The sequence below is a fragment of the Acidobacteriota bacterium genome (assembly GCA_020853395.1).
In the GTDB taxonomy this organism is placed as follows: Bacteria; Acidobacteriota; Vicinamibacteria; order Vicinamibacterales; family SCN-69-37; genus JADYYY01.
Genome location: JADYYY010000008.1, coordinates 57,672 through 147,530, shown reverse-complemented (window position 1 = coordinate 147,530; position 89,859 = coordinate 57,672). Strand labels below are relative to the sequence as shown.

The 89,859-nt window shown below is 69.8% G+C and carries 76 protein-coding genes, 1 tRNA gene and 1 riboswitch (1 of these 78 cut by a window edge); of the genes, 34 read left to right on the top strand and 43 right to left on the bottom strand.

Annotation, left to right across the window (positions count from 1 at the left end):
- From IT184_07995 to IT184_07905, 19 genes are all read right to left on the bottom strand, one after another.
- Positions 1–259, bottom strand: a 259-nt coding sequence (locus IT184_07995) for a hypothetical protein (GenBank protein MCC7008743.1), incomplete at its 3' end; no start/stop codon positions are given.
- A 48-nt stretch (positions 260–307) separates the two neighbouring features.
- A complete protein-coding gene (locus tag IT184_07990) occupies positions 308–1,813 on the bottom strand; it encodes a hypothetical protein (protein MCC7008742.1) in 1,506 nt (501 codons plus the stop codon).
- Complete coding sequence (locus IT184_07985; protein MCC7008741.1) at positions 1,810–3,372, bottom strand: hypothetical protein; 1,563 nt, start codon at positions 3,370–3,372, stop codon at positions 1,810–1,812. The genes IT184_07990 and IT184_07985 overlap by 4 nt, the downstream gene beginning before the upstream one ends.
- A 13-nt stretch (positions 3,373–3,385) precedes the next feature.
- A complete protein-coding gene (locus IT184_07980; protein ID MCC7008740.1) occupies positions 3,386–4,507 on the bottom strand; it encodes a hypothetical protein in 1,122 nt (373 codons plus the stop codon).
- Positions 4,508–4,541: 34 nt separating this feature from the next.
- The gene (locus tag IT184_07975; protein MCC7008739.1) at positions 4,542–5,501 is read right to left on the bottom strand and encodes a hypothetical protein; all 960 of its coding nucleotides are present in this window, start codon (positions 5,499–5,501) and stop codon (positions 4,542–4,544) included.
- A gap of 25 nt (positions 5,502–5,526) precedes the next feature.
- Positions 5,527–6,171 carry a hypothetical protein gene (locus IT184_07970; GenBank protein MCC7008738.1) on the bottom strand — a complete coding sequence of 215 codons (645 nt, stop codon included), beginning with the start codon at positions 6,169–6,171 and terminating at the stop codon, positions 5,527–5,529.
- A gap of 100 nt (positions 6,172–6,271) precedes the next feature.
- Positions 6,272–7,222: a radical SAM protein gene (locus tag IT184_07965; protein MCC7008737.1), complete on the bottom strand. Its 951-nt coding sequence runs from the start codon at positions 7,220–7,222 to the stop codon at positions 6,272–6,274.
- 7 nt (positions 7,223–7,229) lie between these two features.
- Positions 7,230–8,213: a GDP-mannose 4,6-dehydratase gene (locus tag IT184_07960; protein MCC7008736.1), complete on the bottom strand. Its 984-nt coding sequence runs from the start codon at positions 8,211–8,213 to the stop codon at positions 7,230–7,232.
- Positions 8,210–10,042 carry a hypothetical protein gene (locus IT184_07955; protein ID MCC7008735.1) on the bottom strand — a complete coding sequence of 611 codons (1,833 nt, stop codon included), beginning with the start codon at positions 10,040–10,042 and terminating at the stop codon, positions 8,210–8,212. The genes IT184_07960 and IT184_07955 overlap by 4 nt, the downstream gene beginning before the upstream one ends.
- A gap of 28 nt (positions 10,043–10,070) precedes the next feature.
- Complete coding sequence (locus IT184_07950; protein MCC7008734.1) at positions 10,071–11,252, bottom strand: glycosyltransferase family 9 protein; 1,182 nt, start codon at positions 11,250–11,252, stop codon at positions 10,071–10,073.
- Positions 11,249–12,646, bottom strand: coding sequence for a hypothetical protein (locus IT184_07945; protein ID MCC7008733.1), 1,398 nt, complete (start codon positions 12,644–12,646; stop codon positions 11,249–11,251). Before IT184_07945 ends, IT184_07950 begins: the two co-directional genes overlap by 4 nt.
- Positions 12,647–12,716: 70 nt before the next feature.
- The gene (locus IT184_07940) at positions 12,717–13,832 is read right to left on the bottom strand and encodes a DegT/DnrJ/EryC1/StrS family aminotransferase (GenBank protein ID MCC7008732.1); all 1,116 of its coding nucleotides are present in this window, start codon (positions 13,830–13,832) and stop codon (positions 12,717–12,719) included.
- Positions 13,829–14,851 (bottom strand): NAD-dependent epimerase/dehydratase family protein, encoded by a 1,023-nt coding sequence (locus IT184_07935; protein ID MCC7008731.1) that lies wholly within the window; start codon positions 14,849–14,851, stop codon positions 13,829–13,831. The genes IT184_07940 and IT184_07935 overlap by 4 nt, the downstream gene beginning before the upstream one ends.
- A 109-nt stretch (positions 14,852–14,960) precedes the next feature.
- Positions 14,961–16,244, bottom strand: coding sequence for a glycosyltransferase (locus IT184_07930; GenBank protein ID MCC7008730.1), 1,284 nt, complete (start codon positions 16,242–16,244; stop codon positions 14,961–14,963).
- Positions 16,199–16,918, bottom strand: coding sequence for a polyprenol monophosphomannose synthase (locus IT184_07925; protein MCC7008729.1), 720 nt, complete (start codon positions 16,916–16,918; stop codon positions 16,199–16,201). The genes IT184_07930 and IT184_07925 overlap by 46 nt, the downstream gene beginning before the upstream one ends.
- Complete coding sequence (locus IT184_07920; protein MCC7008728.1) at positions 16,915–18,168, bottom strand: hypothetical protein; 1,254 nt, start codon at positions 18,166–18,168, stop codon at positions 16,915–16,917. The genes IT184_07925 and IT184_07920 overlap by 4 nt, the downstream gene beginning before the upstream one ends.
- Positions 18,155–18,976: a glycosyltransferase family 2 protein gene (locus tag IT184_07915; GenBank protein ID MCC7008727.1), complete on the bottom strand. Its 822-nt coding sequence runs from the start codon at positions 18,974–18,976 to the stop codon at positions 18,155–18,157. Before IT184_07915 ends, IT184_07920 begins: the two co-directional genes overlap by 14 nt.
- Positions 18,977–19,007: 31 nt before the next feature.
- Positions 19,008–19,994, bottom strand: coding sequence for a glycosyltransferase family 2 protein (locus IT184_07910; GenBank protein MCC7008726.1), 987 nt, complete (start codon positions 19,992–19,994; stop codon positions 19,008–19,010).
- A 12-nt stretch (positions 19,995–20,006) separates the two neighbouring features.
- Entirely contained in the window at positions 20,007–21,041 is a 1,035-nt protein-coding gene (locus IT184_07905; GenBank protein MCC7008725.1) for a glycosyltransferase family 4 protein, read from the bottom strand.
- Between the two features lie 204 nt (positions 21,042–21,245).
- Here IT184_07905 and IT184_07900 point away from each other — a divergent pair, with 204 nt between their 5' ends.
- The 15 genes from IT184_07900 to IT184_07830 all read left to right on the top strand — a co-directional run bounded on the left by IT184_07900 (position 21,246) and on the right by IT184_07830 (position 39,673).
- Entirely contained in the window at positions 21,246–21,686 is a 441-nt protein-coding gene (locus tag IT184_07900) for a division/cell wall cluster transcriptional repressor MraZ (protein MCC7008724.1), read from the top strand.
- A complete protein-coding gene (gene rsmH, locus IT184_07895) occupies positions 21,652–22,563 on the top strand; it encodes a 16S rRNA (cytosine(1402)-N(4))-methyltransferase RsmH (GenBank protein MCC7008723.1) in 912 nt (303 codons plus the stop codon). Before IT184_07900 ends, rsmH begins: the two co-directional genes overlap by 35 nt.
- On the top strand, positions 22,560–22,958 hold the full coding sequence (locus IT184_07890) for a cell division protein FtsL (GenBank protein ID MCC7008722.1): 399 nt from the start codon (positions 22,560–22,562) through the stop codon (positions 22,956–22,958). Before rsmH ends, IT184_07890 begins: the two co-directional genes overlap by 4 nt.
- A complete protein-coding gene (locus tag IT184_07885; protein ID MCC7008721.1) occupies positions 22,958–25,063 on the top strand; it encodes a transpeptidase family protein in 2,106 nt (701 codons plus the stop codon). Before IT184_07890 ends, IT184_07885 begins: the two co-directional genes overlap by 1 nt.
- Entirely contained in the window at positions 25,060–26,586 is a 1,527-nt protein-coding gene (locus IT184_07880) for a UDP-N-acetylmuramoyl-L-alanyl-D-glutamate--2,6-diaminopimelate ligase (GenBank protein ID MCC7008720.1), read from the top strand. Before IT184_07885 ends, IT184_07880 begins: the two co-directional genes overlap by 4 nt.
- On the top strand, positions 26,583–27,986 hold the full coding sequence (locus IT184_07875) for a UDP-N-acetylmuramoyl-tripeptide--D-alanyl-D-alanine ligase (protein ID MCC7008719.1): 1,404 nt from the start codon (positions 26,583–26,585) through the stop codon (positions 27,984–27,986). Before IT184_07880 ends, IT184_07875 begins: the two co-directional genes overlap by 4 nt.
- Positions 27,987–29,078 carry a phospho-N-acetylmuramoyl-pentapeptide-transferase gene (locus tag IT184_07870; protein MCC7008718.1) on the top strand — a complete coding sequence of 364 codons (1,092 nt, stop codon included), beginning with the start codon at positions 27,987–27,989 and terminating at the stop codon, positions 29,076–29,078. It abuts the gene before it with no gap.
- 4 nt (positions 29,079–29,082) lie between these two features.
- Positions 29,083–30,471 (top strand): UDP-N-acetylmuramoyl-L-alanine--D-glutamate ligase, encoded by a 1,389-nt coding sequence (gene murD, locus IT184_07865; protein MCC7008717.1) that lies wholly within the window; start codon positions 29,083–29,085, stop codon positions 30,469–30,471.
- 185 nt (positions 30,472–30,656) lie between these two features.
- The gene (gene ftsW, locus IT184_07860) at positions 30,657–31,814 is read left to right on the top strand and encodes a putative lipid II flippase FtsW (GenBank protein ID MCC7008716.1); all 1,158 of its coding nucleotides are present in this window, start codon (positions 30,657–30,659) and stop codon (positions 31,812–31,814) included.
- Positions 31,815–32,915, top strand: coding sequence for an undecaprenyldiphospho-muramoylpentapeptide beta-N-acetylglucosaminyltransferase (gene murG, locus IT184_07855; GenBank protein MCC7008715.1), 1,101 nt, complete (start codon positions 31,815–31,817; stop codon positions 32,913–32,915). It begins immediately after the preceding gene.
- 55 nt (positions 32,916–32,970) lie between these two features.
- The gene (locus tag IT184_07850; GenBank protein ID MCC7008714.1) at positions 32,971–34,314 is read left to right on the top strand and encodes a UDP-N-acetylmuramate--L-alanine ligase; all 1,344 of its coding nucleotides are present in this window, start codon (positions 32,971–32,973) and stop codon (positions 34,312–34,314) included.
- Positions 34,311–35,252, top strand: coding sequence for an FtsQ-type POTRA domain-containing protein (locus IT184_07845; protein ID MCC7008713.1), 942 nt, complete (start codon positions 34,311–34,313; stop codon positions 35,250–35,252). The genes IT184_07850 and IT184_07845 overlap by 4 nt, the downstream gene beginning before the upstream one ends.
- Entirely contained in the window at positions 35,242–36,474 is a 1,233-nt protein-coding gene (gene ftsA, locus IT184_07840; protein MCC7008712.1) for a cell division protein FtsA, read from the top strand. The genes IT184_07845 and ftsA overlap by 11 nt, the downstream gene beginning before the upstream one ends.
- Before the next feature lie 19 nt (positions 36,475–36,493).
- Positions 36,494–37,747: a cell division protein FtsZ gene (ftsZ, locus tag IT184_07835; GenBank protein ID MCC7008711.1), complete on the top strand. Its 1,254-nt coding sequence runs from the start codon at positions 36,494–36,496 to the stop codon at positions 37,745–37,747.
- A gap of 225 nt (positions 37,748–37,972) precedes the next feature.
- Positions 37,973–39,673 carry a radical SAM protein gene (locus IT184_07830; GenBank protein ID MCC7008710.1) on the top strand — a complete coding sequence of 567 codons (1,701 nt, stop codon included), beginning with the start codon at positions 37,973–37,975 and terminating at the stop codon, positions 39,671–39,673.
- A 15-nt stretch (positions 39,674–39,688) separates the two neighbouring features.
- Here the strand turns inward: IT184_07830 and IT184_07825 are convergent, their stop codons facing one another.
- Complete coding sequence (locus IT184_07825) at positions 39,689–39,988, bottom strand: hypothetical protein (GenBank protein MCC7008709.1); 300 nt, start codon at positions 39,986–39,988, stop codon at positions 39,689–39,691.
- Between the two features lie 192 nt (positions 39,989–40,180).
- Between IT184_07825 and pgeF the strand changes: the two genes are divergently transcribed.
- From pgeF to IT184_07810, 3 genes are read left to right on the top strand one after another with little or no spacing between them, the layout of a single operon-like run.
- Entirely contained in the window at positions 40,181–40,945 is a 765-nt protein-coding gene (pgeF, locus tag IT184_07820) for a peptidoglycan editing factor PgeF (protein ID MCC7008708.1), read from the top strand.
- Positions 40,946–40,999: 54 nt separating this feature from the next.
- Positions 41,000–42,757, top strand: coding sequence for a cation:proton antiporter (locus tag IT184_07815; protein ID MCC7008707.1), 1,758 nt, complete (start codon positions 41,000–41,002; stop codon positions 42,755–42,757).
- Positions 42,758–42,760: 3 nt separating this feature from the next.
- Entirely contained in the window at positions 42,761–44,056 is a 1,296-nt protein-coding gene (locus tag IT184_07810; GenBank protein MCC7008706.1) for an MHS family MFS transporter, read from the top strand.
- Here the strand turns inward: IT184_07810 and IT184_07805 are convergent.
- The 8 genes from IT184_07805 to larB all read right to left on the bottom strand — a co-directional run bounded on the left by IT184_07805 (position 44,046) and on the right by larB (position 52,998).
- The gene (locus IT184_07805) at positions 44,046–44,483 is read right to left on the bottom strand and encodes a hypothetical protein (protein ID MCC7008705.1); all 438 of its coding nucleotides are present in this window, start codon (positions 44,481–44,483) and stop codon (positions 44,046–44,048) included. The two genes, IT184_07810 and IT184_07805, sit on opposite strands and share 11 nt — an antisense overlap.
- An 8-nt stretch (positions 44,484–44,491) precedes the next feature.
- A complete protein-coding gene (locus IT184_07800) occupies positions 44,492–44,929 on the bottom strand; it encodes a reverse transcriptase-like protein (GenBank protein MCC7008704.1) in 438 nt (145 codons plus the stop codon).
- Complete coding sequence (locus tag IT184_07795) at positions 44,929–45,660, bottom strand: hypothetical protein (GenBank protein ID MCC7008703.1); 732 nt, start codon at positions 45,658–45,660, stop codon at positions 44,929–44,931. The genes IT184_07800 and IT184_07795 overlap by 1 nt, the downstream gene beginning before the upstream one ends.
- 624 nt (positions 45,661–46,284) lie before the next feature.
- Positions 46,285–46,360, bottom strand: a tRNA-Ile gene (locus tag IT184_07790).
- Between the two features lie 5 nt (positions 46,361–46,365).
- Positions 46,366–48,054: an RNA polymerase sigma factor RpoD gene (gene rpoD / locus IT184_07785; protein MCC7008702.1), complete on the bottom strand. Its 1,689-nt coding sequence runs from the start codon at positions 48,052–48,054 to the stop codon at positions 46,366–46,368.
- 6 nt (positions 48,055–48,060) lie between these two features.
- Complete coding sequence (gene dnaG / locus IT184_07780; protein ID MCC7008701.1) at positions 48,061–49,821, bottom strand: DNA primase; 1,761 nt, start codon at positions 49,819–49,821, stop codon at positions 48,061–48,063.
- Entirely contained in the window at positions 49,822–52,290 is a 2,469-nt protein-coding gene (locus IT184_07775) for a Smr/MutS family protein (protein ID MCC7008700.1), read from the bottom strand.
- A gap of 33 nt (positions 52,291–52,323) precedes the next feature.
- Positions 52,324–52,998, bottom strand: coding sequence for a nickel pincer cofactor biosynthesis protein LarB (larB, locus tag IT184_07770; protein MCC7008699.1), 675 nt, complete (start codon positions 52,996–52,998; stop codon positions 52,324–52,326).
- A gap of 185 nt (positions 52,999–53,183) precedes the next feature.
- Between larB and IT184_07765 the strand changes: the two genes are divergently transcribed.
- The 4 genes from IT184_07765 to lepB all read left to right on the top strand — a co-directional run bounded on the left by IT184_07765 (position 53,184) and on the right by lepB (position 58,462).
- Positions 53,184–54,686, top strand: coding sequence for a glycosyltransferase family 2 protein (locus IT184_07765; GenBank protein ID MCC7008698.1), 1,503 nt, complete (start codon positions 53,184–53,186; stop codon positions 54,684–54,686).
- 8 nt (positions 54,687–54,694) lie between these two features.
- Positions 54,695–55,843, top strand: a complete 1,149-nt coding sequence (locus tag IT184_07760; protein MCC7008697.1) for a citrate synthase — start codon at positions 54,695–54,697, stop codon at positions 55,841–55,843.
- A gap of 196 nt (positions 55,844–56,039) precedes the next feature.
- Positions 56,040–57,845, top strand: a complete 1,806-nt coding sequence (lepA, locus tag IT184_07755) for an elongation factor 4 (GenBank protein ID MCC7008696.1) — start codon at positions 56,040–56,042, stop codon at positions 57,843–57,845.
- Positions 57,842–58,462, top strand: a complete 621-nt coding sequence (lepB, locus tag IT184_07750; protein ID MCC7008695.1) for a signal peptidase I — start codon at positions 57,842–57,844, stop codon at positions 58,460–58,462. The genes lepA and lepB overlap by 4 nt, the downstream gene beginning before the upstream one ends.
- Before the next feature lie 55 nt (positions 58,463–58,517).
- Here lepB and IT184_07745 read toward each other — a convergent pair whose 3' ends face one another.
- The 6 genes from IT184_07745 to rpiB all read right to left on the bottom strand — a co-directional run bounded on the left by IT184_07745 (position 58,518) and on the right by rpiB (position 64,369).
- The gene (locus tag IT184_07745; protein ID MCC7008694.1) at positions 58,518–58,826 is read right to left on the bottom strand and encodes a DUF167 domain-containing protein; all 309 of its coding nucleotides are present in this window, start codon (positions 58,824–58,826) and stop codon (positions 58,518–58,520) included.
- Positions 58,827–58,834: 8 nt separating this feature from the next.
- A complete protein-coding gene (locus IT184_07740; protein ID MCC7008693.1) occupies positions 58,835–59,557 on the bottom strand; it encodes a YggS family pyridoxal phosphate-dependent enzyme in 723 nt (240 codons plus the stop codon).
- 2 nt (positions 59,558–59,559) lie between these two features.
- Entirely contained in the window at positions 59,560–60,579 is a 1,020-nt protein-coding gene (locus IT184_07735; GenBank protein ID MCC7008692.1) for a tetratricopeptide repeat protein, read from the bottom strand.
- Between the two features lie 88 nt (positions 60,580–60,667).
- Positions 60,668–62,668: an ATP-dependent DNA helicase gene (locus tag IT184_07730; GenBank protein ID MCC7008691.1), complete on the bottom strand. Its 2,001-nt coding sequence runs from the start codon at positions 62,666–62,668 to the stop codon at positions 60,668–60,670.
- Positions 62,629–63,879, bottom strand: a complete 1,251-nt coding sequence (locus IT184_07725) for a serine hydroxymethyltransferase (protein MCC7008690.1) — start codon at positions 63,877–63,879, stop codon at positions 62,629–62,631. Before IT184_07725 ends, IT184_07730 begins: the two co-directional genes overlap by 40 nt.
- A 40-nt stretch (positions 63,880–63,919) precedes the next feature.
- Positions 63,920–64,369: a ribose 5-phosphate isomerase B gene (gene rpiB / locus IT184_07720; protein ID MCC7008689.1), complete on the bottom strand. Its 450-nt coding sequence runs from the start codon at positions 64,367–64,369 to the stop codon at positions 63,920–63,922.
- Positions 64,370–64,393: 24 nt separating this feature from the next.
- Between rpiB and IT184_07715 the strand changes: the two genes are divergently transcribed.
- Both IT184_07715 and thiC read left to right on the top strand, forming a co-directional pair.
- Complete coding sequence (locus IT184_07715; protein MCC7008688.1) at positions 64,394–65,581, top strand: class I SAM-dependent rRNA methyltransferase; 1,188 nt, start codon at positions 64,394–64,396, stop codon at positions 65,579–65,581.
- Positions 65,582–65,606: 25 nt separating this feature from the next.
- Positions 65,607–65,718: riboswitch (TPP riboswitch) on the top strand.
- 22 nt (positions 65,719–65,740) lie between these two features.
- A complete protein-coding gene (gene thiC, locus IT184_07710; protein ID MCC7008687.1) occupies positions 65,741–67,408 on the top strand; it encodes a phosphomethylpyrimidine synthase ThiC in 1,668 nt (555 codons plus the stop codon).
- A gap of 11 nt (positions 67,409–67,419) precedes the next feature.
- Here the strand turns inward: thiC and IT184_07705 are convergent, their stop codons facing one another.
- Entirely contained in the window at positions 67,420–68,007 is a 588-nt protein-coding gene (locus IT184_07705) for a hypothetical protein (GenBank protein MCC7008686.1), read from the bottom strand.
- 141 nt (positions 68,008–68,148) lie between these two features.
- Between IT184_07705 and IT184_07700 the strand changes: the two genes are divergently transcribed.
- Entirely contained in the window at positions 68,149–68,997 is an 849-nt protein-coding gene (locus IT184_07700) for a zinc metalloprotease HtpX (protein MCC7008685.1), read from the top strand.
- Between the two features lies 1 nt (position 68,998).
- Here IT184_07700 and IT184_07695 read toward each other — a convergent pair whose 3' ends face one another.
- From IT184_07695 to IT184_07665, 7 genes are all read right to left on the bottom strand, one after another.
- Positions 68,999–69,928: a radical SAM protein gene (locus IT184_07695; protein MCC7008684.1), complete on the bottom strand. Its 930-nt coding sequence runs from the start codon at positions 69,926–69,928 to the stop codon at positions 68,999–69,001.
- 183 nt (positions 69,929–70,111) lie between these two features.
- Positions 70,112–71,059 carry a GDP-mannose 4,6-dehydratase gene (locus tag IT184_07690; protein MCC7008683.1) on the bottom strand — a complete coding sequence of 316 codons (948 nt, stop codon included), beginning with the start codon at positions 71,057–71,059 and terminating at the stop codon, positions 70,112–70,114.
- A 2-nt stretch (positions 71,060–71,061) separates the two neighbouring features.
- A complete protein-coding gene (gene rfbB, locus IT184_07685) occupies positions 71,062–72,078 on the bottom strand; it encodes a dTDP-glucose 4,6-dehydratase (GenBank protein ID MCC7008682.1) in 1,017 nt (338 codons plus the stop codon).
- A gap of 10 nt (positions 72,079–72,088) precedes the next feature.
- A complete protein-coding gene (locus IT184_07680) occupies positions 72,089–74,449 on the bottom strand; it encodes an LPS-assembly protein LptD (protein ID MCC7008681.1) in 2,361 nt (786 codons plus the stop codon).
- Positions 74,446–75,726, bottom strand: a complete 1,281-nt coding sequence (locus IT184_07675; GenBank protein ID MCC7008680.1) for a bifunctional folylpolyglutamate synthase/dihydrofolate synthase — start codon at positions 75,724–75,726, stop codon at positions 74,446–74,448. The genes IT184_07680 and IT184_07675 overlap by 4 nt, the downstream gene beginning before the upstream one ends.
- The gene (locus tag IT184_07670) at positions 75,707–76,609 is read right to left on the bottom strand and encodes an acetyl-CoA carboxylase carboxyltransferase subunit beta (protein ID MCC7008679.1); all 903 of its coding nucleotides are present in this window, start codon (positions 76,607–76,609) and stop codon (positions 75,707–75,709) included. Before IT184_07670 ends, IT184_07675 begins: the two co-directional genes overlap by 20 nt.
- A 40-nt stretch (positions 76,610–76,649) precedes the next feature.
- Positions 76,650–77,288, bottom strand: a complete 639-nt coding sequence (locus tag IT184_07665; protein MCC7008678.1) for a deoxynucleoside kinase — start codon at positions 77,286–77,288, stop codon at positions 76,650–76,652.
- Positions 77,289–77,344: 56 nt separating this feature from the next.
- On the opposite strand from IT184_07665, the gene IT184_07660 reads away from it, so the two are divergent.
- Positions 77,345–79,468, top strand: coding sequence for a HEAT repeat domain-containing protein (locus IT184_07660; protein ID MCC7008677.1), 2,124 nt, complete (start codon positions 77,345–77,347; stop codon positions 79,466–79,468).
- Between the two features lie 563 nt (positions 79,469–80,031).
- Here the strand turns inward: IT184_07660 and IT184_07655 are convergent.
- On the bottom strand, positions 80,032–81,192 hold the full coding sequence (locus IT184_07655) for a D-alanine--D-alanine ligase (protein ID MCC7008676.1): 1,161 nt from the start codon (positions 81,190–81,192) through the stop codon (positions 80,032–80,034).
- Between the two features lie 58 nt (positions 81,193–81,250).
- Between IT184_07655 and tgt the strand changes: the two genes are divergently transcribed.
- The 8 genes from tgt to IT184_07615 all read left to right on the top strand — a co-directional run.
- Entirely contained in the window at positions 81,251–82,411 is a 1,161-nt protein-coding gene (gene tgt, locus IT184_07650) for a tRNA guanosine(34) transglycosylase Tgt (protein MCC7008675.1), read from the top strand.
- The gene (yajC, locus tag IT184_07645) at positions 82,412–82,762 is read left to right on the top strand and encodes a preprotein translocase subunit YajC (GenBank protein ID MCC7008674.1); all 351 of its coding nucleotides are present in this window, start codon (positions 82,412–82,414) and stop codon (positions 82,760–82,762) included.
- A gap of 2 nt (positions 82,763–82,764) precedes the next feature.
- Positions 82,765–84,321, top strand: a complete 1,557-nt coding sequence (secD, locus tag IT184_07640; GenBank protein ID MCC7008673.1) for a protein translocase subunit SecD — start codon at positions 82,765–82,767, stop codon at positions 84,319–84,321.
- Between the two features lie 17 nt (positions 84,322–84,338).
- Complete coding sequence (secF, locus tag IT184_07635; protein MCC7008672.1) at positions 84,339–85,316, top strand: protein translocase subunit SecF; 978 nt, start codon at positions 84,339–84,341, stop codon at positions 85,314–85,316.
- 30 nt (positions 85,317–85,346) lie between these two features.
- Positions 85,347–86,147 carry an undecaprenyl-diphosphate phosphatase gene (locus IT184_07630; protein ID MCC7008671.1) on the top strand — a complete coding sequence of 267 codons (801 nt, stop codon included), beginning with the start codon at positions 85,347–85,349 and terminating at the stop codon, positions 86,145–86,147.
- An 11-nt stretch (positions 86,148–86,158) separates the two neighbouring features.
- A complete protein-coding gene (locus IT184_07625) occupies positions 86,159–86,758 on the top strand; it encodes a DUF502 domain-containing protein (GenBank protein MCC7008670.1) in 600 nt (199 codons plus the stop codon).
- 133 nt (positions 86,759–86,891) lie between these two features.
- Positions 86,892–89,330: a sodium-translocating pyrophosphatase gene (locus tag IT184_07620; protein MCC7008669.1), complete on the top strand. Its 2,439-nt coding sequence runs from the start codon at positions 86,892–86,894 to the stop codon at positions 89,328–89,330.
- Between the two features lie 252 nt (positions 89,331–89,582).
- A protein-coding gene (locus IT184_07615; protein MCC7008668.1) for a TonB family protein crosses the window boundary here: on the top strand, positions 89,583–89,859 show its start. Its footprint extends 425 nt past the window's final position; only the first 277 of its 702 coding nucleotides appear in the window; its start codon is at positions 89,583–89,585; its stop codon lies off the right edge, out of view.

Below are 89,859 nucleotides of genomic sequence, written 5' to 3'. Positions count from 1 at the left end.
CCGGCGCGCCGTTGACGTCGACGAACTGGCCGTTGACCGGGCCGGCCGACTGCGTGCCCCAGACGACGAGGTAGACGTTGTTGACCGAGTCGAACGCGGCGTCGAGCTTCACCAGCAGCCGGTTCTCGTTGCGCACCGTCGTCGGGCCGGCAATCTTCGTGAGATCGGCGGAGGCCGCTGCGGGCAGCAGCGCCGCCCAGGCCATCAGGATCGGGACGACACTCCGCTGCAGTCTTCGTGCGATTCGTCTTACAGTCACCGGCCACCCATTGCGTCGAAGGGCAGCCGGGTCACACTCCGATCACGTTCACGGAGCGGATGGAACTCGCGGCTGCTGGAAGTTCAACCAGAGAATTGCGCGGAGGCGCCCCGGCGCGAGAAGCGGCTCGCGGGTGACGCGCCCCAGGCGCTCATAGTATCGGCCAACGAGGCCGTCCTGTATATGGTTTGTCCCACTCGAGACGCTTTCTGGGTAGCCCGACGGCACTTGTCGCAGGAAATGGCCGGGGGCCCAGTCCGAGTCTGCCGGTAGCCGGGCCAACAAGGGGTCGGTCAGGCCGTACGGGTCTATCAGATGGACCCTCGGGCCGGCGAAGTACCCCGCGAAGCCGACCCACTTGAAGACCTGGACGTTCTCACCGCGCTCCCGTGCGTCCAGGACGCGCCTTGGCCACGGATGCCGGTCAGCCTCCTCGCGGAGCCCATGCAGCAGGAGGCCGGTCGTGGGGTAGTAGAACTGCCGTTCGTCGGTGACACGCCAGGACGTGCGGCCGTCACCGCCCCGGCCTGGCGGTCCCCAGATTGCCGGCGCCGGCGCAGCGAACAGGAGGCTCAGCGTCGCGAGGCCGGCGACCCCGCCCGCTTTCAGCGAGATGCCTGGCCCTGTTCTCGCCAGGAACACGGCCGACAACCACACCGCCGGTGCGAGCAGCCGGCCGCTCATGAAGTCGCCCCCGACCCAGACGACGTACGAGGTCCAGAGGCCGATGGCGGCGACGACCTCCCAGCGGCGACGCACGATCCCCCAGGCGATCGCGCCGAGCACGAACGCCGCGCCTACCGGATCCATGAACGCGAAGTCCGCGAGATAGCGGCCGCCCTGCTGGATCAACTCCGCCCTGGGCACGCCGTGGCCGAGCTTGGCGTAGGCCGTGTTCGGGAACGGCACGCCGTAGTACACGACGGAGAACGCCGCCCACAGAGCCGCCGGCAGGGCCGCCGCCGTGAGCGTTCGGCGAGCCGCGCGTCCGCCCTTCGCAAGGGACCGGGCGAGCAGCGGCAGCGCGAGCAGGCCGGCGTCGAGCCTGGTGACCAGCACGAGACCCGCGAACCAGCCGGCCGTCGCGGCCGGCCTGGACTCCTCCCGCATCGCCAGCGCCATCGCCGCGGCGAGCAGCACGAAGAGCAGCGACTCCTCGAGCCCCGACGTGGAGTACTCGACGAACGACTTCGACCCGGCCAGCGCGATCAGGACGGCGAGCGTCGCGCCTGCGCGCGCGCGGCCAATCCGGGCCAGCATGGCGACGGCGGCGATCGACGCCGCGATCGACGTGCCGAGCAGCGTGAGGCGCGCGCTGCCGGTGATGGCGTAACCGGGCACGAGCGCCCACATCCACAGCGGGTGCGTGTAGGTCTGGACCCGTTCGTCGACGTTCCACCGCAGCCCCAGCCCGTGGACGAAGTTGTCCACCGTCCTGATCGTGATGTACGCGTCGTCGCACAGCCAGGCGGCTCGAACGATCACGACGAGCAACGCCGCGGATGCTGCGGCCAGCAGCACGGCGCTTCCGCGGCGCGAGCAGATGGAGATCATTCGAGCAGCAGCGCGGCGATCGACCGCCATCGCGCCGCCGTCCACACGCTGCCGCGCGTCACGATCGCGACGCGGTCGTAGAGCGCGTGGATGCCAGGGTCGGCGATGACGTTCGTGTGCTGGCGGATCGTGTCGACGTAGCCGGCCGGCACGTCGCGCGTGAAGTGGCCGATGCGCCACGGCGTCCGGGCCGGCAGCCGCGCGAGCAACGGGTCGCAGAGCGCGTTGCGATCGATGACGTGCACGCCGGGGCCGGCATGATAGCCGAACAGGCCGACGTTGCCGGCGACCGCCACGTTGGCTCCGGCGTTGCGCAGCCGCGCCGCCTTCCCGGCTTGCACCCAGGGATGATGGTCCAGGCCGGCGCCACGCAACTGCGCGCCGAGCCCCAGCGTCTGGAAGTAGAAGCGGCGCTCGTCCACGACGCCGTCCACGTCCATGACGTCGGGGTCTCCCTGGCCGAATCGCGGGCCGCTCGAGAGCGGCGCCGTCCGCGCGCCCGCGAGCCCGGTGGCGACGATGAGCGCCGCCAGGGCCGCGGGGACGAGCCACGCGGGCCTTCGCCGCCGGTTGGTTCCCACGGGCGGAAGGCCGATCGCGGCGAGCAGCGACCAGCACAGCAGCGGCGTGAGGAATCGGCCGCTCATGAAGTCGCCGCCGACGCGGACCAGATACCCGGCATACAGGAGGCTCCCGGCAGCGAACGCGGCTCCGCCGCGGCGGCGAGCCATCACGACCAGCGCGGCGCCCACGATCGCCGCCACCGTGACGGGATCGATCACGAACGTCGCCCACCAGTACCGCCCGCCCTGCCGGACGAGATCGATCGCCGGGATTCCGGTTGCGACCTTGGCGAGCGCCGTGTTGGGCACGGGCGTCCCGTAGTAGACGACGGCGAAGGCCTCCCATGCGAGCAACGGCGACAGGCCCAGCGCCAGCGGACGCCACGTCGTGCGAAGGCTGGTTGACGCGATCCAGATGAGCAGCGGGCCGATCAGGAGCAAGAGGTCGAGCCGGCACAGCACGACGACCGACGACGCCAGCGCGACGAGCCAGGGCCGGTGCCTTCCGCCGTTGCGCCAGGCCAGGAACGTCGCGAGCAACGCCGCGTGCGAGAGAGGGTTCTCGAGCCCGCTCGTGGAGAAGTCGGTCATCGCCTTCGAGCTGATCAGCACGGCCGCCGCAACGGCTGCGCGCCCGGTGGCCGTCGCCACGTATCGCAGCAGCACGAACACGGTGGCGAGCGAGAGCGCGGCTTGCACGGCCAGGGTCGTGAAGTACGGCTCGCGCGTGATCGCGTAGAACGGCAGCAGGACGAGCAGCCAGGCCGGGTGCGTGTAGGTCTGGACCCGCTCCGCGATGTTCCAGCGGAGCCCGAACCCGTTCACGGCGTTGTCGATCGTCCGGAGCGTGATGAAGGCGTCGTCGCTCACCCACGCCGTGCGCCAGAGAATCCAGGCGAAGAGCGCGGTCGACGCCACGGCGACCAGGACGAGCGGCGCGGCGGCAGGAACGCCCGGCGGCTCGCGGCCGGCAGTCGAGCGCGAATCGGCTGTCACGGCCGCGTTCGCATCAATCGCCGAGCGTCTGCAGCACGGCGTTGACGGCCGCGAGCCGGACGCCGGGATTCGCATCCCCGACGCGCGCGTACACGGCACGTTCGAGTCCCATGCCGAGCTGGCCCGCGGCGCGCAGCGCCGAGATCCTCACGTCGCTCGACGGATCGTCCATGAGCGTGCGCACCGTGTGCTTCGCCAGGTCCGGCTGAGCGCGCGCGAGCATGACGGCGAGCCGGCCACGGGTTTCCGGCGTCGAGGTCTCGAGCAGGCGCGCGGGATCGGGACCGTACGGGCTGCCCGCGAGGGCGAGTGCGACGCCCGCGTCCACCGCGCGCCGGCCGCTCACTTCCGATCTGAGCTGCTGCACGTCGGCGGCTGCCGCGGGATCGCCATGCCGCGCGAGCGCGATCTTCAGCGCGATCTGGATCTCGTACGGTTGCGGCGTCCGCAGGAGCTGGCGGAGCAGGCTCGTCGTCTCGCTGTCCGGGAAGTCGCCGAGCGCGGCGGCGGCCGCGGCGCGAGACGACATGTACTCGTCCCGCTCGAAGACCGGCCGCAGGAGATCGAGCCGCTCGGCGGTCGTGAGACGCGTGAAGCGCGTGACGATCTCGACGCGAAGCGCGCCCGGGAGCTGCTCGGCGTAGGTGGGGAAGAACTGCGGCCACGGCCGCAGCCCCGCGTGCGCGAGCCGGTAGACCGCGACGGCTTGCGCCGCGACGTCCGGCGTGCCCCAGATCGCATCGAGCAGCGGCTGACATCGGTCGGCCGCACGATCGGCGCGCATGGCGATGCCGCAGGCCTCGGTCCGCACGTCCTCGGCGAGCGTGGGTTGAGTGAGCGGCACGCTCGCCGCGACCGCGAGCATCCGCAGCAGCGGCGGTTCGTCCTGCTTCGTCTGCTCCAGCAGCTCGTCGTAAGCGGCGATGCCGCGCGAGACGTCGCCCGTGGCCGCCGCCAGCAGCACGCCGGCGCGCGACCGATCGGCCGAGCGCGGCAGCTCGCTCCAGCGTGTCCAGGCTTCGGCGGCTTTGCCAGCCTCCGCCAGGGTCAGGAGCGCGGACGCCGTGTCACCGGCAGGCCCCTGTGGGGCCGACAGCAGCGCGGACAGAAGGAGTGGAGCGAGAAGAGCGATCATGAGGTCGACCTCGGTCGGAGCGATCCGTTCGTCATCACGGATGGGCGGCCGCTGCCCGCGGCGCGAACAGCGCGAACACCATCGCCGGCGCCAAGAGCGGGAGGAGCGGCGTGAAGATGCGCGTTTCGATGATGCTCGAGAACAGCAGCGCCACCACCGTGAACGCCGGCGCCACGACGGCGGTGCTCATGCGGAGCACACGCGGCAGCGTCGGCCACGTGCTCGCGGCCGCCGCGATCAGCGGCAGCGCCAGCACGACGACGAACCACGCGTACGCGCGATAGTACGGATCCCAGTTGGCGGGCAGCAACGCGAGGAACTCGAGGTTCCGGCGCCACTGCCAGGGATCGTAGGTCTCGACGCCGAGCGTCAGGCGCAGGCCGGCATGGATCGAAAGCCACAGCAGTCCGAGACCGACCGTCAGCCGCAGTCGGCGCCGATCGAAGGGACCGGCCATCCAGAAGAGTACTACCAGGAACGCGGACGTTTCGCGATTGAGCGCGTTCGCGACGAGGACGGCGGCGAAGAGCGCCGTCGCACCACGAGCGATGCACGCCGTGCCCCACGTGAAGAGGAACAGCTCCATCAGGTGGTCGGGATGCGCCCAACTGTTCGTGAACGTCAGCGGAAGCAGGGCCGTCGTCAGCAGCACGCCGGCGACGGACGGGCCGCGGTCGAACCAGGTCGACAGATACCAGTGCGTCGCCCCGAGCGCGGCGAAGATCGTGAGCCATCGGAAGAGCACCCACGTGCTGCGGCGATCGAACCCGGTCAACGCCGCGAGCCCCTCGTACGCGTACGGCGCGAGCACGCGATAGCGGCCTGGCGCCGGCTCGGTGCCGGCGACGACGCCCGGCGTGTACTCCGCGAACCCGCGCTCCGGGTTGGCGCGGACGTGGTAGTCGACGTGGCCGATGGCGGTGGCGACGGTCGCGTAGAGGAGCAGGATCAGCACGGACTGCCGATCGGCCGCGGCGATCAACCGGCGGATCACGCGCCGGATCCTATCAGCACGTCGATCAGGGGCGCGCCGGCTGCGGCGCCGACGGCGCCTGCGGCATCGGCGTCGGCAGGCCGGGCGCCGGCGTTGCCGGCGCGCCGCCTCGCGATGGGCCGATCGGCACGATCACGGCCGGCACCGACACGCCCGCCGGGCGCGACGCCGCCGCGGGCGGTTCGGTGGCCGGCGGTTCCATCTCGGACGGCCGCGGCGGCAGCCCGGGCTGCACCGGCGGGATCTCGTCGTCGGGCGAGCCCGGCGTCGGGATGATGGGCGCCGGCCGCACGACCGGCGTGAACGGCGGCGGCGCGCCGACGGCCGACGTCTGGCTGGAGGCCACGATGTAGATCGTCTCGAACTGCGAGACGCCGGCATGGCCGGCGCGGCGCGGCGTCAACGCGTAGCCGGTCGCCTGGCGCAGCAACGCTTCGAGGACCCGGGCCTGGGGCACGTGGACGAACTCGAGCGGCACGGGGACGATCGCCGGCGAGAGGCGGTCGCCGTTGACGACATGGCAGCCGCAGAGCCGCCGCCACTCCGCGATGATGTCGCGGACGCTGACGCCGTTGGCCGCGAGCGTCACGGTGCCGTCAGCGGCGAACTCGAGCGCCAGCTTCCGCTCTTGCGCGTTCGCCCCGGTGGCCGCGAGCACGGCCGTCGCCACGAGCAGACCGCGAATGACGGTTCCGACGCGCCCGTTCCTCCGACGCGCTGTCCGGCCGAACGTCCGACGAATCACCCTGCTGATCATGGAGCGCCCCCACTCAGACGAGCCGCGTGATCCAGAGCGGCGAGTCCTTCTTCGGCAGATCGCACGAGCGGCAGATCTCGGGGCCGCCGCTTTCGAGATGCTGCCGCCTGACCTCGCGATACACGGGCGAATTCCAGACGTCCGCGATCGACTGCGTGCGCAGGTCCCCGAGCACGTGCCGGCCGTCGAAGTCGGCGCAGCAGAGCGAGACGCGCCCGTCCCAGAGGACGGTGAACGTCTGCCAGAGGCGGTAGCAGGGGAACCGCACGTCCGAGCGCGTGTGCAGCGTGCCGGCCCAGTTGTGCAGGTCGGTGATGTGGATCTTGTCGGCGATCCGGCTCCACTCCTGGATGAACGCCGATTCGTCGGCCGAGTTCCCCTGCCGGACGAACGAGAGGATCAGCCGGGGCCGCGTCTTGCCGAGCTCGGTCCGCAGCCGCGCCAGCGTCTGGATGTTGCCGATCACCGCGTCGTACTTGAGGTGGACCCGTGTGCGCTCGAACGTCTCCTTGCCCGCCGCGTCCACGCTGATGTTGATCGCGTCGAGGCCCGCGTCGATCATCGCGCGCGCGATGTCCTCGGTGATGAGCGATCCGTTGCTGATCATCCCGACTTCCGGGATCCCGCGGTCCTTCGCGTACCGCACCTTCGCGACGAGCTGTTTGTCGAGGAACGGCTCGCCGTAGTTGTGGACGCGCACGTGCGTGATGCCCAGAGCGGCGCACTCGTCGACGACCTTCTCGAAGAGGTCCATCTTCATGACGCCCTGCCGCCGCTCCATCTCGTCGCGCGGGCAGAAGACGCACTTGGCGTTGCAGAGGTTCGTGCTCTCGATCTGGACGATGTCCGGCAGCCGGGGCGCGCGGTCGCGGCCGGTCGCGAGCAGCAGCCGGCGGACGGGCTTGGCGTTCGCGCTCAGGAGCCGCTCCGCCCCGCGCCGCACGGACTTCGACAAGGCGGACACCTGCTGATTATCCCCGATGGGCCGGCTCGAGCGTCGCGTGCGCGTGCTCGATCACGCGCGCGAGAATGGTCTCGAGGTCGGTGGCCGGCCGGTACCCGACGAGCGCCTGGATCCGGCCGAGATCGGGCACGCGGCGGGGCATGTCCTCGAAGCCCGCGTCGTAGGCCTCGTCGTACGGCACGAACACGATCTCGGACGCGCTCCGCGTCATCGCCTTCACGCGCCGGGCCAGGTCGAGGATCGAGACCTCCTCCGTGTTGCCCACGTTGAACACCTGGCCCACCGCGCGCGGCGCCATCGCCAGACGGACGATGCCGTCCACGACGTCGCCGACGTAGGCGAAGGATCGCGTCTGCCGGCCGTCGCCGTAAACGGTGATCGGCGCGCCGCCGAGCGCCTGCCGCACGAACGTCGGGATGACCATCCCGTAGCGGCCCGTCTGCCGCGGGCCGACCGTGTTGAACAGCCGAACCACGATCACCGGCAGCTTCCGCTCCCGGTAGTACGCGAGCGCGAGGAACTCGTCGATCGCCTTGCTGCAGGCATAGGCCCAGCGGTGCTTCGGCGTCGGCCCCATGACGAGATCGGCGTCCTCGTGAAACGGCACCGCCGTGCTCTTGCCGTACACCTCGGACGTGGAGAAGACGACGACGAGCTTGCCTTTCTTGCTCGCGTGCTTCAGCACGACCTCGGTGCCGTGCACGTTCGTCTCGATCGTGCGGACGGGCGCGTCGACGATCAGCTTCACGCCGACGGCCGCCGCGAGGTGGAAGACGACGTCCGCTGCGTCGATGAGCTCGGCGGTCAGCGGCTCGTTCATGATCGAGTCGATGACGTAGGTGAACCCCGCGCGCCCCTTCAGATGGGCGATGTTGGCCATCGAGCCGGTGGACAGGTCGTCGATCACGGCGACGTGGTGGCCCTGCGCGAGCAGGACGTCGGCCAGATAGGAGCCGATGAAGCCGGCGCCGCCGGTGAGCAGTGCGTTCATACGATCTGCGGAACCTCTCGCGTGTCGTTCGGGTGGCGTCGGCTGTTCAGGAGCGCCAGGATCGCGTCCGCGGCCCGCGCCGCGGCGCGCCCGCCGGGGCGCATCGCGTAGCGATCGACGAAGGCGGCGGCCCGCTGACGCAGGCCCTCACGGACGCGTCGATCATACAGCACCCGTTCGAGGACCGGCCCGATCTCGGCGTCCGCCGCGCCCGCCATCACGCCGGCCTCGACGAACGGCGTGAGGTTGCTCGGCGCGCCGATCACCAGCGCCGGAAGGCCGAGCACCATGGCGTCGATCGCGACCGTCGAGTTCATGGTGACGAGCACGTCGGCCGCCGCCAGCATCGCCGCCAGGTCGGCGTCCGGCCCCGCGATTGCGGCGTTCGCGATTCCGTCGACGAACGGACGGTAGACGTCGGGCGTCTCGGCCGGATGCGGCTTGATCACCAGTCGAACGGCCGGCAGCGATGCCACGGCCGACACGAGCGCCGGAAGCGATGGCTGCACCTCCGAAAACTTCGCGGCCAGCACCGCCAACCCCGTGTCCGCCGTGGCGCCGAACGTCGTTCGGATCGCTCGGCGCGCCTCCTCGGTGACCGACGCGATGCGCGGCGCCATCGCATCGAGCCGCGCGCTGCCGGTGACGACCACGGCATCGCTCGGGAAGCCGCCCGCTTCGTGCAGATGCTCGGCCGCGTACCGATCGAACACCAGCGTGCGATCGGGCGCCGGCACACCTCGATCGGATCCGGCCGGCGCCCACTCGTCCGGCTCGTGCAGGTAGTTGAGCCAGTGGTGATAGATGAAGCCGTGCTGGATGCCCACCGACGGCACGCCGCGCCGGCGGGCTTCGAGGACGAGGGCGCGGCCCCAGCCGCCCGCTTCGGCGTACGTGAGCACGAGCCCAGGCTCGAGCGTCTCCACCGCCGCGCCGGCCTCGTCCATCGCGCGCGCGGCCCATGGCCATTGCAGCAGCGCGGTGTGCTGCAGCTCGGTCTCGAGCACCGGCCAGAGATCGCACCCGCGGAACTCGGCCGCCGCACGAATGCCGTCCCCACGGGTCAGCGCGGCCGCCATCTCGTGCCGTCGCTGCCAGAGCGCGATCGATCCGGCGATGGCGCGGCCGGGTGCGAGCGTCTCGATCGGCAGCAGGCGATCGTCGGCGCCGCGGCCGAGCAGCGGATCCCACCAGCGCCGCGCGCGGAAGTTTCGACGCGGGCCGACGCCGACATGGGCCACGTGGCCCGGCCCGAGCCGGCTCGTCAGCTCCGCCAGCACGGGGCCGATGTACGCCTCCTGTGCCGGGCCGGCCGCGCCGGCCGGCGGGCGCCAGAACGCCGTGTGGACGAAGGCGGCGATCTCCGGCCGCGGCCCTCGCCGGCGCACCGCCGATCGCAAGCGCGAGAGGCGCGCCGCCCAGGCCGTGAGCACGCTGAACGAACGTGCGCTGCGTTCCCGCGCGCGCCGTCCCGTGACCTTCACGGGCACGCCTCGAGCACGCGCGACGGCGCGCGCCGCATCGCGAACGACTCGGCTGGACGTCTCGACCGTGATCGACGCCGGCGCGAAGTCGGCGATCGCGGCGTCGAGCGCGATCACGGCGCCGGCCGCGCGCTCGAGGTGCCGCATCTTGTGCAGGTACAGCTCCGTGAACCACCAGAGCGAGTCGCCGCGGTACGTGAAGCGCTCGCGCATCGTCGCGGCGTCGAACGGCACGTGCCGCAGGCGCTTGATCCAGCGTCGAGCCTCGTCGCGCGCGACCACGCGGCGCGCCGGCGTCAGCAGCGCGTCGAGCGACGTCGTCACCGAGGCGCCGGTCGGGCCCACGCAGGAGATCGTCGTCGACATCCGCGAGCTACGGGGCGGCGTTGACCGCGCGCGGGGAGCGCTCGTCGAGGATCGCCAGCGCGGCGTCGACCACGCTGTCGATCGAGATCGCGTCCATGCAGTCCGGCACGTGGCCGCGGCAGCGCTCGGGCGGCCGCCGCACGCGGCCGCACGGACTGCACGGCAGATCCACGCGCACGATGCGATGCCCCGAGCCGATCGGCCCATACCGGGCCGGGTTCGACGGCCCGAAGAGCGCGACGACGGGCGTGCCAACGGCGGCCGCGAGGTGCATCGGCCCGGTGTCGCCGGTGACGAGCACGTCGAGCGCGCGGACGAGCGCCATCAACTCCAGCAGGTCGAGACATCCGCACAGATCGATCGCCGGCACGTCGCCGAGCTGGCGGATGACCGCGTCGACGAGCGGCCGGTCGGCGGCCGTGCCGGTGAGCACGATGGTCGCGCCGCGCTGCCGCGAGATCGCGCGCGCCGTTGCGGCGAATCGATCGAGGTGCCACTGCTTCGATTCGCGGCCGCCGCTGGCGTGCACGCCGACGAGCGGCCCGCGCGCCGCCGCCAGCCGCTCACGCACGTTGCGCGCCGCCTCCTCCGGCACGCCGAGCCGAAGCGACGCCGATCGGAGCGGCGCCGCGATGTTCGCCGCCCTGGCCGCTCGTGCGATGAGCCGCCCGGCGTTCGTGGCGACGTGAGCCGCGGCGTCGTACGGCGCCGCATCGGTCAGGAGCGCTCCGCCGCCGCCGCTGTCGTATCCGACGCGCACGGGCGCGCCCGTCATCCAGGCCAGGATGTTGCTGCGGATATCGGGCTCGAAGTTCACGACGAGGTCGTAGTCACCCCAGGCCCGCGCTTTCCGGACCAGGGCCGGCCAGCCGTCGCCGCGGCCGTCTCGCGCCAGCCAGGGCACGTCGGCGACGACGACGCGCGCGATGCCTGGAATGCGCGCGGCGATCGCGGCGTTCCAACTGCCCACCGCAAGGTCGATCTCGGCCGGCGCCCACGCCGCCTGCGCGTGCGCGATCGCGTCACCGGCCATCAGCAGATCGCCGATCCGCTCGAGCCGCATGAGCAGCACGCGGCGAATGGCGCGGCCGGCGCGGCGCGGCATCCAGGACAACGGCGCCAGGCACACGTCGGCGGCGCGAACGATCCAACGCTCGCGCGGGTCGTAGATCTGAAGGGGCGAGGTCATGCGCCGCGCAGCCAGTACGCGATCAAGCGGAACGGCACGACGAACCGCGCGAGCCACATGTCGAACCCGCCCCCGGGGTACGGGGCGATCGCGGAGAGCCCTTTCATGAACAGCTCGTACTGTAGCAGCAGGAGCGCGTTGAGCGCCGTCAGGACGACGAGCACGGCGTATCTGGCCAGCGGCGTCCGGCCTGCCTCGGGACGCCGGATCCACGTGGCCGTGCCCAGCACGAACAGCGGGAACAGCGAGAGGAAGCGCCGCGCGCCGTACGCCTCGCCGGCCCACCAGTCCGCGACGGCCGCGTTGACGTACCACGACGCCGCGAGCACCGCGCCGATGGGCAGGCCGACGCCGGGCGTACGCCGGACGAACGTGGCGAGACCGGCGAGCGCGACGACGAGCACCGGCGCCCAGGTGAACAGGCCGTGACTCGTCGAGAACAGCACGTCGATCGGATGCGGCGACGTCCATCGCATGAACGACGGCCCCTGCGGCACCGCCAGCGCCCGGCCGTACAGCACGCGCCAGATCAGCATCTGCGGGGCGAAGACGATCAGCCAGGCTCCCGCCGTGGCGGCCAACGCGACGATCCGCTGCCGCCACGACGTCCGCCATCGCACGACGTCGAGGATCGGCACGAGAAGAAAGACGACGTCCTGCCATCGCATCAACGTCGAGACGCCGGCGAGCGCTCCGAGCGCCGCGAACAGCCGTACGCCGGGCGCGTGCCGGCGCGCGAGCCACGTTCCGAAGAAGACGGCCGACGTCAGCATCGACGCGGCGTGCGAGTACGCGGGTGAGACGAGCGAGTAGTAGGTCGCGTGAGATCCGAACCAGATCGCCGCCAATCCCACGGCCGCGCTCGCCTCGCCGGCGAACCGCCGCGCCATCCGCCACGAGAGCCACGCCGCCGCGGTCGCCGCGGCGACGCCGCTGATGCCGGGTGCGAGCTGCAGCGCGAACTCGTAGCCATCCGGCGCCGACGACGTGAGCCCGGCGGCATGGGCCGCGAGCGCCGCCAGCGCGAACAGCACGTAGAGCGGCATCCAGAGCAGCGCCGGGCCGACCGGCATGTAGTTGCGGACGTGCCCGGTCGTCGTCCGCTGCGAGTAGATCCAGTCGGTCTCCGGCGTCTCGGCATCGAGGCCGTAGATGCGGACGTATTCGTCGTGGAAGTCGAGATCGCGATCGAACACGAGCGAACGAAGCTGCACGAACATGTGCGTCGCGTCGCCGAACACCGCCCGGCCGTCGTGCCGATGGGAAGCCGTGAGCGCGCCGATGTACGTCACGAGCATCAGCGCTCCGGCAGCGAGGATCAGTCGTGAGGCGCGGCGGCTGATCCAGGCCTCCAGCCGCTCGACGCGAAGACGCCAGCGTCCGCGTCCAGCCATCACCGCACGAGAGGGATGGCGACGACGGCCAGGCCGGGTGCGGACCTGGCGCCGATGGCCGCGGGAGTCGTCACGGTAGGGGTGCGCGCCGCGCCTGCGGCCGCCACTCGGTGACCGCGCGCGCCACGGCGTCGGCATCGTCGTCGGACAGTTGCGGGTGCAGCGGCAGCGAGCAGACCTCGGTGGCGACGCGCGCCGCCACGGGACACGCGCTCGGCCGGCAGGGCTCGAACGCCGGCTGATCCGGAAGCGCGTGCGGGTAATGGACGAGCGTGCCGATGCCGCGTTCGGCGAGGTGCGCCATCAGCCCGTCGCGATCCGCGGTGAGGACGGGAAACAGGTGATAGACGTGGCCGGCATCGCACTCCGGCGGCACGCGCACGGCCGAGCCGGCCAGCGCGCGCCGATACCGGGCCGCGAGCGCGCGGCGGCGGGCCGTGCGGCGTGGGAGATCGGGCAGCCGCGCGCGGAGCACGGCGGCCTGCAGTTCGTCGAGACGGCTGTTGACGCCGAATTCCACGTGACGGTAGCGCTCCGCCTGGCCGCCATTGCGCAGGCGCCGCAGCCGCTCGGCCACGGTCGCGTCGTCGGTGACGATCGCGCCGCCGTCGCCAATCGCCGCCAGGTTCTTCGTCGGGTAGAAGCTGAACGCGCCGCCGGCGCCGAAGCTGCCGACGGGCCGGCCGCCGGACGTGGCGAGGTGCGCCTGACAGGCGTCTTCGACGATCGCGAGGTGATGTCGGGCGGCGATCGCCGTCAGGCGCGTCATGTCGGCCGGCTGTCCGTACAGGTGCACGGGCATGATCGCGGCGGTCCGGGGCGTGATGGCCGCGTCGACCGCCGACGGATCGAGCGTGAGCCGCTCGGCGTCGATATCGGCGAACACCGGCGTCGCGCCGGCCATCATCACGGCGAGCGCGCTGAACGCCGCCGACAGCGGCGCCGTGATCACCTCCTGCCCCGGTCCGATGCCGAGTGCCCGCAGCAGCAACGCCAGCGCGTCGGTGCCGTTGCCGACGCCCACGGCATGCCGCGCGCCCGAGACGGCCGCGAACTCCTGCTCGAAGGCCTCGAGCTCCGGCCCGAGCACGAACCACCCGCGCGCCAGCACGCGATCGATCGCCTCGCGCACGTCGCGGGCGTCGGGGCCCGGACCGAGCGACAGGAATGGCACCCGAAGGCTCATGCGGCGGACTGGTCGTCCGAGGAGACGTACTGATCGAAATGCGCGCGGTAGAAAGCGAGCGTGCGATCGAAGCCCGTCGACAGATCCACCGCGGGCGACCAGCCCGTCGCCGTCGAGAACTTCGACGAGTCCGAATAGAACGAGCCGATGTCGATGCGCCGCTTGTCTTCCGGCCAGGGGACGAAGCGCACGCGCCCGGTGCCCGCGCGATCGATCAGCAGACGCACGAGATCGCGGTGCGCAATCGGCTGCAGCCCGCCGACGTTGAACACGTCGCCGTTGCAGTCGTCGCAGTGCCCGGCCCGCAGGAACGCGTCGCAGACGTCGTCGACGTACACGAAGTCGCGCACCTGGGAGCCGTCGCCGTACACCTGAATCTCCCGGTCCTCGATCGCCAGGCGGATGAACCACCCGATGAAGCCCTGGCGATTGTGCCGGATGAGCTGCCGCGGGCCGTAGACGTTGGTCAGCCGCAGCGAGCAGGCGCGGACGCCGAAGACGTCGTTGTAGACGATGTGGTAGTTCTCGCCCGCGGCCTTGTTGATCCCGTTCACGTCGGTCGGTCGAACGAGATGCGTCTCGTCCACCGGCAGGCGGGCCGGCTTGCCGTAGATCTGCCGCGTGCCGGCGAACACGACCTTCGTCTCCGGATTGTGCTGCCGGCACGCCTCGAGCAGCGTGAGCTGGCTGCGGCAGTTGATGTCCAGGTCCGTGTGCGGATCCCGCATGCTGTCGATGTGGCTGACCTGGCCGGCGAGATTGAAGATCACGTCGCGGCCGCGCACGAGATAGTTCATCGTCGTGCCCTGTCGGATGTCGGCGATGTTGACCCGCAGCCGATCGTCGACGCCGGTGAGATTGAAGAGGTTCCCGCCGTAGTCTGGCAGGAGCGAATCGACGACGAGCACGTCGGCACCGAGCGCGACGAGACTGCGCGCCAGATTCGACCCGATGAATCCCAGGCCCCCCGTGATCAGCACGCGCCGTCCGCGATAGAACTCGCGGTAGTCCTCACTCATGACTGCGTTGCGACGGACGCATGAGGGGGACACACTAGCACTCCGTCAGAGGCACCGACAAGGGCAGGCGCGATCGCTCGAACCGTGCGGATCGGCCGCGTGCGACGCGTCAGACCGTCCGCTGGGAACGGAACGCCGCGGCCCGCTCGTAGGCGGCCTCGAGCCGCTCGGCGACGTGCGGCCAGCCGAACCGGCTCGCCACGTCTTCCCGTGCGGCGGCGCCGATCGCCCGCGCGATCTCGGGCTGGTCGAGCAGGTGGCGGAGCGCGTCGCGGAGCGCCGCCGGATCGCGCTCGGGCACGAGCAGGCCGGTGCGGCCCGGCCGGATGAGCTGGCCGAGGCCGCCCGCCGTCGTCGCGACGACCGGCGTCGCCGACGCGAGCGCTTCCAGCGCGAAGTTCGGCAGGCCGTCGACGTTGCCCGCGTCGTCGCGCACCGACGGGACGGCAATCGCGTCGGCGGCCGCCGAGAGCCGCGCGATCTCGTCCTGGCGGCGGTTGCCGACGAGGACGATCGCGCGGCCGGCGGGCGCCGCGCGCCGGCGAAGCTCGTCGCGCAGATCGCCGTCGCCCGCGATGATCAGCCGTACGTCGGCGCCCTCGGCCGCGAGACCGGCAACGGCGTCGATGAGGTACTCGAATCCCTTCTTCCTGACGAGCCGTCCTGCGGAGAACACGAGGCGCGCCGTGCCGGCGCCGAGCTCGCCGCGTACGGCGGCGCGCACGGCCGGGTCCGGCGCGAACCGTGTCGTGTCCACGCCGTACGGCAGCGTCTCGATGCGATCGGGCGCCGCCCCCAGCGCGATCGCGCGGTCGCGCAGGTCGTCGCTGCACGCCGTGACCCACCCCGCGCGGCGGAACGCGAACGCCGCCGCGCGCTTCGGACCCCAGTGGCGCTCCGCCACGTACACGTCGGAGCCGTGCAGGCTGACCACGACCGGCCGGTTTCCGGCGGCGAGCGCCGCCGTCACGCCGCCGGGCACGACCCAGTGGCCGTGCAGCACGGTGGCGCCGTGCCGCGCGGCGATGCGCCGCGCCGTCAGCCATCCGGCCGCAAGCGCCGCGGGGGCGGCGAGCCACGCCGCGGCGCGAAGATGGGTGTCGGCGCGCAAGCCGCTGGCGTAGCCGAACACGTTCAGGCGCCGGGTTGGCGCATAGCGATAGAAGTGGAACGTCACGCCGTCGTCCGGCGCCGAGCGCGTGATCGCCGGATGCCACGGCGCGACGAGATGGACGGCGTGGCCTCGCGCGGCCACGCCTTTCGCGATCGGCTCGATGAAGCTGCCGACGCCGTCGCCGGGGAAACGCGGGTACGACGTCGTGAGCATCACGACGGTCTGCCGCATCGTCAGCGTGGCCGGCGGACGCGCCCGCCGCGCAGGATGAGCCGCCACGGCGTCATCAGCGACTCGAACAGGACGCCGCGCGAGACCTTCGAGTAGCCCTCTTGGCGCTCGACGAAGACGATGGGCACTTCACCGATGCGCAGGCCGGCGCGGCCGGCGGCGTACAGCATCTCGGTCAGGAACGCGTAGCCGCTCGTGCGCGCGGCAGCGAGCGGCATGTGGGCCAGCGCCTCGCGCCGCCACATCCGATACCCGCTCGTACAGTCGGTCGGCGACAAGCCGGTCACCGCGCGGATGTAGCGATTGGCGAACGCGCTCAGCGCGATCCGATGGAGCGGCCAGTTCACCACGCTGACGCCGTGGAGGTACCGCGAGCCAATGACGAGATCGTGGTCCGCCAGCCCGGCCAGCAGGTCGGGCAGGTACTTCGGATCGTGCGACAGATCGGCGTCCATCTGGACGATGGCGTCGGCGCCCGTCTGCAACGCTCTCGTGAGCCCGTCGATGTAGGCGCGACCGAGCCCGCGCGGTCCGGTGCGATGCATCACCTCGATCCGGCCATCGGATCGCGCGGCGAGCTCGTCGGCGAGCTGCCCGGTACCGTCCGGCGATCCATCGTCGACGACCATCAGCCGCGTGAACGGATGCGCGAGGATGCCGGCCGCCACACGCTCGAGGTTGAGCCGCTCGTTGTACGTCGGGAGCACGACGAGCGCCGTCATGCCCTGCGCTCGGTCGGACGAGCCGTCCACGCGCAGGCCGCGCAGACGATCAGGGTGGGATCGAGGACCGGCACGCGGAAGCGCTCCTGCGGAAAGAAGACGAGGCACACGGCCACGGCCGACAGCGCCATCAGCCACAGGCCGGTCACGCGCCGGCGTTCACTGCCGGCGGCGACGAACCCGACGATGGCGAGCGGGAGCACCGTGAGATAGGAGACGAGCGACGCGACGAAGTACCGGGTCGAGTGCAGCGTGTAGGAGGGGCCAGTCGGCACGATGAGATAGAACACCTTGCGGGCTTCGAGCCCCAGCCAGTCGATCGGGTGCTGACGGATCCACGCGAGCGCCTCCCGATAATACACGGGCTCCATCTGTTCCTCGGTCAGCGCGGGATGGCGGGCTCGCAGCGCCTGCTGCGCCGCCTTGAGCGGCGGGTTCGCTGCGAGGTCGCCGTCCCCGACGGCCAGCGGGTGGTTGCCGGTCCAGAAGGTCACGCCGCCTTCGGAGGCGACGAGGACAGCGCGCCCGTGGTGGCCGTAGTTGCGCGCCGTCCACGGCACGAGCAGGAGCGCGACGCCCAGGGCGAACGTCGCCGCCGCCGCAACGCGGCCGCGCCAGAGCAGCCAGACGACGGCGAGGGCGGCGAATGGCACGAGCGCGCCGCGCACGAGGATGCCGGCGCCCGTCAAGAGCCCGGCCAGCAGTCCGCCGGCGCGCGTCGATCCGCGGCGATCGAACACGAGCACGATGCCCAGCGCCAGCGGCCAGAAGAGCGCTTCGCTGAACGCATACGCCGAGATCCAGACGAGCGGCGGGTAAACGGCGGCGAGCCATGCGGCGCGGCGCGCCGCGCGCGCACCGCCGAGCCGGCCGGCGACGAGCGCCGCGAAGAGCACGCCGAGCGCGCCGACGCCCGCCTGCGCGATCTTCACCGCCGCGGGCACGTGGTCGCTTGCCGCGCCGCCGCCCCCGACGAGGGCCAGGAACAGCGGATAGCCCGGCGCGCGGCCGAAGGGCTCGACCGGACCGTTGCGCACGATCGGGTCGTACACGAAGCCGTCGCCGCTCGCCAGGCTCCTCGCGAGCGACAAGTACTCGCGCTCGTCGCGCGTCAGAGGCTGACCGACCCAGTAGAGCAGACCGAACGCGAGGCGAAGGCCGAGGCCCGCGACGACGGCCGCGGCGATCCAGCGCCGCGTGCGATCGCGATCGCCCGGCGCGCGCCTGGGCGGAGCGTCACCGCCGTCCATCGGGCCGGAGCGCGGAGATCTGCTCGGAGACGAGGCCCACGAGGACCACGATCACCGACAGCACGATGAGCAGCACGGACGAGTTCGTCACGTGCCGTTGGGTCGCGATCGTCCAGACGGCGTAGCCGAACCCGAGCAGGAAGGCGGCGGCGGCCACCGGCAGGAACACGCGCAGCGGGCTGAAGATCGTCATCACCCGCAGCATGATCAGGAGGAACTTCGGGCCGTCCTTCGACAGGCGGATCTTGGACGCGCCCTGGCGCTGGCGCGCGTGCACGGGCTCGAACGCGACGTTGTAGCCGGCCTTGATGAAGCTGAGCGTCGTCGTCGTCGGCGTCGAGAACCCGTTCGGCAACAGCCCGATGAACTCCTGCAGACAGGATCGGCGGGCCGCACGGAATCCCGACGTGAGATCCGGAATGTCGCGCTCGGTCAGGAAGCCCGCGAGCCAGTTGAGCGCCGCGTTGCCCCAGCGGCGCACCGATCCCGCCTGCGTGGCGCTCGATCGGGCGCCGACGACCAGATCGAACTCGCCGAGGCGCGACACCAGCCGCAGCGCATCGCCGGGATCGTGCTGGCCGTCGGCGTCGACGATGAGCAGGAATTCGCCGGTCGCCGCACGGATGCCGGTCTTCACCGCGGCGCCGTTGCCCTTGTTGTAGGGATGGCGGATCACGCGCGCGCCCGCGGCGGCTGCCTGCGCCCCCGTTTCGTCGGTCGACCCGTCGTCGATGACCAGAATCTCGCGCCACCGCGCCGAGGCGGCGAGGCCGCGGACCACGTCGCCAACCGACGCGGCTTCGTTCATGGCGGGAATCACGATCGACACGTCGGCCGGATCAGCCACGCCGCTCCTCCAGTTCGGCGGCCGCGCGATCCGCCGAGGTCTGGCGCAGCTCCATCACCCGCACGCGGTAGAGGACGTCCTCGAGCAGCTTGCGCGTGCCGGAGAGCGTGTCGGCGAGCAGGCCGATCAGCACGACCTGGAAGCCGACGATCATGAGCACGGCCGAGAAGATGAGCGACTGCACCTTGCCGGGCTCGTAGGCGAACAGGAAGTAGTAGAGGAACCGGAAGGAGATGAGCAGGCCCGCGACGAAGATCACCGTGCCGATGTAGGTGAAGACCTTGAGCGGCTCGTACATCGTGTAGATGCGGACGATCGTCGCGCCCGATGCCTTGAGATAGCCCCAGATGCTGTCGAAGAGCCGCGACGATCGAGTGCGCGGGTTCGTCGCGATCTCGACGTGGCCGATGGCCATCCGCCGCTTGCCGGCCTGGATGATCGACTCCAGCGTGTAGGAGAACTCGGACACGACGTTCATCCGCAGCGCGGCCTCGCGCGTGTACGCGCGGAATCCGCTCGTCGTGTCCGGCACTTTCGTCGTCGAAACCTGCCGGACCACCCAACTGCCGGCCCGCTGGAGGATCTTCTTCGGCCAGGACATGTGCAACTGATCGCGGATGTTGCGATCGCCGATGACGATGTCGGCGTCGCCCGCGAGCAGCGGCGCGACGAGCTTGGGGATCTCGCGGCCGGGGTACTGATTGTCGCCGTCGGTGTTGACGATGATGTCGGCGCCGGCTTTCAGGCTCGCATCGATGCCGGCCATGAAGGCGGCGGCGAGCCCTTTCTGTCGCCGGAAGCGCACGACGTGCGTGACGCCCAGCCGGCGCGCGACGCCCGACGTGTCGTCGGTCGATCCGTCGTCGATCACGAGCGTCTCGATGACGTCGATGCCCGGCACGGCAGCCGGCAGATCGGCGATGGTGGCCGGCAACGTGGCGGCTTCGTTCAGGCAGGGGATCTGGATGATCAGCTTCATGCGCCAGCAGGCCTACGAGCCGACGAGCCGCTCGATCACCCCGGCCCACGTGATCTCGCGGGCGCGGTCGTATCCGGCGTCGCCGAACGCCGCCGCCTGCCGGCGATCCGCGTCGAGGCCGGCGACGGCCGCCGCGAGGGCGTCGGGATCGGGCGCCGTCACGCGCCCGTTGACGCCGTCGATGACGAACTCCGTCGGCCCGCCCGCGTCGGTGGTCGTGATCACCGGCTTGCCCGAGAGGAACGCTTCCAGGGTCACGTAGCCGAAGTCCTCGTCGTACGGAGCAAAGATTACTCCGAGCGCGCCCCCATACAGCTCGATGAGATCCTTGTCGCTCACCTCGCCGAGGAACCGCACGCGATCGCCGACCCCCAATTGCTCGACCAGCCGCTCGAGCTCGGGCCGGTTCGTCCCCGTGCCCGCGATCCGAAGCGAGACGCCCGGCACGGCTGCGACGGCGCGCACCGCGAGATCGACGCGTTTGACGGCCTCGAGCCGGCCGACCGAGAGCAGGTAGGAGCCGCCGGGACGGCGCCGCAGCCGATCGGCCAGCCTGGGCGGATGGTACAGCGGTTCGACGTCCACGCCGTTGAACCGAGCGGTGCGCCGTGCGGTGTTCGCCGAGTTGGCGAACCGCCGCCGGCACTCCTTCAACATGGCGGTATCGAGCGCCATCACGTGTTCGCGCAGCGCGACGTCGTCCTCGGCGTGCGCGAAGTCGCTGAACGGCGTGCCCGCGAGCTCGTACGCGGCCCGATGCTGATGGATCAGCCAGACGACCTTGTGCGGATGCCTCGCGAAGTACGTCGGGAACTTCGTGGCGATGACGAGATCGACCGGCCGGCCGTTGCTCTCGCTGAGGTCCAGCAACCGCCACGCCGCCGCGTGGTTGAGCAGTTCGCCCTTCGGGTACCACTTGAACGGCACGCTGACGAGCTCGGCGTCGTGCCCGTGCCGCCGCAGTTGCGCGACGAGCTCGCGGACGTGGGATTCAGCGCCGCCGCGAACGAACGGGACCAGCGCTTCGCAGACGAGGATCGTGCGCAAGACCCGCCGGATGCTATCACGTGCCCGGTCGCAACAAGGCCTTCGAGCGGGCGAATCCCCTAAACGGATCTTCACCAGATGTTCGCCTGAACGAGAGGGCGAAAGTCGAACGTAACGCCCGTCTTTTCATTAGTTTGCCGTTGACACCCGGAATACGACCTTCTACCATCCCCGTGGAGTTTTGTGGATCAAAGTGGAGCCAATGTGCTGCGCGGAAGCTATCCCGCGAAGATCGACGACAGGGGTCGCCTGAAGCTCCCGAACGCCTTCAAGGCGCTCGTGGAGGAGCAGCACGGTACGGGTCTGTACGTCACGAGCGTGACCGGCGAGTCGGTCCGTGTGTATCCGATGCCGGTCTGGTTGGCCGTCGAGCAGCGGCTGGCGCGGATGCCGAGCACGCATCCGGCGCGCGCGAAGTTCCTCGACCGGGTGAACTACTACGGCCAGCTCGGCGAGCTCGACGCACAGGGCCGGCTCGGCATTCCCGCGCGGCTGCGCGATGCGGCCGGCATGGTCGGCGAGGTGGACGTGCTCGGGCAGGTCGAGTACCTCGAAGTCTGGAATCACGAGCGGCTGCTCGCGAAGCTCCAGCGGGAGCCGTTCACCGACGATGACGCCCGCGCACTGGCCGAGTTCGGAATCTGACGCGGGCCATGAGCCGGTGCTCGTCGACGAGGTCGTGTCGCTCCTCCGGCCGCGGGCCGGCGGCACGTACGTCGACTGCACGCTGGGATTGGGCGGTCACACGCGCGCGCTGGTGGTGGCGGGCGCCGGCCGAGTGATCGGGATCGATCGAGACGCGCACGCGATTGACGTCGCGCGAGGGCACCTCGCGGACGCGGCCGGGGCCGTGACGTTCGTCCACGACGACTACCGGCGGCTCGGCGCCGTGCTGTCGGCGCAGGGGATCGCCGCGGTCGACGGGGTGCTCGCGGATCTGGGTGTCTCGTCGATGCAGCTCGACGATCCCGGCAGGGGGTTCAGCTTCCGGCAGCCGGGACCGCTCGACATGCGGATGGATCGGACCCGCGGGGCGACGCTGGCCGAGCGGCTGGCCGAGGTGGACGAGCGCGCGCTCGCGGACGTGATCTTCCAGTACGGCGAAGAACGGCGCGCGCGTCAGGTGGCTCGGGCCGTGATCTCGGCTCGCGATCGAGGTGCGCTCGCCGACACCGCGGCGCTCGCCGGGGTCGTCCGCCGTGCCGTCGGGGCGCACGGGTGGCAACGGCTCGATCCGGCCACACGGACGTTCCAGGCCCTGCGGATCTGGGTCAACGACGAGTTGACCGGGCTCGAAGGGTTCATCGACGCGGCGTGGCACGCGTTGAGGCAGGGCGGCCGGATCGCGATCATCGCGTTCCAGTCGCTCGAGGACCGGGTCGTCAAGCACACGTTCCGGCGCCTCGCGAGCGCCGGCGGACAGCTCGTCACGAAGCGTCCGATCGTCGCGTCGGAAGCCGAGCGGGCGCGCAATCCCCGGGCGCGCAGCGCGCGGCTGCGTGGGTTGGAGAGGGTGGCATGAGCATCGACCTCACGTACGCCGTCCGCAAGGACATCCGGAACAACCCCGTCGTCCGGGAGCACGACCTGCAGCAGAAGCGGGAGTTCCGGCGGATCGTCGCCCTCGCGTCGCTCGCCGTCGGCATGCTGCTCTTCTCGGCTTGGCAGCACTTCCAGACGCGCACGCACAGCATGCGCATCGAAGCGCTCCGCGTGGAGCGCGCCAAGGAGGAAGCGGTCAACCGCAAGCTCCGGCTCAACCTCGAAGTCCTGCGCGCGCCGGACGTGATCGAGCTGCGCGCGACGCGTGAGCTGGGCCTGCGCGCGCCGACGCTCGCCGAGACCGTCGTCATCGAGCGTGCGCGCGTCGCCACGCCGCCGCCGGCCATGGTCGCCCGCGCGACGGGGATGCCCTGATGCGGATCCCCGGCCTGCCTCACGGCTTTCGCGCGCAGCGGGCCTCGCTCGATCCGCTCGTCACGACGGAGCGGCCATCCGATGCGTACGAGTCGGCGTGGCGTGCGCACCTCAAGCGGCGGCTGCTGGTCGTGCTGGGCGCCGCGGCCGTCTGGGTGGTCGGGATCGAGGCGCGGCTCGTGCAGCTCCAGGTGTTCCAGCACGAGGAGCTGACGCAGCGCGCCCGTCGCAATCAGCAGCGCTCGATTCCGCTCGAGGCACTGCGCGGCGACATCGTCGACCGGCAGGGCCGGCTGCTCGCCTATTCCGTCGAGGCGGAGTCGATTGCCGCCGCGCCGAGCCGCATCAAGGATCCGGCGGCCACCGCGCGCGCGCTGTGCCAGGCGCTCGGTGACTGCTCGCTCCGCGAACGCGAAGAGCTCCAGGCGAGGCTCACCGGCGACGGCGATTGGGCGCTCGTCCGCCGCTCGAGGGCCGTCTCGCCGGCGCAGGTCGATCGCGTGCGCGCGCTGAAGCTGCCGGGCATCGTCACGCAGACCGACACGCGCCGCTACTACCCGAGGATGGAGCTCGGCGCCCACGTGCTCGGCTTCGTCGGCCTCGACAACAACGGGCAGGGCGGGCTCGAGTACGCGCTCGACGAGCTCATCCGCGGCACGGACGGCCGCGCGTTCGCGCAGGTCGATGCGAAGGGGCAGCGGCTGGAATCGCGCGTCGAACGGACGCCCGTCGACGGCGCCACCGTGCAACTGACGCTGGATCTCTACCTCCAGCACATCGTCGAACGCGAGCTGAAGGCCGGGGTCGAGGAGAACCGGGCCGAGGGCGGCAGCGCGCTCGTCATGGATCCGGCGACCGGCGAGATCCTCGCGCTGGCCAACTACCCGACGTTCAATCCGAATGCGGTCGGGCGGTCCGTTCCGGACGCCCGCCGGAACCGCGCCGTGCAGGACGTCTACGAGCCCGGCTCGACGTTCAAGATCGTCACCGCGTCCGCCGCGCTCGAGGAAGGCGTCGTCTCCGTCGACGAGCTCATCGACACGAACCCCGGCGTCATCAGGATCGGCAGCCGCAAGCCCATCACCGAGGCGGCCGGGCACAACTACGGCGTGCTGACGTTCGCGGACGTGATCGTGAAGTCGAGCAATGTCGGCGCGATCAAAGTCGGTCTGCGCACCGGCATCGATCGGCTCACCAAGTACGTCCACCGCTTCGGGTTTGGCGAATCCATTGCACCGGCCTACTTCGCGGGACAGAGCCGCGGCATCTGGCAGCCGGCCGCCCTCAACGAAAGCGGACTTGCGTCGGTGTCGATGGGCTATCAGGTGGGCGTCACGCCGCTCCAGATGGTGACGGCCGTGAGCGCCGTCGCCAACGGCGGCCTGCTGATGGAGCCGCATCTCGTGCGAGCCGTCGTGCGCGACGGACGCATCGAGCCCGTCCGGCCGAAGGTCGTCCGGCGCGCGATCAGCAGCGCGACGGTCGCGACCCTGACCGACATCATGGAGGGCGTCGTCTCGCCGCGGGGCACGGCCCGCGCCGCCAGCCTCGATCGCTACCAGGTCGCCGGCAAGACCGGCACGGCCCACAAGCTGATCGACGGCGCGTACTCGCCGACGGCGTTCAACGCCTCGTTCGTGGGCTTCGTCCCGTCGCGCAAACCGAGGTTCACGATCCTCGTCGTCATCGACACGCCCCGTGCCAAGGGCCATTTCGGTGGCACCGTCGCGGCCCCGATCTTCAAACGGATCGCCGAGGCCGCGCTCCAGCTCGCCGGCGTGCCGCCCAGCGTGGACCCGGCGCCGCCGGTCTTGATCAACGCGTCCGACCGGCTCCTGCCGGCCCGGCCCGTGCCCACGCCGATGGTGCTGATCGCCTCGGCGGCCACGAGCAGCTCGCCCGTGATGCCCAACGTGATCGGGCTGGGCGCCCGCGAGGCGGTGCGCGTCCTCACGCGCGCCGGCGCAGCCGTTCGGCTCCACGGCGATGGCCTCGTCGCCCGCCAGACGCCCGCGCCCGGCGAACCGCTCGGCTCGGGCACGTGGGCGGCGCTGGAACTGACGGAGACGCTGGCCGGCGCGAGCGCCGGTCTGGGAGTTCCATGACCTTGGGCGCACTGGCGGGATCGGCTCGGACGCTGGCGCCGGACGCCCGGACGCGCGTGGAGCGCGCGGGCCGGCAGGACGTCGCCGTCACGGGCGTGACGCACGATTCCCGTGCGGTCACGCGCGGAGCCGTTTTCGTCGCCATTCGCGGCCAGCGCGTGGATGCCACGTCGTTCGCCGCCGACGCGCTCAAGCGCGGCGCCGTCGCGGTCGTCTCGGAATCGGAGCCGGCCGCATCCGGCGTCTGGCTTCCGACCACCGACGCGCGCCTTGCGCTCGCCGAGATCTCGCACCTCGTCTATGGCCGTCCGAGCGAGTCGCTCTCCGTCATCGGCGTCACCGGCACGAACGGCAAGACGACAACGACCTACCTCTTGAGCGCGGTGCTGGACGCCGCGGGCTCGCCCTGCGGCCGGCTGGGCACGGTCAGCGTTCGCGTCGGACCGTCGCCCGCCGACGAGCGGGATGCCGGGCACACGACGCCCGAGGCCTCGGAGATCCACCGGCTCCTCCGCGAGATGCTCACGCGCGGATGCCGCGCCTGCGCCATGGAAGTGTCGTCGCACGCGCTCGCATTGCACCGCGTGGACTACCTCAGATTCCGCGCGGCGATCTTCACGAACCTCACGCGCGATCATCTCGACTTCCACGGCGACATGACGCAGTACTTCGCGGCCAAGCGGCGGCTCTTCGACATGCTGCCGGCCGGCGCGCCGTCGATCGTCAACGTGGACGATCCGCGCGGTGTCGAGCTGGCCGCGCGCCGCACGAACGTCGTGACGTACGCGATCGACCGCGCCGCCGACGTCCGGGTCCGGCGCCTGGACTCGACGCTCGACGGTCTGACCCTCGAGATCGACAGCCCGCGCGGTCCGCTCAGCCTGCGCTCGCCGCTCGTCGGCCGCGCCAACGCGTACAACGTCCTCGGGGTCGTCGCTGCCGCGCTCGCGCTCGACGTGCCCACCGATGCGATCGCCCGCGGCCTCGCCGCGCTGCAGTCGGTGCCCGGCCGCTTCCAGGTCGTCTCGACCGCGGCCGACGACGTGCGCGTCGTCGTGGACTACGCGCACACCGATGACGCGTTGAAGCACCTGCTCGAGACCGTGAGGCCGCTGGCGGCTGGCCGCCTGATCACGGTGTTCGGCTGCGGCGGCGATCGCGATCGATCCAAGCGGCCGCTGATGGGGGCCGTTGCGGGTCGCCTCAGCGATCTCGTCGTCGTCACGTCCGACAACCCGCGCTCGGAGGACCCGCAGCGGATCATCGACGAGATCGTGCGCGGGCTGGCGCCGGCCCTCGATCCGGCGCGGCCGGGTCGCGCCGATGCGCCGTACGTGCGCAACCCCGATCGTCGCAGCGCCATCGAGTTCGCCGTGCGGTCGGCCCGGCCAGCCGACCTTGTCGTCATCGCCGGCAAGGGGCACGAGAAGTACCAGATCGTCGCCGACCGCTCGCTGCCGTTCGACGACGTCGAGGTGGCGCGCACGGCGCTGGCGCGCCGGCGTGCGGAGGCGAGCGCATGACGCTGCCGGCCGGCGCAGTCGCGCTGACGGCGGCCATGGTCGTCCAGGCCACGCACGGACGGCTGGTGGCGGGGCCCGCCGATCGCGTGTTCGCGCGCGTGTCGACCGACTCGCGCGCCACCGGAGCCGACGCGCTGTTCGTCGCGCTCTCCGGGCCGCGGTTCGACGCGCACGCGTTCGTGCCGCAGGCGGTCGACGCCGGCGCCACCGGCGTCGTCGTCTCGCGCCAGCCCGAGCACGCGCTGGATCACGCCGTCGTGATTCTCGTGGACGACACGCTCCTCGCGCTGCAACGCCTCGCGCAGGCCGTGCGACGGGCATCACACGCCCGCGTGGTCGCGATCACCGGCAGTGCCGGGAAGACGACGACCAAGGAAGTCACGGCGGATCTGCTCGCCACGCGGTTCCGCGTGTTCCGGAATCCGGGCAATCTGAACAACCACATCGGCCTGCCGCTCTCGCTGCTCGAGCTGCGCCATGGGCCGGACGTCGCGGTCGTCGAGCTCGGGATGAACCACGCCGGCGAGATTCGCCGCCTCGTGGAGATCGCCGAACCCCAGGTTCGCGTCTGGACGAACGTCGGCGACGCGCACCTCGGCTACTTCGGATCGGCCGAGGCGATCGCGCGTGCCAAGGCGGAGATCCTCGAGGGAGCCGACGCCTCGACGCTCGTCGTGGCCAATGCCGACGACCCGCTCGTGATGGCGCACGTGCGCCACGCCCCGGCTCGGCGCGTGCTCTTCGGCGAAACGGCCGAGGCCGACGTCCGGGCCGAGCAGGTGACCGATGCCGGGTTCGACGGCACGACCGCGAACGTCCGCACTCCGCGAGGGCGGCTGCGGCTGAAGGTGCGGCTGCCGGGCCGGGCGCAACTGGCCAACGTCCTTGCCGCCGTGGCCGTGGCCGTCGAGTTCGGCATCGACCTGGCCGACGTCGAGCGCGTCGTCGAATCGGTCGAAGCGGTCGCGCGCCGTGGCCGCGTCACGCGGCTCGCCAACGGTGCCCGGCTCGTGGACGACTCGTACAACGCGAGCCCCGCCGCGGTCGACGCGATGCTGCGGGCGATGGCGGCGACGCCCGTCGCCGGCCGCCGCATCGCCGTGCTGGGTGAGATGCTCGAGCTCGGCGAGCGATCGCGCGCGCTGCACGAGCGGTGCGGCCGGACGGCGGCCAGCGCCGTCGCCAGCCTCGTCGTGATCGGCGGCGAACCGGCATCCGGGCTCGTGGACGGTGCGATCGCCGGCGGCCTTGCGCGCGATCGGATCCTGCGGTTTCCGGACAGCGCCGCCGCGGCTCGCGCCGTGGCCTCGCTCGTCGAGCCAGGCGACCTCGTCCTCGTCAAGGGCTCACGCGGCACGAGGACGGACATCGTTGCGGATCATCTGCTGGAGGTGGCCTGATTGCTGTACCACCTCCTCTTTCCGCTGCACGAGCAGTTCTCCGCGCTGAACGTCGTGCAATACATCACGTTCCGGACGGCAGCCGCGAGCCTGACGGCGCTCGCGCTGAGCCTGCTGCTCGGCCCCTGGTTCATCAGGCGCCTGCGGACGTTCCAGATCGGGCAGGTCATCCGTCAGGACGGGCCCGCCAGCCACAAAGCGAAGGCGGGCACGCCGACGATGGGCGGGCTGCTCATCCTGACGGCGGTGTTCGTGCCGACCGTGCTCTGGGCGAACCTCACGAACCGCTACGTGTGGATCGCGCTGCTCGCGACGGCGGCCTTCGGCGCCATCGGGTTCGTCGACGACTACCTGAAGATCACCCGTCACAGCCATCACGGGCTGTTCGCCCGCTACAAGCTGCTCGGGCAGGTGGCCGTGGCGATCGCCGTCGGGCTCACGCTCGTGTGGCTCTCCGATCAAACGCCGCCGGCCTACAGCCTGCGCCTCATCTTCCCGTTCTTCAAGCGGCTCATCCCCGACCTCGGCTGGTGGTACGTGCCGTTCGCCGCGCTCGTGCTCGTCAGCATGACGAACGCGGTCAACCTGACCGACGGCCTGGATGGGCTCGCGATCAGCACGTTCGCCGTGTCGGCGTGCGCGTTCACCGCGTTCACGTACGTGACCGGGCACAAGGAGTTCGCCGAGTACCTGTTGATCATCCGCTTTCCCGGCGTCGGCGAGCTGACGATCTTCTGCGGCGCGCTCGTGGGAGCAAGCCTCGGATTCCTCTGGTGGAACGCCCATCCGGCCGACGTGTTCATGGGGGACGTCGGGTCGCTCGCGCTCGGCGGCGCCCTCGGCACGGTGGCGATCCTGATCAAGCAGGAGCTGCTCTTGCCGATCGTCGGCGGCGTGTTCGTGATGGAGGCGGCGTCGGTCGTGATTCAAGTCGCCTCGTACAAGCTGACGGGCCGGCGGGTGTTCCGCATGGCGCCGATCCATCACCACTTCGAGCTGATCGGCTGGGCGGAGCCGAAGGTCATCACGAGGTTTCTGATTCTCGCGATCATCTTCGCGCTCTTCAGCCTCATGACGTTGAAGCTCAGGTGACGCGATGACGTTCAGGGTGGACGGACGGGCGGCGGTCGTCGTGGGCGCGGGCCGGAGCGGCCGCGCGGCCGCGACGCTGCTCGCCGCGCGCGGCGCGCGCGTGACGCTGACCGACATGGCGGCGATCGAGGACGCGGCCACGCTCGGCGAGGCGGGCGTCCGGCTGGTGCTCGGCTCGCATCCCGAGGCGCTCTTCACCACCGCCGATCTCGTGGTCGTCAGTCCCGGCGTGCCGGCCGATCTCGCGGTGCTCCGCGCCGCAAGGGCCGCGGGCGTTCCGGTGATCGGCGAGATCGAGCTGGCGTCGCGCTGGCTGTCGGGCCGAATCATCGCGATTACCGGAACCAAGGGGAAGTCGACCACGACGACCTTGATCTCGCGCATTCTCCAGGAGGCGGGCTATCGCGCGATCGCGGGCGGCAATCTCGGGCCGCCGCTGAGCGAGCAGGTGGGTGACTCGACGCCGGACGCGATCCACGTCGTCGAGGTCAGCAGTTTCCAACTGGAGACGACCGACACGTTCCATCCCTGGATCGCCGTGCTCCTCAACCTCTCGCCCGACCACCTCGACCGGCACGCGTCGTTCGACGAGTACGCGCAGGCCAAGGCTCGAATCTTCCGCAACCAGGCCGCCACCGACTGGGCGGTGGTCAACGCGGAGGATCCGCTGGCCACGGCCCTGGCCGACGGCGCGCCGGCGCAACGGTTCGATTTCGCGCTCGACCAGCCGCTCGCCGACGGCGTGACGGTCGAGGACGCGATGGTCGTCAAGCGCACGCGCGGCGTCTCGACGCCGCTCCTGCCGGTGGCATCGGTGCAGTTGCCCGGACGGCACCTGCTCGGCGACGTGCTCGCCGCGTCCGCGGCCGCCACGCTGGCGGGCGCCCGGCCGGCGGCGATCGCCCGCGCGGTCGCCGCGTTCCGCGGCCTCGAGCACACGCTCGAAGAGGTCGGCGCGGCCGGGCGCGTGCGGTTCGTCAACGACTCGAAAGCGACGAACGTCGCCGCGGCGGGCCGCGCCATCGAGAGCATGCGCGCCGGCGTCGTGCCGATCATGGGCGGGCGGTACAAGGGCGGCGCCTTCGAGGACCTGCGGCCGATCGTGGCGGGCCGCGCCAGCGCCGTCGTCGCGATTGGCGAGGCCGCCGATCGCATCGAGGCCGCGCTCGCCGGCACCGTGCCGGTGGTGCGCGCCGCCTCGATGGACGAGGCCGTCGATCGCGCCTTCCACCTCGCGCAGCCCGAGGGCGTGGTGCTGCTCGCACCGGGCTGCTCGAGCTTCGACATGTTCGCGGATTACGCCGCGCGCGGGCGCGCCTTCAAGGCCGCGGCGCGGCGGCTGATGGCGTCGGAGCCGCGCCGGCGCGGCACGGGAGCAGGGGGGCCGATGTGACGGAGCGGTGAACAGTCATCAGTTCGGGCAGCGACACGGAGTCCACCGCTGGGAACACGGGCCGGGGTCGGCACGTGAGGTGGATGTCCGGATCCGAATCCGGCTGATGACTGTTGACCGCTTCGGACGGCGCGGTGGCCGCGCCCGCACCGGTCCGGCCGAGATCGCTGAGGCAGCGACACGAGATGGCACGAACGCTGAAGTCCGACAAACTGCTGTTCCTCGCGACGCTGCTGCTCGTCAGCGTGAGCGTCGTCATGGTGTACAGCGCCTCGGCCGTGCAGGCCGCGGCGAGGTACCAGGCGGCGTCATGGTTTCTGTACAAGCAGCTCGCCTGGGCCGTGCTCGGCATCACGGTCATGCTCGTCGTGATGCGGCGCGACTACCACGAGTACCGGCGGCCGGCGCTGATCTGGTCGCTCGTCGCGCTGGCCGCGGGCCTGCTCGTGCTGGTGTTCTTCTTCAATCCACGCAACGGCACGTACCGCTGGATCACGCTCGCGGGCGTCGCCACGCTCCAGCCGTCCGAGCTCGCCAAGCTCGTCATCGTGCTGTTTACCGCGGCGGTGCTCGACAGGCGCATGCACCGCGTCAACGACCCGGCCTTCGCGCTCCTGCCGATCGGCGCCGTGACGTTCGGCCTCACGGCGCTCGTGCTGGCCGAGCCGGACTTCGGCACCTCCGCCGTCATCGTCGGCATCGTCGTCGTGATGCTCTTCACGGCGGGGCTCGCCTATCGCTACCTGATCTGGACGGCGGTGGTCCTCGTGCCGGCGGCGGCGGTCTTCGTCCTCGAATCGTCGTATCGCCGGCGCCGGCTGATGACGTTCCTCGACCCTTGGCAGGACCCGCTCGGCGACGGCTTCCAGATCATCCACTCGTTGTACGCCGTCGGATCCGGCGGGCTGCTGGGCCGCGGCCTGATGGCGGGCATCGAGAAGCTCTACTACATCCCCGAGCCCCACACCGACTTCATCTACGCCGTCATCGCCGAGGAGCTCGGGCTCGTCGGCACGACGCTGACGCTCGCGTGCTTCGTGCTGATCGCCTGGCGCGGGCTGCGCGCCTCGCTGCTCGCCCCGGATCGGTTCGGTTCGCTGCTGGCGCTCGGGCTGACGTCGATGATCGCCCTTCAGGCCTTCGTCAACATCAGCGTGGTCACCAAGCTGCTGCCGACGAAGGGGATTCCGCTGCCGTTCGTCAGCAACGGCGGATCGTCGCTGCTCATCAACCTGGTCGCGATGGGCATCCTGCTGAACATCTCGCAGCAAGGATCGCCTGGCGCCGTGCCGGCTGCCGCCCGGCGGGTGTCCGACTGGACGCTGGAAGGCCAGGGGGCGTGAGTGAGCCTGTCGGTCGTGATCGCCGGCGGAGGCACGGGCGGCCACCTGTACCCGGGGATCGCCGTCGCGCGGGAGCTGCGGCGTCGCGTGCCCGACGCCCGCGTGACGTTCGCCGGCACGACACGCGGTCTCGAGGCGCGGATCGTGCCGCGCGAAGGCTTCGAGCTGGACGTCATCAGGAGCGCGGGGTTGAAAGGCAAGTCGGTCGTCGCGCGCGCGCGTGGCGCGGCCCTCGTGCTGCCGTCGCTCGCCGATGCGTGGCGGATCGTCTCGAGGCGGCGGCCCGACGTGGTGGTCGGCGTCGGTGGATACAGCTCCGGCCCGGTCGTGCTGACGGCCGCGCTCCGGCGCATCCCGACCATGGTGCTCGAGCAGAACGCGGCGCCGGGATTGACCAACCGGCTGCTCGCGCCGTTCGTCCGGGCCGCGGCGGTCACGTATGACGAGACGCTCGCGTTCTTCGACGGCAGGGGCATCGTCACCGGCAACCCGGTCCGGGCCGAGTTCTTCTCGGCGGTGGGCCGCGATCCGGCGGGCACGGGACGGAGGGTACTGATTCTTGGCGGTTCTCAGGGCGCGCACGCGATCAACATGGCCATGGTGGCGGCAGTCCCCGAGCTGGTACGGCGTCATCCGTCGCTCGAGATCGTGCACCAGACGGGCGAGCGCGATCTCGACGAGGTGCGGCGGCAGTACGAGCGCGCTGGCGTCGGCGTGCGCGTGGCCGCGTTCCTCGATCCGGTGGTGGACGAAGTGACGGCGGCCGATCTCGTCGTCGGCCGCGCCGGCGCCACGACCCTGGCGGAACTGGCGGCTGCCGGCCGGCCCGCCGTGCTGATTCCGTTCGCCGCCGCGACCGACGATCACCAGCGCAAGAACGCGCGCGTGCTCGAGGCCGCCGGCGCCGCCGTGATGATCGACGAGCGCGAGCTGACGCCGCCGCGGGTCGCCGACGTGCTCGGCGCGCTCCTCGACGACGCGGGCCGGCGAACGGTGATGAGCCGGGCGATGACGCGGTTCGCACGGCCCGACGCGGCCGCACGGATCGTCGACCGTCTCCTGGCGCTCGGCGCGCGCGACAGCGGCGCGGTGCAGGCCTGACGTGTGGCTGGGACGCACCAGGCAGGTGCATTTCGTGGGGATCGGCGGTATCGGCATGAGCGGGATCGCGGAACTGCTCGTCAACCTCGGCTACCGGGTCAGCGGCTCGGATGCGCGACGATCCGACATCACGGACCGTCTCTCGGATCTCGGCGCGCGGATCGCCATCGGCCATGACGCGGCACACATCGGAGACGCCGACGTGGTCGTGATCTCCTCGGCCGTGCCGGCCGACAACCCCGAGGTGGCCGAAGCGCGCGCGCGCCGCGTCCCCGTGATCCCGCGCGCGGAGATGCTCGCCGCGCTGATGCAATTGCGCGTCGGGATCGCCGTCGCCGGCGCGCACGGCAAGACCACGACGACCTCCATGGTGGCCGTCATGCTCGAGCGCGCCGGGCTGGATCCCACGGCGGTCATCGGCGGCCGGCTGAGCGTCTTCGGCAGCAACGCCCGGCTCGGCAAGGGGCAGTACATCGTCGTCGAGGCGGACGAGAGCGATCGCTCGTTTCTGAAGCTCCAACCGGCGATCGCGGTCATCACGAACATCGACCGGGAACACCTCGAGGCGTACGGCACGTTCGAGGCCCTCGTCGGCGCGTTTCGCGATTTCGCCGAGCGCGTGCCGTTCTATGGGGCCGTGATCGCGTGCCTCGACGATCCCGCCGTGCGATCGCTCGTGCCGGACCTGACGCGCCGCGTGATCACGTACGGTTTCCACGGTCAGGCCAACGTGCGCGGCGTCGAGCCGATGACCGACGGCGTCTCGGCGCGATGCCGCGTGGAATACGCGGTGCGCGGCCTGGCAACGGGCGCCGGCGATCTGACGCTGCAGGTGCCCGGCTTGCACGCGCTTCAGAACGCGCTCGGGGCCATCGCCGTCGGCCTGGAGCTGGGGCTCTCGTTCGAACGGATGCAGGCGGCGCTCGCCGAGTTCCGAAACGCCGAACGCCGGTACCAGGCTCGGGGCGAGGTGCACGGCATTCAGGTCATCGACGACTACGCGCACCATCCGACCGAGATTGCCGCGGTGCTCAGGACGGGCCGAGCCGGCCACCCGTTCCGGCTGATGGCGGTGCTGCAGCCGCACCGTTATTCCCGGACGCGCGATCAGATGGCGGCCTTCGGGCCCGCCCTCGCCGAGGCGGACGTCGTGGTGCTCACCGACATCTATCCGGCAGGGGAGGCGCCGCTGCCGGGCGTGACGCTCGAGACGCTGGCGGAGGCGATCCGCCCGTCGGTCCGCGAGCTGCACCTCGTCGCGGATCTCGATGACGTCGCGCCGGAAGTCGCGAGGCTCGCCCGTCCGGGCGATCTCATCCTCACGCTCGGTGCGGGTTCGATCGCGCGCGTGAGCAGCGGCATCGTGAGCGCGCTCGCCGCGCGGGAGGGCCGCCGATGACGGCGACGCCGGAGCCCCGCGCGCTCGCGTCGGCTGGCGTGGCCCTGCCGCCGGACCGGCGGTACCGCCGGCCGGATCTGCGGCCGGATCGCCGCCGGCTCGGCCGCCGGATCGCGCGCGTGCTGGGTTGGACGGGGCTGGGGCTCCTGTTCGCCCTGGCGGCGGCGTGGGGATCGCAGTGGGCGCTCCGCGCGGAGCCGCTGAAGGTTCGCGGCATCGACGTGCGCGGGGCCGCGCGGCTGTCGGCCGGTGAGATCGACGCCCTGCTCGACGGCCTGCGCGGCGAGAACATCTTCGAGGTGGACTTCGACGTCTATCGGCGGCGCCTGCTCGACTCGCCGTGGATCGCCAGCGCGACGTTTCGCCGCGCGCTCCCGTCGACGATCGCGATCGAGATCGTCGAGCGGACGCCGCTGGCGATCGCGCGCCTGGGACAGCAGCTCTATCTCGTCGACGACACGGGCGTGATCATCGACGAATACGGCGCGCCGTACGCGGACCTCGATCTGCCGATCGTCGACGGGCTGCTCACCGGCCCGTCCGCCGCCGGCCCTCTGGCGGATCCCGCGCGCGTACACCTGGTCGGCGCCCTGCTCGCCGCGCTGGCGGCGCGGCCGGAGCTCCGCGGGCGGCTGTCGCAGATCGACGTCGCGAGCCCGCACGACGCGGTCGTCATGTTCGACGCGCCCTCGATCTGGCTGCACCTCGGCGAGACGCGGTTCGTCGAGCGTCTCCAGACGTTCTTCGAAGTGGCGCCGGAGCTGCAGGAGCAGATCGGCGACTTGGATCAGGTGGATCTGCGGTTCGACGATCGCGTGTTCGTGCGCCCGCGGAGGGCGAGCGACCGTCGCGCCCGTCCCGCGGGGAACACGCCCGACAACACGGTCGAGCGCCCGTCCGGCGGGCGGATGACGAGTGAGGACGCTCATGGCGCGTAAGGAACGGTTCCTGATCGGGCTCGACGTCGGCACGTCGAAGGTCTCCGTCATCGTCGGCGAGCTGATGGACGATGGCGGCCTCGACATCATCGGCATCGGGCTCGCGGAGTCCCGCGGCATCCGCCGCGGCATCGTCAACAACGTGGACTCGGCCGCCGAGGCGATCAAGAAGGCGCTCGACGAAGCGGAGCTGACGGCCGGCGTCGAGATCGACAGCGTGCACCTGGCGCTGTCGGGCGCGCACGTCAAGGCGTTCAACAGCCGGGGCGTCGTCGCCGTCGCAGGGCGCAACCGCGAGATCACGCGCGACGACGTGAAGCGGGCGATCGACGCGGCGCGCGCGGTGGCGCTGCCGGGCGGCCGGGAAATCCTCCACGTGCTGCCGCAGGACTTCGTCGTGGACGACCAGGACGGAATCACGGCGCCCGTCGGGATGACCGGCAGCCGGCTCGAGGTGAACGTCCACGTCGTGACGGGCAGCTCCGCGTCGATGCAGAACATGATTGCCTGCGTCAACCGCGCGGGCGTCGAGGTCGTCGACACGGTGCTCGAGCAGCTCGCCGCGAGCGAGGCCGTGCTGACGCCCGACGAGAAGGAGCTCGGCGTGTGCCTCGTGGACATCGGCGGCGGCACCACCGACTTCGCCGTGTTCGAGCGCGGCAGCCTGTGGCACACGGGCGTGCTCCCGGTCGGCGGAGACCACTTCACCAACGACATCGCGGTCGGCCTGCGCATGCCGATTCCGGACGCCGAGAAGCTCAAGCGCCGATCGGGCTGCGCCCTGACGTCGCTCGTCGCCGAAGACGAGACGATGGAGGTCGCGAGCATCGCCGGCCGCCGTGCCCGGCTGATGCCGCGCCGTGTGCTGTCGGAGATCGTGCAGCCGCGCGCCGAGGAGATCTGTCACCTGCTGTGGGACGAAATCCGGCGCGCCGGCTACGAGAAGTCGCTCAACTCCGGCATCGTCATCACCGGCGGCGGCGCCCTGCTCGAAGGCATGGGCGAGATCGCCGAGCAGATCTTCGATTTGCCGGTGCGCCGCGGCGCCCCGGACGGCGTCGGCGGGCTCGCCGATCACGTGAACAGCCCGGCGTTCGCGACCTCGGTCGGCGTCGTCGCCTACACCCATCGCCATCTGCAGCACGAGCCGGCGCGCGTGAGCGCCGGCGCGCTCGGCCGCATCACCGGCCGGCTTCGCACGCTGTTCAAAGAGTTCTTCTAGCCAGACGAAAGGATCACTGATGGATCTCCGCCACCTGCATCCGCACGCGCCAGAAACGCTCCGCCTGACCCTCGAGGAGGAAGTCATCCGCACCGGGGCCCGCATCAAGGTGATCGGCGTCGGCGGCGGCGGCGGCAACGCCGTCAACCGGATGGTCCACGCCGGCTTCGGCGGCGTGGAGTTCATCGTCGCCAACACGGATCAGCAGGCGTTGCAGAACAACGCGGCACCGGTGAAGGTCCAGATCGGCAGCCAGCTCACGAAAGGGCTCGGCGCCGGCGCCGACCCGAACCTCGGCCGCGCGGCCGCGCTCGAGGACACCGAGCGGCTGCTCGAGGTGCTGAGTGGGGCGGACATGGTGTTCGTCACGACCGGCCTCGGCGGCGGCACCGGCACCGGCGCGGCGCCCGTGATCGCCAGCCTCGCCAACCAGTTGGGCGCGCTCACCGTGGCGGTCGTCACGACGCCGTTCCGCTTCGAGGGGCGGCGCCGGTCCACCCAGGCGCAGGCGGGCGTGCAGGAGCTGGCCGACGCGGTCGACACGATGATCACGATCCCGAACGAACGCCTGTTGAGCACGGTCAACCGGACGACCAGCATGTCGGCGGCCTTCGAAACGGCCGATGACGTGCTCCGGCAGGCCATCCAGGGGATCTCCGACCTCATCCTCGTGCCGGGGCTCATCAACCTGGATTTCGCCGACGTCAAGACGATCATGTCGCGCATGGGGCTGGCCATCATGGGCACCGGCGTCGCCTCCGGCGACGATCGCGCCAAGCTGGCCGCGACGGCCGCCATCTCCAGCCCGCTGCTCGAGGAAACGTCGGTGACCGGCGCGCGGGGTGTGATCATCAACGTGACCGGCGGAGCGGACCTCACCCTGGCGGAAGTCAGCGAGGCCTCCGAGATCATCCATTCGGCGGCGCACGAGGAGGCGAACATCATCTTCGGCGCCGTCGTGGATCCGGGCATGGAAGGGCGCGTGAAGATCACCGTCATCGCCACCGGCTTCGATCGCGCCCGCGCCATTGCGGCGCCGGCCGCCCAGGCCAGCAAGCCGACCCCCGTGGACCTCACGGCCTACGCGAACGCGGCCCAGGAGGAAGTCCCCGAGAAACAGGCGGTCAACGGTGGGTTCGTCGTCCACCGCCGGCCGGCGATCGACATGTTCGGATCGAGGCCGGCGATCACGCCCGCCGTCTCGAGCGCAGACGACGAGGAGGGATCGCCGCTCGACGTGCCGGCATTCCTTCGCCGGCAGGAGCCGTCATAGGCGCCGGGAGCGCGGCGGGCCGGCACCGCCCGGCAGGCGCAAGTACAATTGGACGAGCCAGCCAGGGTGGGCTCTTCGGCCGATCAGGCGAGGCACCACCACAGGTTCGCCCATCACGTGACGGCTCGACGATCTCCGCCTCCTCTCCATCGACGCCGGACGGCTGCGTCCCGGGCTGCGGCCGGGGGACCGCGCGGTCAGGCGCTCGACACGATCTCGCGCGAGGTGGGCGCCGTCCGCAAGGCGCACGCCGGACGGCTGCGCGTGGCCCTCGCGTTCCCGAACACCTACTTCGTCGGGATGTCGAACCTGGGGCTCCAGACGGTGTACTCGCTGTTCAACGCCGACGACCGCGTGGTGTGCGAGCGCGTCTTCCTCCCGCCCAAATCCGAGGTCAGCGCACGGTTGATCCGACGCGAGCCGCTCATCACGCTGGAATCGCAGATGCCGGTCCGTGACGCCGACGTGTTCGCGTTCTCCGTGTCCTTCGAATGGGACTACACGAACATCGTCACGATGCTGCGGCTGGCGGGGCTGCAGCCGCGCGCCGACCGCCGGCACGGGCGCGATCCGCTCGTGGTCATCGGCGGAGCGGTGACGTTCGTCAACCCCGAGCCGCTCGCGCCGTTCGCCGACGTGATCGCCTGCGGTGAGGCGGAGCTGCTCGTGCCGGACCTGGTGGACGCGATCGGCGAGATCGGCACGAGGGACCGGCCGGGCCTCTTGCAGCGGCTGGCCGGGAAGACCGGCTTCTACGTGCCGGCACTTTATGACGTCGTCTACGACGGCCCTGGCCGCGTCGCAGCGATCGTCCCGAAGCCCGACACGGGCGCCCCGGTCACCATCCGCAAGGCGGCCGTCAAAGCGGCCGACCGCTTGGACCCGCCGGCGACGAAGATCTTCACGCCGGAGACCGAGTTCGGGTCGCGGCTGCTGATCGAGGTCGTGCGCGGGTGCGCCAACCTGTGCCGGTTCTGCTGGGCTGGCTACAACTACCTTCCCGTCCGGCCGTTCGACACGGCGCGGATTCTCGAGATCGCCGAAGCCGCCCGCCCGCACGCGAACCGCGTGGGGCTCGTCTCGATCGCGCTGTGCGATCACCCGGACATCGAGCCGATCCTCCAGCGGCTGCTCGAGATGGGCTATGGCATCAGCCCGGCATCGCTCCGTCTCGACGATCTGACGCCGGCGATCCTGCGCCTGCTCCGCGCCAGCGGCGAGCGGTCGATCACCATCGCTCCGGAAACGGGTTCGGACCGGCTGAGGCGCGTGATCAACAAGACGGTCACGAATGCCGACATCCTCGAACGGGCGGACCTGATCTTCCGGGAAGGCTTCGAGAACCTGAAGCTCTACTACATGATCGGCCTGCCCGGCGAGACCGACGAGGACCTCGTCGCCATCAGGGATTTGACGAGGGAGATCCGCGACCGGATGGGCGAGCACGCCCGCAGCCGCGGCACCATCGGCCGGCTGATCGCGTCGGTCAATCCGCTCGTCCCCAAGCCCGCCACGACCTACCAGTGGCTGCCGATGACGCGAGCCGAGGAGATCGACCGCAAGGCCGACCGGCTGCGCCGGCTCGTCGACGGCATGGACAACGTCTTCTTCAACATCAAGTCCGAGCGTCAGTCGTATTTTCAAGGCTTGCTCTCCCTCGGCGACCGCCGCGTGGCGGACACGATAGAAGCGGCCGAACGCAACGGCGGCCAATGGCGCGCCGCCGTCCAGGAAACCGGGCTCGATGCCGACGCCTACCTGTACCGCGATCGCAGCGCCGACCCGTTCCTGCCATGGCAGATCATCGATGGCGGCGTGAAGACCGCGTTCTTCCGGCAGGAGCTTGCGAAGTCGGCGCGTGCGGAGTGGACGCTGCCGGCCACGCAGGCCGCCCGTGCTCCCGAGCGCGCCGCTGTTGTCGAGTAGCGCCAAGCGGTGGCGCTACACCGCCGCCGCCAGCTCGGCCTCGTGTTCCTTGTACGCCTCCAGGATGAGATCGCGCAGCCGGTCTTGCGCGGCGGCGTCGGCCGCGGGCCGGAGCAGCGCGAAGCTCCGCCGCTCGCCGTTGACCGAGTACTGGCGCGCCGGAAACGTCACGTTCCGGCCGCCGGTCTTGCGCTCCCAGACGGCGAAGCCCAGGAGCTTCAGGCCATCCAGCGGTCCACCCGAGAACGTGAGCTCGGCGTCCGCCAGCTTGCCTTGGGGATTGCCTTTGTCGTTCGGAAAGAACTTGATCGTCATGACCCCTCCCACTTGCGTTCCGGCAATCACGCGAGAGCAACGGCGAGGCCACGTCGAGCGCTGCTCGGCGTGTCGCGCCAACGTGCGACGAACACGCCGTTTATCGACTCTCGCCCGGCACGGGCGCGCGGGGACAGTGGCGCGGATCGTCAACTGCGGGCGTCGATCTCGCGCCGGAGGGCCCGAACGGGGATGACCGAAGTTCCCTCCGACTTCGAATGGCGCCGAGGACCGGCCGGCCAGGTGCTCGTCTGCCGGCCGCTCGACGCCTGTGCGCGGCACCTGTTCTCCTCGCGCGATCTTCGCTATCGAGACGACCGGCTCGAGGCCGATCGGCGCAGCGTTGCCGCCGCACTCGACGTGAACCCGCCCGACGTCTTCTCGGTTTCGCAGGTCCACGGCTGCCAGGTGATGACGGTAACGATGGGCGTCGCCCCGCCGCGGGAGAGCGCGGCGGACGGACTGATCACCGCGCGGGCAGGCACCGCCGTCTCGGTCCTCGTCGCCGACTGCGTCCCGGTGCTGATCGCCGACCGGCACGGCAGGGCTGTGGCCGCCGTACACGCCGGCTGGCGGGGCACGGCCGCGGCCATCGTGATGGCCGCAGTCCAGCAGCTCGAGACGATGGGCATTCCGGCGGGCGATCTGGTCGCTGCGATCGGGCCCAGCATCGGGCCGTGCTGCTATCAGGTCGATGCGCCGGTCAAGGCGGCATTCGCTCGGCTCGGCGACGGCGCCGAGGCCTGGTTCACCGCCGATGGCGACGCACATTGGCGGCTCGATCTCTGGCGCGCGAACCGCGACCAGTTGACGCGCGCCGGCGTTCGGCCGTCGTCCGTGTTCGTGGCGCGACTCTGCACCGCCGACCACCTCGACCGATGCTGGTCGTATCGGCGGGAGGGCCGACGAACCGGCCGGATGGTGGCGGCGATTGCGCTGTCCGCGGCGAAGCCGTGACGCGGCAGGATCGGCGATTCGGATAGGATCCGTCGCGCCGGAGACCGTTGACGCATGGAACATCAGGCCACGCTGCTCATCACGACCGCGATGGGGTTCGTCATGGCGTGTGCGTTCGGCATCGTCGCGACGCGCCTGCGCCTGCCCCCGCTCGTCGGCTACCTGCTGGCGGGCATCGCGATCGGCCCGGCCTCGCCGTTCTCCTCGGGCGATGCCGAGGTCGCGAGCCAGTTGGCCGAAATCGGGATCATCCTGTTGATGTTCGGCGTCGGCCTGCACTTCTCGACCGCCGATTTGCTGGCCGTGCGATGGGTGGCCATCCCGGGCGCGGTGGGGCAGATTGCCGTCGCGACCGCGATCGGCACGCTCGTCGCGATGGGCTGGGGGTGGACGCTGCCCGCCGGGCTCGTCCTGGGGCTCGCCCTCTCGGTCGCCAGCACCGTCGTCGTCCTGCGCGCCCTTGAAGAGCGGGCCGCCGTGACGTCGGCCAACGGACGGATCGCGGTCGCGTGGCTGGTCGTCGAGGACCTGGCGATGGTGTTGACGCTCGTGCTGCTGCCGGCGCTGGCCAGCGTCGTCGGCACGGGGCAGGAGGCTGGAGGGCACGCCGCCGCCGCAGAGGGGCCTGTGCTCGTGCTCGTGGGCCTGACGATCGGCAAGATTGCCGTGTTTCTCGCGCTCGTGGCGGTGCTGGGCCCGCGCGTCGTGCCGTGGGTGCTGCAGCAGGCGGCTCGGACCGGGTCGCACGAGCTCTTCACGCTGGCGGTGCTCAGCATCGCGCTCGGCGTCGCCTACGGCGCATCGACGCTGTTCGGCGTGTCGTTCGCGCTCGGGGCGTTCTGTGCGGGCGTCGTGCTCAGCAAGTCGGATCTCAGCCACCGGGCGGCGGAGGAGTCGCTGCCGCTCCAGCATGCGTTCGCCGTCATCTTCTTCGTGTCGGTCGGGATGCTGTTCGATCCGTCGATCCTCGTCCGGGAGCCGGTCGCCGTGCTGTGGGTGCTGTTCATCATCCTGATCGGCAAGTCGATCGTGGCGTTCGCGATCGTGCAGGCGCTCGGCTATCCCGTCAGCACGGCCCTGACCGTGTCGGCGAGCCTTGCGCAGATCGGTGAGTTCTCGTTCATCCTCGCGGGCCTGGGCATTTCGCTCGGCCTGCTTCCTCCGACCGGCCGCGATTTGATCCTCGCCGGCGCCCTGCTGTCGGTGGCGCTCAATCCGCTGGCGTTCGCGTCGGTCCGTCCGCTCCAGCGCTGGATGCGCAGCCAGCGGCGGATCATGTCGCGCGTCGAGCCGGCCCAGGATCTCCGTCTGGCCAGGCTGCAGGCGGCGCTGGATGCGAACCGCACGGCGGCAGAGCGGGCATCGCTGCAACCCGACGAGCTCATCTCGCGGTGGAAGGTGTTCGGCGATCTGGACGTCGCCATGCGCACCGAGCTGCTGACGCTGTTCAAACCGAGATCGGCGGCGCCCGGCACCCGGCTCATCCGCGCCGGCGATGCGGCCGACGAGGTGTTCTTCATCTCGTCGGGCGCCGTGGAAGTCTCGGTGAAGGGCCGCCGGATTCGCCTCGGTCCCGGCGAGTTCTTCGGCGAGATGGCGCTGCTCAGCGGCGCGCCGCGGTCCGCCGACGTCACGGCCATCGACTACTGCCAACTGCTCACGCTGAGCCAGAAGGACTTCGCCGCGTTCCTCGGCCGTCATCCGGAGTTGCGCGCGAGGCTCGACGAAGTGGCCCGCGCCCGCAACGAGATGAACCGCCTGCTCCCGGATCCGGCCGCGGATGCGCCGGCCGTCGGCACGGTGGGGCGGTAATCGATGTCGACGCCGGCCGCTGCCGACGCGCCACGCCTGAACTCGCCGCGCCAGGTGCTGTTCGCCAGCCTCGTCGGCACGACCATCGAGTTCTTCGATTTCTACATCTACGCCACCGCCGCGGTGCTGGTCTTTCCCCGGCTGTTCTTTCCGGCCTCGAATCCCGCGTCGGCCACCCTCGCGTCGCTCGCGACGTTCGGCATCGCGTTTCTGGCGCGCCCGATCGGCTCGGCGCTGTTCGGCCATTTCGGCGATCGCGTCGGCCGAAAGGCGACGCTCGTCGCCGCGCTGCTCACGATGGGCCTGTCGACGGTCCTGATCGGCCTGCTGCCGACCTACGAGGCCATCGGGCTCGCGGCGCCGCTCTCGCTCGCCCTCTGCCGCTTCGGCCAAGGGCTCGGCCTCGGCGGCGAGTGGGGAGGAGCCGTCCTCCTGGCCGTGGAGAACGCCCCCGCAGGCCGCCGCGCGTGGTACGGGATGTTCCCGCAACTGGGCGCCCCGCTCGGGTTCTTCTGCTCGGGCGGCGTGTTCCTGGCACTCTCGGCGATGCTGACCGACGACCAGTTCTTCCGCTTCGGATGGCGGATCCCGTTTCTCTCGAGCGCGCTGCTCGTGCTGGTCGGGCTGTACGTGCGGCTCACGATCACCGAGACGCCGGTGTTCGAGCGGGCCAGGCACCGGCAGGCTCGTGTGAAGGTCCCGATGCTCGTCGTGCTGCGCGACTTTCCCGGCACGCTGGCGATCGGCACCGTCGCCGCGCTCGTGACGTTCGTGCTGTTCTACCTGATGACGGTGTTCACGCTGGCGTGGGGCACCGGACCGCTCGGCTACGGCCGCGAGGAGTTCCTGTTGATGCAGCTCGCGGGCATCGGCTGCTTCGCCGTGACGATCCCGTTCTCGGCGGTGTTCGCCGACCGCCACGGCCGACGCCGGACGCTGCTATGGGTCACGGCCGCCATCGCGCTCTTCGGCGTGGTCTTTCCGCCGGTCTTCGTCAGCGGACGAGCCGGCGCGATCGCGGCGATGAGCCTGGGGCTCGCCTTGATGGGGATGACGTACGGCCCGCTCGGCACGACCCTGTCGGAGCTCTTCCCGACGGCCGTGCGCTACACTGGCAGCTCGCTTACCTTCAACCTGGCCGGCATCTTCGGCGCCTCGTTCGCGCCGTACATCGCGACGGCGCTCGCCAGCACGTACGGGCTTCACGCGGTCGGCGTCTATCTCAGCGCCGCCGCGGCGCTCACGTTCGTCGCGCTCTGGCTCGCGCGGGAGACGCGCGACGTCGATCTCACAGCTTGAAGAGGTCGTCGAACGCCTTGCGCGCGCTGGACGAAGACGACGAGGGCGTGGATCCGGTTTCGCGTTCGATGCTCACCCGCGGTGCGAACAGCGGGCAGTCGTTGGCGGCGTCCTTCGGCGACACGCGCGCGGCGATCGTCTGACGGCATTCGAACCGGGCGCCGGAGTCGAACGACGCGCACTGGATGCAGGCGTGCAGCGCCACGCCGCACTGTCCGCAGACGCTTCGCAGGCCGACGTCGGGACGCTCCATGCGCCCGCATCGCGCGCAGCGAAACACGTCCTTGAATCCCGGCACGTTCGGGACGCGAGGGTCGCGAGGCAGCCTCGGGTCGTGCGGCTCCTTGGGCCTCTCTGCCGGCAGCCCCGCGCGATCGCGGCGGTCGACGTCCTGGTATCCGCGCTGCCGGTATTTTCGTTCGGACATGACGTGGCCTACCCGGCCGACGGGCCGGCAGCGGCCGCGACGCGCTCGGCTTCGTCCATCGCGACGTTGGCCAGCCGGTCCGCGTCCTTGTTCAGCTCGCGGCGCACGTGTTCGAACTGCACACGGCCGATGCGATGGGCGAGCAGCCGGGCCTGGCCGTGCAGCGGCTTCAGCCCGTCGTGCTTCACCTTGTAGACGCCCTTCATCTGCTGCACGAGGAGCAGCGAGTCGGACCGCACGTGGACGTCGGTGGCACCCTGCGCCACGCACCATTCGAGCGCGGCGAGCAGGCCCTGGTACTCGGCGACGTTGTTGGTGGCATGCGGCAGTGCGCCCCAGAGTTCGGCCGCCGTGGCGCCGTCCGGCGTGCGGATGATCGCACCCCAGCCGGCCGGCCCGGGGTTGCCTCTGGCTCCGCCGTCGATGTTGGCCAGAAAGGCGGGCATCACGGCGCGGCAGCCGGCGGCGCCGGCTTCGGAACGGCGTAGAGGATGCGCTGGCAGCTGTCGCACTGCACGATGTCCTCGTTTCGACGGATCTGCTGGGCGACGGCCGGCCGCAGCCTCACGTGACAGGCCGCGCAGATGTCGCCGTCGATCGACACGACGGCGAGCATGCGGCGCTGCTTCAGGATCTGCTCGTACTTGGCGAGCACCGCGGACGGCACGTCGCGGGCGGCCGGCGCACGCTCGGCCGCGAGGCGGCGCAGATCCGCGTCGAGCGCGTCACGCTCGGCCGCGAGCGTCTGCCCGAGGGCGCCGCGCTCCCGACGCGCCTCGGCGAGCGCCGCTTCGGCGGCGGCGAGGTCGGCGCCAATCCCGTCGGCCTCGTCGAGCAGCAGGAGGATCTGCTCCTCGAGCGTGTCCTTGCTGGTTCTGGCAGTCGCGATCTCGCTCAGCAGCGCCGTGAACTCCTGGTTCGTCTTCACGGCCGCCTTGTGGTCCTCGAACCGGCTCAGCCTCGTGTCCACCTCGGCGACCTGCTTCTCCAGCTCGCGCCGCGCGCGATGGTTCTCCGCGAGCCGGGCCTTGGCCGCGTCGACGGCCATTTCGGCCTCCGACACCGCAACATCCGCCGCGCGCTCGAGCCCCGGCAGATCCCCAAGCCGCCGGCGCGCCTGCTCGGCGGCCGAGTCAAGCTGCTGCAGCGCAATCAACGCGGTCAGAACGGGAGACATCGAAGGGCAAAGGGCAGAGGGCAAAGGGCAAAGGTTAGGGCAGAGGGCAAAGGAAGGGCAAAGGGACGAGCAAGGGCAAAGGGACGAGCATGGACAAAGGGACGAGCATGGACAAAGGGACGAACAAATGCAAAGAGACGAGCAAGGACAGAGGGACGAGCAAGGGTCAAGGGACGAGCATGGACAAAGGGACGAACAAAGGCAAAGAGACGAGCAAGGGCAAAGGGGCGAGCAAGGAGCAAGGGGCGAGGAAGGGACGAGCGATGGGGGAAGGGAAAGGCAGGAAAGAGGCTCCGGACAGTGCGAACAGAAAGACGAGCGAGGGCGAAGTGGGAACAAGAGACGAGGAGGGAGGGGGAACGTCCCGAAGGTCGAGAAACCAAAGTGCCTGTAGACATCGACTGTCCGCCCTCGTCCTGCCGTGCCGCCCTGCGTTCCGCTGCTCCGGCGCGCCTGCTACGCCGCCGACTTTCTCTTCCTTCGCCGCCGTCCGTCAACCCTTCCCCCCTTCTGCCTCTCTGCCTCTTCCCTTGTAGCTCTTTCCCCTTTCCCCTTTTCCTTTTTCCCTTCCTTTGACCTTTCCCCTTCACCTTTGCCCTTTGCCCTCTGCCCTTTGCCCTGTCTTGGTGGGCCCCCCAGGATTCGAACCTGGGACCAACCGGTTATGAGCCGGCAGCTCTCACCGCTGAGCTAGGGGCCCGGGAGCTACCGGGTTTCGAGGAATGGACGCAGCCGGCGGCTCCGGGACGGATGCCGCAGTTTGCGGAGCGCCTTGGCTTCGATCTGCCGGATACGCTCGCGGGTCACGGCGAAGCTCTGGCCCACTTCTTCGAGCGTGTGCTCCGATCCCTCGCCGACGCCGAACCGCATCTTGATCACCCGCTCCTCGCGCGGCGTCAGCGTTTTCAGGACGTCGTCGGTCTGTTCCTTGAGGTTGAGGTTGATGACGGCCTCGGCCGGCGACACGACGTTCGTGTCGGGAATGAAGTCGCCGAGATGCGAGTCCTCCTCTTCGCCGATTGGCGTTTCCAGCGAGATCGGCTCCTGCGCGATCTTGAGCACCTTGCGGACCTTCGACACCGGGATGTCCATCCGCTGGGCGATCTCCTCCGACGTCGGCTCGCGGCCGAGTTCCTGGACGAGCGCCCGCGACGTCCTGATCAGCTTGTTGATCGTCTCGATCATGTGGACCGGGATCCGGATGGTGCGCGCCTGATCGGCGATCGCGCGCGTGATCGCCTGCCGGATCCACCACGTGGCGTACGTCGAGAACTTGTAGCCGCGGCGGTATTCGAACTTGTCGACCGCCTTCATCAGGCCGATGTTGCCTTCCTGGATCAGATCGAGGAACTGCAGCCCGCGGTTCGTGTACTTCTTGGCGATCGACACCACGAGGCGGAGGTTGGCTTCGACCAGCTCCTTCTTCGCCTGCTCGGCCTGCGCCTCGCCTTCGAGGATGGTGCGCAGCGTGTTCGTCAGATCCTCGACCGGCTGCTCGAGCTTCGCCGCCATGGCGCGGATCTCGCGGCGTAGCTCGTCCTTGTGCTTCAGGAGCAGCTTCTTCTCCTCCTCGCGGAGCTTCTTCTTGCCCTTGGCGTCGAGCTTCTGGTCGATGAGCCGCACCTCGCGCTGGCGGGCCTGGATGTCCTCGACGGCGCTCTTGAGGCCGTCGATCAGCCGGCGCTTCACCATCTCGGTGAACTCGATCTTGCGGATCAGGCGCGAGAGCTCGACGTGGGCGCGCAGCGTCTTCCACCGGGCGCGGCGGTGCTTCCGCTTCTCGGATTTCGGAATGTCGGCGAGCTTCTGCTGGAGCTTGTTCGTGGCCTCGAGCTGCAGCTTCACCCGATCGACCTGCTTCAGGAACTCCCGCTGGCGCGCGGCGATCTTCTCGTCGGTGATCTCTTCCTCGTTGAAGACGACGAGCTCGCGCACGGTGCGCTCGCCGCGGCGGAGCTGCTCGCCCATCTCGATGACTTCCTGCGTCACCTTCGGCGTCCGGGAGATGGACTTGATGACGGCCAGCTTGCCCTGCTCGATGCGCTTGGCGATCGCGACCTCGCCCTCGCGCGTGAGCAGCGGCACCGTGCCCATCTCGCGGAGGTACATCCGCACCGGATCGTTGGTCTTGTCGAGCGCGCCGGGCGTGAGATCGAGATCGCCCTCTTCGCCAGCCTCGCCCTGGAGCTTGTCGTCGCGGTAGCTCTTCTCGGAGTCGACGACCTCGATGCCCGCACTGCCGAACGTGCTGAACAGATCATCGAGTTCCTCGGAGGACGTGATGTCCGCCGGGAGCAGCTCGTTCACTTCGTCGTACAGCAGGTAGCCTTTTTCTTTGCCGATCGTGATGAGCTGCCGAATCTCGTCGTACTTTTCTTCAATGGACAAGGCCACGTCTCCTTAGGTCAACGCCTCGAGCCGCGTCAGCAGCTCCTTCTTGCGATCCCACAGCGCGCTCAGGCGCGCGTCGGTCATCTCCGAGCGCTCCTGCAGCGCGTCGATCTCGTGCTGCACGTCCGCGAGATCACGTTCCGTGCGCAGCCGCTTGAACGCCGCGACGCAGTCGGCCGGCGGCGCCACCGGCGCGTCGTCGCGGCTCGCGCGATCCAGCAGCGCCCGCTCGCCCCCGCTCAGCCGCTCGCGCAGCAGCCCTGGCAGCAGCTCGGGCGGCAGCTCGGCGAGCGTCGCGGCCAGCCGGAAGATCGGGGCCGCGAGCAGCCCGTCCAGATCCTCGGGATCGAGCCGCGCCATCGCGCCGAGCCCCTCGACCGGCCGATGCACGAGCGTCCACAGCAAGCCCTGCTCGGCAGGACGCAGCCGCACCGAGGCCGGCACGGCCAGCGCCGGTGCGACCGTGCGCCGCTGCGCGGCCGCCTCGCGAATCAGCTCGCGCACCACCGACTCGGTGATCCGCGCCTTGTGCGACAGACGATCCGCGAACTGATCCCGGACCGCCGCGTCGGGAATCGTTGCCGCGACCTTCAGCATCGCGTCGAGAAACCGCTTCCGGCTGTCGGGCCGCGTCCAGTCGACGCCCGCCGCAGCCCGATCCAGCAGGAAGTCCAGGTACGGCTGCGATCGGGTCAACCGCTCGACGTACGCCTTCGCCCCGTTGGATCTGATGAACACGTCAGGGTCGTGGCCGGCCGGCAGCACGGCAACGTTCACCTGAAAGCCTTCGGTGACGAGCAGCTCCGACGATCGTGCTGCGGCGTTCTGGCCGGCCGCGTCCGGATCGAAGCTGAGCACCACCTTGCTGGCGAAGCGCTTCAACGTGCGCGCTTGCGCCGGCGTCAGGGCCGTGCCGCAACTCGCCACGACGGGGTGCACCCCGGCCTGCCACACCTGCGCCAGGTCGAAGTACCCCTCGACCAGCACACTGTAATTGTGCTTCCGTACGGCCCCTTTCGTCACGTCAAGACCGTAGAGCGTCCGGCCTTTCGTGTAGATCGGCGACTCCCGCGAGTTCAGGTACTTCGGGACCTGGCCGGGATCGAGCGCCCGGCCGCCGAAGGCGACGACCGCCCCGGTGTCCCTCGCGATTGGGATCATCAGCCGCAGCCGAAACCAGTCTGACAGCCTCCCCCCCCGGTCGACCACCAGGCCGCTCCTCACCTGCCATTCCGGCGAAACGCCGCGGGCGGTGAGCCGGGTGTGGAGCGTGTCGCGGCCACCCGCCGGAGCGAACCCATAGCGAAATGTCCGGATCGTCTCGCCGGTCAGCCCACGCTCCTCGAGCGCGCGCCGCGCCGGCGCGGCGGCTGGCGACGCCAACTGCTCAGCATAGAACGCGGCGGCTTCTTCGTGAATCCTCAAGAGCGTGTCACGCTCGGCCGCCGCGGCCCGGGCTTCGGGCCCCCCGTCCGCCTCCGGAATCGCCAGGCCCGCGCGCTGGGCGAGGTATCGGACCGCGTCGGGGAACGAGACCTTCTGCTGGAGCTCGACGAACTTCACGGCGTCGCCGCCGGCGCCGCAACCAAAGCACTTGAAGAACCCCTTTTCGCGATTGACCGTGAAGGACGGCGTCTTCTCCTGGTGAAACGGACACAGGCCTTTCAGGCTCGCGCCGGCCTTGCGCAGCGGCGTGACTTCGTTGATGACCGCCGCGATGTCGGTCTGCGCCTTGAGATCGTCCAGAAAGGACTGAGCGAACAGCGCCATCTAGTCCTTGAGCTCCACGATCGTCGCCGCCCGTCCACCTTCGTTCTCCTGGGCGGGTCCCACGGACGCGACGAGCGGGTGACGCCGAAAGAACGTCGTCAGCGCGTCCCGCAGCCGGCCGGTGCCGTATCCGTGCACGATTCGCAGCCGGCGCTCATCGGCGAGCAGCGCATCATCGAGGAACTTCTCGGCGCGGTCAATGGCTTCGTCGACCGTGGCGCCGATGAGCACGAGCTCCCTCGCCGCACCGCCCGTCGCCGCCGTCGCCGTGCTGGTGTGGGGCGAGCGCGGCGCGGTCGGCGGGCGGCGCGCGGCCGCATCCGGCGCGGCGCGAAGATCCTCCCGCTTGACCCGCATCCGCTTGCCACGCAGCTCCACCGTGATCGACGTGCCCGAGACGTCGCGGACGACGGCTTCGGCGCCGAGCATGGGCACGAACACCGTCTGACCGACCGCCGGCGGCGCGGTGAGCGCCGCCGCGGCGTCCTCGGCCGCCTGAGGTTCGAGGCCCGCGCCGATCGCGTTGAGGGCCGACAACGCGCCCGCGCGCAGGCTGCCGACGTCGCCCGTCGAGAGCGCCGGCTGCCGCTGGCGCGCGCCGGCTCCGGCACGCTCGACGAGCGACTGCGCCTGCTGCTTCACCGTGCTCACGACGCGGTCGACCTCGGCGCGCGCTTCGCGGAGCTTCTCGTTCAGCCGCTCTTCATGACGCCGCTTGAGCACGGCCTCGCGCTCGGCCAGCCGGGCTTCGCGCGCCAGGAGCGCGGCACGCGTGTCGGCCAGCGAGGTTCGCTCGGCCTCGACCTCGGCCCGCGCCCGCTCCAGCGCGCCCATCTCGTGATCGATCCGCGCGAGGTGCGCCGCCAGTTGCGACTCCCGGTTGGACTGCCGCGATCTCGCATCGGCGATCACCTCGGCGGGCAGGCCCAGCCGCTCGGCGATCTCGAACGCGAGGCTGCGGCCCGGCGCGCCGTACAGCAAACGATAGGACGGCGCGTACGTCTCCGGATCGAAGCCGAACCCCGCCGTCATCACGCCTGCCGTCGTGGCGGCGTACGATTTGAGCGTGTCGTCGTGGGTCGTCGCGACGACGAGCGCGCCCCGCCGCCGGAAGTGCTCGACGAGGGCGGCGCCGAGCGCGCCGCCTTCAGCGGGATCCGTTCCGCTGCCGACCTCGTCGAGCAGCACGAGAGCCGGGAGCTGCAGGTCGCGATTCATCGCCACGATGCGCGTGATGTGCGCCGAGAACGTGCTCAGGCTCGCGGCGATCGACTGCTCGTCGCCGATGTCCGCGAACACGCTCGCGAACGGCGTGAACCGGCTGCCCTCGTCGACGGGGATGAACAGGCCGCTCTGGGCCATGAGCGCCAGCAGTCCGAACGCTTTGAGCGCAACCGTCTTGCCCCCGGTGTTCGGTCCCGAGATCACCAGCGCGCGCGTGGGTGGCACGAGCACGAGGTCCGACGGGACGACCACGCCGCGCGCGTCGCGCGCATCGTCGAGCAGGTCGCGCATCGCCGGAATCAGAAGAGGATGGCGCGCGCCGAGCAACTCGAGCCGCCCGTCGGCCGTGAGCGCCGGACCGATGCCGTCCATCCGCTTGGCGAGCTCCACCTTCGCGTACAGTTCGTCGGCATCGGCCGCGACGTCGAGCGTGGCGCTGAACTCCTCGCGGCGCGCGCGAAACGCATCCGTGAGCCCGCGCAGGATCCGGAGAACCTCGGCGCGTTCCCGTTCGACGAGCGTCACGACCTCGTTGTTGAGCTCGACGGTCGCGATCGGCTCGAGGTAGAGGCTGGCGCCGCTCGTGGAGCTGCCGTGCACGATGCCCGGCACGGCGTCACGATGTTCCGCGCGGACGACGACGACGTAGCGGCCGTTGCGGTCCGTGACGATCTGATCCTGCAGGTACTTCGCCGTCTCGCGCGCGCGCGTGAGCCCTTCGAGCGTCGACCGCAGCCGCGCCCGCCGCCGCCGCAGCGTGTCGCGCAGTTCGCGCAGCGCCGGGCTGGCATGGTCGTTCACGTCCCCGGACGGGTCGATGGCGCGCCGGATCGCATCGACTTCTTCGCCGAAGAGCGCCGCGCGCCCGGCCACGGCGGCCAACGGGGAGGTGTAGTCTTCCGACGGCCACCCGGTGGAGCGGCGGATCGCCGACACGACCGTGCCGATCGAGTCGAGCAGGCGCGCCATGCTCAGCAGTTGCAGCGGCTCCAGCGGCCGCTCGCCGACCTCGAGGACGGTCAGCGTGGCGACGAGATCCTCGGGCGCCCATATCGCCAGCGAGCCGCCGCGGCGCACGAACTGGACGGCCTCGGCCGTCAGCATCAGCCGCGCGCGAACGTCGTCGGGATCAACGCTCGGCTGCAGCGAGCCGGCGCGCGCTCGGCCGAGCGGCGTGGACGCCAGCGCGGCCAGCGCGTCGAGCACGCGATCGAACTCCAGCGCACGGAAGACACCAGGGTGCATCGAGGGGAACGCCCGGAAGCTGGGCCGTGTGGATTATGACAAATCCAGGTGCGTGATGGCGTTCGCCACGGCCGCCGCGCCGAAGCCGTTGTCGATGTTGACGACGGCGACGCCGGTCGCGCAACTGTTGAGCATGGCGAGCAGCGCGGCCAGACCGTTGAAGCTCGCTCCGTAGCCCACGCTCGTCGGCACCGCCACGACCGGCACCTTCACGAGGCCGCCGATCACGCTGGCCAGCGCCCCTTCCATGCCGGCGACGACGACGATCACGCGCGCGGACAGCAGCCGATCGCGTTCGGCCAGCAGGCGATGCAGTCCCGCCACCCCGACGTCGTACAGCCGGTCGACGTCGTTGCCCATCACCTCGGCGGAGATGGCGGCTTCCTCGGCGACCGGCAGGTCCGAAGTTCCCGCGGCCGCGACCAGGATGACACCCCGACCCTTCGGGGCATCGATCCGCCGCTCGATGATCCGGGCGCGCTCGTGATACACCGCGTCCGGCACGAGTTTGGCTAGTTCGGCGAACGCATCGGCATCGGTGCGGGTGACGAGCAGGCTGTGGCCCCGGCCGACGATCGCCGCGGCGATCCGGGCGACTTGATCGGGTGTCTTGCCCTGCCCGTAGATCACCTCGGGAAAGCCCTGGCGCACGGAGCGCCCGTGATCGACGCGTGCGAAGCCGAGGTCCTCGACGCCGGTGCCGGCCATGTCGTGGATGGCCGCCTCTGCCGCCGCCGGGTCGAGATCGCCGGCACGGACGGATTCGAGCAGCGCCCGCAACGACGGCAGGGGCAGCGACGTTCGCAGGTCGTGTGGTCTCACGGGGTGTTTGACTCAGCCGAGACGAGCTTCCTAGAATGACACGTTGCGCCGCGTGCGGCGCGTTCTATTTTATGACGACACCCGAGACGATCACCCTCGTCTGCTACTTCTTCGTGCTGAGCATCCTGGGCCTCTACGGGTGGCACCGCTACTTCATCGTCTACGAGTACATGAAGCACAAGGATCGCGTGCCGGGGCCGCCCCCGCCGGTGAGCGAGTGGCCGGTCGTCACGATCCAGCTTCCCATCTACAACGAGATGTACGTCGTGGATCGACTCGTGGACGCGGTCACGGCGATCGACTATCCGCGCGAACGTCTCGAGATCCAGGTGCTCGACGACTCGACCGACGAGACCCGAGAGATCGCGGAGCTGGCGGTTCGTCGTCACGCGGCGCGCGGGTTCGACATCAAGTACCTCCACCGTACGAATCGCGTCGGGTTCAAGGCCGGGGCGCTCGAGGCGGGGCTGGCGTCGGCCAAGGGCGAGCTCATCGCGATCTTCGACGCCGACTTCGTGCCGCCTCGGAACTTCCTGAATCAGACCGTGCCGTACTTCTCCGAGGACGACCGGTTGGCCGTCGTGCAGGCCCGGTGGGGCCATCTGAACCAGGGCTACTCGCTGCTCACGAAGGTCCAGGCGATCCTGCTCGACGGCCACTTCGTCCTCGAGCACGGCGGCCGCAACCGCGCCGGCTGCTTCTTCAACTTCAACGGCACCGCCGGTGTCTGGCGGCGGGAGGCGATCGCCGACGCGGGCGGTTGGCAGCACGACACGCTGACCGAGGACCTCGATCTGAGCTATCGCGCACAGTTGCGCGGCTGGCGGTTCAAGTTCCTGCCGGACCTGGTCACGCCGGCGGAAGTCCCGGTGGAGATGAACGCGTTCAAGTCGCAGCAGCACCGGTGGGCCAAAGGATCGATTCAGACGTGCCGCAAGGTCCTCCCGTACCTGCTCGTCGCGGACCTGCCGCTCAAAGTGAAGGCCGAGGCGTTCTTCCACCTGACGGCGAACTTCAACTACCTGCTGATGCTCGCGCTCTCGGCGCTGATGTTCCCCGCGATGGTCGTGCGCTACGAGATGGGCTGGAGCGAGATGCTCCTCATCGACATCCCGCTGTTCGCCGCCGCGACGTTCTCGGTCTTCAACTTCTATCTCGTGAGCCAGCGCGAGGCGTATGCGGACTGGCGGACGCGCGTGAAGTATCTTCCGGCGGTCATGGCGATCGGCATCGGGCTGTCGGTGAACAACGCGCGGGCCGTCATCGAGGCGCTGTTCGGCCAGCCCGGCGAGTTCGCCCGCACGCCGAAGTACGGCATCGAGCGGCGGCAGGACGACTGGACCCACAAGAAGTACCACCAGTCGATGCCGATCCAGCCCTTCATCGAGCTGGTGCTCGGTCTCTACTTCACCGCGACGGTGGCGTACGCGCTGGCGAACGGGATCTACGGGACGCTGCCGTTCCTCGTGCTCTTCCAGTTCGGCTACCTCTACATGGGCCTGATGTCCATCCTCCAGCAGTTCCGCGGCGACGATGTGCTCGTGAAGGCGCCGCAGGCGGCGCGCGGCGAGTAGCCCGATCCATGGCCGTCGACACGCCTGCCAAGGCCGGGCTCGAGGACGTCGTCGCCGGCCAATCGGCGATCTGTTTCATCGACGGAGACCGCGGCGTCCTCGCCTATCAGGGATACGACATCCACGATCTGGCGGACGCCGAGCGCGGCGTCTCGTTCGAAGAGGTGTGTCATCTCCTGTGGCACGGCCGGCTGCCGACACGCGCCGAGCTGGGCGATCTGCAGACCCAGCTCGCCGCCGCACGCGTGTTGCCGGAGGCGATGATCCGGGCGATGAAGTCGCTCCCGCGAGTGGACGGCATGGACGCGCTGCGCACGCTCACGTCGATGCTGGCGCACTACGACCCGGACGCCGGCGAGGCGTCGCCGCCGGCGAACTACCGCAAAGCCGTGCGGCTCACGGGCCAGCTCGCCGCGCTCGTCGCCGCGTGGGGCCGGCTGTCGGCGGGCGGCGGCTGGATCGATCCCGATCCGGCGCTGAGCCATGCGGCCAACTTCCTCTACGTGCTCACGGGGCGACGTCCGTCCTCGATCGCCTCGCGCGCGTTCGACGTCTCGCTCGTGCTGCACGCCGACCACGAGCTGAACGCCTCGACGTTCGCGGCGCGGGTCGCGGCGGCCACGCTCACCGACCTGCACTCGGCGATCGTCGGCGCGATCGGCGCGCTCAAGGGGCCGCTGCACGGCGGTGCGAACGCCGCCGTGATGAAGCTGCTGATCGAGATCGGCCGCGACGCCGGTCCGGACCGCGCCGAAGCCGTCGTGCGCGCGAAGCTCGCGCGCAAGGAGAAGATCCCGGGCTTCGGGCATCGCGTGTACCGGACGGAGGATCCGCGCGCGACCCATCTGCGCCGCTTCTCGAAGGTGCTCGGCGACATGGCGGGCGAGCCGCAGTGGTACGAGATGTCGCAGCGGATCGAGCAGGTGGTCACGGCCGAGAAGAAGCTGTACCCGAACGTCGACTTCTACTCGGCGACCGCGTTCCACGCGATGGGGATTCCGACCGATCTCTACACGCCGATCTTCGCCGTCAGCCGTATCTCTGGATGGACGGCGCACGCGCTCGAGCAGTACGCCAACAACCGGCTCATCCGGCCACGAACGGAGTACATCGGCCCGGCCTATCCGCAGCAGCTCCTGCCGCTGGACCGCCGCTGACGACGGTTGCTGGTTGCAGACGTCGCGTCAGTCCGCGCGACACGACACGATCGGATTCGCAGCCGCCGATGTGCGGCGCGCGCAGCGCCCTTCCGGCGGCCCGGCGCCATGAGACCGCGTCTCCGCGCTCCGAGGTGCTCGTCGCCCGGCGCGAACGCCTCCGGACGCGTGCGACATAATAGGGGACGCTGCCGGCATGGACTCGCGCTTCATCAGGAACTTCTCGATCATCGCCCACATCGACCACGGCAAGTCGACGCTCGCGGACCGTTTCCTCGAGCTGACCGGCGCGCTCCAGGCTCGCGAGATGGAAGCGCAGGTGCTCGACAGCATGGATCTCGAGCGCGAGCGCGGCATCACGATCAAAGCGCACGCCGTCCGGCTGAACTACCGTGCGCGGGACGGGCAGGACTACGTGCTGAACCTGATCGACACGCCGGGCCACGTGGACTTCTCGTACGAGGTGACGCGCTCGCTGGCCGCCTGCGAGGGCGCGCTGCTGCTGGTCGACGCCTCCCAGGGCGTCGAGGCGCAGACCCTGGCGAACGCGTACCTCGCCGTCGAGCACAACCTGGAGATCATCCCGGTCATCAACAAGATCGATCTTCCGGGCGCGCAGCCGGACGAGGTGCGCCGGCAGATCGAGGAGATCATCGGCCTCGATGCGAGCGGCGCGATTCTCGCGAGCGGCAAGGCGGGTACCGGCGTCCCCGAGATCCTCGAGGCCATCGTCACGCGGCTGCCGCCACCGGCGGGCGACGAAGGTGCGCCGCTCAAGGCGCTCGTCTTCGATTCGTGGTACGACGCGTACCGCGGCGTCGTCATCCTCACGAGGGTGATCGACGGCGTCCTGCGGCCGGGCATGAAGATCCGGTTCATGGCGACCGGCCAGGACTATCAGGTCGAACAGCTCGGCGCCTTCACGCCGAAGCCGGTGCCGGTGGCCGAGCTCGGCGTCGGCGAAGCCGGGTTCATCGTCGCCAACATCAAGAACGTCGCGGACGCGAAGATCGGTGACACCATCACCGAGCCGGGACGGCCCACGCTCACGCCATTTCCCGGCTTCAAGGAGCTCAAGCCGATGGTGTTCGCCGGGCTGTACCCGGTGGAGGCGTCGCAGTATCCCGAACTGCGCGAGGCGCTCGAGAAGCTGCGGCTCAACGATGCCTCGTTCTTCTTCGAGCCGGAAACGTCGGCCGCCCTGGGATTCGGGTTCCGCTGCGGCTTCCTCGGACTGCTGCACATGGAGATCGTGCAGGAGCGGCTCGAGCGCGAGTACGGCATGGACCTCGTGACGACGGCGCCGGGCGTGCTGTATCGGGTGACCACGACCGACGGCACCGTGCGGGAGATCGACAGCCCGGCGAAGCTGCCCGAGACCGGGCTCATCGAGCGGATCGAGGAGCCGGTGATCACCGCCACGATGCTGACGCCCTCGGAGTTCGTGGGCGGCATCCTCGAGCTCTGCCAGGAGAAGCGCGGCATTCAGAAGGGACTGGACTACGTCTCCAAGGATCGCGTGCTCATCACGTACGAGCTTCCGTTCAACGAGGTCGTGCTCGATTTCTACGATCGGCTGAAGACCATCTCGCGCGGCTACGCGTCGCTCGACTACCACGTCACCGGGTACTGGGAGTCGCCGCTCGTCAAGCTCGACATCCTGGTGAACGCCGAGCCGGTCGACGCGCTCTCCATCATCGTCCACGAGGACAACGCCTACGCGCGCGGCCGTGCCCTCGCGTCGAAGATGCGCGAGCTGATCCCGCGGCAGATGTTCGAGATCGCGATCCAGGCGGCCATCGGCAGCCGCATCGTGGCGCGCGAGTCGGTGAAGGCGCTGCGAAAGAACGTGCTCGCGAAGTGCTACGGCGGCGACATCAGCCGGAAGCGCAAGCTGCTCGAGAAGCAGAAGGAAGGGAAGAAGCGCATGAAGCGCGTCGGGCGCGTCGAGATCCCGCAGGAAGCGTTCCTGGCGGTGCTAAAGATGGGGCCGGGAGAATGAAGAAGTCCGTCGCCCGCGAGTACTTCGAGTCGCTCGTCATCGCGGTCGTGCTCGCGCTGTTCGTGCGGACCTGGGTGTTCCAGGCGTTCAAGATCCCGTCGGGATCGATGGAGCCGAACCTGCTCATCGGCGACCATCTGATCGTGAACAAGATGGCGTTCGCCCCGGCGGCCGGCGCGCTCGAGCGGACGATCCTGCCGCATCGCGAGATTCGCCGCGGCGACGTGATCGTCTTCAAGTCCCCACAGGAGCCCGAGCGCGACCTGATCAAGCGTGTGATCGGCCTGCCTGGCGATCGGCTCGAGCTGCGCCAGAAGCAGGTCTACGTCAACGGTGCGCCCCTGCACGAGCCCTACGCGCAGTTGCTCGAGCCGCCGCCTCCGCCCGGATCGCCGCCCACCGCCGACGTGCGGGTGCAGTACGGGCCCGTCACCGTTCCGGAGGGGCAGTACTTCATGATGGGCGACAACCGGGACAACTCGCAGGACAGCCGCTATTGGGGCTTCCTGCCGGCCTCGTACGTCAAGGGCGGCGCGCTGTTCATCTACTTCTCGCTGGGGGAAGGCGCGAATCCATTGGGCGTCCGCTGGTCACGGCTCCTGAACCGCGTTCGCTGAGCCTCGCCACCGCCTCCTCCCGCCGCAGCGGCGAAGCCGCCAGGAAGCCGGCGGCTCACGGCGCCGCCTCACACAGCGGGCGAATCCGCGCAGCGACGTCGACGGCCGTGAGCCCACGCACCTCGACGGTCTTGTTGCGTGCCGTGGCTCCCGAAACGATCGACACGGATCGCGGCGGCACGTCGAGCGCGCCAGCCAAGGCTGAGACGGCTGCATCATTGGCGGCGCGGTCGACCGGCGGGGCGGTGACGCGAACGAGCAGGCGCCCATCGCGTACGCCGCCAACCGTCGTGCGCGACGCCCTCGGCACGACGCGGATCGGAATCCGGACGGCGCCGCCACCAGGGGACAGGACGACCGGCAGGTCGGCGCTCACGGGCTGACGGCCGGAGCCGGCACGCGGCGGCCGAAGATGGCGGTGCCGACGCGGACCATCGTGGCGCCCTCCTCGATCGCGACTTCGAAGTCGTGGCTCATGCCCATCGACAGATCGCGGAGCGACGCGGCCGGCACACCGCTCGCGACCAGGCCGTCACGCAGCGTTCGCAAGCGCCTGAACCAGGGGCGCGATTCCTCGGGCTGCTCGGGGATCGGTGGGATGACCATCAGGCCGCGAAGGCGGACGGCGTGCGCGGTCAGGGCCGCGCGCACGAGCGGCTCGACGGCCTTCACGTCCGCCCCGAACTTGGTCTCCTCGTGCGCGAGGTCCACCTGAATCAGGACGTCCGGCGTCGCGCTCGCCTCCAGCGCGCCGCGATCCAGCCGCTGGAGCAAGTCGAGAGAGTCGACCGATTCGATGCAGGTGAATGCGGCGGCTGCCCGCCTCGCCTTGTTGCTCTGCAGATGGCCGATGAGATGCCACTCGAGTTGGAGGTCCCGGAGGGCGTCGATCTTCGCCAGGCCCTCCTGCACGCGGTTTTCGCCGAACACGCGCTGACCCGCTGCGGCGGCGACGGCGACGTCCTCGGCCGGGAACGTCTTGGAGACGGCAACGAGCGTGATGTCGGAGGGCGAACGAGAAACGCGGTGCGCCGCCGATTGGAGACGGCGACGCACCGCGTCGAGGTTGCCGGCGATGTCCGCGCGCGGCGGCATCGCTACGGCATGGACGCGATGGCCTTGGCCATTTCGGCGTTCGGGCCGTTCGGCGCGAGCTTGAGGTACTCGGCGAGCATCTTCTTCGCGTCCGGAATCTTGTTCTGCTTCACGTAGAGCATGCCGAGCTCGTAGTAGGCCTCGGCCATGTCCGGCTTCAGCTGAATCGCGCGCTCGAAGTGGGCCTGCGCCTCCTTCATCTTCGTGGCCGCGACGTCCGCCTTGCCTTCCTTCTCGGCCGCGAGCTGCATGTTGAGGGCGAGGGCCCCGGCATTGAAGGAGGAGTTGGCGTCGCCGCCGCCAGGCACGCCCATGCCGAGCGGGCCCGCGGCGAGCGCGCTGGCCTTGTCGTTCGCCTTCGACGCCTCGTCGTACCGCTTCTGCTGGTTGTAGACGGTCACGAGCATCGAGTAGGCGTCGCGATCGTTCGCGTCGAGCTCGATGGCCTTGAGAAGCGCCTTTTCCGCGTCGGCCCACTGCGACTTCTTGATGTAGAGATCCCCGATGCGGTCGTAGCAGAGCGCGCAGTTCGGCAGCTTGGTCGCCAGCTCGTTGAACTTGGTAATCGCGCCGTCGTAGTCGTTCGCTGCGATCAGCGCGTTCACCTCGGCGGCCACCTTCGTCATCTCCGCTTCCATCGCCTTGCGAGCGGCGTCGGCCGGCGGCGCAGCCGCCGTGATGACGATGTCCGGGATCTCCATGATCGAGCCCTGCCGGACCGGGACGCCCTTCATCCCGCCTTCCAGCGTTCCCTTGCGGGCGACGATGTTCATCCGGTTGCCGACGGGCATGCCGCCCTGGGCCCATTCACCCTTGCTGTTCGTCTTGACGACGTAGCGGAGGTTGACTTCTGGATTCTCCAGGATCACCTCGGCATCAGGGACCGGCTTCCCCTCGGCATCGACAATCTTGCCGCCCAATCCGCCTCGGGCGCTCTGCGCAGCCGCAGGTGCCGCCAGCACCAGCAGCCCGGAAACCAGCCAGCCCGCGATCAGCGCACGGGTGACGCTCCTGACCGTCATAACAACCTCCTCCGAGTTCAATAGTCTATACCCCATTCGACCCGGACGCAGGACCAGCGGATCGGCGCGGTACACACACCTGTCTCTACTACGCCACGGCGCCATCGTCGGTTTCGTCACGTGAGAGGAAGCGGCGCACCTCGTCGAGGTCGTCCGTGATGGGGGCCGGCGGAAGCGCGGCGAGAAAGCGCTGGCCGTAGGGCATTCGCGTCAGCCGGGGATCCAGCACGGCGAGCACCCCCCGGTCGGACCGGGTACGAATCAGCCGTCCGAGGCCCTGCAGCAGGAGGAGGGCGGCGAGCGGCACTTGGTAGTCGTGGAAGGGATGCCCGCCTTGGGTCTCGATCGCGGCCAGCCGGGCGGCGACCAGCGGGTCGGACGGCGAGGCGAACGGCAGCCGATCGACGATCACGCAACTGAGCGCCTCGCCGGCGACGTCGACACCCTGCCAGAAGCTCGCGGTCGCGAGGAGGACGGCGTGCGGCGTCGCTCGGAACTCCCGCAGCAGCGCCGAGTGCGGCGCGGCGCCCTGCGTGAGCAACGGCCACTCGAGCCGGCCATCGAGCCGCCGGTGCACGTCGTGCATCGCCGCATACGACGTGAACAGGACGAACGCACGGCCTCGCGTGCAGGCAAGCAGCCGTTCGATGACGTCTGCCGCCGCGGCATTGAACTCCGGCGATCGCGGATCGGGCATCTCCGGCGGGAGATAGAGCACCGCCTGTCGCCGGAAGTCGAACTCCGACGGCAGTTGCAGGGTGTCAGCCTCGTGCACACCCAGCCTGGAGAGCGAGTAGTCGAAGGATCGGCCGACGGCCAGCGTCGCGGACGTGAGGACCACGGCGTGCCGGCGGCCGATCACCGAGTCGCGGATGATGGCCGACGCGTCGATGGGTGCTGCGCGCAGCGCGACGCTGCGGCGGCCGCGCTCGACGTAGTAGACGTAGCGGGGATCGCCGGCGCTCGTGACGAGCTGCAGGTCGGACCGCAGCCGCTCGGTCCTGGTCCGCGCGCCGGCGAGCCCGTCCGCCTGGCCCGGTACGGCGGCCAGCGCGGTGGCCAGTCCTCCCAAGGCGTTGTCGAGCGCCGTCGCCGCCCGCCGCAGCGACGCGGCATTTGCTGCCGTCAGGACCGCGCGGTCGCCGACCCGCGCGCCCTCGTTCGGGTCCGTGCGGGCGACGTCGAACAGCCGATGGGCGGCGTCCTGCGCGGCACGAATGGCCTGGGCGCAGGCGATCAACGCCAGGGCAGGCCCGGACGCGGTCTCCACGGCCCGGTGCGTGTCGCGGGCGAGCTCGTCGACGCCCGCCTTCGTCACCGCCACGCCGAAGTACTGCGTCGCGACGTCTTCGAGCTGATGAGCCTCGTCGACGATCATCAGGTTGCAGGCGGGAACGACCTCGCCGAAGTCCCCCTGGCGCACGGAGGCGTCCGCGCAGAGCAGGTGGTGGTTGACGATCACGACGTCGGCCGCCGCCGCTTGTTCGCGCATCCGCGTGACGAAGCAGTTGTCGTAGGCCGCGCAGTGGCGGCCGAGACACTGATCGCTCGTTGCGGTCATGTCGGGCCATAGCGACAGGTCGTCCGGCAAGTCGTCGATTTCCGCACGATCACCGGTCGCCGTCACGCGCGCCCACTCCGCGATGCGAGCGGTCCAGGCGCGCTGGTCCGGCGGCAGGCTGCCCGCCGCCTCCTGCAGCCGTTCGAACCGATGGCGGCAGAGGTAGTTCGTTCGGCCCTTCATGTACGCGGCGCGGATCGAGCGCCCGAGCGCGCGTGCAAGGGCGGGCACGTCCTTGTAGAAGACCTGATCCTGGAGCGCTCGCGTGCCGGTCGAGACGAGGACCCGTTGGCCAGAGAGCACGGCGGGCAGCAGATAGGCGAGCGTCTTGCCGGTGCCCGTCCCGGCTTCCGCCACGAGCGTGCCGCCCGCCTCGAAGAGGTGCGCGATCCGGTCCGCCAGCACGCGCTGGGACGGACGCGTCTCGAAGCCGTCCAGCGCCGCGGCGATGGGGCCGTCTGGATCGAGCGCCCGCGTGACGCGGGCGCTCAGTGACCCAGCGTCGGGTACAGCGGGAACTTCCGGCACAGGGCTGCGACGTCGGCCCGTACCGCCTGCAGCACGGCCTCGTCGTCGGCAGACGAGAGCGCCCGCACGATGAGGCCGGCGATCAGATCCATCTCCGGCTCGCGCATGCCGCGGGTCGTGACCGCGGGCGTGCCGATGCGGATTCCGCTCGCCACCATGGGCGGGTTCTTGTCGAAGGGGATCGCGTTCTTGTTGACCGTGATCCCCGCGCGGCCGAGCGCGGCTTCCGCGGCCTTGCCGGTGATGCCGCGCGAGAAGACGTCCACGAGCATCAGGTGATTGTCGGTGCCGCCGCTCACGAGACGATAGCCGGCGGCGGTCAGCGCTGCGGCGAGGCGCACCGCGTTCTTCACGATCTGCTGCTGGTAGGTGCGGAACGACGGCGTCAGCGCCTCCTGGAAGCAGACGGCCTTGGCCGCGATGATGTGCATCAGCGGCCCGCCCTGCACCCCGGGAAACAGCGCGCGATCGAGATCCTTCGCGAACTCGGCCCGGCAGAGCACCATGCCGCCTCGCGGGCCGCGCAGCGTCTTGTGGGTCGTGGTCGTCACGAAGTCCGAGTGCGGCACCGGGCTCGGGTGCTCGCCGGCGGCGACGAGGCCGGCGATGTGCGCCATGTCGGTCATCACGAGGGCGCCCGCCGCGTTCGCCGTCTGCCGGATCCTCGCGAAGTCGATCTGTCGCGGGTACGCGCTCGCCCCGACGACGATGAGCTTCGGCCGATGCTCGCGCGCGAGCCGATCGAGCTCGTCGTAGTCGAGCCGTTCGTCGTCGGCGCGCACGCCGTACGGCACGATGTGGAAGTACTTGCCCGAGAAGTTCAGCGGATGGCCGTGCGTCAGGTGGCCGCCGTGGGCGAGGTTCATGCCGAGGATGGTGTCGCCCGGTTTCAGCACGGCCATGTAGACCGACATGTTGGCTTGGGCGCCCGAGTGCGGTTGGACGTTCGCGTGGTCGGCCCCGAAGAGCCGTGTCGCGCGCTCGATCGCGAGCGACTCGGCCACGTCGACGAACTCGCAGCCGCCGTAGTAACGCTTGCCCGGATAGCCTTCCGCGTACTTGTTCGTGAGCACGCTGCCGGCGGCCTCGAGCACCGGCAGGCTCACGAAGTTCTCCGAGGCGATGAGCTCGAGCCCCTCCTGCTGGCGGCGGATCTCGTTCAGGATCGCGGTCGCGATCTCCGGGTCGGCCGACGCGAGGTGTTCGAGCATCGGAGTGTGCGAGAGCAGAGCGGGAGCGCCGGCGTGGGTGTCAGCCATGGTTGTGGTTGTCGAGTGCCGAAATCTTGTCGATGCGCCGCTGGTGGCGGCCGCCGTCGAACGGCGTGTCGAGGAATGCCGAGACGATCCGGTGTGCCAGCTCGGGCGACGTCAGGCGCGCGCCGAGGGCGATGACGTTGACGTCGTTGTGCGCGCGGCTCAACTGAGCCGACGTCTCATCGACGATGGCCGCCGCCCGGATGCCCGGGATCTTGTTGGCGGCGATCGCCATGCCGATGCCGCTGCCGCACGCGAGGATGCCGCGATCGAAGCGGCCCGCGGCGACCTGCTCGGCCACGCGGGCGGCGAAGTCGGGATAGTCCACCGAGTCGGTGGAGAGCGTGCCGAAGTCGGTGTACGGAATGCCGCGCTCGTCGAGAAGCCGCTTGATCTGCTCTTTGAGGCCGACGCCGGCATGATCAGCGCCGAGCGCGATGCGCATGCGTGAAATGATAGCTGAAAACCCATGTCGCGCGTGCCGCCGACCGTCGTCGTTTCCCGCCATGGCACGGATCGCGTGCGCGCCGGCCACCCCTGGATTTACCGCTCGGATGTCGTCGAGGCCCACGCCGAGCCCGGCGATCTCGTGCGCGTGCTCGCCGATCGCCGGCGCGTGCTGGGGTGGGGATTCTGGAGCAGCCGATCGCAGATTGCCGTTCGCCTCTTGACGGCCGGCACCGAACCTCCCGACGAGCGCGCCCTCTTCGCGACGCGGATTCGGCGCGCGGCGGAGTACCGCGCCGCGCTCGGGATCGATGCGACCGCCTGGCGGCTCGTGCACGCCGAAGCCGACCTGCTGCCGTCGCTCGTCGTGGACCGGTACGCCAACGATGACGGGACGTGGTTCGTGGTGCAGACGCTCTCGCAGGCGACCGATCGGCGACTGTCGATGGTGACCGGCGTGCTCGTCGAGCAGTTCGGCCCGCGCGGTGTGCTGGCCAGAAACGATCCGCGCGTTCGCGCGCTCGAGGGCCTCGCCGAGACCGTCGAGGTCGCCTATGGCGACGTGCCGGACCGGATCGCGATCCGCGAAGGGGAGATCACGCTGCACGTCGCGCCGAGGTCGGGCCAGAAGACGGGCCTGTTCCTCGACCAGCGCGAGAACCATCGTGCGGCGGCGGAGTACGCGCGCGGCCGCGTGCTGGATGCGTTCTGCTATCAGGGGGGATTCGCGCTGCAGATGGCCAGGCGCGCCGAGCAGGTGCTCGCGATCGACAGCTCGGCGGCTGCCGTCGCAGCGACCCGCGAGCAGGCACGGCTCAACGGCCTGGAGAACGTCGAGGCCCGTGAAGCCAACGTCTTCGACGAGCTGCGGGAGCTCGCGTCGAGCGGGCGGGAGTTCGACGCGATCGTGCTCGATCCGCCGGCGTTCGCGAAGAACCGTGCGTCGGTCGACCGCGCGGTCGCGGGCTACAAGGAGATCAACCTGCGCGCCATGCACCTGCTCGCGCCGGGAGGCCATCTGATCACGTGCAGTTGCTCGTACAACGTGGACGAGCCGCTCTTCCTCGGCGTCCTTCAGCAGGCCGCGGCCGACGCACGGCGGGCCATGACGGTCGTCGAGAAGCGGATGCAGGCTCGGGATCATCCGGTGCTGCTCACCGTCCCCGAAACCTACTATCTGAAGTGCATCGTGCTTCGCCGCGTCGAGTGATGCCGGCTGGCCGGTGCTATAGTCGAGAAGCCGCCAGGGGCATCGCCGCGGCGCCGCGAGGCGCACGGTGATTGAGAGTGCACCCTTGGAACCTGATCCGGTTGAGACCGGCGGAGGGAGCGCGGCGCGTGCGCCCTCTCGTCCGGTCATGGTGACACCATGGCCTCACAGACATCCCGCTCCTATCAGCCGCTGACCGACGAGGATTTCGATCGCGCGTTTCCCGCCTCCCGGAAGGTCTACGTCGACGGGCCGCAGGGCGTGCACGTCCCGATGCGGGAGATTCAGCTCGAGCAGGGACGACGCACGATGCGGGTGTACGACGCGAGCGGGCCGCGCGGGTTCGGTCATCAGACCGGCTTGCCGGCGACACGGCTGCCCTGGATCCGCGGCCGCGGCGATGTCGTCGACGCGAGACCTGGATCGCGGGCGTTGAGAGCCGCTGGCGGCCGCGCCGTCACCCAGCGTCACTACGCGCGCCGCGGCGAGATCACGCCCGAGATGGAGTTCGTGGCGCTGCGCGAAGGGCTGCCGGCCGACTTCGTGCGATCGGAAGTCGCCCGCGGCCGGGCGATCATCCCGGCCAACGTGAACCACCCGGAGCTGGAGCCGATGATCATCGGCCGGCACTTCCTCGTGAAGATCAACGCGAACATCGGCAACTCCGCCGTCGGCTCGTCGATCGCCGAGGAGGTGGACAAGCTTCGCTGGGCGACGTTGTGGGGCGCCGACACGGTGATGGACCTGTCGACTGGCCGGGACATCCACGAGACGCGCGAGTGGATTCTCCGCAACTCGCCGGTGCCGATCGGCACCGTGCCGCTCTATCAGGCGCTCGAGAAGGTCGGCGGCCGCCCCGAGGCGCTGTCGTGGGAGGTCTACCGCGACACGTTGATCGAACAGGCGGAGCAAGGCGTGGATTACTTCACCGTGCACGCCGGCGTGCTGCTGCGGTACGTACCGCTCACCGCCCGCCGGCTGACCGGCATCGTCTCGCGCGGCGGATCGATCATCGCGAAGTGGTGCCTGGCTCATCACCAGGAGAACTTCATGTACACGCATTTCCGCGAGATCTGCGAGATCATGCGGGCCTACGACGTCGCCTTCTCGCTCGGCGACGGGTTGAGGCCGGGGTCCATCGCCGACGCCAACGACGAGGCGCAGTTCGCCGAACTGCAGACGCAGGGCGAGCTCACCCGCATCGCGTGGGACGACGACGTGCAGGTGATGAACGAGGGCCCCGGGCACGTGCCGATGCACCTGGTCCACGAGAACATGCGCAAGCAGCTCGAGTGGTGCGACGAGGCCCCGTTCTACACGCTCGGTCCGCTCACGACCGACATCGCGCCGGGATACGACCACATCACGTCGGCGATCGGCGCCGCGATGATCGGCTGGTACGGCACCGCGATGCTCTGCTACGTGACGCCGAAAGAGCATCTGGGCCTGCCGAACCGCGACGATGTGAAAGCCGGCGTGATCGCGTACAAGATCGCCGCGCATGCCGCCGACCTGGCGAAGGGCCATCCGCGCGCGCAGGTCTGGGACGACGCGCTGTCGAAAGCGCGATTCGAGTTCCGCTGGGACGATCAGTTCAATCTGGCGCTCGATCCGGTGACGGCCAGGGCCTTCCACGACGAGACGCTCCCTGCCGACGGCGCCAAGGTCGCGCACTTCTGCTCGATGTGCGGCCCTCGTTTCTGCAGCATGGAGATCACGCAGCAGATCCGGGACGCGGCCAGCGCGAAGGGCATCTCGCCCGCGCAGGCGGTCGAAGAGGGTCTGGCGGAGAAGGCCGCGGAATACGTCAGGACGCGCACGCCCTGAGGCGGTTCAGGTCAGCGACCTGGGCCCGGCGGAACGATCTGGATGATCGTCTTGTAGCGTTTCTCGGTGGTGCCCGAGACGGCGAGATACCCGGGCGAGCTGTTCCAGGTGTAGTCCTTCACGACCACGCTCGGCGGGTAGACCATCGTGTCGCTGTCGAACCGGCCGAGATCGAACTGCTGAGCCGGCGGGATCTTGAACAGCTCGCGGCCGCCGTTCTTCAGCACGCTCCGGTAGTAGGCGACGATGTCGTTGTAGGCAGCGTTCGTGCCGAACAGGTAGTAGCGCTGACCGGCGCCGGCGTCGTACGCGTCGATGAACTCGGCCGTCGGGTAGACCGGCGTGCCGGGCGGCAGTTGAGCGGTCGCCGCGGCGGGAGCCGACTGCGCAGGAGCCGGCCGATCGACTGCTGCGGCGGCCGGCACCGCCGTGGGCGGGGGAACTCGGGCCGTGGCGGGCGCATCCGGTTTCGGCGCGCCGGAATTCGGGAAGGGCCGCGGCACGGCGGGAGGCTGTGCCTGCGCGAGCAGATCGGCCGCCGCAGAAACGGCCAGACTGGCCATGAGCGCCGCAGCGGCGACGACACCAGACGTCTTCATCGGCATCTCATTATAGCGACGTTCCAGCGAGAACCCTGGGGGCGGCAGACTCGTCTCAGAGGGTAATCACCACCACCGAACCTCATCGGCGAGGCCTCGGAGGCCGTGCGATACTTGGTCACGGAGAGGAAGGCAGACGACATGGCAAGCGGATTCAAGACCGCGGCGCTCCTGGCGGGCATGAGCGCGCTCTTCATCGCGATTGGCGCGGCACTGGGCGGCGAGAACGGCGTGGTTCTCGCGTTCGGGATTGCCCTGGTCATGAACGTCGGCAGCTACTGGTTCTCCGACAAGATCGTGCTGCGGATGTATCGCGCCGTGGAAGTGGGCCAGGATCACCCGCTCTACCGGACGACGGCGCGGCTGGCCCAGCGCGCCAATCTCCCGATGCCGCGCGTGTACGTCATTCCGGACATGTCGCCGAACGCGTTTGCGACGGGACGCAACCCGCAGCACGCGGCCGTGGCCGCCACGGAAGGCATTCTCCGGCTGCTGCCACAGGACCAGCTCGAGGGCGTGATCGCCCACGAGCTCGCGCACGTGAAGAACCGCGACATCTTGATCAGCACGATCGCGGCGACGATCGCGGCGGCGATCATGACGCTCGTCAACATGGCGCGGTTCGCCGCGCTGTTCGGCGGCGGCCGCGACAGCCGCGAGGGACCGAGCCCGATCGTGCTGCTCGCCACCGCACTGCTCGCGCCGTTCGCCGCGATGCTGATCCAGGCCGCGATTTCGCGTCAGCGCGAGTTCGCGGCGGACCGCGGTGGCGCCGAGATCGCCGGATCGCCGATGGGGCTGGCGCAGGCGCTTCGCCGGATCGAGTCGGCGGCGCGACAGGTGCCGCTCGACGCCAACCCGGCGACCGCCCACATGTTCATCGTCAAGCCCTTCTCGGGCGCCGGCCTGATGTCGCTCTTCTCGACCCATCCGCCCACCGAGGCGCGCGTCAAGGCGCTCCTGGGATCACACGCCGCGCTGATCGGCTGAGTCAGCAGCTCGGCGCGCTGCTGCGGGCGAGGCCGGCCTTCCCGGCTTCGTCCGCGACCACGCGCCGCACCCCGCGCACGTAGTCCGCCGCCGCATGCGCCCCGGCGTAGAGCCGCTCGTATCGTTCGAGCAGATCCGGAAACGTCTCCTGGAGAAAGTTGAAGAAATGCTCGCGCGCGCCAGGGTCGAAGCGCGCGACACAGGAGCCGCTGAGCGGCACGCCGGCCTCGGCGATGGCCTTGAGCGTCTGCTCGATGCTCGACCGTGACGTCGAAATCCCGGGCACGAGCGGCATCATCAGCACGCCGACGCTGACGCCGGCGTCGGCGAGCTGGCGGATCGCGCGCAGCCGCTGAGCCGGAGGCGCCGTCCCGGGCTCGAGCGCGGACCACGCGCGCTCGTCCACCGACGGCACGCTCATGTAGACCTGACAGCCGGCTCGCGCGCTCGCCCGCATCAGCACGTCCTGATCGCGAACGATCATCGGCCCCTTGGTCACGATCGAGAACGGCGTGTCGGCATCCGCGAGCACCTCGAGACAGCGCCGCGTCAGACGGTAGTGGCCTTCGATGGGCTGATAGGGATCGGTGGCGGTGCCGACCGCGACGGTCTCGTGCGTCCACGTCCGTCGACCGACTTCCCGTCGGAGCGCCGCCGGTAGGTTCCGTTTGACGAGGATGACCGACGAGAAATCGTCGCCCGCACCGAGCTCGAGGTGACGCTGGTACTTGCGCGCGTAGCAGTACTCGCACGCATGGGTGCAGCCGCGATAGGGGTTCAGCGTCCATCGGAACGGCATGCCGGTCGTGCTCGCCAGCGCGGATCGGACGTCGATCTCCTGGTAGCGCGCGTTGTCGGCTCTCGCGACGGCGCTCGGCAGGCCCGCGATGCCGGCCTCGCGCACGGCGTTCGCGACGTCGCGCAGCGTCACCAATCCCCCAGCCCCCAGCTACGCGCGCGTTGAGCCGGCCTCGCGCACGGCGTTCGCGACGTCGCGCAGCGTCGGCGCGCTGTCCAGCTCTTCGAACAGCAGGTACTGGCCGTGCCGATCGGCCGTCCGGGCTCCCATGGTCGATTCCCAGGGAGCGATCCTAGGCGAAAATATGGCGTAAGGCTAGCGGCTCGAACTCGCCACGTCGGCGCGCCAGCCTTCGAGCGTGTCGCGCAGGGTCTGGTCGATCGGAATGCTCGGCGTCCAGTCGAGCTCGGACTGGATCCGGGTGGGATCCCCCTGGATGATCGGAGCGTCGTGCGGGCGGAGCCGCGCGGGATCGGTTTCGACGCGAATGGACGCGGACGAGAGCGCGATCAGGCGTTCGAGCAGGTCCTGCATGCGCGACGCGCGTCCCGAGCACACGTTGTACGGCCGGCCCGCCGTGCCGCGCGAGACGATGGTCGCGTAGGCCCGAACGACGTCGCGGACGTCGCTGACATCGCGCTTCGCGGTCAGGTTGCCGACGCGCAGGACCGGTTCCGTCAGGCCGCGCTCGATGCGGGCAATCTGGCGGGCGAAGTCGGCGATGGCGAAGCCAGGCTGCTGGCGCGGACCGATGTGGTTGAACGGCCGAGCCACCACCACGTCCAGTCCCTCTTCTGTGGCCGCTTGGAGCGCGAGCTGGTCCTGTGCCAGCTTCGAGAATCCGTACGGACTCTCCGGACGGACGCGCGCGTGCTCGTCGATGGGGCTGTCGCCGGGCTGGTAGATGTGCGCGGACGAGACCACGAGCACGCGGCAGCCGGGCCGGTAGCGCCGGACGGCATCCAGCAGATGGTGCGTGCCGAGCGCGTTGGTCTGCAGGTGGGCCAGCACGTTCTGCCACGACGTCGCGACGTTCGGTGCACCCGCGAGGTGAAAGAGCCGCGCCGGCTGTGCCTCGCGAATCGCATCGGCCACGGCCGCGCGGTCGACGACGTCCACCGGCCGCCAGGTGACGCCGCCGCGATCGGGCAGCCTTCCGCCTGGCCGGTACCAGGCGATGACGTCGGAAGACGACCCGATCAGATCGAGCAGGTGCCGGCCGGCGAAACCGGTCCCGCCCGTCACGACAGTGGCTTGCGGCATGACTACGGGCTGGTGCCGTACTGCCGCGCGTGGTATTCGCGGTAGGCGGGGTCCTGCTCCTTGATGGGCCGCCACCACCATTTGTTCTCGCGATACCAGGCCACCGTCTCGGCCAGCCCCCGATCGAACGGCACCTCCGGGCGCCAGCCGAGCTGCCGCAGCTTGCCCGAGTCGAGCGCGTAGCGGCGATCGTGGCCGAGACGATCGGGTACGTGGTTGATGAGCGCCGTCGAGCGCCCGCACAGCTCCAGGAGGCGATGCGTGAGATCGACGTTCCGCACCTCGTTGCCGCCCCCCACGTTGTAGACCTCGCCGGTGTCGCCCACTTCGAGGAGCAGGTCGATGGCGCGGCAATGATCGTCGACGTGCAGCCAGTCGCGGACGTTGAGCCCATCGCCGTAGAGCGGCACCGGCACGCCGTCGATCAGGTTCGTGATGAAGAGCGGGATCACTTTCTCAGGGAACTGGTGCGGCCCGTAGTTGTTCGACGCGCGCGTGATCACGACCGGCACGCCGTACGTCGCAAAGTAGCTGTAGGCCAGCCGATCCGCGCCGGCCTTGCTGGCCGAATACGGGTTGCGCGGCCGCAGCTCGTCCGTTTCCCGGCTGTATCCGTCCGGGACGCTGCCGTAGACCTCGTCGGTCGAGATCTGGATGAACTTCCGCAGCCGGGACGCCTCGCGCGCGGCTTCGAGCAGCACGAACGTGCCGAAGACGTCCGTCCGGATGAACTCGCCGGCGTGGTGGATCGAGCGGTCCACGTGGGTCTCGGCGGCGAAGTGCACCACGAAGTCCGCCTCGCGCACGAGCGGGGCGGAGACGGCCTCGTCGGCGATGTCCCCCTTGACGAACCGATGCCGTGGGCTGTCGATGACGTCCTGCAGGTTCTCGAGCCGTCCCGCGTACGTCAGCTTGTCGAGCGTGGTGATGTGCCAGTCGGCATGCCGCCGGTGGGCCCATCTGACGAAATTCGAGCCGATGAATCCGGCACCGCCCGTGACGAGGACGTTGAGCCCCATGGCCGCGTCATTATCTCGCACCGCCGAATGATCCCAAAGGATTGGCGAACGATCCGACGCCGGCCAGCGTGAACGAGATGCCGAACTGATGGTTGGTCGGCACGCCTCGAGCGCTCAGCAGGGGACTGTCGATCTGCTGCCAGTCGACCGAGACGCCGCAGCACTGCGAGTTGTAGTAGGCGAGCACCCGCTGCTGGACCCACCGGCGGTTGCCCATGTCGATCGTGAACCGGTACTCGCCGCCCACGTGGTTGGTCCGCGATCGCACCCGCGTGCCGCCGCTGAGGAAGTGGCTCTCGTACTGATACTCCGGAACGTCGCGAATCCGTCGTCTCTTCGACCAGTTCAGCGTGAGCTCGGTGCGATCGCTCTCGAGGCGGCCGGTGGCGGACAGGATCGTGACGGCCCGATATTTCGCGTCGATCTCCATGCCGAACTGACCCGTGACCCGATCGGCCGGCCGGGTCGAGGCCTGCAGCCGCAGGGGTCCGAACGAGCCGGCGCTGACCGACTGGTACTGCGAGTCGTAGCGGGCCGCGAGGGCATTCGAGTAGTACGACTGCATCAGGTCGACGGTCAGGATCTGACGCGTGACGCCCGGCCGCGGCGGCGCGCCCGGCGCCGCCGGCGGTGGGGGACGGCGGGCGAGCACCTTGTTGCTCACGCCGTAATCGATCTGGGTGACGCCGCCGACCTGGCCGTCCACCGAGTAGTCGTTCTGCACGACCCGATCGAACTCGCGGAACGTCGTCGTGCGGCGAATCCTGAAGGTTGGCTCGATGACGTGCTTGAAGCGATCGGCGTACTTCCCGTTGGGCCGCTGAAAGATGCGCGAGACCGTCGGGCCGACCACCTGGGTGCGCAGCTCGAAGAGCTGGCGGCCCAAGCCGACCGGCACTTGAGCATCCGCGAGCGGATCGATGGACTCGGTCCAGTACGTCAACCGCCACGAGGCATCGGCAGTGACGCTGAGAAACGACAGCGAGCTGAGCGGCGCGCGAATCCGCGTGTTGCCGTCGAGGCGCCACAGGCTGTGGTCGGTGTCCGGTCGCGACAGGTCGTCCTGCCGCACGAGATACGACATGTCGGCGGAGGTGCCGACGTAGAGCTTGGTCCGGCCCACCGTGCGATCCGGCAGCGAGACGTTCACCGACGGCGCACGGCCGGTGCGCGTGCCGTTCGCGCCGTAGAAGTAGTCGTTCCGATCGAACGTCGCCGACAGCCTCGCCGCGCCCACGTTGCCGGTCAGCATGGCGTTGATCGATCGCTGCTGGCGGCTGCCGGAATCGTAGACGTCCTGGTACATCTGTTGAGTCGCCGCGTCCGTGAAGTAGTTGACACGGCCGATCAACCGGAAACCGGCCGGCAGGCCCTGGTTCGCGTCGCCGTCCACCTGCATCGAGCGGCGGCCTGCGACGATATCGCCCGTCGAGGTCGAGGCCTCGGGCGAGTTGAACACCGAGAAGTTGACCGTGCCGCGCGCGTCCGGCGACGAAACGTAGCGGTACTGGCTGCCGATGCCCTGACCAGACTTCGTGGTCCAGTCGTGGAAGAACGTCGCGTCCTGGCTCCGGCTGATCGCCCAGAAGAACGCATTGCTCAGCGTCGTGCCGCGGAACGTCGACGCGCCGTACGTCGGCAGCAGGAAGCCGGTGGCGCGATCGCCTTTGTCCATCGGGTAGTAGAACGCCGGCAGATACAGGATCGGCACGTCCTTCACGCGAAGCACGACGTTCTTCAGCAGCGCGTGCTTGTCGAGCGTGAGGGTGGCGTCGCCGGAGGTCACCTCCCACCGAGGCGTCGGCTGGATGCAGGTCGTGAAGCGGCCGCGGTGGATCCGGTACGTCTTCGGTCCGAGCTTCTCGATCCGCTCTCCGGCGAAGGTGACGTCGGGCTCCATCGTCCCGAACGGGCTCTTCTCCGCGGGTTCATCGCCGATTCGCGCCATGCCGGCGGCGTCATAGAACGTTCCCAGCTTGGTGTCGCCGTTGAGATCGGCCCGGGCGGCTGACAGCGTGAGGTCGGGCTGCCGCAGCACGACATCGCCGGAGGCATGGATGGCCTTGCTGTCGCTCTCGTACACGAGCGTGTTGGCCATGAGCGTCGTGTCGTCGCACACGACCACGACCGGGTTGCCGGTGAGCGTCCATCGGACCGCGCCGGGCCGGCCGTCAATCGGCTCGGGCGTCTGGCTGAGCATCCGGATCGGCTCCGTCTGCTTGCAGGAGGAGAAGGGGCTGTCCTGTGCCGCGGCGGGACGCGCGACCAGGCACGCGAGCGCGATCGCCACCAGGACGAACGATGGAAACAGCCGCGGAGCGCCGGCCGGCGGCTCGGTGCGGCAGGACGTGAATCCCTTACAGCGCATCACGACGTCAGGCCGGTCCGGACCTCACCGGCCAGGTAGAGCGACCCGGCCACCACGACCGGCGAGTCGAGCGCCGCGGCATATCGCACCGCATCCATCGGCGCCGCGACCGCGATCGCCGGGATCGACGGCACTGCCGTCGCAGCGGTTGCGACCAGTTCCGGCGCGCTCATCGCCCGCGGCGTCGAGACAGACGTGCAGACGAACTCGCTGGCCGCCCCCGCGAGCGCTTTCAGGATCGCCGCCACCTTCTTGTCTCGCATCACGCCGACGACGATTGGCATCGGCCGCCCGTAGGTTTCGCCGACATAGCTGGCGAGCGCCCTCGCGCCCGCGGGATTGTGCGCCCCGTCGATGAGCACCTGCATCGAGCCCGCCTGGAGCAGCTCCAGCCGGGCCGGCCAGGTCACGTCCTCGACGGCCGTTCGAATTGCAGCGAACGGCACATCGAAGCAGCGGCGTGCCGACAGCCGCTCGAGCAGGCGGATCGCCGTGATCGCGTTGTCCACCTGATGCCGTCCGCGCAGGGCCAGCACGAGCGGCTGGTACTCGTGTTCGGGCGTTCGCAGCGCCATGGTCGCGCGTCCGTCGACGAAGGTCACGTCCGCCGTCACACCCTCGCGGGCTCGTACGAGCTCGGTCCCACGTCTCTGACAGGTGGCGGCGACCACCGCCTCAACGGCCGCGCGGTTCGGACCCAGCACCGTCACCGTGCCGGGTTTGACGATGCCGGCCTTCTCCGCGGCGATTGCCTCGATCGTGTCGCCGAGGTACTGCTCGTGGTCGAAGTCGATCGCGGTGATCGCGGACGCGACGTTCGTCACGGCATTGGTCGCGTCGAGCCGGCCGCCCATGCCCACTTCGAGAACAGCCACGTCCACGCCGGCGCCCCGGAACACATCCAACGCCAAGGCCGTCGTCGCTTCGAAGAACGTGGGCGGGAAGGGCAGCCCGCGTCCGGCGTCGAGGACTCGCTCGGCAGCGGCATCGAACACGTCGGCCCGGACCGGGCGGCCGTCGACGACGATCCGCTCTTCGACGTCCGCGAGGTGGGGCGAGGTGTAGCGTCCGGTCCGATAGCCTGCGGCCCGAACGCCGCGCTCGAGCATCGCCGCCACGGATCCCTTGCCGTTGGTGCCGGCGACCGCAATCGAAGGAAACGCGAGGTCGGGCCTGCCGAGCCGATCGAGCAGGCCGTTGATCTGATCCAGCCCGAGCTTGATGCCGATCTGCTCGAGGCCGAACAACCGCGCGCGAACGTCAGACGCGGCGGCCTTCATCGGACTCCCCGCCCGTGCGCGCCGCCTCCGCCGGCGGTCTGCCCGCGGCGAGCCACCGCAGCAGCCTCGCGATCGTCGGCTTGAGCTCGCGCCGGTCCACGATCGCGTCGACGAAGCCTTTCTCGAGGAGGAACTCGCTCCGCTGGAAGCCCTCCGGCAGCGTCTGCCGGATCGTCTGCTCGATGACGCGCGGGCCGGCGAAGCCGATCAACGCCTTGGGCTCGGCCAGGATCACGTCCCCGAGCATCGCGAAGCTCGCCGTGACGCCGCCGGTCGTCGGATCGGTCAGCACGGAGATGTAGGGAACGCCCGCGCGATCGAGCCGACCGAGCGCCGCGCTGATCTTCGCCATCTGCATCAGCGACAGCGCGCCTTCCATCATCCGTGCGCCGCCGGAGCAGGACACGACGACGAGCGGCAGCCGTTCTGCGAGGGCGTACTCCGCGGCGCGTGTGATCTTCTCGCCGACCACCACGCCCATGCTGCCGCCGATGAACGAGTACTCCATCGCCGCGACGATGGCCGGCTGCTGCTCAATCGTGCCCGTGCCGATGATGACGGCATCGTTCAGCCCGCTGGCCGCGATGCTCGCCGCGAGACGGCCGGCATACGGTTTCGTATCGACGAACACCAGCGGATCGGTGGACCGCAGGCCGGGGTCGTGCTCCGTCCAGGCTCCGCGATCGCACAACATGCGCAGCCGATCGGCCGCCGACATCCTGAAGTGATGCGCGCAATGCGGACAGACCGCCAGCCCCGCCACGAGATCCTTGTTGTAGATGACGCGCCCGCACGACGGGCACTTCACCCACAGGCCTTCCGGGACCCGGCTCGCCTTCTCGGGGTTCTCGAGAGGCTTGCGCGTCTTCTTGAACCACGCCATCTGACGCACTGTACTGGAAGTTCAGCCGCGCGGCACGCGCCTACGCCCTCGGCACGTAGTACCGGGTTCCCCGCGTCATCCCGCGAAGCTGTCGCAGCAGTTCCTCCACCGTGTCGTCCCCCCACGACAGGTCCATCTGGGACGTTTCGACGACGAGCAGCGGCGTGGCCGTGTAGTGGAAGAAGAAGTGCGTGTAGGCCTCGTTGAGCTCGGCGAGGTACGCCTCGTCCGGCACGATCTGAGGATCGGCGGCGCGCCGCTCGCGCTCGCGGAGCCGGCGCGCCAGGGTGTCGGTCGGCGACTGCAGGTACATGACGACGTCCGGAGCGACGACGTCGCGGGAGAGCAGGTCGTAGAGGCGCTGATAGATGAAGAGCTCGTTGTCGTCGAGGTTCACGAACGCGTAGACGCGATCGCGCTCGAAGAGAAAGTCGCACACGGTGACCTGGCTGAACAGATCGCGCTGTCGAAGGGCGAGCAGTTGGCGGTGGCGCGCCAGGACGAAGAAGAGCTGCGCCTGGAAGGCCGCGCCGCTGCGTCCGGCATAGAAGTCCGGCAGAAACGGATTGTCGGGCTCGTCCAGCACGGCCGACGCGTCCAGGTGGGCCGAGAGACGCCTCGCAAGTGCGGTCTTCCCGGATCCGATCGGGCCCTCGATGGCCAGGTAACGGAAGTCCAAGCTGGCCGCGGAGTATAGCAGCGGCGTGGCCCGTCGCGCGCTGCTACCATACGGCCATGGCGCGACCTGCGGCCGTGAGCCGCGCGCTCATCGCGTTCGCGTGTCTCATCGCCGCTTCGTGCAAGTCCGTGCCGGCGCCGGAGGTCGTCGTCGTTCCCGAGCACACGGTGTCGCGCGACACGAAGCTCGGCTGGATCGTCAGGCTCGAGCAGCAGAGGCAGCTTCGCGATCCGGGGAGCGCGGCCGCCGATGTTCCGGGGCCGGCACGATTTCGATCCGCGAGCGAGCCCGCGCTCGATGCGCTCGCCGTCGATCCGGATCCCGTCGTGCGGCGCCGTGCCGTGCTCGCGCTCGGCCGCATCGCGCTGCCGAACGTGGTGCCCGCGTTGATCGCGTCGCTGCAGGATCCCGAGGAGGCGGTGCGTGCGACCGCCGCCTTCGCGCTGGGGCTGATTGGACCCGACGCCCGCGACGCCGTGGTCGCGCTGCAAACCGCGCTGGCGGATCCATCGCTCGTCGTTCGCGCGCGAGCCATCGACGCGCTCGGCCTGATCGGGTCCGCGTCGGCCGTGCCCGCCATCTATCAGGCCGCGGCGGGCTGCAGTGCGCGGATCGCGACGCTCGAGCCCGATGACGAGGCGCCGAAGGCGCCGGAGATCGAAGTGTGTCGCGCCGCGCTGTTCGCGTTCGTGCGGCTGCAGAGCTACGACGCGATTGCCGGCGTCGCGCTCGACGGTCGCGGACAGCCGGTCTCGCGCTGGTGGCCCGTGGCGTACGCGCTGCAGCGGATCGCCGACCGCCGGGCCGTGCCGGCCCTGTCCGCATTGGCGGGCACACCCGGCATCTACACCGCGGGGTTCGCGTTGCGTGGCCTCGCCGCGTTCAAGGAGCCGAGCCTCGTTGCGGTGGCCAAGGGGCTGGCCGCCCGGCGCGATGCTGACGTCAAAGTCCGTGTGGCCGCCGTGCGAGCCCTCGGCCAGGTGGGAGGGCGTGAGGCCGCCGTTCCTTTGATCGAGCTGCTCGACGCGCCGGGGGCGCCTCCGGTTCTGATCCTCGAGACGATCACGGCGCTCGGCGCGACCCAGTACGCGCCCGCGTTCGATGCGCTGCTCGACTATGTGAGCGATGCCGCGCCGGCCGTGCGGGCGGCGGCGCTCACCGCCGCCGCCCATGTCGCGCCCGACGCCTTCCTGGTGGTGTTGGCCAGCCTGGAACCCGACAAGGATTGGTCGGTGCGTGCGGCGCTCGCGCGCGTGCTCGGGACGCTCTCGCCCGACCTCGTGCGCACGGCGGTGGACGACTTCGCGAAGGATGCCGACGCGCGCGTGCGCGCGGCCGCGCTCGAGACGTTGGCCGTCGTGAAGCCGCCGGATCTGGGCGCGCGTTTGCTCACCGCGCTTCAGGCGGCCGACTTCGTGGAGCGGGCGACCGCCGCGCGGCTCATCGGCGAGATCGAGCTCGAGGGCGCCGTGCCTCACCTCGTCACCGCGTACGACCGCGGTCAGAGCGATGCCGCCTACTCAGCCCGAGCGGCGGCGCTCGGTGCGCTCGCCGCGTACGGTAGCGACGAAGCGCGGACCATTCTCCGCCGCGGTCTCGGAGATCGCGAGTGGCCCGTGCGATGGCGCACGGCGGAGCTGCTCCGCGGCCTCGGCGACGCGACGGCGGCGCCCGAACGCCCCGCTCGCCTGCGGCAGCCCGCCGAGTGGTTTGGGTCGGATGCGCTGCTGCACCCGGCGTTCTCGCCGCACGTGTTCATCGAAACGCGCGCCGGGACGATCGAAGCCGAGCTCGACATGACGGACGCGGCCGCGACGTCGCTGAACTTCATCGAGCTGGCCCGGGCGGGGTTCTTCGACGGCATGAAGCTGCATCGCGTGGTGCCGGCGTTCGTCGTGCAGGGCGGCGACCCGCGCGGTGACGGCGAGGGCGGGCCAGGCTACACGATTCCCGATGAGCTGAATGCGACCCGCTATGTGCGCGGCACGCTCGGCATGGCGCTCGACTGGCGCGACACCGGCGGCAGCCAGTTCTTCGTCACGCTCTCGCCGCAGCCGCACCTCGACGGCAAGTACACGGCGTTCGGCCGCGTCGTCGACGGCTGGCCGGTGCTCGACGAGCTCGCGCCGTGGGACGTGGTGCAGCGGGTGCGCGTGTGGGACGGGGTGGAGTTCAGGTAGGCAGGACGGGACGACCGAGGGAATAAAAAAAGGGGGCGACGTTCGCCCCCTTTTCTTAGCGGGAGGGCGTGCTTACCGCTTCTTGCCGCCCTTCTTCTTTCCGCCCTTGGCTGCTTTCTTCGCCATGCTCTCAGTCCCCCCTTTCGGCTTGGTCTACTGCTCAGGCGTTCACCTTCGTCCTGGCGTCGCGACCGCTCGGTCTGCCCGACCCTGAAACGAAGTTCCCTGGCATCGTTGCGGACGCGCGCGCGTTGGACGCGCGACGCTCCGACGATTCAGAACTCAAAAAAAAAGCGCGGCACCCATGCCGCACCTCGATAGCTCGCGAGCCCGAACCCTTCTCGCGTCTGGCGTGCCGCGGCGTTCGCAGCCGCCGGCGAGCGCCGGCTTCCGTCGAGAACGCACGCGGGAGAGGCCTCGCTTGGCTCGTCTCCGCAGTACCCAATAACTGGGCTGAGCGAATGGCTCTCACGCAAGATGTAGATTACGGACGAGACTTCCGTCCTGTCAAGCACAAATTCACGTGCGTTGTCAAAAGTTGTGGTCGGCGACGTCGTGCGACGTCAGATCGCGGAGATCTCGTGGTCGTGCTTGTCGGCGTGACGTGCGATGGCGAGCGCGATCAGCCGATCGATCACGCTGCCGATCGGCAGGCCGGACGCGCTCCACAGCTTCGCGAACATGCTGATCGTCGTGAAGCCGGGCAGCGTGTTGATCTCGTTGACGAACAGCTCACCCGTCGAGCGGCTCAGCAGGAAATCGACGCGCGCGAGGCCGGCGCCGTCGATCGCCGTGAACGCCTCGACGCTCTGGCGCCGGATCTCGCGTTCGAGATCGACGTCGAGCGGCGCCGGAATCAGCAGCCGCGACTGATTGTCGAGGTACTTCGCCTCGTAGTCGTAGAACTCGCGCGAGGGAACGATCTCGCCCGGCACCGACGTCTCGGGCGCTTCGTTGCCGAGGACGGCGCACTCGATCTCACGCGCCTCCGGCACGGCAGCTTCGACGATCATCTTCCGGTCGTGCTCGCACGCCAGGTCGAGCGCGGCGGGCAGGCCGGCCGCGTTCGTCACTTTCGAAATACCGAGGCTCGATCCGAGGCTCGCGGGCTTCACGAACACCGGACCCGTCTGCGTCGACGCCAGCCGCGCGAGCACCGCGTCACGGGACGTGCGCCATTCGCGCCGCGTGACGACCTGCCAGTCCGTGACGCGCAGGCCCTTGGCACGGAAGAGGACCTTCATGATCGCCTTGTCCATGCCGGCCGCCGACGCGAGCACGCCGCAGCCGACGTACGGCCGATCGGCCAGCTCGAGGAGGCCCTGGATCGTCCCGTCCTCGCCGTACGGGCCGTGCAGCACCGGAAAGATCACGTCGAGCGCGAGCCCCGTCAGCGTCGCGGACGCCTCCGCGCCGTGCGCGCCGCCGCTCCGCCGATCCACCAGCACGAGCGCATCGTCGCCCGGATGCGGCGGCATGATCACGTCGCGTCCGGCGCGCACGCGCGAGACGTCGCTGCGCATCTGGTCGATCACGTCGGCGGCCGACGCGGCCGAGGGCGGCCGATCGGCCAGCGCCCACCGGCCATCTTTCTCGATGCGCACGGCAATGGGCTCGTAGCGCTGGCGATCGAGGTGGCTGAAGACCGTGGCGGCCGAGGCGACCGACACTTCGTGTTCGCCCGATCGGCCGCCGTAGAGCACGCCAACGCGAAGTCGTTTCACAGTGAAGGCAGGCCGCGCGCGGCCGGAACCGCGGCGGAGTCATTATAGATTAAGGTCGGTGAGCGGCCGGGTCGCCTTCGAGGTGCTTCAGCGGGACGGACCGGCACGGCGCGGGCGACTGCACCTGCCGCACGGGACGGTCGAGACGCCGGCCTTCATGCCGGTCGGCACGCGCGGCGCGATCAAGGCCGTCACCCTCGACGAGGTCGAACGGCTCGGCGCCGAGATCCTGCTCGCCAACACCTACCATCTGCACGTCCGGCCGGGCGACGAGCTGATCGCGCGGGTGGGCGGGCTGCATCGTTTCATCGGGTGGACGCGGCCGATGTTGACCGACTCCGGCGGCTACCAGGTCTACTCGCTCGCGGCGCGCCGCCGCACGTCCGAGCAAGGCGTCGTCTTTCGGTCGCACCTCGACGGTCGGCCGCTGTCGCTGTCGCCCGAATCCGCGGTCGACATCCAGTCACGCCTCGGCGCCGACATCGCCATGGTCTTCGACGAGTGCGCGAGTTGGCCCGCCACGCACGACGAGGCCGAACACGCCATGGAGCGGACGCTCCGCTGGGCGCGCCGCGGGCGCGACCGGTTCCTCGACGTCGTCGCCGGGCGCGTGCCCGGCGTCGCGCGTTCCACGCCCGGCCAGGTCCAGTTCGGCATCGTTCAGGGCGGCACCTACAAGGATCTGCGCGATCGCAGCATCGCCGGCACGCTGGCCGTCGGCTTCGACGCCTATGCCATCGGCGGGCTCTCGGTGGGTGAGCCGGTCGAGACGATGTACGAGATCGTCGAGCATGCGGCGCAGCAGTTGCCCGAAGACGTGCCGCGGTACTTGATGGGGACGGGGATGCCGGACGATCTCGTCGAGAGCGTGGCGCGCGGCATCGACCTCTTCGACTGCGTGCTGCCGACGCGCAACGCGCGCAACGGCCAGTTGTTCACCCGGTCGGGGCCGCTCTCGATCAAGAACGCGCGCTACGCGGAGGACCTCCGGCCGCCCGACCCCGACTGCGGCTGCCCAACCTGCCGGCGCTATTCGCGCGCGTACCTGCGGCACCTGTTCGTGAGCGGCGAGATGAGCGGCGCGGCGCTCAACACGTTGCACAATCTGCACTTTTACCTTGACACCATGAGAGCGATTGGGAAGGCTATTGAGTTCGGGACATTCGAGGCGTTCAGAAGGACGTTCCGCGACGCCTACGCCCGCCGGCCTTCGAGGTAAATGACCCAGATCATTCTGTTGCCCCTGGTGGTCGCGATGGCTCAGCCGGGCCAGTCGTCGCCCAATCTGCTCGTGCAGTTGCTGCCGTTCCTGCTCGTCATCGGCATCTTCTATCTTCTGGTGCTGCTGCCCATGCGAAAGCGCCAGCGCAAGGTCCAGGAGTTCCAGGACGCGCTCAAGGTCGGCGATCGCGTGATCACCACGAGCGGCCTGTACGGCCAGATCACGAAGCTCGACGGCAAGACGGTCCAGCTCCAGATCGCCGACAAGGTCAGGATCGAGGTGTCCCGAGCTTCGGTCGGCGGCTATCAGGGGCAGGAGCCGGTGGTGAAGGAGGGCGGAACGCTTTAGGTATGTACAAGAATCTTCGCTGGAAGTTCCTGCTCATCCTGGCCGTGACCGGCCTGTCGACCTGGCTGTTCGTCCCGCCGAGTCAGAAGGTCAAGCTCGGTCTCGATCTCAAGGGCGGCGTGCACTTCGTCCTCGGCGTGCAGACCGACGACGCGCTGCGGCTCGAGACGCAGACGGCGGCCGATCAGCTCGCGGCGGCCCTGAAGGATGCCGGCGTCACGGTCGCGACGCGGGTCACGGGCCTCACGGCGTTCGTGGCCGAGAACGTGCCGTCGGCCAACGATCAACAGTTCCGGACGATTGCCGACCAGTGGCTGTCGCAGTCCTTCGACCGCGATCAGAGCGGGCCCGGCGCCTACGCATTCCGGATGAAACCGAACGTCATCGTCCAGCGGCGGGCCGAAGCGGTGACGCAGGCGATTCAGACGATCGATCGCCGGGTCAACGAGCTCGGCGTTTCCGAGCCGGTCGTCGCGCCCTACGGCACGAACGCCGAGCAGATCATCGTGCAGCTCCCGGGCGTGACGGACGTGCCGCGCGCGAAGAGCATCATCGGCAAGACGGCGGTGCTCGAGCTCAAGCTGGTCGAAGCCGGGCCGGCGGCCGATCAGGCGTCCCTGCTGCAGGCGACGAACGGCCAAGTGCCCGCCGACATGGAGACCGTCGGCGGCGTCGGCGATCAGAGCGGCGCGCCGGGCTACTATCTCGTGCGCCGGGCTCCGGTGATCACCGGGCGCGACCTGCGCAATTCCCGGCCGACGCTCGACGAGTACAACACGCCGGCCGTCTCGTTCACGCTCAACAGCGAGGGCGGCGCGAAGTTCAGCCGCGCGACGTCCGCGAACGTCGGCCGTTTCCTGGCGATCGTGATCGATGACCGCGTCGTCTCGGCGCCGCGCATCGAGGGGCCGATCAGCACCGAGGGGCGCATCACGGGCCGGTTCACGCAGCAGGAGGCGAGCGATCTGGCGCTCGTGCTGCGATCGGGCGCGCTGCCCGCCTCGCTGACCTATCTCGAGGAGCGCGAAGTCGGGCCGTCGCTCGGCGCCGACTCGATTCGCGCCGGTGTGACGGCCTCGCTCATCGGCCTCGCGCTCGTGACGCTGTTCATGCTGGTCTACTACCGGCTGGCCGGCATCAACGCGTTCGTGTCCGTGGCGCTCAACCTCGTCATCCTGCTGGGGTTCATGGCCTACGCCGGGGCGGTCATGACGCTGCCGGGCATCGCGGGCTTCATCCTGACGATCGGCATGGGCGTCGATTCGAACGTGCTCATCTTCGAGCGGATTCGTGAAGAGCTGGCGAACCGCAAGACGGCCAAGCAGGCGATCGCCGCCGGCTTCGATCGCGTCTTCATCACGATCCTCGACACGCACGTCTCGTCGCTCATCGCGGCCGCCTTCCTGTTCCAGTTCGGCACCGGACCGATCCGCGGTTTCGCGACCACGCTCTTCTTCGGGCTGATCGCCAACGTCTTCACGGCGGTGTTCGTGTCTCGGACCCTCTTCGAGCTCGTGCTGTCGAGACGCCCGGCCGGCAGCACGCAGTTGAGCGTCTAGCCAGGGGCTCACGCGTCATGCGCATCCTCACGAATCCGAACTTCAACTTCATCAAGTGGCGCTGGCACGCCTTGGGCCTGTCGATTGCCGTCATCCTGGCCGGCCTGGCGACGATCGCCGCCGGCGGGCTGCGTCTCGGCATCGACTTCTCGGGCGGGACGGTCGTCGTCATGCAGTTCGAGCAGGCGACGAGCGAAGACGCCGTGCGGCAGGCCCTCGGCCCGCTCGGCTCCGACGCGGTCGTGCAGCGCTACGGCGGAGCGTCGGGCACGGCCGGCGCCCAGACGTCGAACGCGATCATGGTGCGCCTGCCGCAGACCGGCACGCAGGAGCAGAACCTCGATCAGGACGCCAAGCGCATCGACGAGGCGATGCGGGCCGCGAACATCGGGGCGTACAAGGTCATCAGCCGCGAAATCGTCGGGCCGACCGTCGGGCGCGATCTCCAACGGAAGGGGATTTGGGCCACGCTGGCGGCGCTCGGCGGCATTCTGCTCTACATCGCGTTCCGCTTCCGCTTCAGCTTCGCCGTCGGGGCGATTGCCGCGACCTTCCACGACATCCTCGTCACGCTCGTGTTCCTGACCTGGTTCGGCTATGACCTGTCGCTGAACGTGATCGCGGCCATCCTCACGATCGCGGGCTACTCGGTGAACGACACGATCGTCATCTTCGACCGCGTTCGCGAGAACCAGCGTCAGGTCCGCCGCGAGGCGCTCGAGGACGTCGTCAACCGGAGCGTCAATCAGACGCTCGGCCGGACGATCATCACGGCCGGCACCACCTTCCTGGCCGTGGTGGCGCTGTTCCTCTTCGGCGGCGACGTGCTGCGCGGCTTCGCCTTCACGATGCTCGTCGGGATCGTCACCGGCACCTACTCCACGGTGTTCATCGCGTCGGCCATCGCCATCATGCTCAGCCGCCGCGGTTCGACCGTCCAGACGACGGCGACGCGGCCTGCAGCCGACGCGCCGCGCCGCCGCCGCCGGGCCTGACGGCCCGGCGCTGCCGTCCCGCGTGCGGCGATGACACTGGTGTCGGCCGTCCTCCTGGGCGTGCTGCAGGGGCTGACCGAGTTCCTGCCGGTGTCGTCGACGGCACATCTGCTGCTCGCCGGCCGGGCCCTGGCGTTCGAGGACCCGGGCGACGTGTTCAAGATCTCGATTCAGTTCGGGTCGATTCTCGCGGTGATGTGGTTGTACCGCGCCCGCCTGCTCGGCGTGCTCCGCGGGCTCCGGAGCCGTCCCGAGGCCCGGCATTTCGTCCTGATGATCCTCGTCGCGTTCGCCCCAGCGGTCGTGGCGGGCCTGCTGCTCGAAGGCTTCGTCAAGCAGGTGCTGTACGAACGCCCGTCGGTGATCGCGACCGCCTTCATCGCCGGCGGCATCGTCATGCTGGTGGTCGAGCGTTTCCGCCCGCAGCCGGTGGTGGCTTCTGCCGACCGCACGCCATTGTCGAGAGCATTTGCCATTGGCGTCTGCCAGACGCTCGCGCTCGTGCCCGGCGTGTCGAGGTCGGGCGCCACCATCATCGGCGGGCTCGTCGCCGGCCTGGATCGCGCGGCGGCGGCGGAATTCTCGTTCTTCCTGGCGATGCCGACGATGGCTGGCGCGTTCGTACACGAGATCTGGTCGGTCCGGCACGAGCTCACGCCGGATCGCGGCGCGGAGCTCGCCGTCGGGTTCGCCATGGCCTTCCTGGCCGCGCTGCTCGTCGTGAAGCCGTTTCTGCGGATCGTCGGCCGATCGGGCTTCGTGCCGTTCGCGTGGTACCGGATCGTCGCGGGCCTCGCGGTGTTCGGGGCGATCGGCGCCGGGTGGCTGTGATGGGTGGCCTCATGGGCTGGCTCCGGCGACGGTTCCTGGCGGGGGTGTTCGTCACCGTCCCCCTCGTCGTGAGCGTCGTCGCGATCGTGTGGGTGCTCCAGTGGGGAGACCGGCTGACGAGCGGGCTCGGCGAGCGCGTGATCGGGCGCCACCTGCCCGGCCTCGGCATCTTCGCGACGGCGGTCTTCGTGCTCGTCATCGGGATCGTCGCGACGAACGTCATCGGCCGGCGGCTGCTGCAGCGGGCGGAGCGCATCCTGCTGCACATCCCGCTCTTTCGGACCGTGTACGCCCCGGTGAAACAGCTCATCTCGGCGTTCTCGCCGGATGCCGACACGGGGTTCAAGCGCATGGTGCTCGTGGACCATGGCGGGCATCTCGTGCTCGGCTTTCTCACGAAAGAATTCCTCGTGGATCGAGGGGAGGGGCCCGCGCTGCACTATGCGGTGTACGTGCCGACGAATCATCTCTATCTGGGGGACGTCATCGTGTGCCCGGCGGAACGCGTGTCGTTTCCGGCACTGACCGTCGAGGAAGGGATCCGGGTGTTCCTCACCGGAGGGATGGGGCTGCGCGATCGGCTCAGCGTGCACGAGGAGCCCAGGCCCTGACGTGGGCCGTTCCGTTACTGAGGATAGACTGAGGCCCCAGCGATCCAGGTGTCGGGCCGGTGCTCTCGCCGGCCCCGAGAGAGAAGAAGGAGACGCGACAACGATGTTCGCCAACCAGAGAGGCAACGCGGTGATGCTGTGGCTCGCCGCGGTATTCGTGGGACTGTGGCTCGGATCGGGGACGGCGCTGCTGGCGCAGGAACCGGCGGCCGTCGTGCCGCACGCGGGCGGAGAGGCCAACCTGATCCTGCCCGACCTGGGACAGGTCACGTTTCTCGGCGGGGTCGACGGGCACACGCTCCTGCTGGCCGGCCTCGTCGTCTCGGGGCTCGGGCTGCTGTTCGGGCTGGTCATCTTCAACCAGTTGCGGCGCATGCCGGTGCACCAGTCGATGCTCGACGTGTCGGAGCTCATCTACGAGACGTGCAAGACCTACCTCGTGCAGCAGGGGAAGTTCCTGCTGATCCTCGAAGCGTTCATCGGCGTCATCATCGCCGTGTACTTCGGGGTGCTCCAGCATTTCTCGGCCTTCAAGGTGCTGACCATCCTGCTGTTCAGCCTGATCGGCATCGCCGGCAGCTACGGCGTGGCCTGGTTCGGCATCCGGGTGAACACCTTCGCCAATTCGCGGACGGCGTTCGCGAGCCTGCGCGGCAAGCCGTATCCGTGCTACGCGATTCCGCTCAAGGCGGGGATGAGCATCGGGATGATGCTCATCAGCGTCGAGCTGCTGCTGATGCTGGTGATCCTGCTGTTCATCCCCGGCGATTACGCCGGGCCCTGCTTCATCGGGTTCGCCATCGGCGAATCGCTCGGCGCCGCCGCGCTGCGCATCGCCGGCGGCATCTTCACGAAGATTGCCGACATCGGCGCCGACCTGATGAAGATCGTCTTCCGGATCAAGGAAGACGACGCTCGGAACCCCGGGGTCATCGCGGACTGCACCGGCGACAACGCGGGCGACTCGGTCGGACCGTCGGCCGACGGCTTCGAGACGTACGGCGTCACCGGCGTGGCGCTGATCTCGTTCATCCTGCTCGCCGTGTCGAGCGAGACGACGCAGGTGCAGTTGCTCGTCTGGATCTTCATGATGCGCATCGTGATGGTGGTGGCGTCGGGCGCGTCGTACCTCGTCAACGAAGCCCTCGCGCGCAGTCAGTACGTGCACGTGGATCGGATGAACTTCGAGGCGCCGCTGACGCGGCTCGTGTGGCTCACGTCGCTCGTGTCGGTGGCGCTGACCTACGGCGCGTCGTATCTGCTGATCCCGACGCTCGGCCCGGCGGCCGACGGCACGCTCTGGTGGAAGCTCTCGACGATCATCACCTGCGGCACGCTCGCCGGCGCCGTCATTCCCGAGCTCGTGAAGGTCTTCACCTCGACCGAGTCGTCGCACACCCGGGAAGTCGTGAGCTCGTCCCAGCAGGGCGGCGCGTCCCTGAACATCCTTTCGGGCCTCGTGGCCGGCAACTTCAGCGCCTACTGGCTCGGCATGGCCATCATGGCGCTGATGGGCACGGCCTACGCGGTCAGCCTGACGTTCAGCGACATCGGGATGGTGGCGCCCGCGGTGTTCGCGTTCGGGCTGGTCGCCTTCGGCTTCCTCGGGATGGGGCCAGTGACGATCGCCGTCGATTCCTACGGGCCCGTGACGGACAACGCGCAGTCGGTCTACGAGCTCTCGCAGATCGAGGAGGTGCCGAACGTCGCCGCCGAGATCAAGTCGCAGCACGGGTTCGCCGTCGAGTTCGCGAGGGCCAAGCACAACCTCGAGGAGAACGACGGCGCCGGCAACACGTTCAAGGCGACCGCCAAGCCCGTGCTCATCGGCACGGCCGTGGTCGGCGCCACCACGATGATCTTCTCGATCATCGTCGCGCTCACCGAGGGGCTGCGTCCCGAGCTCGTGGCGCGGCTCTCGCTGCTCCATCCGCCGTTCCTGCTCGGCCTCATCACCGGCGGCGCCATGATCTACTGGTTCACGGGGGCGTCGATCCAGGCCGTGACGAGCGGCGCCTACCGGGCGGTGGAGTTCATCAAGGCGAACATCCGGCTCGAGGGCACGACGAAAGCGTCGGTGGCCGACTCGAAGCGCGTGGTGGAGATTTGCACGCAGTACGCACAACGGGGCATGTTCAACATCTTCCTGAGCGTGTTCTTCGGCACCCTCGCCTTCGCGTTCTTCGAGCCGTTCTTCTTCATCGGCTACCTCGTGTCGATCGCTCTGTTCGGTCTCTATCAGGCCATCTTCATGGCGAACGCCGGCGGGGCATGGGACAATGCGAAGAAGATCGTCGAAGTCGAGCTGAAGGCCAAGAGCACGGACCTGCATGCCGCGACCGTGGTGGGCGACACGGTTGGCGACCCGTTCAAGGACACGTCGTCGGTGGCCATGAACCCGGTCATCAAGTTCACGACGCTGTTCGGGTTGCTGGCCGTGGAGCTGGCCGTGCAGTTGGCGGCCGAGCAGGGGAGCGGGATGACGCACGCCCTGGCGGCGGCGTTCTTCCTCGTCTCGGCGGTGTTCGTCTGGCGTTCGTTCTACGGGATGCGGATTGGCGCCGAACGATGACGGCGGTGGAGGGCCAACCCGCCGGAGCCGGTGTCTAAGGGATGTACGTAATCGACGAGGAGCCGGCTCGAAGAGTTCGTTGACACGGTTTTTTGGGTCTGCTTATAATTCCGGGCCTTTGCAAAACCAGCCCGCTGATGCCCTGGGGCGTCTTGGGGAGTGGCCCACCAGGAGCGCATAGCAGACCTGAGAAGGCGCCGGCAGAGGTGCCTGACGAACGACGAAAGAGACCGGCTGTAAGGAGGTTCGCTCGTGCCACGCGATATGTTCGGCGATGTAGTGAAGCCGTCAGTTCGGGTGGGGACCAAGCAGTGGTACACGGTCCCGCTCTCGATCTTGACGCACGTTGTTGGTCTTGGGGCGCTCATCGTCATTCCCCTGCTCGCGACCGATGCGCTGCCGACTCCCCAGTCGGTGATGGCGTTCGCGGCGGTGCCGCCGCCGCCCCCGCCGCCGCCTCCGCCGCCGCCCCCGCCGTCGGCCACACCTCCGCCGCCGCCCCCGCCGGTCGAGGTGAACGTGAATCCGG

What these genes read in the sequence shown, in the direction of transcription:
- IT184_07990 (MCC7008742.1), bottom strand. Translation starts at nt 1,813, where the DNA reads ATGATCTCCATCTGCTCGCGCCGCGGAAGCGCCGTGCTGCTGGCCGCA.
- IT184_07980 (MCC7008740.1), bottom strand. Translation starts at nt 4,507, where the DNA reads ATGATCGCTCTTCTCGCTCCACTCCTTCTGTCCGCGCTGCTGTCGGCC.
- IT184_07960 (MCC7008736.1), bottom strand. Translation starts at nt 8,213, where the DNA reads ATGAACGCACTGCTCACCGGCGGCGCCGGCTTCATCGGCTCCTATCTG.
- IT184_07950 (MCC7008734.1), bottom strand. Translation starts at nt 11,252, where the DNA reads ATGACCTCGCCCCTTCAGATCTACGACCCGCGCGAGCGTTGGATCGTT.
- IT184_07945 (MCC7008733.1), bottom strand. Translation starts at nt 12,646, where the DNA reads ATGGCTGGACGCGGACGCTGGCGTCTTCGCGTCGAGCGGCTGGAGGCC.
- IT184_07940 (MCC7008732.1), bottom strand. Translation starts at nt 13,832, where the DNA reads ATGAGCCTTCGGGTGCCATTCCTGTCGCTCGGTCCGGGCCCCGACGCC.
- IT184_07935 (MCC7008731.1), bottom strand. Translation starts at nt 14,851, where the DNA reads ATGAGTGAGGACTACCGCGAGTTCTATCGCGGACGGCGCGTGCTGATC.
- IT184_07925 (MCC7008729.1), bottom strand. Translation starts at nt 16,918, where the DNA reads ATGACGGCGCTCGTCGTGCTCCCGACGTACAACGAGCGGCTCAACCTC.
- IT184_07920 (MCC7008728.1), bottom strand. Translation starts at nt 18,168, where the DNA reads ATGGACGGCGGTGACGCTCCGCCCAGGCGCGCGCCGGGCGATCGCGAT.
- IT184_07915 (MCC7008727.1), bottom strand. Translation starts at nt 18,976, where the DNA reads ATGAACGAAGCCGCGTCGGTTGGCGACGTGGTCCGCGGCCTCGCCGCC.
- IT184_07910 (MCC7008726.1), bottom strand. Translation starts at nt 19,994, where the DNA reads ATGAAGCTGATCATCCAGATCCCCTGCCTGAACGAAGCCGCCACGTTG.
- rsmH (MCC7008723.1), top strand. Translation starts at nt 21,652, where the DNA reads ATGACGCCCGCGCACTGGCCGAGTTCGGAATCTGACGCGGGCCATGAG.
- IT184_07890 (MCC7008722.1), top strand. Translation starts at nt 22,560, where the DNA reads ATGAGCATCGACCTCACGTACGCCGTCCGCAAGGACATCCGGAACAAC.
- IT184_07885 (MCC7008721.1), top strand. Translation starts at nt 22,958, where the DNA reads ATGCGGATCCCCGGCCTGCCTCACGGCTTTCGCGCGCAGCGGGCCTCG.
- IT184_07880 (MCC7008720.1), top strand. Translation starts at nt 25,060, where the DNA reads ATGACCTTGGGCGCACTGGCGGGATCGGCTCGGACGCTGGCGCCGGAC.
- IT184_07875 (MCC7008719.1), top strand. Translation starts at nt 26,583, where the DNA reads ATGACGCTGCCGGCCGGCGCAGTCGCGCTGACGGCGGCCATGGTCGTC.
- murD (MCC7008717.1), top strand. Translation starts at nt 29,083, where the DNA reads ATGACGTTCAGGGTGGACGGACGGGCGGCGGTCGTCGTGGGCGCGGGC.
- ftsW (MCC7008716.1), top strand. Translation starts at nt 30,657, where the DNA reads ATGGCACGAACGCTGAAGTCCGACAAACTGCTGTTCCTCGCGACGCTG.
- IT184_07850 (MCC7008714.1), top strand. Translation starts at nt 32,971, where the DNA reads ATGAGCGGGATCGCGGAACTGCTCGTCAACCTCGGCTACCGGGTCAGC.
- IT184_07845 (MCC7008713.1), top strand. Translation starts at nt 34,311, where the DNA reads ATGACGGCGACGCCGGAGCCCCGCGCGCTCGCGTCGGCTGGCGTGGCC.
- ftsA (MCC7008712.1), top strand. Translation starts at nt 35,242, where the DNA reads ATGGCGCGTAAGGAACGGTTCCTGATCGGGCTCGACGTCGGCACGTCG.
- ftsZ (MCC7008711.1), top strand. Translation starts at nt 36,494, where the DNA reads ATGGATCTCCGCCACCTGCATCCGCACGCGCCAGAAACGCTCCGCCTG.
- IT184_07825 (MCC7008709.1), bottom strand. Translation starts at nt 39,988, where the DNA reads ATGACGATCAAGTTCTTTCCGAACGACAAAGGCAATCCCCAAGGCAAG.
- pgeF (MCC7008708.1), top strand. Translation starts at nt 40,181, where the DNA reads ATGACCGAAGTTCCCTCCGACTTCGAATGGCGCCGAGGACCGGCCGGC.
- IT184_07815 (MCC7008707.1), top strand. Translation starts at nt 41,000, where the DNA reads ATGGAACATCAGGCCACGCTGCTCATCACGACCGCGATGGGGTTCGTC.
- IT184_07810 (MCC7008706.1), top strand. Translation starts at nt 42,761, where the DNA reads ATGTCGACGCCGGCCGCTGCCGACGCGCCACGCCTGAACTCGCCGCGC.
- IT184_07805 (MCC7008705.1), bottom strand. Translation starts at nt 44,483, where the DNA reads ATGTCCGAACGAAAATACCGGCAGCGCGGATACCAGGACGTCGACCGC.
- IT184_07800 (MCC7008704.1), bottom strand. Translation starts at nt 44,929, where the DNA reads ATGCCCGCCTTTCTGGCCAACATCGACGGCGGAGCCAGAGGCAACCCC.
- IT184_07795 (MCC7008703.1), bottom strand. Translation starts at nt 45,660, where the DNA reads ATGTCTCCCGTTCTGACCGCGTTGATTGCGCTGCAGCAGCTTGACTCG.
- dnaG (MCC7008701.1), bottom strand. Translation starts at nt 49,821, where the DNA reads ATGGCGCTGTTCGCTCAGTCCTTTCTGGACGATCTCAAGGCGCAGACC.
- IT184_07775 (MCC7008700.1), bottom strand. Translation starts at nt 52,290, where the DNA reads ATGCACCCTGGTGTCTTCCGTGCGCTGGAGTTCGATCGCGTGCTCGAC.
- larB (MCC7008699.1), bottom strand. Translation starts at nt 52,998, where the DNA reads ATGGCCGGCACCGGCGTCGAGGACCTCGGCTTCGCACGCGTCGATCAC.
- IT184_07765 (MCC7008698.1), top strand. Translation starts at nt 53,184, where the DNA reads ATGACGACACCCGAGACGATCACCCTCGTCTGCTACTTCTTCGTGCTG.
- IT184_07760 (MCC7008697.1), top strand. Translation starts at nt 54,695, where the DNA reads ATGGCCGTCGACACGCCTGCCAAGGCCGGGCTCGAGGACGTCGTCGCC.
- lepA (MCC7008696.1), top strand. Translation starts at nt 56,040, where the DNA reads ATGGACTCGCGCTTCATCAGGAACTTCTCGATCATCGCCCACATCGAC.
- lepB (MCC7008695.1), top strand. Translation starts at nt 57,842, where the DNA reads ATGAAGAAGTCCGTCGCCCGCGAGTACTTCGAGTCGCTCGTCATCGCG.
- IT184_07740 (MCC7008693.1), bottom strand. Translation starts at nt 59,557, where the DNA reads ATGCCGCCGCGCGCGGACATCGCCGGCAACCTCGACGCGGTGCGTCGC.
- IT184_07735 (MCC7008692.1), bottom strand. Translation starts at nt 60,579, where the DNA reads ATGACGGTCAGGAGCGTCACCCGTGCGCTGATCGCGGGCTGGCTGGTT.
- IT184_07725 (MCC7008690.1), bottom strand. Translation starts at nt 63,879, where the DNA reads ATGCTCGAACACCTCGCGTCGGCCGACCCGGAGATCGCGACCGCGATC.
- rpiB (MCC7008689.1), bottom strand. Translation starts at nt 64,369, where the DNA reads ATGCGCATCGCGCTCGGCGCTGATCATGCCGGCGTCGGCCTCAAAGAG.
- IT184_07715 (MCC7008688.1), top strand. Translation starts at nt 64,394, where the DNA reads ATGTCGCGCGTGCCGCCGACCGTCGTCGTTTCCCGCCATGGCACGGAT.
- thiC (MCC7008687.1), top strand. Translation starts at nt 65,741, where the DNA reads ATGGCCTCACAGACATCCCGCTCCTATCAGCCGCTGACCGACGAGGAT.
- IT184_07705 (MCC7008686.1), bottom strand. Translation starts at nt 68,007, where the DNA reads ATGAAGACGTCTGGTGTCGTCGCCGCTGCGGCGCTCATGGCCAGTCTG.
- IT184_07700 (MCC7008685.1), top strand. Translation starts at nt 68,149, where the DNA reads ATGGCAAGCGGATTCAAGACCGCGGCGCTCCTGGCGGGCATGAGCGCG.
- IT184_07690 (MCC7008683.1), bottom strand. Translation starts at nt 71,059, where the DNA reads ATGCCGCAAGCCACTGTCGTGACGGGCGGGACCGGTTTCGCCGGCCGG.
- rfbB (MCC7008682.1), bottom strand. Translation starts at nt 72,078, where the DNA reads ATGGGGCTCAACGTCCTCGTCACGGGCGGTGCCGGATTCATCGGCTCG.
- IT184_07675 (MCC7008680.1), bottom strand. Translation starts at nt 75,726, where the DNA reads ATGAAGGCCGCCGCGTCTGACGTTCGCGCGCGGTTGTTCGGCCTCGAG.
- IT184_07670 (MCC7008679.1), bottom strand. Translation starts at nt 76,609, where the DNA reads ATGGCGTGGTTCAAGAAGACGCGCAAGCCTCTCGAGAACCCCGAGAAG.
- IT184_07660 (MCC7008677.1), top strand. Translation starts at nt 77,345, where the DNA reads ATGGCGCGACCTGCGGCCGTGAGCCGCGCGCTCATCGCGTTCGCGTGT.
- yajC (MCC7008674.1), top strand. Translation starts at nt 82,412, where the DNA reads ATGACCCAGATCATTCTGTTGCCCCTGGTGGTCGCGATGGCTCAGCCG.
- secD (MCC7008673.1), top strand. Translation starts at nt 82,765, where the DNA reads ATGTACAAGAATCTTCGCTGGAAGTTCCTGCTCATCCTGGCCGTGACC.
- secF (MCC7008672.1), top strand. Translation starts at nt 84,339, where the DNA reads ATGCGCATCCTCACGAATCCGAACTTCAACTTCATCAAGTGGCGCTGG.
- IT184_07630 (MCC7008671.1), top strand. Translation starts at nt 85,347, where the DNA reads ATGACACTGGTGTCGGCCGTCCTCCTGGGCGTGCTGCAGGGGCTGACC.
- IT184_07625 (MCC7008670.1), top strand. Translation starts at nt 86,159, where the DNA reads ATGGGCTGGCTCCGGCGACGGTTCCTGGCGGGGGTGTTCGTCACCGTC.
- IT184_07620 (MCC7008669.1), top strand. Translation starts at nt 86,892, where the DNA reads ATGCTGTGGCTCGCCGCGGTATTCGTGGGACTGTGGCTCGGATCGGGG.